General features: G+C 35.1%; 108 protein-coding genes, 1 tRNA gene and 1 pseudogene (1 of these 110 cut by a window edge). 41 read left to right on the top strand and 69 right to left on the bottom strand.

From position 1 onward, the window contains the following. Positions 1-640: 640 nt before the first annotated feature. Entirely contained in the window at positions 641-1,801 is a 1,161-nt protein-coding gene (locus tag AC23MB_RS06760; protein WP_487786832.1) for an iron-containing alcohol dehydrogenase, read from the top strand. 48 nt (positions 1,802-1,849) lie between these two features. Here the strand turns inward: AC23MB_RS06760 and AC23MB_RS06755 are convergent, their stop codons facing one another. Next, entirely contained in the window at positions 1,850-3,196 is a 1,347-nt protein-coding gene (locus tag AC23MB_RS06755; protein WP_313032274.1) for a DEAD/DEAH box helicase, read from the bottom strand. 126 nt (positions 3,197-3,322) lie between these two features. On the opposite strand from AC23MB_RS06755, the gene AC23MB_RS06750 reads away from it, so the two are divergent. Next, on the top strand, positions 3,323-4,120 hold the full coding sequence (locus AC23MB_RS06750) for a copper resistance protein NlpE N-terminal domain-containing protein (protein ID WP_487786831.1): 798 nt from the start codon (positions 3,323-3,325) through the stop codon (positions 4,118-4,120). 57 nt (positions 4,121-4,177) lie between these two features. On the opposite strand, the gene AC23MB_RS06745 is transcribed toward AC23MB_RS06750, so the two are convergent. Both AC23MB_RS06745 and AC23MB_RS06740 read right to left on the bottom strand, forming a co-directional pair. Continuing rightward, positions 4,178-5,341: a sensor histidine kinase gene (locus AC23MB_RS06745; RefSeq protein ID WP_487786830.1), complete on the bottom strand. Its 1,164-nt coding sequence runs from the start codon at positions 5,339-5,341 to the stop codon at positions 4,178-4,180. A gap of 198 nt (positions 5,342-5,539) precedes the next feature. Then, positions 5,540-7,540: a S9 family peptidase gene (locus AC23MB_RS06740; RefSeq protein ID WP_487786829.1), complete on the bottom strand. Its 2,001-nt coding sequence runs from the start codon at positions 7,538-7,540 to the stop codon at positions 5,540-5,542. 165 nt (positions 7,541-7,705) lie between these two features. Here AC23MB_RS06740 and secG point away from each other — a divergent pair, with 165 nt between their 5' ends. Together secG and AC23MB_RS06730 are read left to right on the top strand one after the other, a co-directional pair. After that, positions 7,706-8,053 (top strand): preprotein translocase subunit SecG, encoded by a 348-nt coding sequence (gene secG, locus AC23MB_RS06735; protein ID WP_313030246.1) that lies wholly within the window; start codon positions 7,706-7,708, stop codon positions 8,051-8,053. Between the two features lie 112 nt (positions 8,054-8,165). Then, positions 8,166-9,593: an MFS transporter gene (locus tag AC23MB_RS06730; protein ID WP_487786828.1), complete on the top strand. Its 1,428-nt coding sequence runs from the start codon at positions 8,166-8,168 to the stop codon at positions 9,591-9,593. A 59-nt stretch (positions 9,594-9,652) separates the two neighbouring features. Here AC23MB_RS06730 and AC23MB_RS06725 read toward each other — a convergent pair whose 3' ends face one another. From AC23MB_RS06725 to recQ, 4 genes are all read right to left on the bottom strand, one after another. Further along, complete coding sequence (locus AC23MB_RS06725; protein WP_487786827.1) at positions 9,653-10,558, bottom strand: proline and serine-rich protein 1 family protein; 906 nt, start codon at positions 10,556-10,558, stop codon at positions 9,653-9,655. Positions 10,559-10,782: 224 nt separating this feature from the next. Continuing rightward, entirely contained in the window at positions 10,783-12,186 is a 1,404-nt protein-coding gene (gene lpdA, locus AC23MB_RS06720; protein ID WP_312324763.1) for a dihydrolipoyl dehydrogenase, read from the bottom strand. Positions 12,187-12,291: 105 nt separating this feature from the next. After that, a complete protein-coding gene (locus tag AC23MB_RS06715) occupies positions 12,292-13,365 on the bottom strand; it encodes a glycosyltransferase (protein ID WP_313030339.1) in 1,074 nt (357 codons plus the stop codon). Positions 13,366-13,434: 69 nt separating this feature from the next. After that, the gene (recQ, locus tag AC23MB_RS06710) at positions 13,435-15,642 is read right to left on the bottom strand and encodes a DNA helicase RecQ (RefSeq protein WP_487786826.1); all 2,208 of its coding nucleotides are present in this window, start codon (positions 15,640-15,642) and stop codon (positions 13,435-13,437) included. A gap of 221 nt (positions 15,643-15,863) precedes the next feature. On the opposite strand from recQ, the gene AC23MB_RS06705 reads away from it, so the two are divergent. The 3 genes from AC23MB_RS06705 to AC23MB_RS06695 all read left to right on the top strand — a co-directional run bounded on the left by AC23MB_RS06705 (position 15,864) and on the right by AC23MB_RS06695 (position 18,395). Continuing rightward, positions 15,864-16,814 carry a KpsF/GutQ family sugar-phosphate isomerase gene (locus AC23MB_RS06705; RefSeq protein WP_312322758.1) on the top strand — a complete coding sequence of 317 codons (951 nt, stop codon included), beginning with the start codon at positions 15,864-15,866 and terminating at the stop codon, positions 16,812-16,814. 85 nt (positions 16,815-16,899) lie between these two features. Next, a complete protein-coding gene (gene tatC / locus AC23MB_RS06700) occupies positions 16,900-17,730 on the top strand; it encodes a twin-arginine translocase subunit TatC (protein WP_312322757.1) in 831 nt (276 codons plus the stop codon). 89 nt (positions 17,731-17,819) lie between these two features. Further along, positions 17,820-18,395 (top strand): mechanosensitive ion channel family protein, encoded by a 576-nt coding sequence (locus tag AC23MB_RS06695; RefSeq protein ID WP_313030267.1) that lies wholly within the window; start codon positions 17,820-17,822, stop codon positions 18,393-18,395. 99 nt (positions 18,396-18,494) lie between these two features. Here the strand turns inward: AC23MB_RS06695 and AC23MB_RS06690 are convergent, their stop codons facing one another. The 4 genes from AC23MB_RS06690 to tpx all read right to left on the bottom strand — a co-directional run bounded on the left by AC23MB_RS06690 (position 18,495) and on the right by tpx (position 21,114). After that, positions 18,495-18,695, bottom strand: coding sequence for a cyclic nucleotide-binding domain-containing protein (locus tag AC23MB_RS06690; protein WP_313030268.1), 201 nt, complete (start codon positions 18,693-18,695; stop codon positions 18,495-18,497). Positions 18,696-18,858: 163 nt separating this feature from the next. Further along, on the bottom strand, positions 18,859-18,987 hold the full coding sequence (locus tag AC23MB_RS06685) for a hypothetical protein (protein ID WP_374328911.1): 129 nt from the start codon (positions 18,985-18,987) through the stop codon (positions 18,859-18,861). Positions 18,988-19,350: 363 nt separating this feature from the next. Then, positions 19,351-20,556, bottom strand: a complete 1,206-nt coding sequence (locus tag AC23MB_RS06680) for a DUF763 domain-containing protein (RefSeq protein ID WP_312322754.1) — start codon at positions 20,554-20,556, stop codon at positions 19,351-19,353. A 60-nt stretch (positions 20,557-20,616) separates the two neighbouring features. After that, entirely contained in the window at positions 20,617-21,114 is a 498-nt protein-coding gene (gene tpx, locus AC23MB_RS06675) for a thiol peroxidase (protein ID WP_312322753.1), read from the bottom strand. 188 nt (positions 21,115-21,302) lie between these two features. On the opposite strand from tpx, the gene AC23MB_RS06670 reads away from it, so the two are divergent. After that, positions 21,303-23,519 carry an NADP-dependent isocitrate dehydrogenase gene (locus AC23MB_RS06670; RefSeq protein ID WP_313030270.1) on the top strand — a complete coding sequence of 739 codons (2,217 nt, stop codon included), beginning with the start codon at positions 21,303-21,305 and terminating at the stop codon, positions 23,517-23,519. A gap of 94 nt (positions 23,520-23,613) precedes the next feature. Here AC23MB_RS06670 and AC23MB_RS06665 read toward each other — a convergent pair whose 3' ends face one another. Next, complete coding sequence (locus tag AC23MB_RS06665; protein WP_313030274.1) at positions 23,614-23,892, bottom strand: hypothetical protein; 279 nt, start codon at positions 23,890-23,892, stop codon at positions 23,614-23,616. Positions 23,893-24,320: 428 nt separating this feature from the next. Between AC23MB_RS06665 and AC23MB_RS06660 the strand changes: the two genes are divergently transcribed. Then, positions 24,321-24,722, top strand: a complete 402-nt coding sequence (locus tag AC23MB_RS06660) for a hypothetical protein (protein WP_313030277.1) — start codon at positions 24,321-24,323, stop codon at positions 24,720-24,722. Positions 24,723-24,887: 165 nt separating this feature from the next. Here the strand turns inward: AC23MB_RS06660 and katG are convergent. Next, positions 24,888-26,999 (bottom strand): annotated as a pseudogene (gene katG / locus AC23MB_RS06655) (catalase/peroxidase HPI). 439 nt (positions 27,000-27,438) lie between these two features. On the opposite strand from katG, the gene AC23MB_RS06650 reads away from it, so the two are divergent. Further along, entirely contained in the window at positions 27,439-27,906 is a 468-nt protein-coding gene (locus AC23MB_RS06650; protein ID WP_487786825.1) for a methylglyoxal synthase, read from the top strand. A 35-nt stretch (positions 27,907-27,941) separates the two neighbouring features. Here the strand turns inward: AC23MB_RS06650 and AC23MB_RS06645 are convergent, their stop codons facing one another. From AC23MB_RS06645 to AC23MB_RS06620, 6 genes are all read right to left on the bottom strand, one after another. Beyond that, positions 27,942-28,331, bottom strand: a complete 390-nt coding sequence (locus AC23MB_RS06645; RefSeq protein ID WP_312323746.1) for a hypothetical protein — start codon at positions 28,329-28,331, stop codon at positions 27,942-27,944. 83 nt (positions 28,332-28,414) lie between these two features. After that, entirely contained in the window at positions 28,415-28,927 is a 513-nt protein-coding gene (locus AC23MB_RS06640) for a DUF421 domain-containing protein (protein WP_487786824.1), read from the bottom strand. Between the two features lie 101 nt (positions 28,928-29,028). Then, complete coding sequence (locus tag AC23MB_RS06635) at positions 29,029-29,238, bottom strand: T9SS type A sorting domain-containing protein (RefSeq protein WP_487786838.1); 210 nt, start codon at positions 29,236-29,238, stop codon at positions 29,029-29,031. 430 nt (positions 29,239-29,668) lie between these two features. Further along, positions 29,669-30,073: a hypothetical protein gene (locus AC23MB_RS06630; RefSeq protein ID WP_487786823.1), complete on the bottom strand. Its 405-nt coding sequence runs from the start codon at positions 30,071-30,073 to the stop codon at positions 29,669-29,671. A 175-nt stretch (positions 30,074-30,248) separates the two neighbouring features. Beyond that, on the bottom strand, positions 30,249-33,074 hold the full coding sequence (gene uvrA / locus AC23MB_RS06625; RefSeq protein ID WP_487786822.1) for an excinuclease ABC subunit UvrA: 2,826 nt from the start codon (positions 33,072-33,074) through the stop codon (positions 30,249-30,251). A 99-nt stretch (positions 33,075-33,173) separates the two neighbouring features. Beyond that, on the bottom strand, positions 33,174-34,109 hold the full coding sequence (locus tag AC23MB_RS06620; RefSeq protein WP_487786821.1) for a DUF6845 domain-containing protein: 936 nt from the start codon (positions 34,107-34,109) through the stop codon (positions 33,174-33,176). Positions 34,110-34,283: 174 nt separating this feature from the next. On the opposite strand from AC23MB_RS06620, the gene AC23MB_RS06615 reads away from it, so the two are divergent. Then, entirely contained in the window at positions 34,284-35,078 is a 795-nt protein-coding gene (locus AC23MB_RS06615; protein WP_487786820.1) for a S1/P1 nuclease, read from the top strand. 610 nt (positions 35,079-35,688) lie between these two features. Beyond that, positions 35,689-36,555 carry a sigma-70 family RNA polymerase sigma factor gene (locus AC23MB_RS06610; protein WP_079665561.1) on the top strand — a complete coding sequence of 289 codons (867 nt, stop codon included), beginning with the start codon at positions 35,689-35,691 and terminating at the stop codon, positions 36,553-36,555. Positions 36,556-36,660: 105 nt separating this feature from the next. On the opposite strand, the gene AC23MB_RS06605 is transcribed toward AC23MB_RS06610, so the two are convergent. The 3 genes from AC23MB_RS06605 to AC23MB_RS06595 form a co-directional block, all read right to left on the bottom strand. After that, positions 36,661-37,614 (bottom strand): DUF4349 domain-containing protein, encoded by a 954-nt coding sequence (locus AC23MB_RS06605; RefSeq protein ID WP_487786819.1) that lies wholly within the window; start codon positions 37,612-37,614, stop codon positions 36,661-36,663. A gap of 144 nt (positions 37,615-37,758) precedes the next feature. Next, a complete protein-coding gene (locus AC23MB_RS06600; protein ID WP_487786818.1) occupies positions 37,759-38,457 on the bottom strand; it encodes a ZIP family metal transporter in 699 nt (232 codons plus the stop codon). A gap of 7 nt (positions 38,458-38,464) precedes the next feature. Beyond that, positions 38,465-39,193, bottom strand: a complete 729-nt coding sequence (locus AC23MB_RS06595) for a class I SAM-dependent DNA methyltransferase (protein WP_487786817.1) — start codon at positions 39,191-39,193, stop codon at positions 38,465-38,467. Between the two features lie 132 nt (positions 39,194-39,325). On the opposite strand from AC23MB_RS06595, the gene AC23MB_RS06590 reads away from it, so the two are divergent. After that, the gene (locus AC23MB_RS06590; protein WP_487786816.1) at positions 39,326-40,486 is read left to right on the top strand and encodes a THUMP domain-containing class I SAM-dependent RNA methyltransferase; all 1,161 of its coding nucleotides are present in this window, start codon (positions 39,326-39,328) and stop codon (positions 40,484-40,486) included. Between the two features lie 200 nt (positions 40,487-40,686). Continuing rightward, positions 40,687-41,682 carry a glycosyltransferase family 2 protein gene (locus AC23MB_RS06585; RefSeq protein WP_487786815.1) on the top strand — a complete coding sequence of 332 codons (996 nt, stop codon included), beginning with the start codon at positions 40,687-40,689 and terminating at the stop codon, positions 41,680-41,682. Positions 41,683-41,717: 35 nt separating this feature from the next. On the opposite strand, the gene AC23MB_RS06580 is transcribed toward AC23MB_RS06585, so the two are convergent. The 3 genes from AC23MB_RS06580 to AC23MB_RS06570 all read right to left on the bottom strand — a co-directional run bounded on the left by AC23MB_RS06580 (position 41,718) and on the right by AC23MB_RS06570 (position 47,918). Then, on the bottom strand, positions 41,718-43,259 hold the full coding sequence (locus AC23MB_RS06580; RefSeq protein WP_487786814.1) for a glycoside hydrolase family 10-like protein: 1,542 nt from the start codon (positions 43,257-43,259) through the stop codon (positions 41,718-41,720). Positions 43,260-43,377: 118 nt separating this feature from the next. After that, positions 43,378-45,183 carry a translational GTPase TypA gene (typA, locus tag AC23MB_RS06575; protein WP_313030317.1) on the bottom strand — a complete coding sequence of 602 codons (1,806 nt, stop codon included), beginning with the start codon at positions 45,181-45,183 and terminating at the stop codon, positions 43,378-43,380. A gap of 131 nt (positions 45,184-45,314) precedes the next feature. Continuing rightward, positions 45,315-47,918: a T9SS-dependent M36 family metallopeptidase gene (locus AC23MB_RS06570; RefSeq protein WP_487786813.1), complete on the bottom strand. Its 2,604-nt coding sequence runs from the start codon at positions 47,916-47,918 to the stop codon at positions 45,315-45,317. 338 nt (positions 47,919-48,256) lie between these two features. Here AC23MB_RS06570 and AC23MB_RS06565 point away from each other — a divergent pair, with 338 nt between their 5' ends. The 10 genes from AC23MB_RS06565 (at position 48,257) to lgt (ending at position 57,657) form a co-directional block, all read left to right on the top strand. Beyond that, positions 48,257-49,540, top strand: a complete 1,284-nt coding sequence (locus AC23MB_RS06565; protein WP_487786812.1) for a dihydrolipoamide acetyltransferase family protein — start codon at positions 48,257-48,259, stop codon at positions 49,538-49,540. A gap of 719 nt (positions 49,541-50,259) precedes the next feature. Further along, positions 50,260-50,589 (top strand): PadR family transcriptional regulator, encoded by a 330-nt coding sequence (locus AC23MB_RS06560; protein ID WP_079665560.1) that lies wholly within the window; start codon positions 50,260-50,262, stop codon positions 50,587-50,589. Between the two features lie 10 nt (positions 50,590-50,599). Beyond that, a complete protein-coding gene (locus tag AC23MB_RS06555) occupies positions 50,600-52,354 on the top strand; it encodes a PspC domain-containing protein (RefSeq protein ID WP_487786811.1) in 1,755 nt (584 codons plus the stop codon). 471 nt (positions 52,355-52,825) lie between these two features. Then, entirely contained in the window at positions 52,826-53,392 is a 567-nt protein-coding gene (locus tag AC23MB_RS06550) for a 1-acyl-sn-glycerol-3-phosphate acyltransferase (protein WP_487786810.1), read from the top strand. Between the two features lie 17 nt (positions 53,393-53,409). Continuing rightward, the gene (locus AC23MB_RS06545; RefSeq protein WP_487786809.1) at positions 53,410-53,832 is read left to right on the top strand and encodes a PaaI family thioesterase; all 423 of its coding nucleotides are present in this window, start codon (positions 53,410-53,412) and stop codon (positions 53,830-53,832) included. A gap of 2 nt (positions 53,833-53,834) precedes the next feature. Beyond that, the gene (locus AC23MB_RS06540) at positions 53,835-54,815 is read left to right on the top strand and encodes a chorismate-binding protein (RefSeq protein WP_079665556.1); all 981 of its coding nucleotides are present in this window, start codon (positions 53,835-53,837) and stop codon (positions 54,813-54,815) included. 42 nt (positions 54,816-54,857) lie between these two features. Next, positions 54,858-55,412 (top strand): hypothetical protein, encoded by a 555-nt coding sequence (locus AC23MB_RS06535; RefSeq protein WP_487786808.1) that lies wholly within the window; start codon positions 54,858-54,860, stop codon positions 55,410-55,412. 53 nt (positions 55,413-55,465) lie between these two features. Continuing rightward, the gene (locus AC23MB_RS06530; RefSeq protein ID WP_487786807.1) at positions 55,466-56,077 is read left to right on the top strand and encodes an alpha-ketoglutarate-dependent dioxygenase AlkB family protein; all 612 of its coding nucleotides are present in this window, start codon (positions 55,466-55,468) and stop codon (positions 56,075-56,077) included. A 64-nt stretch (positions 56,078-56,141) separates the two neighbouring features. Further along, entirely contained in the window at positions 56,142-56,381 is a 240-nt protein-coding gene (gene yidD, locus AC23MB_RS06525) for a membrane protein insertion efficiency factor YidD (RefSeq protein ID WP_079665553.1), read from the top strand. Between the two features lie 403 nt (positions 56,382-56,784). Continuing rightward, entirely contained in the window at positions 56,785-57,657 is an 873-nt protein-coding gene (gene lgt, locus AC23MB_RS06520; protein ID WP_487786837.1) for a prolipoprotein diacylglyceryl transferase, read from the top strand. An 885-nt stretch (positions 57,658-58,542) separates the two neighbouring features. On the opposite strand, the gene AC23MB_RS06515 is transcribed toward lgt, so the two are convergent. Next, entirely contained in the window at positions 58,543-59,124 is a 582-nt protein-coding gene (locus tag AC23MB_RS06515; protein ID WP_312323510.1) for a hypothetical protein, read from the bottom strand. A 664-nt stretch (positions 59,125-59,788) separates the two neighbouring features. Between AC23MB_RS06515 and AC23MB_RS06510 the strand changes: the two genes are divergently transcribed. The 4 genes from AC23MB_RS06510 (at position 59,789) to AC23MB_RS06495 (ending at position 62,114) form a co-directional block, all read left to right on the top strand. Then, the gene (locus AC23MB_RS06510) at positions 59,789-60,043 is read left to right on the top strand and encodes a transposase (protein WP_487786836.1); all 255 of its coding nucleotides are present in this window, start codon (positions 59,789-59,791) and stop codon (positions 60,041-60,043) included. Between the two features lie 30 nt (positions 60,044-60,073). Beyond that, positions 60,074-60,997 carry an IS3 family transposase gene (locus AC23MB_RS06505; RefSeq protein WP_487786835.1) on the top strand — a complete coding sequence of 308 codons (924 nt, stop codon included), beginning with the start codon at positions 60,074-60,076 and terminating at the stop codon, positions 60,995-60,997. Between the two features lie 502 nt (positions 60,998-61,499). Continuing rightward, positions 61,500-61,769: a hypothetical protein gene (locus AC23MB_RS06500; RefSeq protein WP_487786806.1), complete on the top strand. Its 270-nt coding sequence runs from the start codon at positions 61,500-61,502 to the stop codon at positions 61,767-61,769. A gap of 72 nt (positions 61,770-61,841) precedes the next feature. Beyond that, entirely contained in the window at positions 61,842-62,114 is a 273-nt protein-coding gene (locus tag AC23MB_RS06495; RefSeq protein ID WP_487786805.1) for a hypothetical protein, read from the top strand. Between the two features lie 128 nt (positions 62,115-62,242). Here AC23MB_RS06495 and AC23MB_RS06490 read toward each other — a convergent pair. From AC23MB_RS06490 to AC23MB_RS06475, 4 genes are all read right to left on the bottom strand, one after another. Then, positions 62,243-62,329 (bottom strand) — tRNA-Ser (locus AC23MB_RS06490). Positions 62,330-62,374: 45 nt separating this feature from the next. Next, positions 62,375-63,397 carry an asparaginase gene (locus AC23MB_RS06485; RefSeq protein WP_313031950.1) on the bottom strand — a complete coding sequence of 341 codons (1,023 nt, stop codon included), beginning with the start codon at positions 63,395-63,397 and terminating at the stop codon, positions 62,375-62,377. 70 nt (positions 63,398-63,467) lie between these two features. Then, complete coding sequence (locus AC23MB_RS06480) at positions 63,468-64,424, bottom strand: D-2-hydroxyacid dehydrogenase (RefSeq protein ID WP_487786804.1); 957 nt, start codon at positions 64,422-64,424, stop codon at positions 63,468-63,470. 177 nt (positions 64,425-64,601) lie between these two features. After that, entirely contained in the window at positions 64,602-65,003 is a 402-nt protein-coding gene (locus AC23MB_RS06475) for an LNS2 domain-containing protein (protein WP_313215672.1), read from the bottom strand. Positions 65,004-65,195: 192 nt separating this feature from the next. Between AC23MB_RS06475 and AC23MB_RS06470 the strand changes: the two genes are divergently transcribed. Together AC23MB_RS06470 and AC23MB_RS06465 are read left to right on the top strand one after the other, a co-directional pair. Beyond that, positions 65,196-66,602, top strand: coding sequence for an APC family permease (locus AC23MB_RS06470; RefSeq protein WP_487786803.1), 1,407 nt, complete (start codon positions 65,196-65,198; stop codon positions 66,600-66,602). A gap of 12 nt (positions 66,603-66,614) precedes the next feature. After that, complete coding sequence (locus AC23MB_RS06465) at positions 66,615-67,337, top strand: YqjF family protein (RefSeq protein WP_487786802.1); 723 nt, start codon at positions 66,615-66,617, stop codon at positions 67,335-67,337. Positions 67,338-67,393: 56 nt separating this feature from the next. On the opposite strand, the gene AC23MB_RS06460 is transcribed toward AC23MB_RS06465, so the two are convergent. From AC23MB_RS06460 to AC23MB_RS06420, 9 genes are all read right to left on the bottom strand, one after another. Further along, positions 67,394-67,735 carry a phage holin family protein gene (locus AC23MB_RS06460; protein ID WP_374329792.1) on the bottom strand — a complete coding sequence of 114 codons (342 nt, stop codon included), beginning with the start codon at positions 67,733-67,735 and terminating at the stop codon, positions 67,394-67,396. A 63-nt stretch (positions 67,736-67,798) separates the two neighbouring features. Then, positions 67,799-68,422 carry a peptide deformylase gene (locus tag AC23MB_RS06455; protein WP_487786801.1) on the bottom strand — a complete coding sequence of 208 codons (624 nt, stop codon included), beginning with the start codon at positions 68,420-68,422 and terminating at the stop codon, positions 67,799-67,801. 18 nt (positions 68,423-68,440) lie between these two features. Continuing rightward, positions 68,441-69,310 (bottom strand): ChaN family lipoprotein, encoded by an 870-nt coding sequence (locus tag AC23MB_RS06450; RefSeq protein WP_487786800.1) that lies wholly within the window; start codon positions 69,308-69,310, stop codon positions 68,441-68,443. A gap of 87 nt (positions 69,311-69,397) precedes the next feature. Then, positions 69,398-70,423, bottom strand: a complete 1,026-nt coding sequence (locus AC23MB_RS06445) for a hemin-degrading factor (RefSeq protein WP_487786799.1) — start codon at positions 70,421-70,423, stop codon at positions 69,398-69,400. A 29-nt stretch (positions 70,424-70,452) separates the two neighbouring features. Next, entirely contained in the window at positions 70,453-71,232 is a 780-nt protein-coding gene (locus AC23MB_RS06440; RefSeq protein ID WP_487786798.1) for a heme ABC transporter ATP-binding protein, read from the bottom strand. Beyond that, positions 71,229-72,272, bottom strand: a complete 1,044-nt coding sequence (locus tag AC23MB_RS06435) for a FecCD family ABC transporter permease (protein WP_487786797.1) — start codon at positions 72,270-72,272, stop codon at positions 71,229-71,231. Before AC23MB_RS06435 ends, AC23MB_RS06440 begins: the two co-directional genes overlap by 4 nt. Next, complete coding sequence (locus AC23MB_RS06430; protein WP_487786796.1) at positions 72,256-73,131, bottom strand: heme/hemin ABC transporter substrate-binding protein; 876 nt, start codon at positions 73,129-73,131, stop codon at positions 72,256-72,258. The genes AC23MB_RS06435 and AC23MB_RS06430 overlap by 17 nt, the downstream gene beginning before the upstream one ends. Positions 73,132-73,162: 31 nt before the next feature. Beyond that, positions 73,163-74,263 carry an HmuY family protein gene (locus AC23MB_RS06425; RefSeq protein ID WP_487786795.1) on the bottom strand — a complete coding sequence of 367 codons (1,101 nt, stop codon included), beginning with the start codon at positions 74,261-74,263 and terminating at the stop codon, positions 73,163-73,165. 13 nt (positions 74,264-74,276) lie between these two features. Continuing rightward, positions 74,277-76,382, bottom strand: coding sequence for a TonB-dependent receptor plug domain-containing protein (locus AC23MB_RS06420; RefSeq protein ID WP_487786794.1), 2,106 nt, complete (start codon positions 76,380-76,382; stop codon positions 74,277-74,279). 111 nt (positions 76,383-76,493) lie between these two features. On the opposite strand from AC23MB_RS06420, the gene AC23MB_RS06415 reads away from it, so the two are divergent. Continuing rightward, on the top strand, positions 76,494-77,777 hold the full coding sequence (locus AC23MB_RS06415; RefSeq protein ID WP_374329801.1) for a T9SS type A sorting domain-containing protein: 1,284 nt from the start codon (positions 76,494-76,496) through the stop codon (positions 77,775-77,777). Positions 77,778-77,900: 123 nt separating this feature from the next. Further along, the gene (lipB, locus tag AC23MB_RS06410) at positions 77,901-78,614 is read left to right on the top strand and encodes a lipoyl(octanoyl) transferase LipB (protein WP_374329803.1); all 714 of its coding nucleotides are present in this window, start codon (positions 77,901-77,903) and stop codon (positions 78,612-78,614) included. Between the two features lie 45 nt (positions 78,615-78,659). On the opposite strand, the gene dgt is transcribed toward lipB, so the two are convergent. Further along, positions 78,660-80,018 (bottom strand): dGTP triphosphohydrolase, encoded by a 1,359-nt coding sequence (gene dgt / locus AC23MB_RS06405; protein WP_487786793.1) that lies wholly within the window; start codon positions 80,016-80,018, stop codon positions 78,660-78,662. A gap of 100 nt (positions 80,019-80,118) precedes the next feature. Between dgt and AC23MB_RS06400 the strand changes: the two genes are divergently transcribed. Further along, a complete protein-coding gene (locus AC23MB_RS06400; RefSeq protein WP_487786792.1) occupies positions 80,119-81,033 on the top strand; it encodes a T9SS type A sorting domain-containing protein in 915 nt (304 codons plus the stop codon). 40 nt (positions 81,034-81,073) lie between these two features. Here the strand turns inward: AC23MB_RS06400 and purE are convergent, their stop codons facing one another. Next, positions 81,074-81,577 carry a 5-(carboxyamino)imidazole ribonucleotide mutase gene (purE, locus tag AC23MB_RS06395; protein ID WP_312323725.1) on the bottom strand — a complete coding sequence of 168 codons (504 nt, stop codon included), beginning with the start codon at positions 81,575-81,577 and terminating at the stop codon, positions 81,074-81,076. Between the two features lie 142 nt (positions 81,578-81,719). Here purE and AC23MB_RS06390 point away from each other — a divergent pair, with 142 nt between their 5' ends. Continuing rightward, positions 81,720-82,625 (top strand): DMT family transporter, encoded by a 906-nt coding sequence (locus tag AC23MB_RS06390; RefSeq protein WP_487786791.1) that lies wholly within the window; start codon positions 81,720-81,722, stop codon positions 82,623-82,625. Here the strand turns inward: AC23MB_RS06390 and AC23MB_RS06385 are convergent, their stop codons facing one another. The 13 genes from AC23MB_RS06385 to AC23MB_RS06325 form a co-directional block, all read right to left on the bottom strand. Continuing rightward, complete coding sequence (locus AC23MB_RS06385; RefSeq protein ID WP_487786790.1) at positions 82,626-83,333, bottom strand: ATP-binding cassette domain-containing protein; 708 nt, start codon at positions 83,331-83,333, stop codon at positions 82,626-82,628. Further along, complete coding sequence (locus AC23MB_RS06380; protein WP_487786789.1) at positions 83,334-84,212, bottom strand: ATP-binding cassette domain-containing protein; 879 nt, start codon at positions 84,210-84,212, stop codon at positions 83,334-83,336. Between the two features lie 126 nt (positions 84,213-84,338). Further along, positions 84,339-84,722 (bottom strand): hypothetical protein, encoded by a 384-nt coding sequence (locus AC23MB_RS06375; protein ID WP_487786788.1) that lies wholly within the window; start codon positions 84,720-84,722, stop codon positions 84,339-84,341. A 73-nt stretch (positions 84,723-84,795) separates the two neighbouring features. Beyond that, positions 84,796-85,248 (bottom strand): hemerythrin domain-containing protein, encoded by a 453-nt coding sequence (locus AC23MB_RS06370; RefSeq protein WP_487786787.1) that lies wholly within the window; start codon positions 85,246-85,248, stop codon positions 84,796-84,798. Between the two features lie 299 nt (positions 85,249-85,547). Beyond that, entirely contained in the window at positions 85,548-87,791 is a 2,244-nt protein-coding gene (locus AC23MB_RS06365) for a nitric-oxide reductase large subunit (protein ID WP_487786786.1), read from the bottom strand. An 11-nt stretch (positions 87,792-87,802) separates the two neighbouring features. Next, a complete protein-coding gene (gene ric, locus AC23MB_RS06360) occupies positions 87,803-88,531 on the bottom strand; it encodes an iron-sulfur cluster repair di-iron protein (protein WP_487786785.1) in 729 nt (242 codons plus the stop codon). A gap of 83 nt (positions 88,532-88,614) precedes the next feature. After that, on the bottom strand, positions 88,615-89,022 hold the full coding sequence (locus tag AC23MB_RS06355) for a c-type cytochrome (protein WP_487786784.1): 408 nt from the start codon (positions 89,020-89,022) through the stop codon (positions 88,615-88,617). 26 nt (positions 89,023-89,048) lie between these two features. Then, complete coding sequence (locus AC23MB_RS06350; RefSeq protein ID WP_374329817.1) at positions 89,049-89,627, bottom strand: SCO family protein; 579 nt, start codon at positions 89,625-89,627, stop codon at positions 89,049-89,051. A 10-nt stretch (positions 89,628-89,637) separates the two neighbouring features. After that, a complete protein-coding gene (locus AC23MB_RS06345) occupies positions 89,638-90,456 on the bottom strand; it encodes a formylglycine-generating enzyme family protein (RefSeq protein WP_374329819.1) in 819 nt (272 codons plus the stop codon). Between the two features lie 55 nt (positions 90,457-90,511). Beyond that, the gene (nirK, locus tag AC23MB_RS06340) at positions 90,512-91,558 is read right to left on the bottom strand and encodes a copper-containing nitrite reductase (RefSeq protein ID WP_374329821.1); all 1,047 of its coding nucleotides are present in this window, start codon (positions 91,556-91,558) and stop codon (positions 90,512-90,514) included. Between the two features lies 1 nt (position 91,559). Next, positions 91,560-92,045, bottom strand: coding sequence for a hypothetical protein (locus AC23MB_RS06335; RefSeq protein ID WP_487786783.1), 486 nt, complete (start codon positions 92,043-92,045; stop codon positions 91,560-91,562). A 59-nt stretch (positions 92,046-92,104) separates the two neighbouring features. Further along, positions 92,105-92,536 carry an RrF2 family transcriptional regulator gene (locus AC23MB_RS06330; protein WP_312322865.1) on the bottom strand — a complete coding sequence of 144 codons (432 nt, stop codon included), beginning with the start codon at positions 92,534-92,536 and terminating at the stop codon, positions 92,105-92,107. Between the two features lie 86 nt (positions 92,537-92,622). Next, on the bottom strand, positions 92,623-93,264 hold the full coding sequence (locus tag AC23MB_RS06325) for an outer membrane beta-barrel protein (protein WP_312322866.1): 642 nt from the start codon (positions 93,262-93,264) through the stop codon (positions 92,623-92,625). A gap of 202 nt (positions 93,265-93,466) precedes the next feature. Between AC23MB_RS06325 and AC23MB_RS06320 the strand changes: the two genes are divergently transcribed. Next, the gene (locus AC23MB_RS06320; RefSeq protein WP_312322867.1) at positions 93,467-93,754 is read left to right on the top strand and encodes a hypothetical protein; all 288 of its coding nucleotides are present in this window, start codon (positions 93,467-93,469) and stop codon (positions 93,752-93,754) included. Between the two features lie 75 nt (positions 93,755-93,829). After that, a complete protein-coding gene (locus AC23MB_RS06315; protein WP_487786782.1) occupies positions 93,830-95,860 on the top strand; it encodes a TonB-dependent receptor domain-containing protein in 2,031 nt (676 codons plus the stop codon). Between the two features lie 17 nt (positions 95,861-95,877). Here the strand turns inward: AC23MB_RS06315 and AC23MB_RS06310 are convergent, their stop codons facing one another. From AC23MB_RS06310 to AC23MB_RS06280, 7 genes are all read right to left on the bottom strand, one after another. Further along, complete coding sequence (locus AC23MB_RS06310; RefSeq protein WP_487786781.1) at positions 95,878-96,849, bottom strand: FAD:protein FMN transferase; 972 nt, start codon at positions 96,847-96,849, stop codon at positions 95,878-95,880. A 14-nt stretch (positions 96,850-96,863) separates the two neighbouring features. Next, positions 96,864-99,050: a PepSY domain-containing protein gene (locus AC23MB_RS06305; protein WP_487786780.1), complete on the bottom strand. Its 2,187-nt coding sequence runs from the start codon at positions 99,048-99,050 to the stop codon at positions 96,864-96,866. A gap of 3 nt (positions 99,051-99,053) precedes the next feature. Continuing rightward, positions 99,054-99,545, bottom strand: coding sequence for a DUF2271 domain-containing protein (locus AC23MB_RS06300; protein WP_431412772.1), 492 nt, complete (start codon positions 99,543-99,545; stop codon positions 99,054-99,056). A 6-nt stretch (positions 99,546-99,551) separates the two neighbouring features. Continuing rightward, positions 99,552-101,027, bottom strand: a complete 1,476-nt coding sequence (locus AC23MB_RS06295; RefSeq protein WP_487786779.1) for an ankyrin repeat domain-containing protein — start codon at positions 101,025-101,027, stop codon at positions 99,552-99,554. A 154-nt stretch (positions 101,028-101,181) separates the two neighbouring features. Continuing rightward, a complete protein-coding gene (locus AC23MB_RS06290; protein ID WP_313028688.1) occupies positions 101,182-101,559 on the bottom strand; it encodes a hypothetical protein in 378 nt (125 codons plus the stop codon). Between the two features lie 81 nt (positions 101,560-101,640). Beyond that, positions 101,641-102,750 (bottom strand): 5-(carboxyamino)imidazole ribonucleotide synthase, encoded by a 1,110-nt coding sequence (locus AC23MB_RS06285; protein WP_312324138.1) that lies wholly within the window; start codon positions 102,748-102,750, stop codon positions 101,641-101,643. 37 nt (positions 102,751-102,787) lie between these two features. Beyond that, positions 102,788-103,120, bottom strand: coding sequence for a zinc ribbon domain-containing protein YjdM (locus AC23MB_RS06280; RefSeq protein ID WP_313028687.1), 333 nt, complete (start codon positions 103,118-103,120; stop codon positions 102,788-102,790). A 116-nt stretch (positions 103,121-103,236) separates the two neighbouring features. Here AC23MB_RS06280 and AC23MB_RS06275 point away from each other — a divergent pair, with 116 nt between their 5' ends. Together AC23MB_RS06275 and AC23MB_RS06270 are read left to right on the top strand one after the other, a co-directional pair. Beyond that, positions 103,237-104,067 (top strand): sulfite exporter TauE/SafE family protein, encoded by an 831-nt coding sequence (locus AC23MB_RS06275; RefSeq protein WP_312324136.1) that lies wholly within the window; start codon positions 103,237-103,239, stop codon positions 104,065-104,067. A 6-nt stretch (positions 104,068-104,073) separates the two neighbouring features. Beyond that, positions 104,074-104,451, top strand: coding sequence for a DUF1634 domain-containing protein (locus AC23MB_RS06270; protein ID WP_079668088.1), 378 nt, complete (start codon positions 104,074-104,076; stop codon positions 104,449-104,451). Here AC23MB_RS06270 and gloA2 read toward each other — a convergent pair whose 3' ends face one another. From gloA2 to AC23MB_RS06235, 7 genes are all read right to left on the bottom strand, one after another. Beyond that, a complete protein-coding gene (gene gloA2 / locus AC23MB_RS06265) occupies positions 104,452-104,829 on the bottom strand; it encodes an SMU1112c/YaeR family gloxylase I-like metalloprotein (RefSeq protein WP_487786778.1) in 378 nt (125 codons plus the stop codon). A gap of 193 nt (positions 104,830-105,022) precedes the next feature. After that, a complete protein-coding gene (locus AC23MB_RS06260; protein WP_487786777.1) occupies positions 105,023-106,090 on the bottom strand; it encodes a diphosphomevalonate decarboxylase in 1,068 nt (355 codons plus the stop codon). Positions 106,091-106,406: 316 nt separating this feature from the next. Continuing rightward, complete coding sequence (locus AC23MB_RS06255) at positions 106,407-108,173, bottom strand: AMP-dependent synthetase/ligase (protein ID WP_313028682.1); 1,767 nt, start codon at positions 108,171-108,173, stop codon at positions 106,407-106,409. After that, positions 108,174-109,199: an NAD-dependent epimerase/dehydratase family protein gene (locus AC23MB_RS06250; RefSeq protein WP_313028681.1), complete on the bottom strand. Its 1,026-nt coding sequence runs from the start codon at positions 109,197-109,199 to the stop codon at positions 108,174-108,176. It lies immediately after the preceding gene. Positions 109,200-109,263: 64 nt separating this feature from the next. Next, positions 109,264-110,043, bottom strand: a complete 780-nt coding sequence (locus tag AC23MB_RS06245; protein WP_313028680.1) for an alpha/beta fold hydrolase — start codon at positions 110,041-110,043, stop codon at positions 109,264-109,266. A gap of 76 nt (positions 110,044-110,119) precedes the next feature. Beyond that, a complete protein-coding gene (locus AC23MB_RS06240) occupies positions 110,120-110,842 on the bottom strand; it encodes a pyridoxine 5'-phosphate synthase (RefSeq protein WP_312322896.1) in 723 nt (240 codons plus the stop codon). A 14-nt stretch (positions 110,843-110,856) separates the two neighbouring features. Further along, positions 110,857-112,122 (bottom strand): mechanosensitive ion channel family protein, encoded by a 1,266-nt coding sequence (locus AC23MB_RS06235; protein WP_312322897.1) that lies wholly within the window; start codon positions 112,120-112,122, stop codon positions 110,857-110,859. 67 nt (positions 112,123-112,189) lie between these two features. On the opposite strand from AC23MB_RS06235, the gene AC23MB_RS06230 reads away from it, so the two are divergent. Further along, complete coding sequence (locus AC23MB_RS06230) at positions 112,190-112,678, top strand: DUF456 domain-containing protein (protein WP_312322898.1); 489 nt, start codon at positions 112,190-112,192, stop codon at positions 112,676-112,678. 30 nt (positions 112,679-112,708) lie between these two features. Beyond that, positions 112,709-113,191, top strand: coding sequence for a hypothetical protein (locus tag AC23MB_RS06225; protein ID WP_487786776.1), 483 nt, complete (start codon positions 112,709-112,711; stop codon positions 113,189-113,191). A gap of 1 nt (position 113,192) precedes the next feature. Here the strand turns inward: AC23MB_RS06225 and AC23MB_RS06220 are convergent, their stop codons facing one another. Further along, complete coding sequence (locus tag AC23MB_RS06220) at positions 113,193-113,834, bottom strand: uracil-DNA glycosylase (protein WP_487786775.1); 642 nt, start codon at positions 113,832-113,834, stop codon at positions 113,193-113,195. A gap of 92 nt (positions 113,835-113,926) precedes the next feature. On the opposite strand from AC23MB_RS06220, the gene AC23MB_RS06215 reads away from it, so the two are divergent. Beyond that, positions 113,927-114,947 carry the 5' portion of an AAA family ATPase gene (locus tag AC23MB_RS06215; protein ID WP_487786774.1) on the top strand. The gene runs 341 nt beyond the window's last position, so the window shows 1,021 of its 1,362 coding nt (coding positions 1-1,021); its start codon is at positions 113,927-113,929; the stop codon falls past the right edge of the window.

Below are 114,947 nucleotides of genomic sequence, written 5' to 3'. Positions count from 1 at the left end.
CTACTGATAACCTGAACGGATTTACCCAGACCATTCGCTCGGTTTTCCCGGAATCTCAAACCCAAATCTGTGTCGTTATTTATGCTTATTTTTGAAGAAAGGCTCAGATTATAAAATCCAAGCCCTAACTTTTTAACTTACACACTTAATGGGATAGTGTCGTTTTAAAATTATTGGAGCGCGCCCCTCACCTCACCTTTCCAAATGGTCAGGTCAGGCTATTCGCTGCAATCTTTTTGTGCAGAACATTTTCCCAAGCTTACAAAAAAGATTTCCGCTGCTATGTTTCGCGCAACTTGTTTGTTGGTTTGCAGTTGGCAGTTGTTGGGTTTTAGTTTTTAGTTTTTGGCTCTTGGTTCTTGATTCTTTATCTGTTGTCTAACAAAACTAACTCATAATTCATAATTCATAATTCATAATTCATAATTCATAATTCATAATTCGTAAATAAAAATGCGTGAGCGGTAGAAAGGGCGCGCTTGCAAAGCGCGGTGCACAGCACCGAAACGAAGTGGAGCCCTGCATGACGCGACCTTTTGCCGGTAAGGATTTAACAATTTTTAACCTCGTCTTCTGGCAAAAGGGCACGCCAAAAAGAATATAATTCCGTAAATTTATAGCACTAAAAAAAATATTTACAATGTTAAATTTCGAGTTTAAAAATCCTACAAAAATTATATTTGGAAAAGGGAAAATTGAAAAATTATCCCGCGAGATTCGTAAAGACGCTAACATCCTAATGATTTATGGCGGCGGAAGCATCAAGAAGAATGGTGTTTACGAGCAAGTCATCGCTGCGCTTGATGGCTACAAATTAACCGAATTTGGTGGCGTACCTGCCAATCCAGAATACGAAGTTTTGCTAGAAGCTTTGCAAGTTATCAAAGACAAAAACATCGATTACTTGCTTGCTGTTGGTGGCGGATCGGTTATTGACGGGGTTAAATTTCTTTCAGCGGCAGCCAACTATGATGGCGAACCTTGGGAAATCCTTTCAAACCGTGTAGTAACCACAGAAGGAAAAGGAATGCCTTTTGCAACGGTTTTGACTTTACCAGCAACCGCTTCGGAAATGAACTCTGGCGCTGTAATCTCTCGCCGCGGAACTGGCGAAAAGTTAGCAATGGGAGGACCAGGATTATTTCCTCAGTTTTCGATTCTGGATCCTGAAGTGATTAGATCAATCCCGAAAAACCAAATTGCCAACGGTATTACAGACGCTTACACGCACGTGCTAGAGCAATATATGACCTATCCAACAGGTGCGAGTTTGCAAGATCGTTTTGCAGAAAGCATTTTGTTGAGTTTGCAAGAAGTTGCTCCAAAATTGATGGAAGAAGCTTTCGACTACGACGCGGCTGCTAACTTTATGTGGAGCTGTACGATGGCGCTTAACGGACTTATCGGGAAAGGTGTTCCGCAAGATTGGGCTGTCCACAGTATGGGACACGAATTGACGGCGCAATACGGCATCGACCACGCAAGAACTTTAGCAATTGTAGCACCACAACATTATCACTATTATTTTGATAAGAAGAAAGATAAATTAGCACAATACGCGGAACGTGTTTGGAATATTACCGAAGGTTCCGTAGACGAAAAAGCTAAAAAAGGAATCGAAGCGATGGAGCAGTTTTTCCATTCTTTAGATATCAAAACAAAGCTTTCGGAATATACCGATTCTTATAACGGAACGGCTGAAAAAGTACAAGCGGCTTTTGAATCGAGAGGTTGGCTTCTTGGCGAAAACCAAATGGTAACACCTGAAGACGCTAAGAAAATTGTTGAAATGACGTACTAATTTTTAGTTTAGAATAACATAAACGCCCGAAAATTCGGGCGTTTTATTTTATTTTTTCTTGCGAGATTTTTGCTTTTGTTGACCGCGATTGGCTGGTTTAGTTTTTGGCGGTTTACGCTTAGTTGGTCCACCCCAATTGACTTTTTTGTTTTTGTCTTTTTTCTCATGGAAAGCACCACCGCCTTCGTTAAGTTTCACCACCACAGGGTTTTTCATAACGATAACTTCTTTCTCTGCTTCAATTTTCACATCAGAAACTTTGACATCACTTGAGAAAGCTTCTTTGCGGATTTCTTTATCCATCAAAACTTCGATATCTAAAATTGCAGCTTCTTCCTTCGGTGTATAAAAACTGATTGCAATACCATTTTTATCAGCTCGACCAGTACGACCAATTCTGTGGATATATTGCTCTGGAATTTCTGGAATTTCGAAATTGAAAACATGCGACACATCTGGAATATCGAGACCTCTAGCCATAATATCCGTTGTGATAATCCCACGAAGTTCATTATTGCTAAATTCTTCCATCACACGCAAACGGAAATTCTGAGATTTGTTAGAGTGGATTACACCAAATTGCTCAGGAAATTCTTCATCAATTTTATTAAAGATTAAATCCGCATGTTTTTTATTATTGGCAAAAATTAAAATCTTTTCAAAATCATTTTCAGTTTTTAAAAGATGAATTAAAAGATTTAATTTCGTATTAAAATTAACCACAGGAATCACCGACTGATCAATCTTTTCCAAAGGTGTCCCCGATCTTGCCAACGAAATTTCTAATGGATTTTTGAAATATTCATTCAACATCGCATCAACCTGATCGGTCATCGTTGCAGAAAACAAAATGTTTTGGCGTTTCTCACTCATCATCGTGAAAATATTCGTCAACTGTGCTTTGAAGCCCAAGCTTAACATTTCATCAAACTCATCAACAACAAGTTTCTTTAGATCTTTGAATTGGATAACATTATCAATACCCAAATCCATAACACGACCTGGTGTACCAACCAAAATATCTACGCCATTTTCATAAATATTTTTTCTTTGCGTATTGATATTTACACCACCATAAACGCCCATCACACGTACGTTTATAAACTCTGTCAATTGCATAAGAACTTCTGTAACCTGTACAACCAATTCTCTCGTAGGCACCAAGATTAAAATTTTTGGTTGTTGAGTTTTAGAATATTTATACTCTTTAAGAATCGGTAAAAGATAGGCTAAAGTCTTACCAGTACCCGTTTGGGCGATTCCCATAATATCGCGACCGGACATTATCGGAGAAAAACTTTTATATTGAATAGGCGTTGGCTCAGAGATGTTAAGTTTCTCCAAAGCTTCATTGAGTGCCTTAGGCAACTCAAATTCTGCAAAACTTGGTTTCATGCTGCGAAGATACGGATTTTGAAAAAACTCAAACTTGCAATTTAAAAATTCGCAAATAATTATTTATTTTTTATGAAATTTAAATTTTAGGAACACATTTTGAATAAGTATGAAAAAAAATACGTTATGATAAACAAAAATACAATTAAGAATTTAGGCTTTTCTGCATTTGCAATAGCAATGTTAAGTCTGTCAGCATGTTCGACAACTCCTAAATCTAGCTTACCAGATGGTCATACAGCAAAAACGTCGCTAGATTATCCTGGCGTATATCTTGGCGTTTTGCCATGTGCGGATTGTAGTGGTATAAAGACAAGAATCTACCTAAACAAAGACAACACCTATATTTTACAACAAGATTATCTTGGTAAAAACGGAACAAACATTCTAGAAAATGGTACATATTCTTTTGACGAATCAGGGAATGTTGTTAATCTAAAACCAAAAACCAAAAATGGTCAAAGTTTAAAATTATTTGTCGGAGAAGATAGTGTAAGTATGCTAAATCAAGACGGAACAAAAATTACCAGTTCTCTAAAAGATCACTATGTTTTAACAAAAGATTACAATCAACTTTTGAATAAAAAATGGTATCTGAAAGAAATGTACGGTAAAGCATTTGATGCACAAAAAACAAGTAAAAAAGAAGGCTATCTTAGTCTTGATGAAAAGACATCTAGATTTAGTAGTAATGCTGGTTGTAACCAAATGAATGGGGCTTATACAATAGAACCAGGCAACAAAATTAACTTCAACCAAGGCATGGCAACAATGATGGCTTGTCAAGATATGGAAGCCGAAACTACTTTTGGAAAAGTTTTGAAAGAAACCAAATATTTTGATGTACAATTGGATAAATTGTTATTATTGAATAGCAAACACGAAACAATTGCTGCTTTTAAAGTGCCAGTGAGCAAATTGTAACCTCATCGCATAAATAATAACAACTCAAATTCCACAAAGCTACGCTTTGTGGAATTTTTATTTATCTTTCGGAAGTCTTAAAGTAATTCTAAAAGTTGTGCCTTTTCCGATTTCGGTTTGACTGACTTTTATTTCGCCGTTATGGTATTCTTTCACCACGCGGTTTGCAAGCGAAAGTCCTAATCCCCAACCACGTTTTTTTGTAGAATATCCCGGTTTGAAAACACTTCGAGCTTGTGCTTTCGTCATTCCCGAGCCATTATCTTTAACATCGATATAGATGGTACGATTTTTTTTATACAGTAAAAGTTCGAGTTTGCCCTCACCTTTCATCGCGTCCACTGCATTTTTCACCAAATTTTCGATAACCCAACTCATCAAAATTCGACTATGTGGTATCATTATTTCCTCGTAAGTTTTTTGCAAACTAAACTCAACGCGCGTCGAAATTCGCTTCTTTAAATAATCAAAATTCTGTTGAACCGTTTCCGTCAAATCCAAATCATTTAGATCTGGTATCGAACCAATTTTTGAAAACCTTTCCGAAATCGTTTTCAGTCGGTTAACGTCCTGTTCCAGCTCTTTAACGCCCATTCCGTTTTCATCTTCCATTTTCATAATTTCGACCCAACCAATCATCGATGACAGCGGCGTACCAATTTGGTGTGCTGTTTCTTTCGCCAAGCCAGCCCATAAAAAACCTTCATCAGTTTTCTTCAAAGTTTTCAAAAACCAAAACGAAAACGCAATATAGCCACCAATAAATAATGCCAACACATATGGATAAAACCTCAGATTATTCAACAATTGTGAGTTGTCATAATAGATAAATTGATTGTTAAATTCGGGTAACTGAATCTCAAACGGCGGATAACGACTTTCCATCTGGTGCATCACAGCCTTCAATCGACTGGGATCATTTCTGACCTCTTCAGGAATATTTCGGCTTTCGATCAGATTACCTTTCTTATCGGTCAAGATAAATGGGATATCTTCATTTTCGTTAATTACATTCAGCGACAACTCGTTCAGACGATAGTCAAAATTAACATCTTGCATGTACTTCATCGCCGTCGCAATCGACTTTATCCGTCCCGTTTCTTTTTCTCGCAGATAATTAATCATTACCGAAGATGACAAAATGATTCCGATCACAACTGCCGTCAAAATGGTATAAATAATCCATTTATTAATCTTCGAAAAAAAATAAAGCCTTTTCATAAAACGTTGTCTAATTTAGAAAAAATTCGGGAGCTATCAACAACACTGCGTTTTATTAAACGTGATTGATCCGTTTTTAATTATTTTTAGGAGCTTTATCCCGCTATCCGCTGTATCTTTTGTAGATGCCACCACCCCAACGCAAAACGGCATCCACAAAAAGATGCCGCTTCTATCGGGGCTATTTTACAAGCTCTGTTACAAAGTTTCTTTCAACCAATCGAAGAATTCGCGTTGCCATACCAATCCATTTTGCGGATGAAGCACCCAGTGATTTTCGTTCGGGAAGTATAAAAATTTAGTTTTCAAACCTTTTAATTTTGCCGCTTGGAAGGCTTCTTGTCCTTGCTCATAAGGCACTCGGAAGTCAATTCCTCCTTGGATAATCATAATTGGTTTGTTCCAATTAGCGACTTTTTTAATAGGGTTAAAATCTGTGTAAGCCTTTGGTGTTGGATTTTTCCAATAAGGTCCACCCAAATCCCAATTTGCAAACCATAATTCTTCCGTCGTTCCGTACCAAGAGGTCATATCGAACAATCCGTCATGCGCAATAAAAGTTTTAAATCTATTCTCATGAACACCCGCCAACATAAACACCGAATATCCGCCGTAACTAGCGCCAACAGCTGCAACACGATCTTTATCTACATACGGAAGTGTTTTAGCAAAATCCGTTGCTGCAAGATAATCGCGAATAGGTTGTCCTCCCCAATCGCCAGAGATATCTTCGTTCCATTTAGTTCCCCAACCTGGCATACCACGACGGTTAGGCGCTACAACGATATAATCGTTAGCTGCCATCAAAGCAAAATTCCATCTTACAGAATTGTATTGCGTTAACGCTGATTGTGGACCACCTTGACAATATAGAAGTGTTGGATATTTTTTATTTGGATCAAAATTCGGTGGATAATGGAACCAAACGCCCATCTCTTTACCATCCGAAGTTTTAACCATTTTAAGTTCAGACTTTCCGAAAGTTAATTTTGCGTAATTATCTTTGTTAACATCGGTGATCTGTGACAATTGTCCTTTTTTTAATTCAACATTAAAAAGATCCGCATTGTGATTGATATCCACTTTTGAAACGACCAAACCTTTTTTAGTCTGAGCAACAACATCGTTAACATCAAATTGTCCGTTCGTAACTTGATTTACTTTTCCACCTTTCGCATCAACAACAAAGAGTTGTTTTGTACCACGATAAGCCGCTGTAAAGTAGATATTTTTGGAATCTGCACTCCAAAATGTTGAACCTGAAACGGTTTCGTCCCAAGCTTCAGTTAGATTTTTTTTGGTTTTAGACTTCCAATCCATAACGATAATGTCATTTTTGTCAGCTTCGTAACCATCGCGTTTCATACTTAACCAAAGTAAATTTTTACCATCGGTACTAAAACTGGGGGCAACATCGTAACCCATCATTCCTTCCGTTAAATTGGTTGTTTGACCAGTTGCTAAGTTGTAGGCGAAAATATCTGTATTGGTACTTTGCGCGTAGTCTGCACCACTTTTAGCTTTGGTTACATACAGCAATTCTGTAGAATCTGGACTCCAAACGAAATCCTCGCTTCCACCAAAAGGTTTCTGCGGCGAATCAAACTTTTTACCTTCTAATAAATCTTTTGCTTTATCTGACGAATTGGATGTGTTAACTACAAAAACGTGATTGTATTTTCCGTCATTCCAAGCGTCCCAATGTCTGTGGTTAAGATCTGTGTAGATTTGTCCTGTAGATTTTGGTGTATCAACATATTTGTCTTTAGCCATTAAATTCTCTACTAAAACAGCTTTGCTAAACGCCACCTTTTTTCCGTCTGGAGAAATTACAATATTCTCTGCATCAGTACCAATTGTATAGAATTCTGTCCAAGTTTTGCCCGCATCTTTTGACAACACAATTTTATTACCTTCTTGCGCGTACAAGCCATTTTTATCCCATTGGATAACCGCACGTTTTCCAAAATCAACTTTCTCTGCCGATTGATTGAGCAAATTCATAAAATAAGTAGAAGAATTTGATTTTTCTGTTTTCAAATCCGTTTTACTGACTTTGTAGATTAGCGAAGATTGATCTGGAGAAACTGCCTGAACGCCTAATTTATTAAGTGTCCATAAGATTTCGGGCGTTAATTTTTGCTGTGCATTCATCATAAAGGGCGCAACAAGCGCAACGATAGTATGTTTTAACTTCATGAAACTATTTTTTCTTTGTAAGCACGAATTTATTAATTATAAATTTAAATAATAGTAAATAAGCATAGTAAGTCAGATTTTAATACCAAAAATTGAAAATATTAAATTTTGATTTCAATAAATAAATATTTATCATTATATTTGCCACTCAAAATTTAAAATTACATGGGCACTATATTTACGCTATTTATGGTATTGATTATGATTGCATGCGTGCTGTTAATCATTATTATTATGGCTCAAAACCCAAAAGGTGGCGGTCTTTCAGGAACATTTGGTGGTACTTCTTCAGCAACTTTTGGAGTACAAAGAACCAATGACTTTATGGAAAAAGCAACTTGGACATTAGGAATTTTCATCGCTGTGATGATTATTTTAAGCATTGTTGTTACTGGTAAACCAACAACTACTTTCCAAGCGCCAAAAATGCCAACTAAGAAAGAAGTACCTGCACAAGGTCAAGCACCAGCTAATCAAACAGCTCCTGCAACACAGGCACCTGTTCAAAAATAAACTAACTACATAGTATATATAAAGCGATTGATTTTTTCCAGTCGCTTTTTTGTTTTTAAAATAGTTGATGGCATTATTTTAGCACCAAAGAAAAGTTGTTTTAATTATAAATATGGAAGCAAAAGCTCTTCGAGTTTCGTTGATAGTAGGTGCCACTTTTTTAATGGAAAATCTAGATTCCACAGTAATTACGACTGCGCTTCCACAAATGGCAAAATCTTTTGGCGCCGATCCGCTTCACATGAGTATTGGGGTTTCTGTCTATATTATAATGTTAGCCGTTTTTATCCCAATTAGTGGCTGGATCTCTGAAAAATTTGGTGTTAAAAAAGTTTTTGGAACTGCAATTCTTGGCTTTTTGGTTGCTTCTGCGCTTTGTGGGATAAGTCAAAATTTGACAGAATTCACTCTATCTAGAGCTTTACAAGGCTTCTTTGGAGCGATGATGGTTCCTGTAGGACGACTTTCGGTTCTTAAAAACACGGAGAAAAATGATCTAGTCAGCGCCATCGCATTTATTACTTGGCCTGGACTTATTGGTCCCATTCTCGGACCTTTTGTAGGAGGATATATTACGACCTATTTCAGTTGGCACTGGATCTTTTTCATTAATATTCCGTTGGGACTTTTGGCTTTCTTTTTAACCATGAAATACATTCCCGATACGAACGAAAAAACGGACAGAAAACTTGATGTTAAAGGATTTGCATTAAGTACGATTGGGATGATTGGATTTATGATGGGTTTAGAAAGTTTTACGAATGATATGCTGCCAGTTTATTATTCGGTACCATTGATGATATTTAGTATTTTGGTGTTTTATATTTTTTATTTACATACCAAAAAAGTTGATAATCCACTACTCGATTTTTCCGAATTAAAAAGCAAAACTTACGCAATTACGATTTACTCTGGTTCGATAACAAGAATGGTTATTGGGATGGCGCCTTTTTTAATGCCATTAATGTTTCAAGTTGGATTTGGGTTGACAGCCTTCGAGTCTGGAAGTTTGCTAATGGCAAGTATGATTGGGAGTTTAGTAATGAAACCCGCAACAGTTTGGATCACTCGGAAATTTTCGTTCAGAAGAGTTCTAGTAGCCAATACTATTTTACTTAGTTTAACATCTTTTGCAATGCTGCTCCTCTTCTCAGATACGCCGCATTGGATGACCATAACAGTATTGTTTATTTCAGGATGCGTTCGGTCGATGCAATTTAGTAGTCTTAATACTTTAGCCTACGCTGACATCCCGAAAGAGCGCATGAACAACGCAAATACATTATATAGCACAGCTCAGCAAATGACTTTAGGAATGGGAATTACGCTTGGTGCATTCTCGTTAAAAACTGCAAGTCTTTTTCATGGTACTGAAGGTCATTATAGTGTTAAAGATTTTCATTTAGCTTTCGCGATTATTGGCGTTCTTGGCTTGGTAACACTTTACGAATATCTAAAATTATCAGATCGCGATGGCATCAATGTCAGAAATATGAAAAGCCGAAAACGTGCGAAAAACGATTTACACAAAACGCATTAACCAATTTAAGTTGCATTAAAAAACAAAAAAAGAGAAAGCTAACTTCCTCTTTTATTATATTATTGATTAGAAATAAACTTCATTAGATCTCGTCTTCCTATCTCAAAATCAAATGCATCACCGACAACGAAATATTGATTTTTATCAACGCAATTTTCGTATAATATTTTTGCTACATCCAGTCGATTACTGTCAAACGAAAACGGTTTTAGTAACATTGCAATTTGATTTGATGTAAAATTCGAAGCTCGGAGTTGTTGAAGAATGAACTCCTTTTTATCTTTATCAAAAGCCGCATTTTTCAGCATTGTATTATAAAATTGTTGAAACAATTGATTGTTCATAACGCCACTGTTGTTGAAATTTGGAGAAGTAGGTTGATTCCATCCAGAATTATATGGATTATTCCAAACATCATCCCACTCGTTAAAGCCATACATTTGTCCTTGTACAGGATACGAATCCAGCAAAAACAAACCTTTATTGGTGAAGAAATCCAAAACCATTCTGCTGTTATTCGCAACTTTCAATTGAGTTCTATAAATTAAATAACCATTCGTATAAATTGATACGGGAGTCTTACCAGAACTTAAATCAAAGAAACGGTATTTTCCTGAAGCATTACTTACCACTTGATTACCAACTTCTACTGTGAAATAGCCATGTTCAGGGATTCTTAAAAATACTTCAGAGTAGCCATAGTTTTGGTTCCAACGATAATTATTTGTCGACCTTGTTCCTGACGATCCATTGCTTCGACCATAATCATTACTCTTATTGCTGGAGTTTCGTTGTCCGTTATTTTTTGAAGAACCTCTCTCGCCACTTATCTCGCCAATATTATTTCGTTGTTGCATTTCGGAAGTACTCGCTTCATTTTTCAGCAATTCTCCAGATCGTCCAGCTTCTTGGGCAAAAGTTTGTAAGCTGACAGCTAAAATTAAAAATGTAAATATCTTTTTCATGACTTTTAAAATTTAGGTTTACAATTTTCTATATTCTACAAATGTGCCAAAAACCAAGTATTTTAGGACCTTTAAATGAATAATTTAATATTTTTAGTAAATCATTTTTTTTAACAAAATTCAATTTAACTCTCAATAAAAATTATCATCAAAGCAAATTTCAAAACAAAAAAAGAGAAGTCAAAACTGACTTCCCTTTATAAATATTTTGATTTTAAAAAATCTTACATATGGATTGCTCTTTTTCCTGTAGCGTCCAGAGCAGCTTCTTTTACAGCTTCTGCGTAAGTTGGGTGTGCGTGAGACATTCTTGTTAAATCTTCTGCACTTGCACGGAATTCCATTGCGGTAACACCTTCAGCAACCAAATCGGCAGCTCTTGCACCAATCATGTGGAAACCAAGGATTTCATCTGTTTTTGCATCAACAATAATTTTCACGAAACCATCAGTATCACCCGAAGCACGGCTTCTTCCTAAAGCTCTCATTGGGAAATTACCCACTTTATACTCAACACCAGCTTCTTTCAATTGCTCTTCAGTTTGTCCAACTCCAGCAACTTCTGGCCAAGTGTAAACAACGCCTGGGATTAAATTATAATTGATGTGTGGTTTTTGACCAGCCAAAGTTTCGGCAACGAAAACACCTTCTTCTTCAGCTTTGTGAGCCAACATTGCACCTTTAATAACGTCACCAATTGCATAGATATTTGCAACGTTTGTTTGAAGATGATCGTTTACTTTTACTCTTCCTCTTTCGTCCAACTCAACACCAGCATTTTCTAATCCAAGTCCGTCTGTGTAAGGTTTTCTACCCACAGAAACTAAACAATAATCTCCTTCGAAAGCAACTTCTTCACCTTTTTTGTTTTTAGCAGTAACTTTTACGCTATCACCATTTCTTTCAACACCAGAAACTGCTGTAGAAAGTTCAAACTTCATTCCTTGTTTTTTCAAGACTTTTTGAAGTTCTTTAGACAAAGATCCATCCATTCCTGGAATAATTTTGTCCATATATTCAACCACAGTTACTTGAGAACCTAATCTTAAGTAAACAGAACCTAACTCAAGACCGATAACACCACCACCGATTACGATTAAGTGTTTCGGAATTTCTTTTAAGTTTAAAGCTTCAGTAGAAGTGATTACTCTTTCTTTATCTAATGTGATAAATGGCAACGAAGATGGCTTAGAACCTGTTGCAATAATCGTATATTTTGACTCGATAGATTCCGCAGAACCATCGTTTTTAGTCACTTTAATTTTTGTAGCCGATTCAAAACTTCCTACACCTTCAAAAACGGTGATTTTGTTTTTGTCCATCAAGAAGCTGATTCCTTTCGTCGTCATATCAACCACTTCGTTTTTACGAGCGATCATTCTTGCTAAATCTGCTTTTGGCTCGTTGATGATAATACCGAAATCTGCAAAATCGTGTTTTGCTTTTTCGAAATGCTCAGAGCTATCCAAAAGTGCTTTCGAAGGAATACATCCTACGTTAAGACACGTTCCACCCATAGTTGGGTATTTTTCGATAATTGCTGTTTTGAAACCCAATTGCGCCGCACGAATTGCAGCAACGTATCCACCAGGACCAGAACCGATTACGGTAACATCAAATTGTGACATTATATATTTTTTATGTTAATACTTTTTAAGCGTTACAAATTTAAAGATAATATACAGCATCGCCAACTGAGATTGCGCAAAATTTTGTTAAACCTTCGATAGATATTATAAATTCCCTAAAACTTGCTCGTATTTTTTCATGATGATGTCTTTCGAAAATCTTGAAAGTATCGAATTTCGAATTGAATTTGCATCATGTTCTTGTTTTAAAACCTTTAAAATATCTTGTGCAAAATCCTCGTGATTTTCAATATTTGAAACTTCGCCGTTGATTCCACTATGAACAATTTCGTTAATTCCTCCCGGACAATTATTGGCTAAAGAAAAAGTTCCGCAAGCGCCAGCTTCCAACAAAACATTCGGGAAACCTTCATAGCGAGAGGATAAAATAAATAAATCTGCAAACTTTAAAAACTGATACGGATTTTCTTGTCTTCCGTGAAAAGTTACATTTTTAAGTCCAAGCAGTTCTTTCATCTCATGGAGCATTTCTTTATCGCATCCATCGCCCAAAATATGAAGCAAAATATTTTCATTTTTCAATCTTGAAAATACTTTTAATAAATTATCAAAACCCTTTCTCGAAGAAAGATTTCCAATGGCTACTACGTTTTTAAAATTGGTTTTAAAACTTTCTGGACGTTGAGACGATTTTAATTTTTCACCAATAAAATCAAAATCCACAGGATTATTTATTTTGACAATTTTATTGGATTTAATATCAAAATTTTTGAGTAAATCCTGCACCATATCATCACTTTGACAAATGATGCTTTTGTAACTGTTATAAAATTTATAAAAAAATCGAATTTCCTTTCTGGTAACGTGTTCCGAAACTACATTGGTTTCCCTAGCAATGAATTTCGTTTTCGGAAAAAGCTTGATAAACAAGGATAAGTAAGCATTGACTTCACCAAATCCAGAAAAAACAATATCAGGTTTTCTTTTTCGAATTTCCTTTAAAATTGGTCGAATCGAATGTCGAATGCGTTTTGTATTGAGGTCAATAATTTCTACATCACTTTTCACATACCGCAAATAGCCTCCTTCTTTACGCAAAAGCATGATTTTTGGTTCAAACTTTTCGCGTGGAAGATGGTTGGCAAGTGTCATCACAATGCGCTCAGCACCGCCAGTTTCCAAATCGGGAAGAATGAATATTATTGAATTTTTTTTCATCATTTCAAAGATAAAAAAATAAACGCTCTACTCGATTAGTAAAGCGTTTATTTAATATTTTAAAACAAATTAGTTAGCAACATCGCTAATAAATTTAATTCTTAACATTCGGATTTCTTCATCAGAAAGGTCGTCACCAAATTCGGCTGTTAAAACTTTCATCGAGTCACTCTCGGAATCTTTCATAAATTCCATAAATTCTTCAACAATGTCTTCATCAAAATTATCTTCGATGTAGTAATTAACATTCAATTTAGTTCCCTGGTATACAATGGCTTCCATTTCTTTAAGAAGCTCATTCATTGTTAAATTTTTGGCTCTCGCAATATCTTCGAAATCTAATTTTTTATCTGTATTCTGAATGATAAAAACCTTGTGACTCGCCTTGTTGGCCACTTGTTTCAGAACCATATCTTGCATACGCTCGATATTGTTTTCTTCGACATATTTTTTGATGAACTCCGCAAAATCTTTTCCGTACTTTTTGGCTTTACCTTCGCCAACGCCATAGATTTTAGCAATCTCTTCCAAACTCGTTGGATATTGCACCGTCATATCTTCCAAACTCGGATCCATGAAAACCGTGTATGGCGGAATTCCTAGCTTGTGCGCGACTTTTTTACGAAGATCTTTTAGTTGCCCAAACAAAACTAGGTCGAGTCCACCACCAGCTTGCACTTGGACTTGCTCGGATTCGGACTTTTTGGTTTGTGCTAAATCATATTGTCTATCTTCCGCAATGAAGAATTGTTCTTTGCATTTGCCTTCAAGCATATCATTACCTTTTACAGACAACTTCAGAACGCCATAAGTTTCGATGTCTTTTTTAAGATATTCTTGCACCGTTGCTTGGCGAATAATCGATTTCCAATAATTATCGCTTTGCTCCTTCCCGATTCCAAAAGCTTCTGTTTTTTCAAGTTTATAAGACTTTGTAACCGCAGTTTCTTTTCCTGTAATTATTGAAATCAAATCTTTGGTACGGAATTTTTCACCCAAATCTTTTATCAGTTTTAAAACAAAATTTAAATCTTTGGTCGCTTCAATTAAACTTGGCGGATTAACCGAATTGTCGCACATTTTGGCACCATCACCTTTTACAGGATCAAACTTTTCTCCAAAATAATGCAACAAATATTGACGTCGACTCATGGAAGTCTCCACATAACCTACAACCTCATTCAAAAGTTGAAGTCCGATTTCACGTTCAGAAACTGGTTTTTGAGCTAAGAATTTTTCTAGTTTTTCAATATCTTTTGGATCGTAAAATGCCAAACAATAACCTTCGCCACCATCTCTGCCCGCTCTACCCGTCTCTTGATAATAACTTTCCAAAGATTTTGGAATATCATAATGAATAACAAATCGAACATCTGGCTTGTCAATTCCCATTCCGAACGCGATGGTTGCGACAATAACGTCGACTTCTTCCATCAAGAATTTGTCCTGATTGGCAACTCTTGTTTTTTGGTCAAGTCCCGCGTGATACGGCAAAGCATTGATGCCATTAACCTGAAGAAGCTGTGCAAACTCCTCTACTTTTCGGCGGCTAAGACAGTAGACAATTCCAGATTTGCCTTTATGTTGATTGATGAATTTTACAATTTCTTTATCTACATTAACTTTTGGCCGGATTTCATAAAACAAATTGGCTCTGTTAAAACTTTCTTTAAAAACAACAGCATCGTTCATTCCCAAAGTTTTTTGGATATCATCCTGAACTTTTGGTGTTGCAGTTGCTGTTAAAGCCATCACAGGAACGTTCGCAATTTTGTCAATAATACCTTTTAAGTTGCGATATTCTGGACGGAAATCGTGTCCCCACTCCGAAATACAGTGTGCCTCATCAATTGCTACAAATGAAATTTTAACATCACGAAGAAACTCAACATACTCTTCTTTAATCAAAGATTCTGGAGCAACATATAACAGTTTTGTCTTTCCAGATTTAATATCATCAAAAACTTGTTTGGTTTGCGCTTTATTAAGCGATGAGTTAAGAACGTGCGCCACACCACTTTCTTCAGAAAGTCCATTAACAGCGTCAACTTGGTTCTTCATCAAAGCGATAAGTGGCGATACAACGATCGCTGTGCCTTCCGAGATTAATGCGGGTAGTTGATAACAAAGCGATTTTCCACCGCCTGTTGGCATCAATACAAAAACATCTTTCGATGCCAATAATGTACTTACAATCTCTTCTTGCTGACCTTTAAATGTTGAAAAACCAAAGTATTTTTTTAACTCCTTTGATAAGTCGATGTTCTTTATATCCATCCTTTAGTTTTGTTTACTAAATTTGCACAATAAATCAAAAATGACTTCAATTATTAAAGAATAACATTTTTGCTAAACTTTAAAAGCTTAATAGCTGACTTGATGTACTAAAGTTACTAAAGCTAATTGAAAAAACCAAAAATCTATTTTTTTGGGAACGTGAAGATAGCAAAATTTAATGTGATTCTAAAATAAATAATGAAGCTTAATAATTAAGTAACATGAATCTTCTTTCACTAGCAAAAGATGCCCTATCCATCGAAATCGCCGAACTTGAATCACTTAAAAATAGGTTGGATGACAGTTTTGTAAAAGCCGTTGAAAGCATCAATGCAGCCTCCGGAAAACTCATCGTAGTTGGCATCGGTAAATCTGCGCACGTTGGAAACAAAATCGTGGCAACACTTAACTCAACTGGCACGCCAGCGCAATTTCTACACGCTGCAGAAGCCATTCACGGTGATCTTGGTATTATCCAAAAACAAGACGTTGTGCTTTGCATATCGTATTCTGGAAACTCACCAGAAATCGTTAACCTTCTTCCCTTTTTAAAAGATTATTCTTCTTGCTTAATTGGTATGACTGGAAATCCTGACAGTAAATTAGGAAAAGCATCTGCAATTATTTTGAATACACATGTTGACAAAGAAGCCTGTCCAAACAAATTAGCGCCAACAAGTTCTACAACAGTACAAATGGCTTTGGGCGATGCGCTAGCAGTATGTCTTATGGAACTAAAAGATTTTAAAGATATCGATTTTGCAAAATTCCATCCAGGAGGAAGTTTAGGAAAAAATTTAACAGCAAAAGTTGAACAATTTGTTTCGCAAACCAAACCAGAAATTAATCCTGAAGCCACAATTCGAGAAGTTATTATTTCGGTGAGTGCTTCCAAACATGGTATAACCGTCGTAACGGATAACGGAAAAATTCTTGGTGTGATTACCGATGGCGATTTGCGAAGAATGCTATTAAATCAAGATGATGTCTCGAAAGTCATTGCAAAAGACATCATGAGCAAAAACCCGAAAAATATTGATAAATCCGAACTTGCGAAAGAAGCTATGTACATTCTTAAAAACAACAATATCGGACAACTTATCGTAACGGATAAGGGACAATATTACGGTATTATCGACTTGCACAAACTTTTAGATGAAGGGATAATTTAGAATTTCGAAAAAAGTCATATAAAGATTTAACAATAAAATAGTTAATTTCGCAGTCACAAAATTGCATTAACAGGAACAGAAATTAATGAGCCAAGAAAAAGAAATGTCCTTTTTGGGACACATTGGAGAGCTTAGATCACATTTGGTAAGATCGATTTTAGCCATTATTGTTGGTGCTTTAATCGTAGGATTTAATATTAATTGGATTATGGACCACATATTTTTTGGTCCAACAAGTAATGATTTTCCGACCTTCCGATTGATTAATCATTTTTCGAAAATGTTTACTGGTGAAGAAAGCATCCACCTTCCCGACACTTTTAAAATTCAACAAAAGCAATTGTTCCAACAGTTTAATGTGATGATGGCGGTTTCTATTTTTGGCGGAATTGTTATCGCATTTCCGTACATTATTTGGGAAATTTGGAGATTTATAAGTCCAGCTTTACTTCCTAAAGAAAAAAGAAACTCAGTTTTTTATATCAATAGCATTTGGATTTTATTTATTGCTGGTGTTTTAACAGGATATTTTTTAATTTTACCTTTAGCTATTAATTTCGGTTTACTATTCACAGTTTCGGAAAACATTGTTCAACTATTTGATTTAAGCGACTACACAACGCTTTTCTTACAAGTTGTATTAGGAATGGGCTTGGTATTTTTGTTCCCGATTATCGTTTACATATTGACAGCCATCGGGATTTTAACACCGAAATTCTTAAAAACTTATCGTCGCCATGCCATTGTTTTAATTATGGTTGTTGCTGCGATTATTACGCCTGCTGATGTGCTAAGTATGATGGCGGCTGCGTTACCGTTATTATTGTTATATGAGTTTAGTATTTTGATGTCAAAATATGTATACAATAAAATCGAAAAAGAAAACAAGCGAGATTTGATGAAAACCTCAAAATAAAATTAAAAAGCTACAAGATTAATTGTAGCTTTTTTATTGGCATAAGACTTGAAGCCTTGTAATTTTCAAAAAAATAAAAGAATGGACGGATGTTTGTAACAAAGCTTTTCCGAACTTTTATTTATAAATCTGAACGTATCGATGTCGGTAAAAAATTTGCGTTCTCTCAGATTTTAAAATATTTAATCATCCTGATCACAGCGATTTTGTCCTTCAAATCGATTGGTGTTGACGTTTCTACATTTCTATTTGGTGGAGGTGCAATCTTGATTGGGATTGGTCTGGGCTTGCAAAATTTAATTCTTGATTTTATTTCCGGAATCATTATTCTTCTAGATCGATGTAATAAAGTGGATGATGTTGTTGAGATCGAAGGCGTTGTCGGAAAAGTTCAACAAATTAACATCCGTACTTCGACAATGTTAACACGTGATAATAAAACCATGATTATCCCAAATTCCATTTTGACCAAAAATAAATTGGTGAACATGAGTTATGATGATGATAGTTCGGGATTTAGTATTTCAATTGGTGTTGGTTATGATTCGGATGTTAAGCAAGTTATCAACTCGATGGAAGAAGCTGCAAAGTCGCATCCAGAGGTTATGCATGAGAAACCAGTCAATAAGAACTGCCTATACACCGAATATGAAACATTCTCTTGATGAAAGGAAGGCTTAAGTTCTAACAATTTCTTTTCTAATTCTACTGAGCGAAGTGTCGGTAATTCCTAAAAATGAAGCAATAAATTTTAACGGAACCGTTTACAGAATCTTAGGTTTTTCTTTGGATAATTTTAAATATCGACTCGTTGCGCTTATTGTAATCATGTCCAAAGAACGTTGTTTCAAGGTGAACAACTGATAAGTAAACCATAATCTTCCCCATTCAGCAAAACCTGGAATAGAACGAAAAACTTCCTGAAAATCATCGTATTTAATTTCCCAAACTTCGCAATCTGTCACGGTTTGTAAACTTTCTTGAGAAGGAATTTACTGAAACAAAGAACTCGGAATAATCACAATATCGCCATCAATAAAAAATTCGGTGGTGATATCATTGTTATCCATATCATTTACAAATGACCTAACTACGCCTTTTTCCAAAAGACAATACGATTCTAAAACCTTATATTTGGCTAAAATAATTATTATTGGGAGATTTGTCAGACATTTTAAAATACTCTTCTGCCTCTTGCCGATACTTTTCGACATTCACTTTATCACCAACTGTTAGATACAGCGTGTTAACTGTCATATAAAATCGACCTGCATCTTGAAATTTTTGATTTTTTTTTCAAATAATCAGCAGTTTGTAGGGAGTGTGCAATTGCACTATCAATTTCCTCTTAACGATTAAACTGGTTGATCATGTCAACTGTAATATTAACACGAATTTTCTCGTCCTTAGCATCTTTTAGCTTATGACGAAGTTCTTTAATAGAAACCTAATCCTGCGCTTTTAAAACAAAAAAAGAACTTAGTGTTATACATATGAAAATATAGAAGGAAATGGAGATATTTTTCAAATCATGCTTTTTATCGCAAGCAAAAATAAAAATTAATATTAATTTTGAATCATCAAAAACGCTAAAATTTTAAGAATTTATTAAAAAATCAATTAAAACAATGACAATTGTATTCCATTACTTGGTGGTTTAGCGTCGCCCATAACCGTCTTTCCACCAAATCGAAATGAATTTCGGCGTTCATCTTCAACAACAGCATCAAAATCAAAATCGGGAGTAAAGTTTTTTTCGGTTTCAGCAACAATATGATGCAGTTTCTCAATAGACTTTAATTTCTCCGAATTTCCAAGTTTGGATTTTTCAACACCTTTTTGAAGAATCGAAATCGTCTCATCAAACGTATTAATCGGCACAGGAAAAGGATGACCATCTTTCCCGCCATGCGCAAAAGAAAATCTCGCAGGATCTTTGAAACGTGACGGCGCACCATGAATAACCTCACTAACCAAAGCCAAACTTTGCATCGTGCGAGGACCAACACCTTTTAACAATAATAAATCCTCAAAATTTTGAGGTTGTAATTCTCGAGTGACATACAGCAAAGCGCCAAGTCTTTTTAAATCGACATCTTTGGCGGTGACTTCGTGATGTTGTGGCAGAATTAAATTCGCAAAATCCTGCATAATATTCTCGGAATTGGTATGTGAAATGTCTAAAATTCCGTTTCGATTGTCTTTGGCATCACTTGATGTTAGATTGAGAATTTCTCCCCGATTAACACCTTGGATCGCGCTGTGAGGATCATCAACAAAGGATTTCAGATTTTCGGAATGCCAATGATAGCGGCGCGCCGTTCCATCAGCATCATTCAGACCTTGCTGAACAACCGCCCAACTGCCTTCATCACTCAAAATAAAATTATGCAAATACAATTGATAACCATCCTGGATCGCCGTATTATCAACTTTAGCAGTCAATTTGCTTGCTCGGACAAGACTGTCAGCATTTAATCCAGTTTTATCGGCAATTAGGAGAAGTTCGGATGGTGTTTCTTTAGAATATTTGCCTTTTCCACCACAAATATAAATTCCCAAATCTCTAGCGATAGGATTGATACTGCGTTTTAGAGCGCCCATCACGGAAGTGGTAATCCCCGACGAATGCCAATCCATGCCCATAACAGCACCAAAACTCTGAAACCAAAAGGGATCCGACAAACGACGTAGCACTTCGGCCTTTCCATAATCTGCCAAAATAACTTCGACAATGGAAAGTCCCAAAGCAGACATACGCTCGTACAACCATGGCGGAACTTTGCCATAGTGAAGCGGAAGTGTTGTGGTTCCTGATCGTTTCATAGGATTAAAAAACGGTCCACTCGAAGGCAGACCGTCTAGGTTTTTATTTAAATATAAATTTTATTTAACAGCTGCTAAAGCATTTTCGTAGTTTGGTTCTTGACCAATTTCTGGGACTTGCTCTGTGTATATCACTTTTCCGTTTTCATCAACCACCACAACTGCACGACTTAAAAGTCCGTGAAGTGGAGAATCCTCTAAAGTTACACCATAATCTTCACCAAAACTTCCTCTAAAATCAGAAAGTACATCAACATTACTAAGTCCTTCTGCAGCGCAAAAACGACTCAACGCAAAAGGTAAATCGCGAGAAACGTTAACAACAACTGTATTGTCTAAAGAACTTGCATCTTGATTGAAGTGTCTTGCAGAAGCTGCGCAAACGCCAGTATCAATACTTGGAAAAATGTTAAGAACAACTTTCTTTCCTTTATAATCGGATAATTTTTTTTCGGATAAATCGGAAGCTACCAAAGTAAAATCTTTAGCTTGAGTTCCAACTTCTGGAAGATTCCCAACTGTGTGTATTGGATTTCCTTTAAATGTAATATTTGCCATACTTTTTTTATTTGAATCAAATTTAGGTCAAGCTTTTCAGTAATCCTATATCATAGGTTAATATTTAAGAAAATTTAACGCAGAGACACGACAAACCCACTTAAAATCATCTTGCATATTAATAAAAGTTCATTTAATAATGCTTATTTTTGTAGCTAGATCAAAAAAAGATAAAAAGAACAATTATAATGTCACAAGCAAAAATTCATTACACACTTACGGATGAAGCGCCAATGTTGGCAACTCACTCATTTTTACCTATCGTAAAAGGATTTACAAAAACTGCTAACATCGAAATCGAAGTTCCAGATATTTCTCTTGCAGGAAGAATCTTGGCAAACTTCCCAGAATTCTTGAAAGAAGAACAAAGAATTCCTGATGCGCTTGCTGAATTGGGTGCTTTGGCGACAACTCCAGAGGCAAATATCATTAAACTTCCAAATATTTCTGCTTCTGCACCACAGTTGGATGAAGCGATTGCTGAACTTCAAGCGAAAGGATTTGCAGTTCCTAATTACCCTGCAGAACCTAAAAATGATGATGAAAAAGCGATTAAAGCTAAGTATGCTAAAGTTTTAGGAAGTGCTGTAAACCCAGTTTTACGTGAAGGTAACTCCGACAGACGTGCTCCAAAAGCGGTTAAGAATTACGCAAAAGCAAACCCACACAAAATGGGAGCTTGGGCTTCTGACAGCAAAACTGATGTTGCAAAAATGACAGAAGGTGATTTCTACGGAACTGAAACTTCTACAACTGTTGAAAACGCAACAGAATTTAAAATTACTTTTTATGGAAACGATGGTTCTTCTAAAGAAGTAAAAGGACTTTCTGCACTAAAAGCTGGAGAGGTTATCGATTCTTCTGTAATGAATCTTAATGCACTGAGAGCTTTTGTACAAAATGCAATTCAAGAGGCAAAAGATAAAAACGTATTGCTTTCTGCACACCTTAAAGCAACGATGATGAAGGTTTCTGACCCAATTATATTCGGGGCGATTGTGGAAACTTTTTTCAAAGATGTTTTTGCTAAATATGGTGAATTATTCAAGTCTTTAGATATCAATGCTAATAATGGTTTAGCAGATTTATATGAAAAAATTAAAGGTCAACCTCAAGAAGCAGAAATTAAAGCTGCAATTGACGCTGACTTGGCAAACGGACCACGCGTTGCGATGGTAAATTCTGACAAAGGAATTACCAATTTCCACGTTCCTTCAGATATTATCGTTGACGCTTCAATGGCTGCTTTGGTAAGAAACGGCGGTAAAATGTGGAACAAAGATGGTGCTGAAGAAGATACTATTGCGATTATTCCAGACCGTTCTTATGCAGGTTTCTACCAAGCTGTTGTTGATGATATGAAAGAAAACGGAGCGCTTGACCCAACAACAATGGGTTCTGTTCCTAACGTTGGTTTGATGGCTCAAAAAGCTGAAGAGTACGGTTCTCACGATAAAACGTTCCAAGCACCAGCAGACGGAACGATTAAAGTTGAAGACGCTAACGGAAATCTTCTTTTAGAGCAAAAAGTTCAAAAAGATGATATCTTTAGAATGTGTCAAACTAAAGATGCTCCAATCCAAGACTGGGTTAAATTAGCGGTAAACAGAGCAAGATTGTCTGATACGCCTGCAATTTTCTGGTTGGATAAAGGAAGAGCTCACGACAGAGAAATCATCAAAAAAGTAGAAAAATATCTAAAAGATTTCGATACAACAGGTCTTGACATCAGAATTATGGATGTAAAAGACGCAATGAGAGAAACTTTGAAAAGAGCAAGAGAAGGAAAAGACACGATTTCTGTTTCTGGAAACGTATTGAGAGATTATTTAACAGATCTTTTCCCTATTTTGGAATTAGGAACTTCTGCAAAAATGCTTTCTATCGTTCCTTTGATGAACGGTGGTGGATTATTCGAAACGGGTGCTGGAGGTTCTGCTCCAAAACATGTTGAACAATTCTTAGAAGAAGGTTATTTAAGATGGGATTCTTTAGGTGAATTCTTAGCTTTACAAGCTTCTTTGGAGCATTTAGCACAAACTCAAAATAATACAAAATCTCAAGTTTTAGCAGACGCTTTGGATGAAGCAAACGCTAAATTCTTAGCAACAGATAAATCTCCAGGTAGAAAATTAGGAACTATCGACAACAGAGGTTCTCACTTCTATTTAGCTATGTATTGGGCTGAAGCTTTGGCTGTACAAACGAAAGACGCTGAAATGGCTGCTAAATTTGCTCCTATAGCACAAGCATTGAAAGAAAACGAAGAAGTGATTAATGCAGAATTAATCGGCGCTCAAGGAAAACCTCAAAACATCGATGGTTATTACAAACCTGATACTTATAAAACTTACGCTGCAATGCGTCCTAGTACAGTTTTAAATGAAATTATTGATGGAATTTAATTATAAATTCTTTCTGAAAATAAATTACGGCAGCTTCTTCGAAGCTGCCGTAATTGTCTTATAATATAATACAATTCGATTTTTCAAAAATATTCTAAACTTTGTTTTGCCTTCTCGAATCAAAAAACACATAAACTACGCCTAATACAATACTCACACGATTAATAATTTTTAAAGTAGAACTAAGACTTGCATAGATATATTTTTCTTTTGGTAATATAAAATTTACAATGGAATTAAAAAGCAATACTCCAGCCAAAACAATTTTGACTATTTTTCGCCCAGAAGGTGCTGTTGCCGATCCATTAAAAATTAACATACCTGTAGCGATGGTATGAAAGATAAAAAAAACGATAAAGAAACCAAGTTGCACTTGTAATTTTTAGCACCGCGTCCGAGAAACCATTTACCACCAAAAAACTCAGCATAGCAACAGGTAGTACAAGAATCCATCGAAGAGATGCAGACCATTTTTGCATTAAAACAAAACCTGCATTCTCATCATACATTTCTTTTTTTTGTGTTTTATTATTTCCTATGTTATTTCGTATTTAGTTAAATATAAAAAGAAAAATACTTCTACATGTATTACTTTTTGCTTTTCTGATTTAAAATCAATCAAAAAACTAAATTACCACATTTATAAATTTTCATTAAATTACCTAACACAAAATCTAAATCTATTAGAAACTGAAAAAATCATACTTCTGTTTTTTAATTCCTCTAAATATTACTATTTCTTGTAAAAAATCTAAAAACGTTGAGAAATTAAGGCAACAAGAAGATAGTTTGAAAACAGCTATGTCCACAGGCTTTACATCCCAACAAATCAATGAAAAATGTGAGCAGAGAATCCATACGAAATTACTTCCCGATAGTATTTTAGCTCAAGCTTTTCCTAAAAAGTTACTAGATATGAAGGGCGACACGATTCAACCGTTTTTCGAAAAGGAAAAACAAAATCCTAAAATCCTAATCTCTTTAGTAAACGCGATTTATCGAAATAATGATACGATTATAAACCTCGATATAAGCGACAGCTCAGAAAAATTTGCGAGTTTGACCATGAAAACGGCAATGATTATGGAAACTCAATACGAAAATAAAATTATAGAAAACGGATTCGAAAAATCGCAAGTCTACAAAAATCATATAATCTGGACTAGACAAGTTAAAAAAATGATGAATTACAATCTAATATAAAGCTACAACTTAAAGAACGATACTTCGTGGACATCTATGCAACCAATATTACCGTAAAAAAATTAGTGCCTGTAATTACAGAAATCAAGTATCAATATTTTCCTGATTAATAAAAAATCCTCACAAGCTTTAACTTATTAGGATTGTATTTACATAATTTAAATCTTACTTCAAATCATATCGATCTGCGTTCATCATTTTAACCCAAGCAGCAAAGAAATCCTTTACAAATTTCTCTTTGTTGTCGTTTTGCGCATAAACTTCAGAGTACGATCTCAAAATTGAATTAGATCCGAAAACCAAATCCACACGTGTTGCCATCCATTTTGTAGAACCAGCATTACGATCCACAATATTGTACAAATTATCACCTGTTGAAATCCATTTATTGTTCATGTCGGTTAAGTTCACAAAGAAATCGTTCGTTAAAACACCTTCTCTATCTTTGAAAACGCCATGTTTTGTTCCTGCATAATTAGTTCCTAAAACGCGCATCCCACCGATTAAAGCAACCATTTCTGGAGCAGTTAATCCCCTTAATTGCGCTCTGTCTAACAATAATTCTTCGGCTTTAAAATCGTAATTTTGTTTCAAGAAATTTCGGTAACCGTCGTAAAGTGGCGCCAAATATTCAAAAGATTCGACGTCGGTTTGTTCTTGAGTTGCGTCGCAACGACCTGCTGCAAAAGGAACTGTAATGATCACACCAGCTTCTTGAGCTGCTTTTTCAACCGCTGCAGTTCCACCCAGAACAATTAAATCCGCAATAGAAACTTTCTTCGCCAATCCAGCTTGAATTTCTTCCAATTTTGCTAAAACTTTATTTAATCTTTCAGGTTCGTTGGCAACCCAATTTCTTTGAGGTTCTAGTCTAATTCTCGCTCCATTAGCGCCAACGCGATAATCGAAACCTCTCCAAGTTCTTGCAGAATCCCAAGCAGTGTTGATTAATTCCGTTCTTGAAAGACCAGAACTTAATAAAGTTTGTTTTAAATCAGCAATTTCAGAATCGCTGAATGTATAATCTACTTTCGGAATTGGATCTTGCCAAATCAAATCTTCTGCATGAACATTAGCTCCCAAATAACGATTTTTTGATCCCATATCACGGTGCGTCAACTAGAACCAAGCTCTTGCGAAAACATCCGCTAATTTATCTGGATTATTTAAAAAGTTTAATGAAATTTCTCTGTAAATAGGGTCAAATTTCATCGCCATTTCGGCATCTGTCATCATCGGATTACGCTTCACATTCGGGTTGAATGCATCAACTGGCATAGCTTCTTCCGCGATATTAATGGGTTCGTATTGATTTGCTCCAGCTGGAGATTTTGTTAATTGCCAATCGTATTTGAAAAGCAACGTCAAGAATTCGTTATACCAAAGCGTCGGATTGGTTGTCTAAGCAACTTCAATTCCCGATACCATCGTATTGTCACGATTTCCAGTTCCTACCGAATTATGCCATCTCAAACCTTGTTCGTTAACATCTGCTCCTTCTGGATCTGGACCTAAATTTTCTGCTTTTCCGTTTCCGTGAGATTTTCCAATCCTATGTCCACAAACCGTTAATGCAACAGTTTTTTCATCGTCCATTCCCATTCTTTTAAAGGTTACACGAATGTCTTGCCCTGTTTTAATTGGGTCAGGATTTGCGTCCACACCTTCAGGATTTACATAAATTAATCCCATTTTTACCGCTGCCAAAGGATTTTCTAAGGTGTCGCGGTTTTCATCATCACCGTAACAATGCTTTGTATAGTCTAACCATTTTTTCTCAGAACCCCAATAAAGATCTTTTTCGGGAGCATAAATATCCAAACGCCCCCCGCCATAACCGAAAGTTTTCAAGCCAACCGCTTCGTAAGCAACCGTTCCTGCCAGGATAATTAAATCACCCCAAGAAATTTTATTACCGTACTTGTTTTTAATTGGCCAAAGCAAACGGCAACTTTTATCTGTATTTACGTTATCTGGCCAACAATTTAACGGTGCAAAACGTTCGTTTCCTGTGTTCCCACCACCACAACCGTCCATTGCACGGTAACTTTCCGCCAGGTGCCAAGCCGTACGAACGAATATTCCTGCGTAATTTCCATAATCAGCTAGCCACCAATCTTAATTGTCCGTTAATAAAGTTTATATATCATTTTTAACAGCTTCTAAATCCCGTTTTTTGAATTCTTCGGCATAATTAAAATCTTCACCAAAAGGATTTGTTTTTTGGTCGGGTTGCGCCAAAATATTCAAATTAAGCGCATTTGGCCATGCAACCATCACAGATTCGTAGTTGAAAGTAAGTCCACCATGAATTACCGGGCATTTTCCTGAATTAGAATTTGTTTCTTGAGTTGGTTGTGGTGAAGTTTCACCGTGATTAAAAGGGCATTTGTCTTCTCCGTTTTCTGTGTTTATATAAGTTTATTTTTAATTTCTAAAAGGTTTTAAGAAAACTATTGGTTTAATATTGGGAAAATTAATTTTAGTCATAACTTAAATTTAAACATCTAATAAATAGAACCTATCATATTTTAAATTTTAATTTCATTCATCTATATAAAATTTGATAATACATAAATTTTATCTTTAAATTTAAAAGATATCTCTATGATAAGCGCAATTGTTTATCCATTTTAAAATAAGATTAACATTCGTAAGTTTTATTTAATGCAAAAAACCTATCGAAACAATTGATTAACTTTGTTTTGAAATAAAAATGATGACAGAATTAAAACAACTTCCCGCAAAAAAGACAATTGCTCTGGTAGCACACGATCATAAAAAAGATGAATTACTAGATTGGGTAAAACTTCATAGAGATATCTTGGTACAGCATCATCTGATAGCAACGGGAACAACTGGAAAACTAATTTCGGAGAGCCTGGATGTTGAAGTGGCACGTGTCCTGAGTGGTCCACTAGGTGGAGATCAACAGCTTGGCGCCATGATCGCTGAAGAAAAAATTAATATGGTAATTTTCTTTTGGGATCCGATGGAATCGCAACCTCATGACAGCGATGTTAAGGCTTTTTTGAGACTTTGCGTGGTCTGGAATATCCCAACGGCAAGTAATTCTGCAAGTGCCGATTTCTTAATTACTTCTAAATATATGGACGAAAATCATAGTGTCGCGCTTCCTGATTACAAAACCTATTTGAACCGAAATATCAAGAAAGGTATCTAAAAAAAACTCGGATGTAATTATCCGAGTTTTTTATTTTAATCATCGTCGTGGTCACGGTGATGTTTTTTGCCTTTATTTTTTTTGTGCTTCCTTCCCTGATCATTATCATCGTCATCGTAATAATAGTTTTTGGCTTTTTTACGCTGACCTGGTGCATATTTTTTAGCTGATTTATCACCATATATTTTTTTTGCTTGGCCAGGAGGTAGATTTCTGTAATCGCCAGAATTTCTGTCGTAAACAATAACTCTACCATTTTGATAAACACTACCATTTCTATCTCTGTAGACCTCCCCTTGTCTATACACACCGCCATCTGGCGCACGATAGACTCGATCATTCTTTCCGTATATCGAACCTGTAGAACATGATACTGCTAAAAAACCTCCTGCAATACTAAGTCCTAAGTATTTAATCCATTTCATAACACTTAAATTTTACGTTTGCTGATGTTAATTCAATATGAATGCCAAATTCGAAAGAATAAATTCAAATGCTTATAAAATTTTTAAAAATTTCTTTTTCTGCGTATCCATTTTTTATGTCTTGTATAATGTGTCGATCCATTTTGATCCTGAGACACAACACTTATATTACCATCGACTTCCAAAATAGCTAATTTAACTTTATCTATGCTTTCGATGCCGTGTTCATGTACGGTTTCGAGAAGTTCGTCATTTGAAATTTGTAGTTTTTGACAAGTTTCTTTGAAGATCTGTCCATCTCTAATTAAAATATAGGGCTCGGACTCTAGCATATTTTTGAATTTTGGATTTCTAAACATCATTTTTTTAACAATAAAATTAGCAACAAACAATACCAAAGCCGCTAACAAACCGCCTTGCAATGTTGTATCTGGACCAACCATCGCATTTTGTACGGCATTCGAAATTAACAGCAACAAAACAACATCACCCGCATTAAGCTGTGACAACTGATTTTTACCGAATAACCGCAATGCAACAAGCATAAAAATATATACGGCAAGTGATCTTAGCGAAATATTTAAAAATGGATTCATTTATTTATAAATTTTTACTTTATTAGAAAAGTGGTAGTATTTAATAATTTTCTTGATAATACGCACTTCTGTTTTTGTTGTCATATAGATGAAGTAACTGCCTATATTAAGTGCGAAATGTCCGCAGCGTGTCTTGTTATATTAAACTGAAGCAATGCTTTTCCCGAAATATCAAAAATTTTAACACCAATGATTTCGTCCGAAAAGTTAACAATAACTTTTGTTGGATTCGGAAAATATTTATAGAATTTTGAATAGAATCTTGAACTTCTAGAGCAGCTCCCACACTTTAAAAAGAAACACGCTCTGATTCGACATTAGCTATATAAACCGCTGACATATATTAGTAAAAGGACTTGTGTTAAGAAGACCAAGATATCCACAATCCTCTGTTCCTCCCCAATCAGGATGACAACCCAAGGAAGTTTTGGTCTGGCATCTAACAATATATCCTCTTTATAAATGTTATAACCTATTTAATTAGCAGTTGGTAAGGCGAGTTCTTCCCTAGTAAGACTAAAAATATTTCTCATATTTTCATACCATTGCTCCCTTTTTAAATTCTGTACAGGATATTTTGTCAAAATCCAAAGCTACAAGCCATGAACATCAAGAACATAGATAATTTTGTTTTGATAAGATTAGTTTTTGTTCTACAAAAATTACTAAAAAACTTATAACAAATTAAAAAAACCACACATTATACAATGCATGGCTCTATAAAAAAGTTTAATAAAGAAATTACCTTTGCGAAATCATTACCATAACAGGAAATGTATAATTATCTGCGATCATATTGGTTTTTAGCTTAGAAACGTCAACTTTGTATAACAAATGAGTCAATACATTTTCGATTTCTTTACTTACATTTTTGCAATCTCCTTTTGCATGAACATTAGAAATTTTACCTTCTGGTGTTAAACTAAAACTAACATCAGAATTGATTATTCCTTCTTTAAACGTAGGATTATTAAAATCGAAATTGTCTTTTAATAAATTTCTAAGTTCTCCAAATCCATCTCCAGATTTTACAGTAACTTCTTGTAATTCGCTGTGGTTACTGGTTTGCGCTTTAGTTGTAGAAAAAACTCCTGCAAGTCCAAACATGAATATAGATAGCGATAAGATTTTGATATTTGTTTTCATAATGCGTTGATTTATAGATTAATTATTCAATGACAAAAACAAAGTTACAAATTTTTAATACATAATTAAACTTTAGTTAACATTAAATTCACATTAATATAAAAATTTAACATTGGAGTAAAAAAATACCTCATCAAAAAGACAAGGTATTCTTATATGTATAACTGAAATTTGCTTAAAACTCTTTCTTCAAAAACTTACCCGTTAATGATTTTTTAGATTTGATAATTTCTTCAGGCGTTCCTTGTGCAACGATGGTTCCACCGTGTTTTCCACCTTCTGGACCAACGTCAATAATATGATCCGCCAATTTGATAACATCCATATTATGTTCAATAATAATAAATGAATTCCCCAACTCGACCAACTGATTAATTGCGTCCATCAAAATTTTGACATCTTCAAAATGCAATCCAGTTGTCGGTTCATCCAAAATATACAAAGTGTTACCCGTTTGTCTTTTGGAAAGTTCGGTTGCCAGTTTCACACGTTGCGCTTCTCCCCCACTCAAAGTTGTAGATTGCTGTCCAATAGTGATGTAGCCAAGGCCAACATCTTTCAACGTTTTAACTTTATTGTAAATTTTTGGAATCGGTTGGAAGAAATCCACCGCTTCGTTAATTGTCATTTCTAGAACATCAGAAATCGATTTTCCTTTGTATCGAACTTCCAAAGTTTCTCTGTTAAAACGCTTACCATGGCAAGTTTCACAGTGAACATAAACGTCTGGCAAGAAATTCATTTCGATAACTTTAAGTCCGCCACCTTGGCAAGTTTCGCAACGTCCACCTTTTACATTAAAAGAGAAACGTCCCGCTTTGTAACCACGAATTTTTGACTCAGGAAGCTCTGCAAAAAGATTTCTGATATCTGTAAACATTCCGGTATAAGTTGCTGGATTCGAGCGCGGTGTTCGACCAATTGGACTTTGATCAACATCAACAATTTTATCAATATTATCAATACCATCAATGCTTTTGTAAGGCAAAGGCTCTTGCACACTTCGGTAGAAATGACGGTTAAGAATCGGATACAAAGTTCCGTTAATCAAGGATGATTTTCCACTTCCCGAAATACCAGTCACAACCACCAATTTCCCAAGCGGAATCTCGACATTTACATTTTTAAGATTGTTGCCCGTCGCACCTTTTAGCACAATAGATTTTCCGTTGCCAGCTCTTCTAACTTCTGGAATTTCGATTTTCCGCTTTCCTGTGATGTAATCTGCAGTAATCGTATTGGCTTTTTTAATATCTTTTGGATCACCTTGCCAAAGAATTTCGCCACCGAATTTCCCAGCGCGTGGTCCAATATCCAAAACATGATCTGCTTCCAAAATCATGTCTTTATCATGTTCTACAACCAAAACCGAATTCCCGATATCACGAAGATTTTTCAATGAATTAATCAATCTTTCGTTATCGCGTTGATGCAGTCCGATACTTGGTTCATCCAAAATATATAGTACATTAACCAACTGAGAACCAATCTGCGTTGCCAAACGAATACGTTGTGACTCACCACCAGAAAGGGTTTTAGAGCTTCTACTTAAACTTAAATAATCCAAACCAACATCTAACAAGAATTGAAGTCTGGTTTCTATTTCCTTTAAAATTTCGTGGGCAATAATTTTATTTTTTTCACTGAATTTATCTTTAACCTCAGCTAACCAATCTTTTAGATCAATTAAAGAAAGTCCGTTAATTTCAGCAATATTTTTTCCATCGATTTTAAAACTCAAACTAGAAGCTTGCAGACGTGCACCTTTACAAGTTGGACAAGTTTCTTCGGTTGTAAAGTTTCTTTCCAAAACAACGGCGTCATAATTTTCGCGCTCTTCCACCATTTCTTCCAAAATCGTCACCAAGCCATCGAAATTGATTTTTAGCTTTTTAGAAATGCCAGCATGTTTTAGTTCTTTATTAATCTCTTGATGCGCACCGTAATAGATCATATCTAAAGCTTCCTTCGGAATTTTCTCGAATGGCGTCGACATCGGCAAATCAAACTGTTCTAAGATCGTTTTGATCTGACCAATTATCCATTTATTATTTTTAATTTGTTCCAAAGGCAACAAAGCCCCTTGGTTAATGGATAATTTAGGATTGTCTACAAAATAATCGGTATTGACTTTTTTAACCGTTCCTAAACCTTTACAAGTTGGGCAACTTCCTTTAGGAGAATTAAACGAAAAGGTATTGGGTTCGGGCAATGCCAAAGAATCTCCCGTTGCATCGTCCATTAAGTTTTTACTAAAATATTGGACATCCTCCTCTCCCATTTTTTGGATCGCGATAATGCCATCTCCCATTTCCATGGCGGTTTTAAGAGATTTTGGCATTCGCGTTTCCGAAGCTGATTCGCCAATAATCCAACGGTCGATAACGACTTCGATATCGTGGGTTTTGTAACGGTCAAGTTTGAGATCATACTCGATATCCTGAAGGACGCCATCAATTCGCGCTTGCGAATATCCTTTTTTTGCTAACTGAACAAAAAGCTCGTGATAATGCCCTTTTCTAGAACGTACTACTGGCGAAAGCAACAAAATCTTTTGACCTTTAAAATTTTCTTTAATGGTGTCTAAAATTTGATCTTCCGAATAACTCACCAATTTCTTCCCAGAACTTTGAGAATAAGCATCAGAAACTCTCGCAAATAAAAGACGCAAAAAGTCGTACAACTCTGTAATCGTTCCCACTGTAGACCGTGGATTTTTATTGGTGGTTTTTTGTTCGATTGCAATAACTGGCGAAAGTCCTTCAATTTTGTCAACGTCAGGACGCTCTAATCCTCCCAAAAATTGTCGTGCATACGCCGAAAAAGTTTCGATGTAGCGACGTTGACCTTCCGCAAAGATAGTATCAAACGCTAAAGAGGATTTTCCACTGCCCGAAAGACCAGTGATAACCACCAATTCGTTGCGCGGAATTTTTACATTAATATCTTTAAGATTGTGCTCGCGAGCACCATAAACTTCTATAAAATCTTGATCTGCCATAGATTTTGCAAAGGTACAAATAATCAAATCTTTAGTCATCATAGCAACAAAAAAATCCCAGAATTTTCTGGGATTTTATGATTATTTAATATTCTAATCTTAGTTGATAAAGTTGTTGTAGCTTGAGATTGCAGAATCGTAAGCACTGTCCAACGTACTCATGTTAGACTCAGAAACATTTCCGCTTCCTTTAGAGTCACGCATTACCTTTCGTAACTTATCAAGATAGCTACTAATATCTCTATTAAAACTATCATAATAACCACCTTTCGAACTATAAGAAGCATCTTTAACTTCGAATTTTTTATCTTGATTTGCTTTCAAAGTTTTTTCTAATGCATCATAAGCTTTTTGCACTTCAGCTTCGTTGTATTTCCCTGCAGCAAAAGATTTATCCATCGCATCGTAAGACGCATCAAGACTATTAAGAACAGTTTTAGAACTTATGATGTAATCTTTAAGAGGATGATCTTTAAGCGTAATTTCTTCGGCTTTATCAGCAATCGGTTTTAGCGTTTTTAAAATAGAATCTCCAGCAGCAAAGAAGGTATTAGAAGCTGTTTCTATTTCTTTAGCGATTGCATCAGCTTTTGCACCTTTGTCATCTTTATAGTCTTCCGCAGACATATAAGATTTTAGTTCTTCAAACTTTTTCTCAATGGTAGCAAAAGAAGATTTAAAACTTGCATAAGACTTATCCATTGCCTCTTTATCCTTTCCAAAAGCTTTTGGTACTTCCGAAATATCTTTTTTACTAAAGCCAATCATTGGGATAACAGATGGTATAAAAGGTACATTTTCCCCTTTTGACTTCGCGACAGCTTTGTCCATGTATTGCAAAATGTTGTCAACACGCTTTGACTTTTTTTTGTATTCTTCGATAATGATATTGTTAAAATCGATAATGTCATTAGCGTCGTCAGAACCTTTTACGCTAACTTCGGTTTTAGAAGAGTCTGTTGCACCATCTTTTTTGCAACTTGTTGATATGCTTGCGATTGTTAAAGCACCAACAATTAAAAAAACTTTTTTCATAATTTAATTTTTTTCAGTGTTTCAATGTTTGTGTTTTAAATATAGAATAAATCAACTAAAGCCAATTAAGCATTATGATAATTTAACATATTTTTCTTCTGTATTAAAATTGAGGTTTAATGTTTTTAAAATCAGGCTTAGTATCTTTGCAGTTCTAAAACTTATTTAATAATAATGAAAAAACTTTGGGTAAAGGTTTTGATGCTATTAAGTATCTCAACGTCGATATATTCTTACGCATGGGGATTAACCGGTCACCGTATAATTGCTGAGATCGCAGAAAATCATCTTGATGGTCGTGCGCGTCGCCAGATAAAAAAAATAATGGGACAAGAACGTCTGGCGTATTGGGCAAACTGGCCTGACTTTATCAAGTCTGACAAAACTGGCATGTGGAAAGAAGCATCATCATGGCATTATGTTAATATCGATCCACAAACGGATTTTAAAGCTTTTGAAGAAAATCTAAAAGCGCAAGCTGGACCAAGTCTTTACACACAAATCGGGGTTCTGTCTTCACAAATTAAAAGTGATAAAACTTCTGAAAAAGATAGAAAAATAGCTTTAATATTTTTGATTCATTTGCTTGGTGATTTAGCTCAACCAATGCATACAGGTCGTTCGGAAGATTTGGGCGGGAACAAAATAAATGTAACTTATTTTGGTGAAAAGTCTAACTTACATTCGGTTTGGGATGGTAAGTTGGTGGATTCTCAAAAATACAGTTACACTGAATACGCGAAACTTCTTGATATTAAAACTAAGGATGAAGTAAAAGCTATCCAAGCAGGAACTTTGGAAGATTGGTTATACGATTCTCATAAAATTGCCAACGAAATCTATGCAGCAACGCCTAACGATAGCAAATTGGGTTACGATTATCAATACCAATTTAATGAAGTTATGGAAAGACAATTGCTTTACGGCGGTCTTCGTCTTGCTAAAGTTTTGAATGATGTTTTTGATTAGTGATTCTAGATGCTAGATGCTAGACATTAGAATCTAGACTCTTAATTGAAAAAACCTTGTTGAGTAAAATGCTTGACGAGGTTTTTTGTTTTTTGAAGGCTGGGAATGCGCGCGAGCGAAGCGAGCGCGTAATGTAGTTGGTAGTTTTTGCAAATCTTTTCTAAGGTTTGATTTAAATTTAAAGATTATCATAATGTCACATCTTCGGAAAAGGAAGTATCAATAATAATTCATAATTCATAATTCATAATTCATAATTCATAATTCATAATTCATAATTCATAATTCATAATTCATAATTCATAATTAAAAATAATTGTAAATCAAAATCCGAAATCTAGGTTATTATCCCCCACCCGCGTCCTAGATGGAACGGCATGACGGAGCTTGCGCCTGCGGCGCGAGCAATAGTGTTGGCGAGGTGCAGCGACTAGTGACAGCTGGTTAAGACGCCCTTAGAGTTTGTTTAAAAATTTTACCGAAATCTTTTTTAATAATATTTAAACAGGCTCTTAAAAAATAATAATTAATAGTTAAAGTAAATTGTTTGTAACCTTTTGGCAAACTTCTTCGTATAATATAATAGAACTCTACATTGAGTGATTTTATAATGAGACAGTTAAAAATTACAAAACAGGTTACCAACAGGGAAACCGCTTCGCTAGACAAATATCTACAGGAAATTGGTAAAGTAGAATTGATCACGGCTGACGAAGAAGTAGATTTGGCACAACGTATCCGCGCCGGCGATAGAGCTGCATTGGAAAAACTTATTAAAGCCAACCTTCGTTTCGTAGTATCCGTATCTAAGCAATACCAAAACCAAGGTCTTTCTCTTCCGGATCTTATCAATGAGGGCAACTTGGGCTTAATGAAAGCTGCTAAACGTTATGACGAAACTAGAGGTTTCAAATTTATCTCTTATGCGGTATGGTGGATTAGACAATCTATCTTGCAAGCTTTGGCTGAACAATCGAGAATTGTAAGGCTTCCGTTAAACAAAATCGGTTCTATCAACAAGATTAACAAAGCCTATGCGCACCTAGAGCAAGAGAATGAAAGACCACCTTCTCCTGAAGAATTGGCTGAAGTGCTTGACATGAGCGAGGACGACATTAAAGAGTCTATGAAAAACTCTGGTCGTCACCTATCGATGGATGCGCCTCTTGTTGAGGGTGAAGACTCTAACCTATACGACGTTTTGCGTTCTGGAGAATCTCCTAGTCCTGACAAAGACCTAATGCTTGAGTCTTTGCAGATTGAGATCGAAAGAGCTCTTAATACTTTGACGCCTAGAGAAGCTGATTTGGTGAGATTGTATTTTGGACTGGGTGGTAAACATCCTATGACTTTGGAAGAAATCGGGGAAACATTTGACCTTACAAGAGAGCGTGTTCGTCAGATTAAAGAAAAAGCCATCAAACGTCTGAAACATAATTCGCGAAGCAAAATCCTAAAATCATATTTGGGTAAATAATTTTAACGATTTTAATATCTAAGGATTCGATTTTTCGGATCCTTTTTTTTAAAATAAAAATCAGTTTCATTTTAGAAACTGATTTTTTATTTTTTTACACTTGTGTTAATGTTCTGTATTATCACTAGACTTTTGATTGGTCGTATCACCATAATCTCTTTTCTTAGTAAATTTCTTTCTATAAATAAATATCCCAATAAGAATGATTAAAAAAAGTGGCCAAAACGGTAATAAAAACAAAATGATATCACCCAAAACTTTTCCACCACTTCCGAAAGCATCAACTGCTTTTTGAGAGAAAGTTTGGTTTTCGTTATTTTCTTTTTTGGCTAGATTTTGATTTTCTAACAATGTTAATTCAATATTGCACATTTGATTGTCGGTATAATCTCGTCCTTTAACTTCAATGTTTTTAGACTTTATACTTCCAAGATTGGTGCTCACAGATTCTACAAAATAATCAAATTGCGACAATGGAATTTTCGCAGACAAATACATCGTTTGCAACTCATTGTTACTCACAACATTTTCAGTTTCTATTTTTCCACCGAATCTTGTCAAATCTTGACTTAATTGCTGACGAGCCATCGTCAAATTATCAACGCCAAGTTCAATCTTTGCAGATTTTGTCAAAATATCCAACTTTGGTTGTTGTTGTTGTTGTTGTTGAGGACGATCTTTATAAACAACTTTAACTTGTTCTTTTAATTTTTTAAGATCATCAAGACTTTTAATTTTAGAACTTACAGAATCAATTTTCTTTTGGATTTCCTTAGAATCTACAGTTTTCTTAAAATTATCAATGCTAGAACCGAGAGAGTCTATTGATTTTTTAGAATCATTAAAAACTTTTTCCAGTTTTTCTTTCTCTTTTATGATTTGTGGAACGCTCACAGAATCTAAATCAATAGAAAGTGAGTCAATATTTTTAAGATTGTCATTAACGTTGCTGATAAGACTATCTGCCGATTTTATATGATCTTGTAGTTGTTTTACTTCAGATTTTTGACACATCACTAATGTGTTAAGCAGGATGATGCCAATAATATTTTTTTTCATATTCAAAAAATTTATGAGATAAAACTAAGGTCTTTTAAAAGAAAAAAATTGCAAATCTTCAGCAAAACAATTGTAATGACAACCGACTGATTATCAATTATTAAATCTTAATTTACAAGAATTTTACAAGAAGAAAATAGAGAATTAATGATGGTGATCGTGGGTTAAATGTCCTAACATCGCCAAAGCAATACCTAAAACCACAAAAATAATTTTTGACCAATCCATTTTGTGATTTTTGTTGCTTTCAAAAATGATAACAGACGAAATATGTAGGAAGATCCCGGCAACCACCGCTAAGAAATAAATTTTGTGTTCAGGGTTAAAATAATGTCCAATCCACATACCTAGTGGAGAAGCCAAAGCGAATATTAAAACCACCAACCAAAATTTGGGTGAGAAGGTTTTACTTCTTGCCAAGAAACTGCCCAATACAAATGAAATCGGCAGATTGTGAAATAAAATCCCTGTTAAATAAGGTGAAAAAACTTCTTTCTCCTGAGCTAACGGAATCCCTTCTATAAAAGCGTGGACAAATAAACCAATAATTAAAGCAAGTGGTAGAATATGCTCGTCTTCAGCATGATGATGAAAATGTCCGTGTTCAAAACCTTTGGTTAAACTTTCCAAAAGCATTTGTAGCAAAACGCCAGCAATGACAAAAATGCCAACGTTATGCTCACCACTTCCGTAGATTTCGGGAAAAACTTCGTTAATACAGATTGTTATTAAAAATCCAGCGCTCATCACCAAAAGATTCTTTGCGAACTTCTGTTGACCACCGAAATACTTACCTAGAAAAACGCCTAATAAAACGCTTAATATCAGAGCAATAACAATCATTTAGAAATTATTTTTTAATAAATAAATTAATGCAACGTGGTGATGTTTCAGGATCGAAATCACTCAATTCATAATTCCCCCAAACCTTAACACGTTCAAAACCAACTTGTTTTGCATAAGCTTCAATTTGAGCGGGTGTCGACAATTTCACTTTTTCAAAAAAATGAAAATCCGTACCTTCATCATGAAACTGAATATCTTTTACGACATAATTGTTTTCTATTCTTTTAGAAATATTAAACTTAATTCCTTCCTTTTCAACCAAAGCTTCTGGAACCAAAGTATTTCTCACATAAGTTTCATTCAAAAAATCTAAAACGAAATACGCACCAGACTTCATCGAATCGTAAACCGATTGAAAAACTTTAAGATCATCGTCAGCGTTTTCGAAATAACCAAAACTTGTAAAAAGATTAAAAACCGCATCAACAGGTTCTGAAACATGCATTGGATCGCGCATGTCATGAATCGCGAAATGCAAACTTGGATTCTCAAATTGCTTATTATGTTGGATACTTTGCTCCGACAAATCAAGCCCTAAAACATTGTAGCCTAACTGATTAAGAAACAAAGAATGACGCCCTTTGCCACAAGCCAAATCTACGATTCTTGCCTGTGGTGGTAATTCTAAATCTTTAACTAAAAGATTGATAAAATGTTCCGCTTCGTTGTAATCTCTATCCTTGTAGAGAATATGATAATATGGTGTATTAAACCAAGATTCAAACCATTGCATAGGTGCAAAAATACGATATTTTTACGATAGTAAATCTTAATAATTGTTTAAAATTCGATACAAATAATCTATTATTAAAACAGAGATAACTTTGCATTCAATTCCTAAACATAATATGCTTAATTTTGCAACATGAATACAGATAATCTGAAAATACAAATAAAGACTTTTTTTGGACTGGAAGAGATTCTAGCAGAGGAAGTTAAGAAGCTAGGAGGCCGTAAAGTTGAAATAAAAAATAGAGCAGTTAATTGTGAGGGCGACCTTGGTTTTTTATACAAAATCAATTATTCTTGCCGTACTGCGCTTAAAATTTTAGTGCCAATTAAAAGTTTTAAAGCCTTTGATGCCGATCGCTTTTATGACAGATTATTTGATGTTCAATGGGACGAATATATGTCGATTGATCAAAGTTTTGCCATTGATGCCACGATAAATTCTGAACGTTTTAGTCACTCGCAATTCATGACTTTAAAAATGAAAGACGCAATCGTGGATTTCTTTAAAATGAAATACCGAGACAGACCAAATGTTGACAGCAAAAACCCAGATATAAAATTCCATTTACATATTGATAGAGAATTAGTTAGCATAAGTCTTGACAGCTCGGGCGATCCACTTTTCAAAAGAGGTTATCGTCAAATGCAAACTGAAGCGCCGATTAACGAAGTTTTGGCTTCCGGACTTTTGCAAATTGCAGGTTGGGACGGTAAAGGTAATTTCCTGGATCCAATGTGCGGAAGCGGAACTCTACTGGTCGAAGCTGCGATGATTGCAATGGATTTGCCAGCACAAATTTTCAGAAAGAAATTCGCTTTTCAAAACTGGAAAAATTATGATGCAGAATTATTCACAACGATTAAGGAATTCAGAATCAATCGTGTAAAAGAATTTACTGGTAAAATTGTTGGTTATGATATTGATTTAAAAGCACTTAATGTCGCAAGAACCAACATCAAAGCTGCTGAATTAGAAGACGTTATTGAAGTTAGAAAACAAAATTTCTTCGAATCTAAGAAAGAGTTATTCCCACTTTTGGTTGTGTTTAATCCGCCTTACAATGAAAGAATCTCTATTGAAGTTGAAGATTTTTACAAAAAAATTGGTGACACTTTCAAACAAAATTATCCAAATACTTTAGCTTGGTTGATTACATCCGATCTCGAAGCTACCAAAAAAATTGGCTTAAGACCTTCCCTAAGAGTCAAACTTTTTAATGGTAAATTGGAGACACGTTTCCTACAATACGAAATGTATGAAGGCACGAAAAAAACGCATAAAATAGAAGGTTAAATATTAATATGAGTGATAATTATGTACTATTTGCAATTGGTATTTTATTTTTATTTATAGGAATTCGAACATTCAAAGAATATAAAAATTTAAGATACCCAAGTCCATTCAAAGCTAAAATCATTGTTGGTACAATTGGGCTGGGATCAATCTTGACAATTTGGTTTTTTTTGAAAATTATAAAATTTGTTTAATTAACTATGCAATGCATTTCCATCATTATAGCCATATATAATCGCCGAGACGAACTTTTCGAATTACTAAATTCTTTACTCCGTCAAACAGATAAAGATTTTGAAATTATTGTTGTTGACGATGGTTCAAAAATAGATTTAAGTCCAACTATAAAAATTTTTGATAATCAGCTAGATATACACTTTTATCAAAAAACTAATTCAGGTCCAGGGCTCACGAGAAATTATGGTGCAAAACGCGCCAAAAATGATTGGTTGGTCTTTGTTGACTCAGACGTTATTGTTGAAGAAAACTACATCGAAAACATTAAAAAAGACTTAATCGAAATCCCATGTGATGCTTTCGGAGGTGCAGACAAAGCGCACAAAGGTTTTAACATTATGCAGAAAGCAATTTCTTATTCAATGACGTCGGTTTTTACAACTGGTGGCATTAGAGGAAATAAAAAAGCTGTTAGTAAATTCCAACCAAGAAGTTTTAATATGGGTGTCAATAAAGAAGTTTTTTTGAAAGTCGGCGGCTTTTCGGAAATGCGAATTGGGGAAGATCCAGACTTGTCGATGACACTTTGGGAAAATGGTTACACAACTACTTTTTTCGATAACATTGGTGTTTATCACAAACGAAGAACTGACCTTGGTAAGTTTTCGAAACAAGTTTATCAATTTGGTTGTGCGCGCCCAATTCTTAACCGAAGGCATCCAAACTATGTGAAGCCAACATTTTGGTTCCCAAGTTTATTCCTCTTAGGTTATGTTATGGGTGTTTTCCACTACTTTGTTTGGGGTTATGGACATCTTTTAGCTTTATATGGCTTATATACCTTCATTGTCTTTTTTCATGCTTTAATCGTGACTAAAAATGTCAATATTGCGGCGATGGCGATTATTGCAACTTATGTCCAAATGTTCTCTTACGGCTATGGGTTTTTAAAATCTTGGATCAAACTAAATATTCTACGCCAAAGTCCTAAAGAAGCATTTCCTTCCCATTTTCATTAGGAAGGAAATGTATGCAATTATATTTAAGACGAAATTTAATTGATTTTCAGCGCCTTATATTCGCTCGGGTTGCTCAGCTTATCAATCGCTTGGATCGCAACAGTATTAAGAGATTTACCATTATTAGCAGCCTGAATAACCAAAGACGTAATATCTGAAGTTAGGATTTCGGTTTTCCAAGTGTCTCCATATTTTGCGTAAAGAACCCATTGGAAGACATTCATCTTATCTTCAACAGACCAAAAAACAGTTGTATTACCGTTATCTTGTTTGTATCCCAAAGTCGGTTTCGAAATTGGATTAATCTTCAACCAAGGACTTTGCGGAATTAAAGCTTTTTCTTGATAAACTTTAGTTTTTAAAGCGTTTTGCATCGCCCAACTTTTTGTTAAACCAGCAATACTCCAATGGATTTCACCTGGACTATTTTTAAGAATATTGCGACTCATTTCTATTTGGTTAACGATTTCTGTTGGTTTGTCAGACGCTTTTACTTCAACGGTGTTAAGTCCTGGCCAAAGATGTCTTTTCATGGTATTTTCGCTTTCCCACCATTCTAGAAGCTTTGGAAAGCTTTGCCCAGAAGAATTAATCGGCCAATACAATTGTGGAGCAAAATAATCGACCCAACCTTTATTTAACCATAATTTGGCGTCAGCATAAAGCTCATCATATTGCGAAGAACCTTTGATGCCTGCAGGATAACCAGGTTTCCAAATTCCGAATGGACTTATCCCGAATTTAACATAGTTTTTTTCTGCTTTTATTTCTTTGTAAACGCGTTCTACAAACTTGTTCACGTTATTTCTTCTCCAATCTGCTCTTGACAAATTTCCGCCAGAAGCTTGATAAGCATTCCAAGTTTTAGAATCTGGAAAATCTACGCCACCATTGTAAGTTGCATACGGATAGAAATAATCATCAAAGTGAACGCCATCTATTTCGTAACGTTTTACTAAATCTTTCACCACGTTAGAAACATGATCCTGAATATCTTTACTTGCAGGATCAAACCAATACATTCCATTTTTTAAACGATACGTATATTCTGAAAATTTGTTAACGAGAGAACTTCCATTAACTTTTCCACCATTAGAATGATGCGCTCGATAAGGATTTAGCCAAACATGAAGCTCCATACCTCTTTTGTGGGCTTCTTCTACCCACAAAGTTAAAGGATCGTAATATGGATTTGGCTTTTTGCCTGTTTCTCCTGTTAAAAAGTATGACCACGGTTCATGCGGACTTTCGTATAAAGCATCACCAGAAGGTCTAACCTGCAAAATTACCGCATTGAAATTATTGTTTTTCAACATCTCTAATAATTCGATGGCATCAGCTTTTTGTTGATATGTCGATAAATTATTTTTTGAAGGCCAATTAATATTAGCAACCGAAGCAATCCAAGCACCACGGAACTCACGATTTAGCGCTGGAAGATCAACTTTGTAATCCGTACTTTTAACAGGCGTTGTTGGTTTTGGTGTTGTAGGTTTGGTAGGCACTGGTTTTTTGGGAGGTACGGCCTTTTTGGGTTGAGAGCCGCAACTGTACACCAACATTATCGCTAAAATCAATAAAGAACATAGTTTGAATAAGCTAAAATTCCTTTTAAACATATTTAAAAAATTTAATCCTCGAAAATAATAAAAAAAGCCTCGAAAATCGAGGCTTTCATATAATAATTAAGAATAATTATCCTTTTGCGTTACGTTCTATACGTTTTCTTTCTTCTTCAGAAAGGATTTTCTTTCTCATACGGATAAAGTTAGGCGTTACCTCAATCGCTTCATCACCTTGGATATATTCCATACATTCTTCTAGAGAGAATAAGATTTTTGGCGCAACACCTGTATCTTTATCTTTACCAGCAGCACGCATGTTGTTCAATTGTTTTGCTTCAACGATGTTTACCACCAAATCTCCAGGTTTGTTTTGTTCACCTATAATCATCCCAGTGTAGATTTCCTCTCCCGGATCAACGAAGAACTTACCTCGATCTTGAAGTTTATTGATTGAATATTCAGTAGCTGGACCTGTTCCTTTACTTACTAATACACCATTATTTCTTCCTGGAATCACGCCTTTGAAAGGTTTGTATTCTGTGAAACGGTGTGCCATAATTGCTTCACCTGCAGTTGCTGTAAGCATTTGAGAACGTAATCCGATCAAACCTCTTGAAGGAATTTCGAATTCCATATGCTGCATTTCACCTTTTGTTTCCATAATGTGAAGATCTCCTTTTCTTTGTGTTGCCAAATCGATAACACGAGAAGCGAATTCTTCTGGAACGTCTACTACTAAAGACTCATAAGGCTCACATTGCTCACCATCAATTTCTTTAAAGATAACTTGCGGCTGACCAATTGTCATTTCGTAACCTTCTCTTCTCATCGTTTCGATAAGAACAGATAAGTGAAGAATACCACGACCGAAAACTAAGAATGTATTAGCGTCATCAGTCTGTTGAACTCTAAGTGCTAAGTTTTTCTCTAATTCTTTTGTTAAACGTTCTTTAAGGTGGTTAGATGTAACATATTTACCATCTTTTCCGAAGAAAGGCGAGTTATTAATTGAGAACGTCATGTTCAACGTAGGTTCATCAATTGCAATTCTTGGAAGTGGTTCTGGATTATCAACATCAACGAATGTATCTCCAATTTGGAATTTGTCGAAACCAACGATTGCACAAATATCACCAGCGAAAACTTCTTGAACTTTTTTCTTACCTAATCCTTCGAATACGTAAAGTTCTTTAACTTTTCCTTTAACAACTTTGTCTCCTTCTTGAACAAGACCAATCCATTGTCCTTCTTTAACAGAACCTCTTGCAACTTTACCAATCGCAATTCTTCCTAAGAAAGATGAAAAGTCTAGTGATGTAATTTGCATTTGAAGACTTCCTTCTTCTACTTTTGGTTCTGGAACGTATTTAAGAACTCCATCTAAAATTGGTAAAATACTATCCGTAGGCTCCAAAGACGTGTTGAACCATCCTTGTTTTGAAGAACCATAATAGGTTGGGAAATCCAATTGCTCTTCTGTTGCATCTAAAGCAAAGAACAAATCGAAAACTTTGTCATGAACTTCGTCTGGACGGCAGTTTTCTTTGTCTACTTTGTTGATAACTACAATTGGCTTAAGACCCAATTGCAAAGCCTTTTGCAAAACGAAACGAGTTTGTGGCATTGGACCTTCGAAAGCATCAACTAACAAGATAACACCATCAGCCATTTTCAAAACACGCTCTACCTCTCCACCGAAATCGGCGTGACCAGGCGTATCGATAACATTGATTTTGGTGTCTTTGTATGTAACAGAAATGTTTTTAGATAAAATAGTGATACCTCTTTCTCTTTCAAGGTCGTTATTATCCATAATCAATTCTCCAGATTCCTGATTTTCTCTAAAGATATTGGTTGCATGGATGATTTTATCAACCAAAGTAGTCTTACCGTGGTCAACGTGCGCGATAATCGCAATATTTCTAATGTTTTGCATAAAGGATTTTTACGGGTGCAAAATTACGGAATTTTCAGAAAAAAAAATTATAAGTGACGAAAATTTAACAAAAAAACAAAAAGTCCACTCTCACGAATGGACTTTTAAAAATTTATAATTACAAAAATTAATTATTCTACAATTAATTTATCTTTTTGGATAACATTTCCGTTTTCGGAGATATTAACTATATAAACACCTTTTGGCATGTTAGACGTTGATACAGCTTCAACACTATTTTTCTTTCTTTCAAAAGATTTGATTGTTTTTCCAGAAATATCAATTATTTCAACTTTAACAGAACCTTGGTTAAGTGTAGGTTTTCCAGAAATAAAGAATTCTCCTTTAGCAGGATTTGGATATACATTAAATGCTTTTGTTTTATTAGCTTCAGAAGTTGCAAGTTTACATTTTTCTGGAACATTATAGTCTTCAGTCTGATCAGCAACACTATTATTAGAACCAGCATTTGCGTTAAGACCTAAACCTCTTTTAGCAAAAACATTCCAGATTAAACATTCGTCAGCACCACCAGTAGCAAGATCAGCTTGTATGATAGCATTTCTTCCTGATACGAAATCTGGAGAACAAGGTTGTAACTTCAATCCATCTACTACTAATTGTACAACTTTAGCACTACCACTATTAGGATTTGCAACGATATCTGAGGCGTATCCATATTTTTCTGCTAACTTCCAATGCAAATCCCAAAGCATAGTTGCCCATACTTGACCTACATCGTGTGGCGATTGTGCACCAGCGATACTGTTATAAGTCCAGTTGTTAACAGCAAAATCAGGAGAATATTTTTTCCCTCTAATACCTAATCCTGTAGGTTGTTGTCCAGCAGAATAAGTAGCAATACTTCTTGCAGTTGCAGCAGTATATTCTGGTTTGTTAGTCATCATCAAAGCAAAGAAATCTGACCAACCTTCACCCATCTGCTCACTATTGCTAAGACATCCCATACTATTACCTGTAAGACGATTAGAAATACCATGTCCATATTCATGAACAATTACACCATTATCAAAACTAGAGTTTTTATAGCCATTCCCCATGTCCTTCAAGTCAACATTAACTGTTTTACCACTGTTAAGTAAAGAAATAATATAATCACCCTCATCTTTACCAATCATTATTGATGGAATAACAACCGTTTGATCAGTACCATTCATATCAATTGCTGTATTTGAATTTGCACGATGAATAATTGCTCCTTTAGCACCAGCAGCTTGCGCATTTTTCACTTTTACAATATTCGAACATTCTCCTGCACTTCCAGGAGAATAATTTAATAATGCAATTTTACCAGTCAATGAGCCAGCTGTAATAGTACTACAGCCATTGGCTACATTAGGAATAGCTACATCTCCAGTTGTCGGAATTGAAAATAAAACTTTTCCAAAATTACCTGCACCTGCCGCTACACCTGGTCTAGTTACAGCTTCCTCTGGAGAATTGTAGAACAGTTTTTGTTTTAAACCTAATGTTCCTGATTTCCAAAGATACATTTGCATTCTTGGTGCCGCAACTGTTGATTCGGTTTCATAACCTGCATTAAAGTTTGCGTTGTTATAACCACTGCCATCATAACCTTCTGCTCTTACAGCATCATTACCTCTACCTCCTTTATCGAAATTATTTGTTTGGAAGTTTTTTGATGATTCTGTAAATCCAAATCGATAAAAAACATCATGCACCATATTATTAGAGTAGAATAAATTGGTAATAGCAGCGTGCTTGTTATCATATGCTGAAATATCTTGACCTTCCGCATAAGGAAAATTAAAGTTCATTGCTGATCCACCGTCAGTTATATCTGTGTTAGGTGGTGTATTTGTACCCGCATTATCAAAATATGCCCATACGTTATTTCCCCTCGTATAAGTATAGTTTGCAGAGCCTGTATCGTGCCATCCTAACGGTGATGCGCCAAGATCCCATGGATCTGTTAGAACTGATCTGGAGCCAAATGTTGGAGCCTCTATCGGAAAAGGAAAAACGTTATACGAAGCACTTGCGACAGCTGTTGCAGCTTTATGTGCAGTATTTATGTGATTTTCAACAAAAGCTGGCAAAAAATGATTGTGTACATGCCCTCCATCTTCTGAAGCTGCGTAGGCATCATCATGGAAATTACATGAAATAACCATATTATGTTTTTCCAAAACCTCGTTATTCTCAAGATTAACCATTACTTGCCAAAACGCATTGTTTTTAGAATCATCTATAAAGAATAAACGTGCAGGCACTAACTTACCATCTTTTTGATAATAGTAAGCAAAATTGGCAACTTGATCAGCGGTTGGATTGTCTACAGCAACACCATCAGCAATCAATTTGTAATTAACTTCAGTAAGGCCTAGATTAGTAATTACAGAAGAAAATGCCGAAGTTACAGAATTAGGTTTCGAATATTTTGAAACATTCTGAACAGTATCAAAATTATTATTAAATGACCACATTTTACCATCTTTGATAATAGCTTTTGCTAATGAATGATAAATAGGGACACCATTTACAGTTTGTTGCACATCCACAACATTTGCTTTCAAGCTAGCAGAATTATCCTCATTAAGGATTTTAAACTCTACCGTTTTTGACACTCCTTTAAAACTTGCGTCATTTGAGATATGATCTCTAATAATCGTCTCCGTACTTTGTCCGTTCATCACAGTTAAGAAGAACAATGCTCCTACTCCGATAGAACGCTTTAATAAAGAATTTTTCATATTAAAACTACAATTGTATATTTTGATTTTTTGAATGTCCTAATGTACAGTTTTTTTTATTGAATTTAATATTCAATTGTTAAATAAATAAGTTTTAATTAAAATTTAAGTCCCACATCATTGTTATTTTAATAAAAATAATTGATTATAATCAATTATCAACAATCATAACTAAAAGATGTATAAACTTGTTTTTGCAGATATTTTCAATGGCATCTTGAAGAAAATACCTAAAAATCATCTTTAAACACAATTCAAACAATTTTTATCAATATTTTTAAGAACGTTATATATCTATCAAAAAAAATGTATTTTTGTAAAAATTCAAAAAAAGTAAAATGGCTGAATATAAGTTAATACTACCCTCAATGGGAGAAGGTGTGATGGAAGCGACAATCATCAGTTGGTTATACAATGAAGGTGATATGGTTAAAGAAGACGATTCTGTTGTAGAAATTGCAACAGATAAAGTTGACTCAGACGTTCCAACGCCAGTTTCTGGTAAAATTGTAAAAATCCTAAAACAAAAGGATGAAGTTGCTAAAATCGGCGAAGCCATTGCCATTTTAGAAATTGAAGGAGAAGGATCAGCTTCTACCGAAGCTGCCCCTATTGCAGATTCAAAGCCAGATGCTGAAACTTTAAAAACGATAGAAGAACCATTACAAGTTGCAGCTGCAGTAGCACTTTCGGGAGATCTTAATCTTTCACCGCTTGTAAAATCTATCGTACAACAAGAAAACATTTCTGAAACTGAACTCAAAACCATTAAAGGAAGCGGTTTAGAAAACAGAATTACAAAAGAAGATATTTTAGCTTATGTAGCTAATCGTGGTAATCACGCTGCACCAGCACAGGAAGCTCCAAAAGCTGCTGCACCAACTGCTCCGGTTACGCCAATCGCTGTTGCAGCGGGTGACGAAATCATCCCAATGGACAGAATGCGTAAGATTATCGCAGAAAATATGGTTAAAGCGAAACAAATTGCACCACACGTAACATCTTTCATCGAAACAGATGTTACTAATGTTGTAAAATGGAGAGCTAAAAATAAGGCAGCATTCGAAAAGAGAGAAGGTGAAAAACTGACTTTCATGCCAATTTTTGTAAAAGCGATTGTAAAAGCGATTCAGGATTTCCCAATGATCAATGTTTCTATTAGTGGTGAAAATATCATCAAAAAGAAAAACATCAACATCGGTATGGCAACGGCATTACCAGACGGTAACCTAATTGTTCCAGTTATCAAAAACGCTGATCAATTATCACTTTCTGGACTTGCAAAAGCCATCAACGATTTGGCTTACAGAGCGAGAAACAAAAAATTAAGACCAGAAGACACGCAAGGTGCAACTTATACTATTTCTAACGTTGGTAGCTTTGGCAACCTTATGGGGACGCCAATTATCCCTCAACCGCAAGTTGCAATTTTAGCAATTGGTGCGATTGTTAAAAAACCAGCAGTTTTGGAAACGGCAGATGGAGATGTTATTGCAATCAGAAACTTGATGTTCATGTCACATTCTTACGATCACAGAGTTGTTGACGGATCTTTGGGCGGGATGATGCTAAAACACGTTCACGATTACCTAGAAAACTGGGATCTAAATACAGAAATCTAACATTAAATTTTTCCAAATACAAAAGCCTTCAAAAATTTGAAGGCTTTTTTTATTTGGGCGTCTTAACCAGCTGTCACTAGTCGCTTCGCTGCGCCAAAGTTAATGCCCGAGCCTGTGGTGCGAGCTCCAATATGCCGTTCCATTTGGGACGCGGACTACGGATAATTTTTAAAATTTTAGTAATTGAATTATGAATTTATAATTCATAAAATATTTAGACAAGAAAATCTTTCAGGGTTTCAACCCCTTAAAGGCTTATTGTAAGTCGTATTATGGATTTTGGCTAAGTTTTTCTTTCAATTATTTTGTAAACTAATCTTCTAAAAAATTTTTCGTTTTGTTAAGAATGGATAATAAGAATGTTTTAATAAGAAAGTCGTAGTTTATTTGAGTTAGGATATTTGATAAATAAGAACAATCGTAAATCAAAAAAAACCGCAAATCCATTAGCCCTGATTGAGCGGCATGTGTGAGCTCGTTACAAAAAAAATGGCCAGAAACTTGGCTTTGTAACAGCGAGTAGCGAAAGCAGGTTCTCGGCTCCTAAAATTTTATATCTGAATATCAACGAGTTAAATACGATACTAAAAATATTTTACTACTTTGTATTGCATAATACCAAACTTAATACATATCTTTGCTATGTAATATTACTTAAACTGCGTAGAAAAGCTAAGTCGCTTTTCGAGAATAACGATCATTAATAATCATAAAACACTATGAATACAGAAAATACAAAAGCGCAAATGCGTAAAGGCATTCTGGAGTTCTGTATTTTGAGCCTTATTCAGAGTCGAGAAATGTATGTCTCGGATCTGATTGACGAACTCAAAAAAGGGAAACTGGATGTGGTAGAAGGCACGCTCTACCCGTTATTAACCCGATTGAAAAATGGAGAATTTCTTAACTATCGTTGGGAAGAATCTACAAGCGGACCACCAAGAAAGTATTATCAAATTACCGAAAAAGGTAGTCTTTTCTTGAAAGAATTACAAAATACTTGGAACGAGCTGACAGAGTCGGTTAACCAAATTACAAAACCACAATAACATTAAAACTATGAACAAGACATTATCAATAGCACTCGCAGGATTTTCCTTCATCATTGATGAGCATGCTTATATAAAACTTAGCGACTATCTTAATGCGTTGCGTAGTTCTCTAGATGCAACCGAAGCGGACGAAGTGATGCACGATATCGAGATTCGTATGGTTGAAATCTTCAAAGAAAGCCTTGGCAAAAGAGAAGTTATTAACGATATCGATGTTGAAAAAGTGATTGCCCAAATCGGCACACCAGAACAAATCGACGAACAAGAAGAAGCTTACTTTTCTGAAAGTAAACAAAATAATCAAAAAACTAGATCTAACTTTAGCAGAAATGTTAATGGACAAAGACAGCTTTTCCGTGATCCAGGTCAACAAAAAATAGCTGGTGTATGTGCGGGTCTAGCACAATATTTTGGACTAGATGTTACGTGGATGCGTCTAATCTGGGTTGGTACTTTTATGCTACTTTGGATAGCGCCAGGATCTTCTCTATTGGTTGTATTACTATACGGAATCCTGTGGATGGTTCTTCCAAAAGCAGAATCGGCTTCAGATTATCTAAAGCTAAAAGGGAAACCTCTTAATTTTGATAACCTAAAAGAAGAGTCTGGTAAGATTGTACAGTTTGCGAACGAGTCAACACAACGCGTTGGCGAAATCTACGACAACAACAAACAAAGCATCAACAATGCTGGAAGCAGCATCTGGAATGTTCTTAAATATATTGTAGGTATTTTCGCAATACTTTGTACAGCTGGATCTTTTATTGGATTGTTTGCGATCTTCGCAGCTTTTAATACAGGAAGCTTTAACGTTGGTGATAATTTGTCATTCTATCTACAAGAAAACAATATGTCTTACCTCATGTTGGCTCTGGCAGGAATCCCAGTTTTAATGTGTGGCATTTGCTTTTTGTTATTGGCGATTAAGATTTTCTCTCCAAAATCAAAATTCAATTATGTAGGGACTTTCATGGCGATTTTAGGACTTATTTGGTTAGGTGTACTTGGGGTTTTTGCATACAGTGCAATTTCTGTAGAGAATCAATTTGAAGGTCACAACGAAGAGACTGAGAAGGTAGCAATCAATTCAAAATCTGACAGTCTGTTTGTTGGAAGTAAGACTGTGACAATTCCGCAACAATTCAAAGGTTATTGGGGAAGAATCTACTCTGACAAAAAAGTAATCTACAAGCAAGATTATCCAAGTATAGAAGTTATTAGAAAAGACAACGTTACAACACCCTATCTTGTCATTAAAAAAGATGGTGAAGGTTATAACACGCCACTTAGGATGTCAGTTCCTGTAGAAGTTGTTGGCAATAGAGTTTTGTTACCTAACTATTTCTCTTATCCTTATGATTACAGATTTAGAAGTTATAGAGTGGATTACGAATTGGTTGTTCCTAAGAGCATGAAAATCATCAAAGAGCATGGTAACGGTGTTAGTTTCCGCGGCGATATTGATGATGACGACAACCCAGACAGCAGCGACAGTCAAGATTTTGATTACGATAACTACTCAAACGGGAATAGTAACGATACAGGAATTAGTATTGAAAAGAATAGAATCAAAATTAATGGTAACACAATTGAGTATCGATCTAATGATGACGACCATGTAAGAATCAACGGAAAAAGATACCATGTTGACAGCGCTGACGCAGTTTTCGATAAACTTAATATTGATAAAACAGATCTTACCGATCTTGACATTAATATTAAAGATGGCAAAAAAGAAATGATGATAAAAGCGTCTAAATAATATGCAAACACCAAATCGCATAATGTTTTGAAATATGATTCGAATTATAAAAAATATTAAAGAAAGATACAGTTCTAGGACAAGTACCAAAACAGATTAAGTTATTAAAAATAGATTCGTCTAAAGAGAGCGTGATAAAGCTCCGAAATTTAGCTAAATAATGAAATTCACATATTTTATGAAAATATTAATAATCTAAAAAGCTTTATCTTAAAAATAAACATTAATTTTGTTAACTATAAAAACCAAATCTCATGATCCAGATCGTCATAGAATTCGCTATCAAAGTTGTAGATTTCGTATCTAACTTATTCTAAAATTTTTAGAAACAGAAGGTTATTCCGTAAGTATTATTAGCAAAAATATACGGAAATAAAATAAATATTTTATCAAAATATAACGCTAATTTTTATGTAGCTTTGTAAAGTATGGCCATATTGGTTATACTTTTTTTGTCACATATATAAAGTTATGAAAAAACTGATAGGAAGCTTGATGCTAAAACTAATGGGCTGGAAGATTGTGTTAGACGGCGACGTTGACAATCTTGACCGTTGCGTTTTGGTTGTGGCGCCTCACACCCATAACATCGAGTTTATCTTGGGTAACTTCGCATATTGGAAATTACAAAAACCTCTAAAAATCATCATCAAAGATGCACATACCAAAGCTTGGTATGGTTTCGTTGTAAAGTGGCTTGGCGGTATTGGTATTGATAGATCACAAAAAAATAACTTAGTACAATTTGTTGCTGATCAATTCAAAAAAGAGAGCTTCAGCTTGGTGATAACGCCAGAAGGCACACGATCTCGTGTCGAAAAGTGGCGCAAAGGTTTTTATCACATGGCATTAGAAGCTAAAGTGCCTTTGGTAATTGCAACAGGAGATTTTACTACCAAAACGCTGTATTTAGGGTACAAAATTAGCTACGAAGATTTGGTGTCACGTTCGTATGAAGACGTTATGGAAGAAATCCAAAACTATCTAAAAAAAATTACACCTCGAGTTCCTGAAAATTGGAATCCTAAAATCTATTAATTTAAGTTTTTATTAAAATGGATCAAGCGACGAAAGAAGCAAAACTGAAGCACCTTAACGAATGGTGCAAACATACAATATTAGAAGTTCTAGACATTACTTTTACAGACATTACCGAAGATAGCTTAACAGCAACAATGCCCGTAACTTGGAAAGTACACCAACCAATGGGACTTATGCACGGCGGCGCAAGTTGCGTGTTGGCAGAAAGTCTTGGCTCAACACTTTCTGTATCGGCTTTGGATTTGGACAAATACTATGCTGTTGGGACTAACATCAACTCTAACCACCTAAAAAGTGCTACAAAAGGCATCGTAACGGGTACTGCAAGATTCATCAGAAAAGGTGCAACTTTGCATTATTCTGAAATCGAAATCCGTAACGAAAAAGGTGAACTTCTTAACCATACCACGATGACTAACATCGTAATCCGCAAATAATTATGTTGTACTTTCGATTTCCTGAGGGAGAAAAGTTTTACACAACCGATGATGATGCATCGGAAGTCAATGTCAATTTTGTAAGTTTTGACCGAAAAAAAGAAATTGATTTTAAAGGAAATCTTATCGAAATTTCTGCAGAAGAAATAGCCGAAGAAGATTATGTCCCGAAGTCAAAAAAAGAGCGTATCGAACTTTATAAAGACACCGAAGACACCTACTCTCGCAAAGTTCTACAAGCGATTGACTACATCAAAGCCAATCAACTAAAAAAGTTGGTGATCTCTCGTGGAAAAATCTTGATGTATACGGATATTTCACACGACAAAAAACTGGCTTTAGGAAAGAGTTTTCTGCAGTTTTGCGATAATTATCCAACGGCTTTTTGTTACCTTTTTGAGAAAGATGGACAATGTTGGATGGGCGGTTTTTCGGAGGTTTTGGGCAAATATAACAAGAAGACCAACGCATTCGAAACCATGAGTCTTGCGGCGACGCTTCCTCTCGACGAAGCTTGGACAGACAAAGAAATTGAAGAACAAAAACCTGTTACAGACTATGTTCATTCGGTGTTAAAACGTTTTGCAGTCGATATCAGCGTTTCCAAAGTTCAGGATCATATTTCTGGGAATATCAAACATTTGAGAACGGATTTTAAGGCGACAGTTTATCCTCAAGATTTAGAAAATTTAATAAAAGAATTACATCCAACGCCTGCCGTTTGTGGCTTCCCGAAAGATGTTTGCATGCAAGGCATCAAAATTATTGAGTTTAACAGTCGCGAGTTTTATTCTGGTTTTATTAAAGTTGAAACCGAGGAAGAAATCTATTATTTCGTGAATTTGAGATGCGCAGAATTTTTTAAAAGTTATGCTATTTTGTACGTTGGCGGCGGAATTACAGAGAAAAGCGATCCTAAAAAAGAATGGACAGAAACGGAATTAAAATCTTTAGCCATCCAAAATAATTTGGTGTTTGATTAAATTTTATTTTTTTGACTTAAAATCTTGCTAAATCTTGACCTAATGAAGGAAAATTTAAAAAAGTATAGCATTCAATTTATTAAAGAAATTATTCCTGTTGTCGCAGGTATTTTAATTGCGCTTTTTATTGAAAATTGGAATTCTGAGCGTAAAGACAAAGCCTATATTGACCAAGTTTTTGTGACGGTTAATAAAGAACTTAAAGATTCTAAAGACAATATTATAACAACCATTCCTAGGCAACAGAAATTAATGGATACTTTACAATATTACGCCGATCGTAAAGATGTCAACATCCTTAATATCGTGATTAAGGCAGGCGGTTTTTATTCACCGCAACTTAAAACCAATGCTTGGAAAACAGCATCAACCACCAAAATTGATTTGGTGGACTACAAGAAGATTAATTCGCTTTCGAAAATTGAAGAAATCAAGGACATTCTAAAAGAAAAAAATGATTTTCTCATGAGTTATGCTTACAATAATATTAATTCGACAGAGAAGAATACAAAAATCACTTTTAAAATGATACTTAACGATATTATCCAGAACGAAAATACTGCGTTAAAAGTTATTGAAGATTACGAGAAACACTAATTTTTAAAAACTAAATTTCTTCTTTTTTTCGTTTTTAAACTAAATTCTAAAACATGTTGTCATTATTCCCTGACGAATTTGATTCTAGCAAAAATCTTCTGCCTTTTGACGGAACGGTTCTTTATTTTGGAAAAGTGTTTAGCAACGAAGAAACTGAATTTTATTATTCAAATTTATTTAATAACATCGACTGGCAAAATGATGAGGCTTTAATCTACGGAAAACTCATCACCACCAAACGGAAAGTAGCTTGGTACGGCGATGACGACTACGCTTACACTTATTCTAAAAGGACGAAAATTGCAAAATCTTGGACGCCAGAACTTTTAGATATCAAAAAGAAAATTGAAAATTTAACATCCGAAAATTTTAATTCTTGCCTTCTCAATCTTTATCATGATGGCAACGAAGGCATGGCTTGGCACAGCGATTCTGAAAAAGCTTTGAAAAAAAATGGCGCCATTGCATCGATAAGTTTTGGAGCAGAACGCAAATTTTCTTTTAAACATAAGGCTTCTGGCGAGGTTGTTTCTTTAACTTTAGAATCTGGAAGTCTTCTCATTATGAAAGATGAAACCCAACAACATTGGCTACATCGTCTTCCTCCGACCAAAAAAATATTTGCGCCACGAGTTAACTTAACTTTTAGAAGTTATGTTAGCTAATCTTTAACAGCAAAAAATCTATTTTAAAATAAAAATCCTTTATTTTTGTAGCTTTAACAAAAGGATGTTTAACAAGATTATTACTTTTCCGTTGGTAGCGTTGATCAAGTTTTATCAACTTGCAATATCGCCTTGGTTGGGTAAAAATTGTCGTTACGAGCCAACTTGTTCGCACTATACTGTCGAAGCTTTGCAAGTCCACGGGATCTTCAAAGGTAGTTGGTTATCGATAAAGCGAATCTTGTCTTGCCATCCTTGGGGCGGCGAAGGATATGATCCTGTACCGCCAAAACATGAACATTAAAATATACTAAATGCAACAAAAATTATTTAGCTTGTACTTCACTTTAGTAGTTGGTTTTTTCCAATTATTAATGGCTCAAACTTCTGACATCAAAACCACGTCTGCACAACTTGACATCCAAGGGAAAAATGTTCCGGTTGAGATTTTTGCAACCGTCAATGGAAATACTTTCAGTGCCTACTCGAACGAAACACGAGCAAAAAATTCTTTAATTATTGTTAATAAAGATAATAAAGAGCCGATAAATGCTGATTACGAAGCATTTATACTTTCGACATTTGCTAATTATAAAAATCACAATTATCAATTTTTAACTAATGATTTCAAATTAATAGATAACGCGGTTAATATTAATGACATCCAAAATGTAAAATACATGTATCACGCAGTTAATCAAAGTGATATGATTAAATATAATGATGCAGTATCCTTAAAAACAGATTTCAAAATTTGGGATCCAGCTACTGGCATCAACTTAGGTTTTGGTACGCTACATTTTTATAGTTTAATGTTCGTTTTTGCTTTTGGATTCGGTTATATTTTAATGAAAAAAATCTTCAAAATCGATAATGTTGACGAGAAGTTTTTGGATCCATTATTCACTTGGACTTTGGTTGGAACCATTCTGGGTGCGCGTTTGGGGCACGTTATTTTTTATCAACCCGAACTTTTCAAAGAAGATTTCTTAAGTGTTTTCTTACCGATTTCGACAAAAGGAGGATTACATTTCACGGGGTTTTCGGGGCTTGCAAGTCACGGCGCAACCATCGCTTTAATCTTTACAACACTTTATTATAGCTTTAAAGTAATCAAGAAAAATCCGTTTTGGGTATACGATAGACTAGGAATTGTAGTTGCTCTTGGTGGCGCTTTTGTTAGAATGGGTAACTTTTTTAATTCTGAAATTATCGGAAAACCTGTTGATCCAAAATCACCTTATGCTTTGTTATTTCCGCAACAAAGCTCAGAATATGGTGTGACAATTCCTCGTTATCCGACACAACTTTTTGAAGCTGTTGGTTATGTATTGTTATTTGTTCTGCTTTGGTTTTTATACAGAAAAACAGATAAAAAATATCAACAAGGTTGGCTTTTCGGATTGTTCTTCATCATCCTTTGGGCAATAAGATTCCTTGTAGAATTCCTGAAAGAACCACAAGGCGACGAGTTTATCCAATTCGCTGGTTTGAATACGGGACAAGTTTTAAGTATTCCTTTTATGATTGCCGGTTTGGTAATTATGCTTTACTCAAAAAATTGGAAATTAGAGAAATAAAAATTAAAGAGGTTCGTTTTATATGAGCTTCTTTTTTGTTTGAAGAAAAAAGTAAACATTTTTCTATTATGCTGAAAACAAAAAGATTTATAACGTTAAAATTTGATAAACCCGAAGTCGAATTTTTATTTTTGCTGAAAATATTTTCTTTAATTATTTTTGGTGCAGCTATTATCTCTTTTAGCACATATTATGGCAGACTCATTTTGCCATTTATAACACTTGGTATAATCTATTTACTGTTTATCATAATAATAATTCCCATTTACATAGTAGTTAAAATCTACATTTTCACTACTGATCAAATGAAAATTTATGACGCTACTATTTGGGGCAAAAAGAATGAAAAATTTATTGACTACATGAGCATAACTTCTTTTTGAAAATCTTACAATATCTATCGATTAATTTTAAAGATTCTCAGAATATAGCTGTAAGCTTGGTTAGAGGCAAGTTAGATTCTTTTGATTTCGTTGTCAAAACATTGTAAAATGTCAGTTTAAAAATTACAATCAGAAAATTCGAAATAACGAAACTGTTGTGTTTAATTTTCATGTCTTTGATAACTATAAAGTATTAGTACAAACTCCAAATGTGGAGTTGTATTTTCAAAATACAAAAAGAATTGAATTAAATAAGATTTTTATAAAAATTAACTCTAAATCTTTTTCATAGAGCAATATTTGGAACTCGAGAGTAAAATACCGAAATACTATCGAAATGTTGTCACAACTCGATAATGAAATTCGCTATAAAATTCAAATCGAAAATTATGAAATTCTGAATAATTTGATATATAATTATTGGTAAAATTTCTCTAAACTAAATTAATAAAGGCTGTTACGAAAACAGCCTTTTGTTAACCCTAAAAAAACTATGGTAGCCTTACACAAAGTACCATTCTTCATTTGATGAGTAAGATAATAACCACTCTTGTTGCTCTGGAAAAATTAAAACATCACCGTCAATAACATTAAAAACTTCTTCAGAATCTAACTTTAAAATATCAAATAAATTTGCCTCAAGCAAAATTGAATATTTGATAAAATAGAGAAAAATTTTCTGATTTTCAAGTTCTTTTTGACTAATCAATCGTTCCAAAATTGTACGATTGCATCGTTTTTCTTTGGGAATGTAATCATGAAAATCTGGAATATACTTAATAGGATTAAGTGAAGGATACTTACTAAAACAAATATCCATAAGCCGATTATTATCCATCAAAATGGCATAATAAAATTGATAATCCTTAAGTCTAGATGACATAAAAAATTCTCTAAGAGGCCAGCGCCACTGACTTGGTATCTTATCTATAGACATTACCCGATATGGCAATTGGCGCTCTTTAAAACAATCCAAAACATGGATAAACTCCATAATATAGTCATCGATAAAATTTTGGATTTTTAGCTGAAGCTGAAGCTGCAATTTTGACTCTTGCAACTCCAAATGTTGTACGGAATTCATGGTAAGTGTTTTTGGTTAAAAAAAATAAATAAAATTATATCAATTAGCTCTAATCTAATGTTTATATTGTAAAAATAATAGTAACTAAAACTAAAAACAATACCTACTTTTCGGTATATTTTAAATATTATTTATTTTGAAATATTTTCTTCCACTTTGCAATCGAATTTCGTCTTATCTTGAAATATTTAGCGATTTCGGAGTTATTAAGCCCCCTAGAAATCTGAAAGTTAAGAATTTTTTAAATATCTTTTTTTGAATAAGGCCGTAATTTCTGGTTTGATATATCTAGATTATTACCAAACAACTTCTTATTGATAGCAATAACATCATATAAGATATTTTCTTTTTCGAAAATAATATTGTTGTAAATTCCTCTACTTTATCAGGATATTTCATCGCAATCATATCACTATAAATACGATGATAATTAGGCAGTTGACTTACTTTTGATGTTTACTGATCCATTTGTACAAGGTTGTTTTAGGTATATTATATTCTGTAATTATTTGTTGTTTAGTTTTCTTACCTATTTTTACTAACTCGCAAATGAAATCAATAACTTCTTGTGTATGTAAGCTCCCCCGAAAACAGTACGGTTTAAAAGTATAAAATAATTAACTTTAAATCGTAATTAAGACAATGAAAAAGAGCACATTCAGTCCTGCAAAGATTGCAGGTGTTTTTAAAGGAGTTTGCCGGCGGCCGCAGTGCCGAGGAATTGGCAAGGGAAAATGGCATCAGCACAGCAACTTTATATAAGTGGCGCCAGAAGTACAATGGCATGGAAGCCAGTGAACTCAAACGGGTGAAAGAGCTGGAAGAAGAAAATGCCCGACTCAAGCGGATGTACGCAAACCTCGCGATGGAACTTGACGTTGCAAAATACATTATCGAACTTAGCGAAGCTAAATCATGAAGTCATTTAGAAAGCATTAATTATTTCTGAATAAAAAAAGCTCTAAAGCCTTGTCGGAAACGGGAGATTGTCATGGAGATCCATGAGCTCCGTCCTAAGGATTCCGGCAAGGCTTTACGTGTACTTAAATTAAGCAGAAGCAGTTTTCATTACCGCTCACTGAGAGATGATTCTACGGTGATGATGGAGCTTGAACAGCTTACCCAGAGCCATCCTCGGGAAGGATTCTGGAAATACTATTACCGCCTGCGCAACCGTGGCAAAAAAATCAATCATAAGCGGCTGCACAGAATTTATAAGGAAATGAAACTTCCTTTGCGACGCAAGGTTAAGAAACGTTTACCTGCCAGAGTAAAAGCGCCATTGGAAGTACCGGCATCCTTTACTCACACGTGGAGTAAAAATTTTATGAGCGATGTACTTGCCAGTGGCAGAAAGTTTCGCAGTTTTAATGGGATTGATAATTACAACAGGGAAATCCTTCACATTGAGGCAGATTACAGTTTGAAAAGTTCGCGGGTAATCTGGATACTGAACCATCTGGTGAACCGCTACGGCAAGCCCGAGAAAATACGCATGGATAATGGACCGGAGTTTATAGTAAATACTGCGGAAGTCTGGAGCAGGGTAAATGAGATCAACTTTGCATATATCCAACCGGGGAAACCTACACAGAATGCCTACATTGAACGCTTGAACAAAACCTACAGGAATCAGATCCTGGATGCATATATTTTTGAAAGTTTGGATGAAGTAAGAAGTGTTACTCAGGAATGGGTAAGAGATTACAATTACGACCGCCCCCATGACTCATTGGCTGGTTTATCGCCGGTGATGTTGAAAAATGGACAGCAAGCCCAGGCTAAGGCCAGCACTTTTCCTGCCCACTTTTTTACATCCGACAACAACAGCAGTAAAAAATCAAGAAAAAATTCTACTTTTAAAGTGTACTGAAAATGGGGAGTTTACAGATCTAGCTAGTATAATTGCGATAGAAGTGCTTGGCGCTCACTTCAACTTTTTAGGAGGAAGTTCCGATTCATATCTTATTATTTTGGTACATTACTAAATAAACTTATACCTCTATCCTTTTCTTGAACTTCTTGAAAATATCAATGATATATTGCCAATAATATTCTTTTTTTTTGCGCATTCCTATTTCCGTTGTTTGGTTTTTGGATTGGAAAATATTTACATTCGAGTAAAAAAGAATAGAAAAAAATCTTGCATTGCTTAAAATTATTAAAATATCATTTTCTGTTTCATTTAATAGTTTCACTAATGTTAAACTTCAAATACCGACGAAAACGCTTTCACAATAATATTATTTTTTTTTATGAATTCATATAAAATCCTTTGATTAAATAAGAACTTTACATCAGTTCAGCTTTCGGATGCATAATAGAAATAACAAAAAATAATGTTATTTTTTAATAAATAATTTTACGCAAACACAATGAAAAATCATTTTCTTATAGTTTTAACATTTATCTCAAGTTTCAGTTTTGGACAAGACAAAATCCAAAGAATTTTACCCAGGCAACCCATTTATATCAATCTTTTGGATGATTTAGGAAATCCATGGAAGGGCGATCCAGTCTTAGTTCTCAATTATTTTGCGGAAAAAGAAGGAAGCTACTTATTTTATTTTAATGAAGCTAAATCTAAAAGTGAATCTTATTTAACAGAAAATCCAAAAGATCCTTACGCCGGACTCTACATTTAAGATCACGGTGGAATTTCGGAGCTTATCATTTTTAAAGATTTTGCTGGACCACTTTCAGAACCTTCTTATTTATTGGATTATTGCGTTGTTGAAGATGTAGACAAAAATAAAAGTCCTGAGTTTTATTTAACCTATTACGAAGCTTCGGATGAATTGGACGCCAAACCTTTAAAATTATCGTTTATTCAAAAAAATGAGAAAAATTTTGTAAAATCAAAAATAACAGCTTGGATTCCATATCAACTAGAACACAAATATAAAGTTGAGCAAAACTTAATGATTACGAAGTTTCAGAAATTAAAAAATCGCTTAAACACTGGCAACAAAAAGTTTAGAATAAAATAATTAGTGTGAAAAAAGTGTGAAAAATTATATCTTTTTATAGTCCTTTTATGGTTATTTTTCAAAGATAGAAAATAAAATCAGAAAGAGTATAAAAACAAGAAAAACCGCTATTGTAGCGGTTTTATAAGCAGAGAGGAAGGGATTCGAACCCTCGATACAGTTACCCGCATACTAACTTTCCAGGCTAGCTCCTTCAACCACTCGGACACCTCTCTTTTTTAAGTCTGCAAATATAGTTAAATATTTGATTTCACCTAATATTAGTGAAAATCTTTCGTGACTTCGCCACAAATATCTTCATCGAACAATTCTGCAAAATTAGCTTTGTATCTAGGATTATTTAGCAAGTGCATAGACTTTGTAATCGCAGCTTCAGCGGTCATATCTTTTCCATTAATAGCGCCAACTTGTCTAAAAATATTACTATTGCTGTACTTCCCAAAACTAATACCGCCTGACACGCATTGACTGATAACAATAATCTCAACTTTACGGTGACGAAGCTCTCTTAAGACACGTTCTGTTTTTTCGTTGTTAAAAATGGTTCCTGATCCAAATACTTGAAGAATAATAACCTTAACAGAAGTTACTTCTAACAAAAAATCGAAGTTCATTCCTGGGAAAATTCTCCAAAATAAAACATTTTCGTCAAGATGTAAATCGATTTCAAAATTGGTAGATTTTGGTTTTAGAAGACTGTCCTTATCAATATTTAAATGAACGCCAGATTGCCCAAGAATAGAATAATTTGGACTTTGGTAAGCGTCAAAATACTCTGCCGAGAATTTTAAACTTCTGTTGCCACGCAACAATTTGTATTCAAAATACAAAGTCACTTCTTGTATAACCGCTTCCTCATTTTCGTAAAGACTCGCGTAGTAAAGACTTGTCAAAAGGTTTTCTTTAGCATCTGTCCTCAAATCACCAATTGGTAATTGAGAACCCGTTAGCACAACAGGCTTTCCAAGATTTTTAAGCATAAAACTCAAAGCAGAAGCCGTATACGACATCGTATCTGTCCCGTGAAGAATCACAAAACCATCAAAAGCTTCATAATTATCTTGAACAATTTTTGCAATGCCTTGCCATTGTTTTGGTCCCATATCCGAAGAATCTACGGGGGAGTCAAAAGACTTTACCGAAACCTCACATTCCATAAGGTTCATTTCGGGCATACGTTTAAAAATATTTGAAAAATCAAAAGGAACAAGACTTCCCGTCGCATAATCTTTCTCCATCCCAATCGTTCCACCTGTGTAGATGATTAAAACCTTTCTTTTCATGCCTCAAAAATAAGCAATTATCCCATTCTGAAAAAAAAAACTCAGCCGAAATGGCTGAGTTTTCATAATATTATTTAGCATGAAAAATACTATATATTTGTTCAGCGAGACTTGTCCCTATCCTATCCTGCGCTTCTTCTGTTGAGGCGCCGGTATGTGGCGTTAATGAGATTTTTGGATGTTGCAAAACTTTTTCTGACGGCGTTGGTTCGTTTTCAAAAACGTCAAGTCCAGCAAAAGATAACTTCCCTGAGTCCAATGCTTCCAACAAAGCAACCTCATCAACAACGCCACCACGAGCACAATTAACAATTGCAGCACCATTTTTCATCATGTCGATTTCACGTTTTCCTATAATCGCGCCATCTTGCGCTGGGACGTGCAGTGTGATAAAATCGGCGTGTGAAATTAATTGGTCCAATGGTTCGGTTTCGATCTCGACATTTATAAATTGTTTATTATAAAAATCAACACGAACGCTCGCTTTTCCGATTCTAGTATCCGATGCAATAACCTTCATACCAAGACCTAGCGCAATCCTCGCTACCTCTTGTCCAATACGTCCAATCCCGACAATGCCAATGGTTTTACCACGAAGTTCAACACCTTTTTCGTAGGCTTTTTTCAGCGCATTAAAATTGGTTTGACCTTCCGTTGGCATTGCACGATTCGAAACTTGTAAAAATCGACATCCCGCAAAAAGATGTGCAAACACCAATTCGGCAACAGACTCAGACGAAGCCGCATGCGTATTAATCACATGTACACCTTTCTCGCGTGCATATTCGACATCGATATTATCCATACCAACGCCACCGCGACCTATAATTTCCAAATTGGGACAAGCGTCAATCAAATCTTTTCGAACCTTTGTTGCGCTACGTACCAAAAGCACTTTCACGTTTTCGCGGTTGATAAAATCCGCCAAATCTTCTTGTCTAACTTTTGTTGTAATCACTTCGTAAGACTTCGCTATCAGTGCATTAATCCCGCTTTGCGTCAAACCATCGTTTGCTAATACTTTCATTGATTTTTATTGCTTTTTTTTGTCAAATTGATAAATATTTTTAGGAGCTAATCCCGCTCTCAGCTCTATCTTTGGTGCGAGTCTCGGACGGCTGCGCTACGCTCCGCCGCCTCACCTCGCCCCAAAGGATGCCGCTTCCATCGGGGCTAGAGATACTACGCCGTTGATTATTTAAGTTTAATCTTTAAAAACCTGAATGCTCACATTTTTCTCTACAAGATCTGTAAATTTTCCTTTGTAGCGCGTTGCTTTCACAAGATGATTATCGATCCAATGATAGTTGCCACCACGCGGTTTCCCACAAAGAATACTGTGATATTTAAAACCATGACGATTGAGCCATTCTTCAGTTATCGCTTTCAGATCCTCGGTCCTAGATGTGAAAAAGCAAATTTGATGACCTTCGTCGTACCATTTATTAATTGTTTCTAAAGCGTCAAGAAAAGGTAAACAAGTTGACATTCTTTCAGGTTCCTCATTTGGGATATCATCTGTTATCGTTCCGTCGATATCGATTAAATAATTTTTAATACCATCTTTCAGCATGGGGCTTTCGTGGTTTTTGTATTCTAACTCCATGATTATTGTCTTATCTATCCCAAATTTAGGATATATCCTTCAGTAGAACATTACGAAATCTTTAAAATTTCGAAGACTACAACAAAATTCATTATTAACAACATAAGACATTGAAGATTATAAAAAAGATAAACTTTCTAACAAATAATTAATGTTTATGTAGACTTTTATATATTTGACTCAAATAAAACTATGGAAAAGAAACTAAAACTCTGGGATGCCACAATGATTGTCATGGGATCAATGATCGGGAGTGGCATCTTCATTGTAAGCTCCGACATTATGCGTAATCTCGGCTCTGGATATTGGTTAATTGTCGTTTGGTTGTTGACCGCCCTTATGACAATTGCCGCTGCAATCAGCTACGGCGAGTTGTCTGCTATGTTTCCGAAAGCTGGTGGACAATACACCTACATCACAGAGATTTTCGGAAAAATGATGGGCTTTCTTTATGGTTGGGGACTTTTTACCGTCATCCAAACCGGAACCATAGCAGCAGTTGCGGTTGCTTTTGGAAAGTTTACAGCTTATCTCATCCCAAGTCTTAACGATGCCGCCCCACTTTTCCAAAGCGGAAGTTTTAAAATAACTTGGATACAGATTCTTGCAATCGCTATTATACTTTTGCTAAGTTTCATCAATACGAGAGGCGTCCAAAGCGGAAAAATGCTACAAAATATTTTCACGTCTTCCAAAATTATTGCGCTTTTAGGATTGATTGCTTTAGGATTTATTTTGGTTGAACATTCTCAATTGATGAGTAACTTTAAATTTGGGTGGGAAGCTTTCCAAAATTTCGGAACCGAAATTGATGGTCACAAAGAGTCCGCAAGTTGGCTTTCAATATCGGGTACAACAGTTCTTGGCGGTATTGCGGCAGCAATGGTAGGTTCCGTGTTTAGTTCTGTCGCTTGGGAAAACGTAACTTTTGTCTCTGGCGAAATCGAAAATCCCCGCAAAAATGTTGTTCGCGCGATGATTATTGGGACAACATCTGTTATGATTTTGTATCTCTTGGTTAATCTCGTTTATCTTAATACATTAACGCGCGACGACATCGCTTTTGCAGCTAATGATCGTGTTGCTGTCGCCTCTGCTGAAAAAATCTTCGGAACTGCAGGGACAATTATTATGGCAATTTTGGTTATGATTTCGACGTTTGGATGTGTTAACGGAATTATTCTCGCTGGTGCACGGGTTTTCCAGACGATGGCAAAAGATGGTTTATTTTTAAAAGCAGCTATCAAAAATAATCGTTTTAATGTTCCTGCCAACTCACTGTGGATGCAAGGGATTTGGGCAAGTTTGCTTTGTCTTAGCGGTCAGTACGGCGATTTGTTAGATATGATATCATTTGTAATTGTTTTATTTTACATGTTAACCGTTTTTGGTGTTATCTATCTCAGAATTAAAAAACCCAATCTAGAACGTGGTTACAAAACTTGGCTCTACCCTATTACACCAGCCGTTTATTTAATAATAGGTATTTCTTTTTGTGTACTTTTATTTGTTTACAAACCGCAATATACTTGGCCAGGATTAGCTTTGATCTTGATAGGATTACCCGTATATTTACTCATCAATAAAAAGTCTTCTTAAAAATCTGATCGATTGAGTAACATAACATCCTTACTATCAAACATTCAACATCGTCCATACCCTTTACCAGAAGGACAATTTCAGTATTATCAAGAGTGGAATCGCGCCATTTTTCTGCATTGGAAAGTCGATTATGAAAGCTTGCGAAAGTTAGTACCAGAGGCTTTTAATTTAGACCAAATTGATGGCGATTATTATATTTCTATTGTTGCTTTCAGCATGGAAAAAATCCGTCCAAGATTGTTACCATCGCTTTCTTTTTTATCAAATTTTGATGAAGTTAATACCAGAACTTATATCGATAACGATGGTAAAAAGGGCGTTTTTTTCATTAATATCGAAGGGCAAAAACTATTATCTTGTTTGGTTGCAAAAGAACTGTCGGGACTTCCTTATCAAAAAGCAAATATGAAAAGAAGTCCAGGACAATATGACTCTCAACTCGATTCAAAAGACCTAAAACTCCACATCGCCTACGAAATAGGAAATCCTCTAAAACAAAAAAAGAATCTCGATCTTTGGTTAACAGAGCGATATTGCCTGTATCTACGACATAACGGACAAAATATCCGTTACGATATTCATCATAAAGAATGGGAAATTAATGATGTTAAAATTAAAAATTTAGAAACAAAATATAAATTCGGAAACATTGACTTTACCAACCGAAAACCAGATTTGACACACTACTCAAAAGGTGTAGACGTCATTTCGTGGAAGAAAGTCATTTTATAAACAAAAAAAATCCGTAGCAAAAAACCACGGATTTCATTATTTCATTGTTTTAAAACTTAATCTTTGGAGAATAAAGCTCCGAAAACAGCCGTCACAATCGACAATAGAATACTGAATAAGAACGCCCATCCAAAGCCATCAACCGTCATACTATCCATAAAATGATCGCAAAGCAAAATGATAACAGCATTGATAACCAACGAGAAAAGTCCTAAAGTTAAGATCGTAATTGGTAACGACAAAATCGCTAAAACTGGACGAACCAACATATTAAGAATCCCTAAAACGATAGCAAAAATAATCGTTGATGTGAAATCTTGAAAATGTACGCCTGACAAAATTTTGCTTAACAAAAACGCTGATACAGCGGTAATAAGTAAATTGATAATTAATCGCATAGTTTATAATATTTTAAGTTAAAAATTATTTTTTAAGACGTTGCAAATTTCGTGCACTTTCTATTACAATGGCAATCTCTTGAAGGCATCTACTCTAATAATATTAGAATCTGTCTCATTTTTGCTCTTGTCCTGAATTAAAATTCCTGATAAATGATCGATCTCGTGTTGGAAAATAACTGCCGTAAAGCCTTCTACAATCTCAGTGATTTTCTTACCCGACAAATCCCAATATTCTAACTGAATAACTTGACTTCTATAATACATATCTCTAAAATCCGGAATCGACAAATCGCCTTCTGGACCGAGGTTAAGAATAGCAGACCTCCAAAGAATCTTAGGATTTAGAAAATACTCTAGTGGATTACCTGCCTTGTCAAAACGTTGAACCCAAATCACATTTCGGTTAACACCTACTTGCGGCGCAGCAATCCCAACACCGCCATCTGTCGCCAATAACGCCAACTTCATACGATTAACCAAAGTCGTCGTATGCGGATCTTTTGGATTAACATATTTTGACATCGACAATAAAACCGAATGTTGATGCTCGTCGGTTGTCTGATAAATTGGAAGCGCCGAGTTTTTATCATTCGAATTGATTAATTTGATTTCGGACGCTGTATATTTTTGTCCAAAACCCAAACAATTAAGAAAAATCGTGACAAGCAGTAAAAATGTTTTCATAGTTTTTTGAAGATAAATTTAATAAGTTTTTGTCATATCAGATGGCAATATCAAATTAAATTCTGTTGGGACAAAATCTTTTTTGGGAAAACTCAAGTCTTTTGATTCGCTTTCGACAAGGCTTATCACCGCTACTTTTAGACTCGGATTTGCGTTCTTCAAATACCAAAAGATTCCGCCATATTCGTTACTGTGATAATTCCCGTTGTAATGCACAAAAAGTTTTCCAGCGGTCCAAGATGTAAGGATAGATTCTGCCATTGTTGCATCTTTCACCGCTTGTGCAGCTATAAAATTCATGACTTTCATTTCATCAGCGTGATCACCCATCATGGCTTTCATTTCGCGATATCCTGGCGTTTCTAAAGTCACATCAATAGGAAGTTTAGCCATGTTAATTTTGTCAGAATCTGGAAGTTGATTTAGCGATTCCAAACCTTGTTTTGCAACTTGAGAAGCAAATTTTCGAGGAATATTTGTAGCGATAAATTCTAGTTTTTTTGATTTAGCAAAATCTAATAGCGGTTGATAATCTGTCGCAAAATTATTCCAAAGTCGAACAGAATCTTTCAACTTTTTAACATCTAATTTTCCAGATAAATATTGATTTAGTCCTGATTGATTATCACGCTCGAACATCTCTGCACCGAGAACTAAATTTTTATTTTTCTCAAACAAAGCTTCTGTTAATCGCAATTGCAACCAATGATTAATAGAATTATTATGAAACTCTCCAAACAAAATGACATCGTAATTCAAAAGTGATTTTATCATTTTTTCGGTGTTAATTTCCTTTCCAGATTTGTTATAAAACTGAAAAGCTTTAAAGTCCTGCGCTTTAAAACCAATCGCCAAAAACGTTATTAAAACTAAAACTATTTTTCTCATGTTATAAAAATACAAATTAAAAGACCGCTCTGAAATTAAAAAAAACAAAACGGTCTAGCGTCAATAAAAGTAAAATTTAGCAAAAACCTAACTTAAAACATTCGATAAATTTCGCCATTCTTCCAACTCTGGCATCCCTGGTTTTCTTTTTCCAAAAAACTGAACAATAAAATCACCCTCTTCGTTAAAGACTTCAATCGCATGTACCAATCCGTCTTCTGTCGGCTTTTTAACCAACCAAACCTCAGCAATTTTTGAAGTATCAAGATGTAAGTTAAAATCTGGATCCATCACATTAATCCAGCTTCCTTGCCAAAAAATCTTATTAACTTCTCCTGTATGGATTTGGATAATTCCGCGATTTCCCACGAAAACCATAATTGGTAATTTTTCTTCTGACGCTTTATTTAACACTATTTCGACAGCCGAAGCTTTTAATTTTGTCACAAATTCTGGTGAAGCCAAACGCAAAGCTTGTGTTCTCGAAACGCCAAATTTTCTCGTCATTGAAAAGAAATCATGCGTATCTTTCAACTCGGACCAAGCTTTTTGGAAAGCTTCAACATCAATTTCTGAATCTGGCTTTTCATCTGCTTTTGCAGGCACCGTCTCGAAAAGAATATTCGGATCTTGATCTTCTGCTTTGTATTTCTCCACCAAAGCGTCAAAAGCTGCATGGTTACTATCTTTTGTTAAATAAACCTTGTGAAGCGCCAAACCATCTTTCCCAAAAAATTGCAAGCTTTTTTTGTCGCCATCAACCACTGCAAAAGCATACTTCCAAGAGTTAAGAAAAATCCTTAAATCGATGTCTTCGCCAACAAACAATTGTGCATGGGGACTAGAAAAATCTCCATTTTTGTAAATTCCTTTTCTTTCGTGGACGCATTCTTCATTTCGTGTCAACGCCATCACTTTTCCCAAAACCTCTAGATCAGTTAAAATCCCAGAAAAATCTGGTGTCAAAAAAGTGACTGTTTCGCCCAAATCTGTCATCAACAATTCGGCTTCGCTAACGCCCAGTTCTTGGGCAGCATTTCTTATTCTAAGTCTTGGATTTTCAGTTTTTAACTGATTCCATTTTTCTTTTAAAGTTTGATTAATTGTACTCATTTTTAAAAAGTATTTAATGTTATAAAAAACTATGTTCCGAAAATGATCATCGGATTTTTATTAATCGGATTTTCGCAAATCTTACAAGGAAAACTATAAGTTTCAGAAATTTTTTCGGGGGTAAAAACTTCATTCGGTTTTCCAGAAGCCACAACTTTTCCTGCTTTCATCAATAAAATCTTATCTGCAAATTGCGCAGCCAAATTAAGATCGTGCAAAACGACAATTGCAGAATTAGCCTTTGCTGTGAATTTTTTAATTGATTGTAATGTTTTGTATTGATGTTTAATATCCAGATTATTAAGCGGTTCATCCAAAAATATTAATTTGTGAGCCACCTCATTGTGAAGTTGTGCTAAGACTCTTGATAGGTGGACGCGTTGTTTTTCGCCACCAGAAAGCGAATTATAATCTCGATTTTGAAGATGCAAAATATCTGTTTCAATCATCACAAAATTAACCGCTTCGTAATCTTCATTTTTAGCTTCATTATCAAAATATGGATAACGTCCCATCATGACAACATCCTTTACCAGCAACGGAATATCGTTACTATGATGTTGCGAAAACTTTGCTTTATGATGTGACAGATCAATAATCTTCCAATCTTTTATTTTTTTGTTTTTAAATAAAATTTGTTGGTCGGCATGTTCTTTAATTTCATTGGCTAAGATGCTCAGCAAACTTGATTTGCCAGCGCCATTCGGACCAACAATGGCGAGAAATTCTCCATATTCTAAGGACACATCAACCGCCTTGAGAATATGGAAATCTTTATGTTTATAATTGATTTGATGCGCCTCTATCATCGGATTGATTTTTTCTGTTTTAACAAAATAATAATGAAAATTGGTCCACCTAATAAGGCTGTCAAAATCCCAATTGGTAACTCGGTTGGTGCGACAATACTGCGACTAATGGTGTCCGCAATTAGTAATAAAACGGCACCAAAAATAGCTGACAATGGTAGAATCATGACATAATTTGATTTAAAAATTAGTCTTAAAATGTAAGGAACGATAAGTCCTACAAAACCAATTGTTCCTGAAAATGCCACGCAAGTCCCAACCATTAAAGCCGTGATAACAACGATTTGTTTTTTGAGGCTTTCAACATTAATTCCTAAATGTTCTGCATCTTTCTCTCCCAACATCATCGCATTAAGTGCTTTTCCCTTTGGTAACAAGAAACTGTAACTAATGATTAATACTACAAAAAGCACCAAATTTTTAGTCCAAGTTGCAGCTGCTAAACTTCCCATATTCCAAAATGTTAAATCGCGAAGTTGGTCATCTTTAGCTAAATAAATTAAAAATCCTGTTATCGAAAAACCGATTGCTGTAATCGCAACGCCTGTCAACAACATGATGACAACATTGGTTTTGCCTTGACTTGTTGAGATTTTGTAAACTAAAATCATCGCCAACAAGGCACCAACAAATGCGGAAAGTCCCACCAAAGGAAGCTGCAAAAAGTCGGGCAAATATTCTCTAAAATGTCCGCCCAACACAATGCTAATTGCTGCTAATAAAGTTGCACCAGCTGTTAAACCAATTAAATCGCTGGTTGCTAAAGGATTTTTGAAAAGACCTTGCAACGCCGTCCCAGAAACCGCCAACATACTTCCGATAAGAATCGCCATAACAATTCGTGTTAACCTGACGTCCCAAATCACATATTTGTCGCTCAGTAACAAAGCTGAATCTCCTGTAATAACCTGCCACAAAACAAAGAATGGCGATTTTCCATTAAAGTCGAAAACTCCAATATTAAGGGAAGTTGCTGCCAACAGAACCAGCAACAAACCTCCCACTAACATGAATAGAAAAAGTTTATTTTGTGTTTTCAATTAGAAGTTTGTTAAGATCCAAAGCCGCTTCACCAAGTCGAGGTCCAAAGCTCGACACCAATCCACCATCCATTGCTATCACTTTTTTATTCTTCCCAGCATTGGTTTGTCCAACACCAGCCATTTTAAGAACAGCGTCGGTACCGCCAGCACCTTGTAATCCGCTATTGAACAAGAAAAGAACATCAGGATTAGCTTTAATCACCGCTTCTGGCGTTAATGGTTTGAAATCTTCGAAATCGTTAAAAGCATTTTCTCCACCAGCCAATTCGATAAGATTAGACATTGCCGTATTTTTTCCTGAAACCATCAAATTATTACCACGCGCATAGATGAAAAGTACTTTTGGCTTTTTCGCAAGTGGCTGAATTTGCTTAATATCAGCATCAATTTTGTTATTTAACTTTTGATAATCTGTATTACCAATAGCTTTAGCAACTTCTTCAATCAACTTTTTAGTTCCGTCAACAGAAAATTCTTGTTTGAACAATTCTGTTTTGATGCCCGATGATTTCATTTTTGCTAAAAGATCAGGATTAATGTCTTTCTCCGACGCCATAATCAAAGTTGGGTTAATTGCCATAATTGGTTCGATGGTCATACTTCTGACGTGTCCCAAATCTTTGGCTGTAGCTTTCAGACTTTCAGGAAAAGTACTGGTCACGTCTGTCCCAACAATCTCAGACTCGTGTCCAAGTGCGCTTAGGATTTCTGTAATTCCGCCTGATAAACTAACAATTTTGTTCGCAGATTTTGGTGTTTCTACCGTTAGTTGCGATTCTGTTGTGTTTTTAGAAACGTTTTCTTTGCAAGAGTAAAGCGCGAGTGCAAATGTCGCTGCTAATAATACTTTCTTCATAGATATTGTTATTTAGAATTTTGATTAAATTTTATAATGGTTCGTACTCAAAAGTTGTATGTCCACGTTCTCCTTTGTCATTGGTCATCCTGTTAAATCTTAATTTAAAAAAGAAACCATCGGCACTTTTAATAATAAAAAAGCGGTTAGAATAGACCTGTGCACCATTGCTTCCAGTTGTACTTCGCCACTTGTCACCAATGGCTCGTTGATCGTTAAAAATAAATTTGGAAGCGTCGATATCTTTCAGTTTGAAAGCATTGTAGGCAGCGTCCAAAGTCTGTCCAGTTGCAACATTAACCTGATATGCGCCAACACCATCAACAAGGTTTGATACTACAAAATCTGCAAATACGTAACTTCCAGCCGCTTGACCTTCGGCGGTGTAGACTTCATTGGTGAAAATGGTGAAGCCTAAATCCCACATTTTTTTCTTAGGATGAATGACAACTTCACGCTTTTGATTTAGGTTTAAAAATTTAAAATTATAGTCAGACTCTTTGCTCACGGTATATTCTTGATGCGAGTTCTCTTCCAACTTTGCATATTTTATTTTGTAAGCAGTAGCAGTTTTTAAAATTTGAATCTTCATCCAACCGCGATGTTCTCCGCCTGTAATCACAGAGCCAGTTGTAATTGTACCATCATAAATGTTACGTCCCATGTTAAGGAGATAAATTGAGTTGTCGGAGTCTATATCTTTAATTTCTCCAATTCCGCTGGTCTGATGTAGGAAATCACCATTTGGGTTGTCAACATATTGAAGATTCGACGGATCAAAAGTTCCGATTTGGATTTGATTTTGAAGAGCTTCCACATCTTTTGTAGTGATTTTATCGATATCTGTCGCATTGGGAATTTTACCAACCGCCGATATAATTGAAGAATTAATCAACACCCGAAATTGTGCTCCCGTATAAAAAGCCAAATCCCAATCCGTCCTTTTATTAGTCGTCATTTCACCACTAGAAAGATGCACCCAAACTTGGTTAGGTTGTGCGGCTCCACCAATATTTGGACTAAGATTTTTTCCAGAAATTGGCGTTAACTTCACGGGATCTTCATCCGCAGACAAACAAGATTGCGCAAGTATTGACAACACAGAAAAGCCTAATATTTTTAATAATTTCATGTTTTAAAAGAGTTTAAAATTGATAAGATAATCTTGCGAAATAACTTCTTCCGTAGAACAAATTGAGACTCCCAGAAGATTCGTTATGACCACTAGAAGCAGTCGTTGTATTTTTAATACTTGTGACATCAAAAAGATTTTTAACACCTGCCGAAATTTCCAATCTATTCTTCCAAAAAGTTTGATTCACCATAAAATCTAACATCGAAAACGCGCCAATCTCGCCCAATTCGTATTGAGAATTTCGGTATACATAACGCTGTTCTTTACCATTGTATTTATAGAAAGCAGAAATGGAAGTTCCTAATTTTTCGAATTTATAAGTAGCCGAAGCGCCCAACTGTAATTGATAATTGTAGTCATCCGGCGCTGTAAGATTCGCTTCTTCTAAACCACGTTTAATGGCATTAACAGAAGCTTTGAAGCCAAATAAAAATTGATTTTTTTTGACATCGAAATTTCCTGAATACAGAATCGAACGAAACTTATTAATGTTTAAAAATTTGTAAGTTGACGGCTCTTTAACCATCACCAGTTCTATTTTATCATTTAAATCAAGGTATAAAAAGTTGACGCCGTAATTGATTCGCCAATCATTTTGAGTTTTAAAACTTTGATCCCAAAACGTACCAATCGAGTATCCAACTTCAGGATCTAAATCTGGATTACCTTGCAAATCATGATTGGTGTTAACAAAATAAGTGAACAACTCATCATAAGTTGGCAACTTGTTCGCACTACCAAAAACAGCTCGCAAATAGGAGTTTTCGGAAGTTTTCAGTTTTGCAGATAATGAATAATTAAATTGATTTTTAAACTGATTGCTAACGGTCAACCTTACGCCAGGACGGATCGAAAATCGGTCGCTAACATTACATTCGGCGGATAAAAAATTGGCGTAAGTAAAGATTTTTCTTGAAACATTGTCGCCAAAAAAGTCACCAGCAATTAATGCTGCGTAACCAGCTGTATGATCCAACTCGTAACCTAATTGAAAATCAATTGTTTTGTTATTTAAAAAGTTACTCAAAATAGCTCTCGAATAAAAAACATCTGTTTTGAAGTAGGATTTACTAGCTTCAGTTGATTTGACTTTTCTATTTGGGATGTCATAAAGCTTATCCTGATATTCTCGATTTTGCGATTGATAAGAAACATCTGCATCAAATTTGACATGACCAAATTGGCTTTGTACATTGAGTTGATGAATCCATCGTTTTGTATTGTAATCGCGATCTATCGCTGTGTAAGTAATGCCACCAAGCCCATCGTTAAGAGATTCTCTAGACACCAATGGATTATAATAATTGAATTTTTCTCGCAGAAAAGACGCTTTATAAAAAATGCTTGTGTTTTTGTTCTGATATTTCAAAACAGCATTGGCATCGTATTGATCTTTTGGATTCCAGTCGTAGCCTCGTAGATTATCTTGTTCAAAATACTTGTAACCCTGCAAATTCCCTTTGAAACCCATAAACTGATTATGATTAACCGAAACACTTGCAAACCAATTCTTGTCAATATTATAATTTAGGTTTACATTTTGAATGTGTCTTCCGTGACCTTTTTTGCGAATATCATAATTATCGCGTACAGTTTCTTCTTGTAGAGTCAAACGTCCAGAGAGTGTTTTACTACTCGATTTTTTAGTAATAATATTGATAACGCCAGACATTGCACCATTACCGTACTCCACACCCATGCTACCTTTTACAACCTCGAGTCGCTCAATATTGTTAACACTCAACTTTGTCAAATCGATATTGCTACCAAGTCCAGTGTCGCCCACAACAGGAATATTATCAATTAAAATTTTAACATAATCGCCACCTAATCCTAAAATATTCGCAGTAGAATTTCCAGATTTAGAATCTGACAATACTAACATATTAAGGCTCTGGTTAAGGACTTCCGACACATTGTTAGCTGCCATCTCTCGAATTTGAGTTTCGTTAATAACCTCAACTTTGTAGATTGATTTGTCGATACTTTGAGCTTTGTATTGTCCAGTCATCACAACAACTTCATCAATCTTTTTGGTTTGGATTGAATCTGATTTTTGTGCTTTAACTGATATTGAAAGTCCTAGAACTACGATTGGCATCAGCATCCTTTTCATGAACTAAAAAATTTTTGACAAATATATAATTTTATTTAGAACAATTAAAAATAATTATATAGTTTTGTAGAATAATTCTAAATAACAATTTTAAACTTTACATTATTCTTTATGAAAACAAAATTATTTTTAGCGTCAATGTTAGCCTTAACGGTTCAGACTCAAGTTGCTGCACAAACTGATGAATTGGGATACAAAACGGTAAATCTTACTATGGGACCATCTTATCAAAATCAAGTATTCTTCAACTTGGCTAACGAAAACACAAAATCTCAATTGGCAAATCAATGGGATATTGCGTTTTATCGAAACTCTAACATGGATATGGGGATTAAGGTTAACGATGCCAAAGACATAAAAGTTTATCAAGTCTCAGCGACGCCATCTGCTTATGACGCTGTGGATTTATCGCAAAAATCAACTTGGGGCGAATCTCTTTATAACCCAGATTTAACAAATAGAATTCAGGAAGGCGCCTTTGACAAAGCGACTTTATTACCACAAGGACAGTTCAATTTTGGTTGGGGTTCATACGACATGGTAACTCATAAGATTACAGGAAAAGTCACTTTTGTGTTGGAATATGGCGACGGATCTTACTACAAATTCTTCATTAACGAATTCTATGGTGGTTATACTTTCAAATATGCAAAATGGAACGGATCGTCTTGGGAAGCTACACAAACTAAAACTGTTGCAAATGGTTCTGATGATGCATTTTTTAACTATTTTTCATTTGATAGTGGCGAAAAAGTTAACAATATCGAACCAGCAAAAAATGATTGGAATTTTATGCTAACAAGATATTATACATTTTATAATAATATCATGATGTATCGTATGGCAGGAATTGTCCAAAATCCAAACATCAAAGTAGCGAAAAAACAGCCCGAAACACAAGCCAGTTCAACCTATTCAACACCAGCGCAAACAGATTATTCGGACATTATTACAAGTATCGGTCATAGTTGGAAGCCGACAAGTGGTGTAGATCCAGATGTTGTATTTTACGTAAAAGACCCTAGCAATTATTACAGATTATATTTTACAGAAAACGGCGGTGCAACGACAGGGAATGTAAGTTTTAAATACAAAAACATCACCTCAGAACTTGGCGTTACTGACCTTGGTAAAAAAGCAAGTTTCGGTGTTTATCCTAACCCTATTTCGAACAAAAGAGCAACGATTCTTTTCGATGTTAAAGAAAATTCTAACAACAACGGAACTGCAGAAATCTTCGATCTTTCTGGTAAAAAAGTTTTTGAAACTAAGCTTAGTAAGCAAAACGGTCTGCAACAACAAGACGTAAATCTTTCTAGTTTGAATACAGGAACTTATCTTTTAAAAATCACTTACGCTGGTATTTCTGAAACTAAAAAAATTATTATTAAATAAGAAATCCATATCAATTTCAGATCATCTTTTATTAGATGGAAAGCTCATCAAATTTGATGGGCTTTTTAATTTTAATATCGACAAAAATAAATGTAAATTTGTGTGAATAATTTTTCTACGATTATGAATCATAAACTAAATAAAATAGTAAAATTTGAAGATCTTGGGACTCGCGATTATATGCCGACTTGGGATTATCAAGAAGCTTTGATGAAGGAAAACCTAGACATCAAAGTAAAAAATCGCGATACTGAGCCAGAAGAACAAGAAATAACGAATAATCATTTGTTGTTTGTGGAGCATCCACATGTTTACACTTTAGGGAAAAGCGGGCACGAAGAAAATATGCTCGCCAATGCTGATAAATTAAAGGAAATTGAAGCAACTTATGTTAAAGTTAATCGTGGTGGCGACATTACTTATCACGGATTTGGGCAGATTGTTGGCTATCCTATTTTGGATTTAGAAAATTTCTACACCGATATTCACCGTTATATGCGAGACTTGGAGGAAGTTATCATCCGTACCATCGCAGAATATGGTCTAAAAGGTGAGCGTTCTCCAGGCGAAACTGGAGTTTGGTTAGACGTAGGAAAACCTTATGCTAGAAAAATTTGTGCAATGGGCGTTAAAGCTTCTCGTTGGGTAACCATCCACGGTTTTGCATTAAACGTGAACACTAATATGAAGTATTTTGATTACATCGTACCTTGCGGAATTACCGATAAACAGGTCGCTTCTCTTAAAAACGAACTAGAACACGAAGTTGATATTGAAGAAGTAAAACAAAAAATAAAGAAACATTTCGTGGACGTTTTTGAATGCGAATTGGTTTAAAACAAAAAAGCGATTTCAATAATTGAAGTCGCTTCTTTTATGTTTTTAAACCGTCATTCCGATTTCGATACCTTTTATTTTTCTATAAAGATCGGTCGCATAATTGTCGGTCATACCTGAAACGAAATCCAAAACGCCCAAAACTTTGTCATAGACACTTCCCTCTTCATAGACAAACTGTTTTGGGATAAGTTTTAAAGCCATTTTATCATAATTTTTTCGCTCCGATTTTTTTAAAATAATAGATGGAATGAAATGATCTAACAACTCATACATAACGTTGTAACCAGCATTTTCGATTTCAATAACCGCTTTATGATTGTAGATTTTTTCAATAGAAAAACGTTCGATTTCTGTTAATGACGAGCTTTCTTGTTTAAAAATATCCAACAAAGCTTTATCCATTGTACCATCAATAATTTTATCAAAATTAGCTTGGTAAGTCGAAATTGATTTATTAATCAACGAGTTAATAACTTTCGCTCGCAAATAAGAAATTCGCTCGTTCGGATTTTTAATAATATCGAGTTTATCATTAACACGTTTGATGTCATCAGGATTCACAGATTTAACCAAATCTATAAATAAATCTTCACAATCTCGAGAATTAACGATGCCCAAACGATGCGCATCTTCCATATCGATAATGCTGTAACAGATATCGTCCGCAGCCTCTACTAACCAAACAAAAGGATGTCTTTTATGGATAATTGGTTCGTCGCTTTCGCATTGCATGCCTGTGGCATTAGCAATTTCTAAAAATGTCGATTTAGAATTCTGAAAAAAACCAAACTTCTTGCGATGGATAATTCCTTTTTGTTTTGCAATTGCTTCACAAGGATATTTCGCAATACTCGCCAAAGTCGAAAACGTTAATTGTGTTCCTCCTTCGTCTTTACCTTGTTGCTGATGCGTCAACACTCGGATTGCATTAGCATTTCCTTCAAAATTAACAAGATCCGCCCATTCTTTCTCTTTGAAGAGTGGTTTAAGATCTTTTTCATTTTGTTCAAAGTAACTGGCAATCGCGTCTTCGCCAGAATGTCCAAAAGCCGGATTTCCGATATCATGACAAAGACAAGCCGCTGCAATTACGTCATTTAACTGATATTGGTAAAAATTATGCGAGGTTTCGTTAAGATCGTTTTTATAATGTTTTGAAACAAAATCTCCAATTAAACTTCCCAAACTACGCCCAACAGAGGCAACTTCTAGAGAATGTGTCAATCGATTGTGTACAAAAACACTTCCTGGCAAAGGAAAAACTTGTGTTTTATTTTGCAATCTTCGAAAAGCCGACGAAAAAATAATGCGGTCAAAATCTCTCTGAAAATCTGTTCTGGACACAAAAGTTGGTTGATGATTTCCGGTGCGCTGGTTGGTAAATAATTGGTTAAGATCCATAACACAAAAATACAGAATCCGATTTCAAAAGCCTAACAAAGACGTAGATTTTCAACTATTAAAAAATAATTTAGTATTATTGTAGCCCTAAAAATAATTTATGAAGAAGTTTTATGTATTAGCAGCACTTTCGGTTGCTGGTTTAGCATTTTCGCAAAATGCAATTTCATTCGAAGCCTCAGAAGGTTTTACACTTGGTGACATCAATGGACAAAATGGTTGGGAAGTAACTGAAAGTAGCGACGGACCTTTAACTAACCAGATTATTACAAACGAAAAAGCAAGCAATGGAAATTTTTCTTTTAAAAATGCACACGTTGATGAGTACCAAGAACAATGGTTCCCGATAATGGGTGTAGAAAAAACTTTTGCAACGCCTTTAGATTTTAATGACACAACTATTTCTTACGATTTTAATGGTTCTACGAAAGGAGGTTCAGATTTTGAATTTGCAGTCTATGCAATAAATGAAGCAACTGAAGAATTTGATACCTTATTGGCAACAGGTTTTGAAAATCGTGGTATGATATACATTTGGAACGAAAATTTTTCAGAAATTGGATACGCAAATAAAACGTGGGAACCCAATAAGTGGTACAATATGAAAATCCACATTACAGCTGATAAAATCACTTACTACCTAGATAATGTTCAAATTTTTGAAAATCCTAATAATTCAAAAGTAAATATATTAGGAATGAATTTTTTACATAATAACTATGGTGGTAATGCATATTATGATAATATCAAAATAAATAATGTTGACCTTGCAACTTACGAAGCGCAACATTCCACAGGCTTAAAAATCTATCCAAATCCAGCAAAAGATATCGTAAAAATCGATAGCAAAGATGCGATCGAAACCTACAACATCTTTAGTATGGCTGGACAAAAAGTACTTTCTGGAAGCAATGCAAAAGAAATTAACATTCAATCTTTAGCAAAAGGAAATTATATCCTTCAAGTTAAAACTAAAGACAACAAAACGCAGTCAACTAAGTTGGTTAAGAACTAAAATAAAAGCCTGTTTCTAACGAGACAGGCTTTTTATTTTATTAAATATCGTATTGATTCGGATGTTTAGCTTTAATATCGCTGACCGTTCCCAAAACTTTTTCCTTTAAAGAATCTTGATATTGTTGCATTTTGTTCGAAACATTTTCATCAGAGGTTCCAATGATTTTAGCAGCTAAAATCCCTGCATTTAGCGCTCCATTAAGAGCAACTGTTGCCACAGGAATTCCGCCTGGCATTTGCAAAATCGACAAAACCGAATCCCAACCATCAATAGAATTACTCGACAAAATCGGAACACCAATCACAGGAATCGTCGTGCAACTCGCCACCATACCAGGAAGATGCGCCGCCCCGCCAGCTCCAGCTATAATTACTTTCAGTCCTCGTTCTTTTGCTTTTTGTGCATAATCCAGCATACGTTCTGGCGTTCTGTGCGCCGAAACCACTGTCAATTCATAAGGAATTCCTAGGTTTTTTAGAAAATCTGCTGCTTGTTCCATAATTGGAAGATCGCTTTGACTTCCCATAATTATTCCTACCATTTCATTTTTTATTAGATTTTCAAAGATAAAAATTAATAAAAGACGAAACCAATTTGAATAAAAATTGATCTTCAAAAAGTATCTATAAAGCCTATTTTGCCTTGGAAAAGTCTATCTTTGCAACTTCTTATTTCACTAACACTTGAGAAACTACAAATTACTTTTCGCCATTTTTACCGTCGCACTCGTCTGGGGAACCACCTTCATGGGAATTCGCGTTGCCGTAGAAACAATTCCTGGCTGGTTTGTAGCGGGAATTCGTCAATTTTTGGCAGGATTAATTATGTTGACCATTCTATTATTTCGTAAAGAATTAAAATGGATAGGTTGGAGAAATTTTGGATACCAAATTGTTTTTTCGGTTTTAATGTTAGTCATGGCAAATGGTCTAACCACCGTTGCTGAAGAAGAATTAAGCAGTAGTTTGGCGGCGTTAATTAGCGCTTGCTCACCTATTTTGGTTTTTATCGGAAGTCTATTTTTAGGTTTACAAAAATTTAGTTTTAAATCATTATTAGGCGTTATCATTTGTTTCAGCGGGATTCTAATGATTTTTTGGGATGGTTTACAAGACCTTGCTATTCCTGAATATCGAAACGGCATTATCATGATGTTTTTCGCAATTTTAGGTTGGGCAGGCGGCACTATTTTCACAAAAAAAATGGACATCAAATCCGAGAATATTTCACTTAATTTGGTCTATCAATTTTTTTTCGCAGGCGTTTTCCAAATTTTGTTAGCATTTTTGGTAACTGAGAATTACAATTTTGGAAATTGGACTTCAAAAAGTATTGCTGCAATGCTCTATTTGGCAGTTTTCGGTTCTGTCATTACCTTCTTTGCATTTCACTACGCATTGACAAAAATTAGCCCAATTCAGGTTTCGATTTTATCTTATATCAACACAATTATCGCTATATATTTGGGTTGGCTGTTGCTAGATGAAAAAATAACAATTCAATTTATTTTGGCTTCAATATTGATTATTTCTGGTGTTTTCATTATCAATTATAAGCCCGAAATGTTTAGAAGAAAAGTTTTAAAATAGTTACAAAAAAATTTCTTTTCCCACATTCAAATCCTTCAAAAATTCTTGGTCGTGAGAAATAACGAGCAAACTTCCTTTGTAATCTTGCAAAGCAGAAGTTAGGATTTCAACATTTTCCAAGTCGAGGTTATTGGTTGGCTCATCCAAAACGATTAAATCAGGTGCTTTTCCCATTATTGAAAGACAAGCAAGCAACAATCGCATTCTCTCGCCACCGCTTAAACTCGATACTTTTTTGTCCCAAACTTCTTTTCGAAATAAAAATCGAGTTAATATTGTTTTCAACTCATAATCCGGAATGGGAGTTTGATTAAAATATTCGGCTTGTTCTAAAACATTGAAATTTTCATTTAAAACCGAATAATTTTGATCTAGATAAATGGATTTAAAATCTGCTTTTTCAATATTTCCTTTTGATGGTTTTAAAATTCCGACAAGAAGTTTTACCAAAGTCGATTTTCCAGAAGCATTATTTCCTTTAATCGCCCAACGTTCGCCACTTAAGATTTGGAAATTCAAATTTTCGTTCCACAAAAATTCTTGATTGTATTTAAAATTTAGTTCCTTCAGATCTAATAAAATTTTTCCTTGATGCAATGCCGAATCGTCAAAATTAAATTTCATCTGTTGCAGTTGTGAAAATTCTCGTCTAAGTTTCGACAAATCCTCAGAAATTCCATCGATTTTTTCTGCATGAACGTCTTTCATTTATGAACTTGAATTTTCTGCTTTGTTTCGAAGCGTATTCATCATAATTCTTGCAACGCCAGTTTTTTCTTGCTTCTTTTTTCCTCGTGAATCCAGTTTTTGTTGACGTTCCAAAGTTTCGCGCTCAACATTTTTGGCTTTTTTCAAATATTTTTCTTTGCTTTTAATTTCGTTTTCCAAAGCCAAATCCGAGGCTTCTTTTTGCGCTTTATAAAACTTAAAATTCCCACCAAAAACTTGAATTCCTTTAGGAGAAAGCTCAGCAACTTTACCCAATAAATTGAGTAAAGTTCTGTCGTGACTAACCACCAAGAAGGTTTTTGAAGTTTCAGAAACGAAATTGTACAATAATTGTCGCACTTCAAAATCCAAATGATTGCTCGGCTCGTCCAAAATCACAAAATCGGCTTCGTCAATATCGATTCCAGCCAAAAGAACTTTTGTTTTTTGTCCACCACTCAAGGTTTTCATCGAATCTGAAAGCGAAATATTTTCAATTTTCCATTTGGAAAAAGCTTCTACTACTCGATTTTCTAAATCCCAATCGTCATTTAGGATTTCAAAATTTTCTTCGGAAACATCGCCTTCCAAAATTTTATGCAAAGCTTTTAATTTAGAATCAATTTTTAAAGCTTCAGCTACTGAAGCTTCGTCCAACTGACCGTATATTTGTGGAACAAAATAGATTTTTTCATCGGAACTAATTTCACCTTCAGAAGGTGAAATTTCGCCCGAAATAAGTTTTAATAAACTAGATTTCCCAACACCATTTTGACCAATTAGAGCGACTTTTTCGCCTTTGTTTAACGTAAAATTGAGGGAATGAAACAGCATCTCTTTATCTGGATGCAGATAGGTAATATTGTGTAAAGTAAACATGTTTTTTCTTTAAAATGAAACTTGAAGCCCTGAATTAGGCTTTGAAAAGTCGTTAAAAGAAAAAGAATTCTACATATTTACGCGGTGATTTTGATTTGCAAAGATAGGAATATTATTTTTTGACAATTAATCCTTCTGATAAAGTGCTTGAGCATCAACATACAAAGTAGCTTCCGACGGTTTGTAAACGTATTTTTTAGAAACAAAATTACCCTCCGAATTCTTTTCCAAAATAATATTCGCTTCGTTTCCTATGAAAAGTTCGGCTTTGGATTGATCATCATTCAACAAAATAAATGCGCTAATAATGGCTTCACCTTCTTTGGTTTCAATAGGATTCAAGCGAGTTCCTTCACTAAAAACCTGAATACAATTGTTCTTCAGAACGCTCCATGTTTGTCCTGCAGAACCTTTACATCCGTGTTTATCTTGATCATTTCCCACCATTTTTTGAGGTGCGTTGCAAGCCATTAAACTTCCAATTGCTAGTAATAAGATTGTATTTTTCATATTTTAAATTTTCCAAGAACTAACAAAACTGGTGCTATTAAAGGCTGTTAAAAGAAATTTAGTATAAAAAAAATTACTTCCAAAACTCATCGTTAAAATTATCTTTTTCATCGGAATGAATTTCTGCAAGCGCTTTTCCGATTTCTAAAAGCTGATTTTTATTTAGATTTTGCTCTAAATGTGGTAACCATTGTCGTTCTTCATACCGAATATGATCATCCAATAAATTCGCAAAAGCTTCAAAATTTTGAATACTAAGATTTTTAGAAATTTCATTGAATAAAACTTCCAAGTCTTGATGCTCTTTCGCTACTCGATTTGAAAATTCATCTTTCAAATAAGGAAATAAAATCTCTTCTTCTTCTTTGAAATGTTCCTTCAAATGCTGATTCCAGAAATAATCAACATATTTTTGAATTCGAGAAAGTTCAACTTCTTTCTTTAAACCTTGACGGATTTTCCAGCAACACAGCAAACCAAAATGATGGTCATGTGAAAGTGGAATGATGTTTTCGTTACGTTTCATATTTTTTATTTTTTTAAATTACTGTTACTTATTCTTTTTTCTTGATAAAAAAGAATCAAAAAATCAAGACTTGAAAACTCAGCTAAAAATTCAAATGAAATCCTAAAATTTCTAAAACTCGCTCCAATACAATCCCAACCTTGCTCAAACACTCGAAATTTTTCACAGATTTAATTCAAATTTTCTTAACGCTTCCGTTTTCTAGGTCATTAATTTAACAATAAAAATTTTAAATAGGAAAAACTAAAAGCCTCACCAATTTCCAAAAAAACTGATGAGGCAACACTATTAAATTTAGTTTATCTCTTCTCTTTTAAAGACCATCCGAATTTTAATCCGATGATGAAAATCACCAATAATAATTCACCCAAAGCCAATAAAATATCTCCAGGAACACGCATCCATCTTAGGAAATGCATGATTTCGGTTTGCATAAATTCTGCAGATCTTGCGTACCAATAACCTTCTTGGATAGACGCTACAGCTTGCATAATTCCGATTGGGAGAATACTAATAGTCGTCATCACAAATAATCCGATATTCGTTAACCAAAATGCCCAACCAATCAATTTGTCATTCCAATGTCGATCTGGATACAAACCTCTCAAAATAAAGAGCATTAAACCGATTCCGAGGATTCCGTACACTCCAAATAATGCGGCGTGACCATGAACTGCTGTTGTATTTAAACCTTGAATATAATACAACGCAATTGGTGGATTGATCGCAAATCCGAAGATTCCTGCGCCTAAAAAGTTCCAAAAACACATCGCAATAAAGCAGTAGATTGGCCATTTGTAGGCTTTGATCCATTTGGTGGATTTACTGATTTGATAGTTATGATAGGCTTCATAACCAATTAAAACCAACGGAACAATTTCTAATGCACTAAACGTCGCTCCCAAAGCTAAAACAGCGGTTGGTGTTGCCGAGAAATACAAGTGATGGAATGTTCCTAAAATTCCTCCTGCAAGGAAAATTATCGTTGAAAATAACACCGAAATTGTCGCTGATTTTAATCTTAACAAACCTAATCTTGTGAACAAGAATGCGGCAACAACGGTCGCAAAAACTTCGAAGAAACCTTCTACCCAAAGGTGAACCACCCACCATCTCCAATATTCGGCGATTGCCATGTGCGTTTGTCTTCCGTACATTAATCCAGCACCGTAGAACATGGCTATAGCAACAGATGCAATTACGAAAAGCGTTAACATGTGGCGGTTTTCGTCCTTCTTTTTTAAAGCTGGAAGCAAAGCACGAATCATTAAAATCAACCAAAGAATTAAGCCTACCAATAATAATATTTGCCATACTCTTCCCAATTCAACGTATTCGTAACCAGAATGTCCCCAAAGGAAATTGTCAACATAACCCAACTTTTGCATTACTCCTAACCATTGTCCAGCTAAAGAACCGAAAACAACTATTAACAAAGCTCCGAAGAGAATATTGACACCTAATTTTTGATATTTTGGTTCGTAGCCCGAAACCGCTGGCGCAATGTACAATCCTGTTGCCAACCAAGATGTTGCAATCCAGAAAATAGCTAACTGCACGTGCCAACTTCGAGATACCGATTGTGGTAAAATTTCATCCAACGGAATTCCGTAAAATGCACTTCCTTCCACGCCGTAATGCGCTGTGATAACGCCCGCTAACATTTGAACCAAAATCAAAAGTGCGACCACCCAAATGTATTTTAAGGTTGCTCGCATAGAAGCTGTTGGTTTCATATTTCGTAATGGATCGTCCAAAGGCAAGGCTTCTACGATTTCTTCTTCTTTGTTTTTAGCATGATAGAAAACCAATGCGCCAACCCCAACTAAAAGCATCAAAATACTGAACCCAGACCATAAATGCAACGAACTTGACGGAACATTCCCAACCGTTGGGTCGTGCGGCCAGTTGTTGGTATACGAAACCGTATCATTAGTTCGATTCGTGATACAAACCCAAGTTGTCCAAGAGAAAAAAGCGTTCATTTTATCCATTCTCGCTTGATCTTTGACGGTAAACTTCTGGATAGCATACGAATCTCGAAGTTTTGTCATCGACGGGTCTCCCATGAATAATTTGGAATAATAATCTGCCAATTCCGCCTGTACTTTCGCACGTTCTGGTGAAATGGTAATCGTTTGCGTTGCTTCATCCAACGTATTGGTGCGGAGTTCTTTCTTTAATAAAGATTGATATTTCGCTTGTTCTTCGTCTGGAAGGTCTTTGTAAATTTTTCCATCTTTTTTTGCCAATTCATCCAATAAAAGTGTGGATTCACGATGCAGATAATCAGCTGTCCAATCGGGAGCGATGTAGGCGCCATGTCCCCAAATACTCCCAACCGTTTGTCCACCAATTGATTGCCATACATTTTGTCCATCCTTAACATCTTGACCTGTATAAAGCACTTTTCCATCAGTTGTAACCACTTTTTCTGGAATTGGTGGGACTTTACGATAGATATCTACGCCGTAAAAAATGAGAACCGCAAAGGAGGCAATGATGACAAAAGCGAGCCAACCCCATAATTTTTTAGGTGTCATAGTTTTGTTTTTTAGTTGTTAACCACAGAGAATTCCTTCTCTAATTCGATCGATTTTGGGAACAAAATGTTGTTTTCCAAATGAATGTGCGTGTGCAAATCGTTTTCGAAATCTTGAAGCATTGCAAACGTCACTCGATACGTGTTGCAAGCGTCTGCTGGTGGATTGTAGTTATTTGTTAACTGTGCAATTTTTTCTAATCTTTCGCCTTCAACGGTGTGTTCATGTTTCATCATTTCAACGGGATTTTCTACCGTTCCGAAATGAGGTTGCTCAATCGGTTGACCCGAAATTTTAGAGTTCATCATTTTTCGAACAAATGGGAATAAAACCAATTCTTCTTTTTTAAGATGCGCCGCTAAATCCTGTGCAGAAGCATTAAACAAATCTCGAATTTCAAAAAGTTCGGGATGTCTATCGCCGTGTACTTTGCAAAGTTTATCCAAAAACTGCTGAATAGTCGGCGTTTTCTCTTCAACATAACGGTGATGCGTTTTCTCCACATAATCTGCCAATAAATCTAGCGGCCAAGATTTAAAATCAATTCCACTTGCTCCTGAAGTTGGAAGATTTTCCAATTCAGAATAAATTTTATTCGGGTCCAAATCCTTTTTATCACAAGCTTGTTCGATTGTACGCCCACCTTTGCAACAAAAATCAATTCCATATTTTTTAAAAATAGCTGCCGTTCTGAAATCTTCCGCAACCATATCTCCTATTAAATCTGTTCTCGTGTTCATAATAAAATACTTTTTTATCCTTTATTGTTGTAAAATTTTTTGAATAAACCTCATTGGAAATTCTACCAATGAGGTATTAGGTTTTATTTTTTCTGTGCTAAAATATATTTCACCATCAGTTTTGCATTGTCTTGACTCAATCCAGCATGCGGCGTCATCGGAATATCGCCCCAAACACCTTTTCCACCTTCAATAATTTTCGTTGCTAGATGATCGATGTCGGCTTCAGTGTATTTTGCTGCCACTTCTTGATACGAAGGTCCAACTAATTTCGCATCCACCTTATGACAAGAAAGACAATCGGTTCCTTCTACTAAACTTTTCCCTTCCTCTTCAGGAGTCAAAGCTACTGCTGGTGCACTTTCTGCTGCTTTTTCACTTGGTTCTGGTAACATGACGTTAGATTCTGGTTCTACAACAGGCTCTGTTTTTTTAGAACAAGAAACGATGGCTAATGATGCTACTAATGCGGTTAATACTAATTTTTTCATAGCTGATTTATTTGTTTATTTTTAATTTATTTAAGTTCACTTTTCACGGCTGAGACCGTTTTATCAATATCGATGTTGATGCCTTCTTTTTGATGAACCAACAAACCTTCCTTCGAAAACACACTAATTATATTGGAATGCGAAAAATCCATCGGGGAAATTTGTTTGTATTTCATCGCTAAAACATTGGCTAATTCTCGGGTATTGGCTTCGCTGCTTCTAATAAACAACCATTGTTTACCATCAAGACGATAGGTTTTTAAAAACTCCTGCATCTTTTCTGGCGTATCGTGTTCGGGATCTATAGAAATCAAAACATAGCGCAAATCTTCCGGATTTTTATGTCCAACTTTTGCTTCAATCGCCTTCATATCTAGAGTTAGCCTTGGACAAGCCGTTTTACAAGAAGTGTAAACCATCACCATCGTTAAGACCTTCCCTTTTAAATCTTCCAATTTTATTTTGGTTCCGTCCGCTTGTTCCCATTTTGATGATAAATTAAATATGGAATTCGGATCCAGATTCTCGCTTGATTTTTCTTGACAGCTATTCAGAATAATCAAACTTAAACAAGCGGTTACTATAATTTTTAGTAGATTTTTCATTTTATAAATTTTAATTTAAATCCTTTGCACAACGGAATCCGAGATTGTTAACGGTATAATCGGCGTTCATACTTCCTCGCATCGCAAAGCGAATAAAGGCGGCATAATTTCTCAAATCAGAAGACGTTACAGAAGCGCCTGCACAAAACAAGGTTTCGTTTGCCGCATTGTCTTTTCGAGATTCTCCCGTAATCATCACCGAATTAAAATCTTCCGTCCATTCCCAAATCGTTCCGTACATATCGTAAATTCCCCAAGCATTCGGTTGATGCTGCTTTACAGCTTGTTTATACTTCCCTTTTTCTTGATACAAATTCAAAATATGTCTTGTGAATTCGGGATCTTCGGTAGCATCTTTTAGATTCTCGTTGGCACGAGCGGCATATTCCCATTCATCAACCGTTGGCAAACGCTTTCCGACGCTTTCGGCATAGGCTTTCGCTGCAAACCAAGAAACATTGGTTACTGGCGCATCTGGACTTACATCGGCTGGAATTTCAAAATCACTTTTCCAATGTTTTAAATAAGTGCTATCTGCGTAGAGTTTCAGAACTTTACTTTTGGTCCATTGAGGATTCTTTTTCAAAAATTCGAGGTATTCAAAGTTAGTAACAGCAGTCTCGTCTAGCATAAAAGATGGCACAGTCGTCAAGCTATCACTTTCTTTTCCTACAAAAGCTCTGTACTGTCCGCCATCCACTTTCATCATTTTTTTATGGCTTGTAATACGAATGATGGATGGTTTTTCGCTTTCAATTTTTGTTATAGATTGTTTTTTACTACAACTAAAAACTAAAATCAAACTTAATATGTAAACGAGTTTTTTCATTTTTAAATTTAATCCTCAATGATGAACCAAAAGTTCAAAAAACTACTACTATGGATTATTTTTTAATTGATTTAAAAACTTTAGGATTTTCTTCACCCGTAATTTTAATTTTCCCCAAAGCACCTTTATTAAAGGCTCTAAAGATGGCATGATCAACAATTACGTATTCGCCCGGAACTTTAGAAGTAAATTCTACAATAGCTGCTCCACCTGGCGGAATTACCGTTGTTTGCACATTTTCATTGGTTTTTGAACCACCTTCGATATAAACTTTGTCGAAAATTTGACCAATAACATGGAAAGACGATGTTAAGTTTGGACCTCCATTTCCGACGAAGAATCTAACGCTTTCACCCACTTTTGCTTGAAGTTCGCCTTCGCCTAGTAAAGCACCAGTTTTCCCGTTAAACACAACATATTCTGGATGTTCTGCAATGGCTTTATCCATGTCAAATTCTTGCAATCCTTTGTCGCCAAATTTTCCTTTAGTATAGAAATCACCTTGCATAATGTAGAATTCTTTGTCCACTTTTGGAAGTCCACCTTCTGGTTCAATTAAAATCAAACCGTACATTCCGTTCGCAATGTGCATTCCCACAGGCGCCGTCGCACAGTGATAGACATACAAGCCAGGATTTAAAGCTTTAAAATTAAATACCGCTTCTTTTCCAGGAGCTACGAAAGTTGCTTCTGCTCCACCACCGGGACCATTTACTGCATGAAGATCAATATTGTGCGGAAAAGCTGAGTTTTCATTATTTTTTAAATGAAATTCAATTTCGTCGCCAACTCTTGCTCTGATAAAATTTCCCGGAACGGTTCCACCGAACGTCCAGAAATTATATTGAGTGCCATCAGCTAATTCGCCAACTTTTTCGATGGTTTCCATACGAACGATTAATTTTTTCGCAGCACGATCTCCGATTGGTGCAGGAACATTGGGTGCAGAAGTTAATTTTGCTTCTTCGGCAGCACCAGAAACGGCAATATTTTCGGTACTTCCTGATTTAGAAGTAGAACTAGAATCTGAAGCGTTCTGTTTACAAGCATTTAATGAGAGGCCAGCCAGAACAATTGCTAATGGAATAATGTATTTTTTCATGTTAGTGAGAGGTTTTTAATGATTCTAAAAAAAGTTTTGATTGTATATTTTTTCTTTCTAAAACTAATATTGGTAATACAATTAGTAAAATAACTTTTGCAACTTCGGCATAGATAAAATAGTCGTGAAGCGCCGTTGGCGGAAGTCCTTTTCCTGAAGCTAAAACATCTGCTCGAGCATCTAAAATTGGGAGCATCCAAAATTTTTCTAAACCTAATATCAGTGCTAAAAGAAAGAAGTTGATTAATAATTTGATGTTTAATTTTTCTTTATTAAATAGGAAACTTAAACCCATAAATACGATGAGCACCATTTGAATATTGGTCGAAATCCCAAACATGATTTTCCCTAATTCTAGCGCGATTGGAAGCGTCATTCCTGGAACTTGAAATTTAAAAGGCGTTTCTAAAAAGCTTACCGCTAAAACCAAACCCAGCCAAAAGCAAGAAATCGCAAAAACGAGAGGATATTTAACTTGAGTTTTCATATTTAATATTTTAATACCTTTTTATCTTTTATTTAATTAAAGAAATAGATTTTAGAGTTCTATCTTTTCAAAAATGCTTCCTGAGCATCCAATTGATCAACAAAATCTCCAATTTTCATATCGTTAAGCATCTTTTGAAGATTATTTCTAATATGTTTGAATTCGTTATGAACGGGGCAAGGATGCGTTTCCGAACATTCTTTAAGTCCTAAGGCGCAACCCGAAAAAATCTTGTCGCCGTCCATTTCTTTAACAATTTCCGTTAAAGAACGATTAAGACTAATATTGTCTAAATAAAAACCTCCTGTTGGACCTTTCGCAGATTGTACAAAACCTTTTCTACTGAGATCTTGCAGAATTTTTGCTATAAAATATTCGGGAGAATCTATGCCTGCAGCAATATCTTTAATACCGATTCTCCCCCCATCTTTCGTCTGTTGGGTGATGTAGATTAAGGCTCTTAAAGCGTATTCGCAAGTTTTGGAAAACATTTCTTCTATTTTTCTATTACAAATGTAAAACTATTTTTCAAATAAAAGATAAAAAACTCTTCTATTTGATTATGACAATTCTCAGTTTATTTTTTTGCAGGAATAATATATTTAGCCGCAAATTGAATTGTAGAAAAATTAGCTTCAAAATTAAATTTACTTTTATTAAAATTCGTTTTTTTATAATGTACATTGCTATAACCGATTTCTCCAATACTAGCCGCAATTTTCCAACGTCGGTTCACAAAATAATCAATTCCGGGTTTTAAATTAATTCCATAACTCGTAAAAGAATTTTTAGTATGATTGAGCTCTACTCCATTACTTTCCAAAGTCAGAAATTGCTTTGTGGAACCAAACTCTAAAGGAAAATCCAATTGACAAAACAAACCAAATCGTTCGTCCAAAACCCAAAACTTTCTAAGCGATGGCGTCAAAACAAATGCAGAACTCTCTGCTTCTAAATTGAGATTTTCAAAATTTGCATTTCTTGTCGTAGAATGATCGGTGGTTTGTCTGTAACCTGCACTTACAGCAACTGCCCAATTGGGCGCAAAAAAATAGCCATAAGTCGGCAAAAAACGATACGAATCTGAACTCGAATTATTAGACTCATCTTTGGTCGTCGAAAATCCGAATTGTCCAGAAACAAACTGCGTTTCCTTCGGAACTTGTGCATTGGCGAGGCTCAAAAAGAAGAGCGCGGATAACATTGTAATTTTTTTCATGATAAATTATTTTTTAATGAAAATAAATTTGAAAGTTGTAAATGTAAATAATAAAACACTAAAAAGTCTTTTATTTTAAAATGATTAATTTCATGTGTTATTTCACAAAAATTGATGATACATTTGTCTTATGAAAATTTGGTTTTCAATAGTGTTCTCTAGCCTTTTATTGCTTTGTAGCAGTCAATCTACATTGCTTTGGGTGGATTATTCTATAAACCAAGATTTCTACGAATTGCATTGTGAAAACAAAACCAAGCCTCAATTGGAATGTCACGGAAAATGTCAAATGTCAAAAAATGAACAAACCAGCCAGAATGTTCAACTTCTGAAAATTTGCACAGAATTTATGTTTTTAAATCCTGCATCAGATACATTTTTTGAAATCGATTCAAAGTCTTATTTTGAATCTGAAAAGATAAATTTTATCACAAGTTTCTACCAATCTCCAACGGCAAAATTGTTGGACGAGCCTCCTATTGTTGGATAATTTTTAAAAATTATTTTTTCGAAGTTGGATTTATATAGAATTCAGCAAAGTAGTCATTCAACAATACAAAAAATCATGTTAGCAAAACATCAAAAAGCTATTTGCAAAATAGGTTTCGGCTTATTCTGCTCGGTGGCGAGCTTTAATTTTGCGCAAGCTCAAGACCAAGACAGCATAAAAATTCAGAATATCGAAGTCGTGAAAATCACGAAATTAAATATTCAAAATCATCAAAATTCAAAACAAATAAAAGTAAGCTCAACGCAGCTTCTCGATCACGACGCAGGACATTTTCTGAAAACTTTACCCGAAATTTCTGGCATCAAAAAAGCTGGAAACTTCGGTACAGATCCCGTTCTCAGAGGTTTTAAATATGAACAACTCAACATCGTTACCGACGGTGCTGTTTATGCCATTAATGCTTGTCCAAGTCGCATGGATCCTTCGATTTCGCAAATTAATATGAACAGCGTTGCCGAAGCTCAAATCTATAAAGGACCGTATCAATTTCGCTTTGGATCGACTTTGGGCGGAACGATTAATTTCGTTTCAGAAAAACCAATTTTTACCGATAAAACCAAGCTAAAAAACAGATTTTCTAGCAGTTATGATAGCAATGGTTCTATTTTCAGAAACGAATTAATGTCGCAATTAACTTCCAAAAAATTTAATGTTGATTTGTTCGGAAGTTACAACGATGGCGACCGATACAAAGATGGGAATGGAGACGAAGTTCGTTCCGCATTTAAGCGTTATTCAATAGGTTCAAAAATTCAATACAAATGGTCAGATGACGAAATTACAAGTTTGCAAGTGAACACAAATCAAGGTCGAAATGTAGAATTTGCTGCTCTAAAAATGGATTTAATTTACGATAAAACGTGGATGACTCAATTGAATCATCAAAGCATTTACAAAAATTCGCTTTTAAAGGAAATGGCTTACAATGCTTATTTCACGCAGGTCCACCACTCGATGGGCGATCCCAAAAGAATGATGGTAAGCAATGTTGCTTCTAAAACCTACGGCGGAAGAATTGAAAGCAAATGGGGGAAAAATTCGTGGAATCTTTATTCTGGTTTCGATTACAAGAATGAGCAAGCTGAAAACGAAAGCATGACGATGAATTCACCCATGATGATGCCTAAAGACGGGAGTTCGTGGCAAGATTCTCATATCGATCTGGTTGGTTGGTTTAATGAATTTTCAAAGAATTTTGCCACTTCAAAACTTACGGCTTCTTATCGGATGGATTACAACACGGCAAACGCTGGCGAAATGTCCAAGTTATTTGAACAATTGTATGGTGGAATGAAGAGCGAGCAATTAAATCACAGTTTTAGTTTGGGTTATCAACAAAAATTTGGAAAACATTCTGATTTGGCGATTTGGTTGGGACGCGCGCAACGAAGCGGAAGTTTGACGGAGCGATTTATCAACCGTTTCCCAGTTGGAAATGACAACTATGATGTTGTCGGAAATCCTTTAGTAAAGCCTGAAACCAACAATCAAGCGGATTTAATTTACACCTTTCATACCTCGAATTTCCATTTTCAAACGGATTTCTTTTATGCTTTTATGCAAAATTATATTGGCGCTGTGGTTAATCCTGATATTAAATCGAATTCCATGCAAAGTCCTGGCGTAAGACAAATTCAGAATATTGAAAAAGCGATGAAAGCTGGTGTTGAAGCTCGTTTGCAATGGCAATTTTTGCCCAATTACAAAACCGATGTTGCCGTTGCATACACTTATGCCGAAGATTTGAACAAAAAAATGCCTTTGGCAGAAATCGCACCACTCAACCTAAAATGGAATCTTGAAGGACAATATCAGCAATTTTCATACGGAATAAATTACCGTTTTTCGGGCGCTCAAAACCGTGTGAACACCGATTTTAAAGAATTGAAAACACAAGACTTTTCAGTAGTTGATGTGTACACAAATTTTAGCATTCAGAAAAACATAAAATTTCAAGTTGAAGTCAGCAATTTGTTTAACAGAGCCTACGCAGAACATTTGAGTAGAACTTTGAGCAGCAACAATCAACAAAGAATTTTGGAGCGCGGACGTAGTTTTAATGTTGGCGTTTTTGTGAATTTTTAAAAGAAAAAAGGACTGAATTATTTCTTAATTTTCCCCTCATCCGTTATCAACAAATAGCGATACTCAGGGAATTTTGGGACTAATTTCAGTCCTTCTTTTTCGCCTAAAACCATGATGGAAGTGCTTAAGGCGTTGCAAAATTCAGATGAAGGACCATAAATTGTGACGCTCGTAAGTCCAATTGCAGGAAATCCCGTTTTTGGATTGATGATATGAGAATAACGCACACCTTCGATTTCGGCGAACTTTTCATAGCTTCCAGAAGTGGCAACGGCGGAATTTTTAAGTTTTAAAATTTTAGCAATCTTTTGACGCTTAAAAGGATTTCGGATACCGATTGCCCATGGTTTTCCGTTAGATTGCGTTCCCCAAGCCGCAATATCGCCAGAAGCGTTGACAATTCCCGCAATTATACCTTTCTTTTGCATTAATTCTCGACCTTTATCCGCAGTATAACCCTTTCCTATCGAGCCAAAACCGATTTTCATGCCTTTATTTTTCAAGAAAATGGTTGAGTTTATGGAATCCAAAATAATATTGCGATAATCAACATTTGAAATCGATTTTTTGATAGATTCTTGTGACGGTATTTCGGTCATCGAGCCATCAAAACGCCAAATTTTATCCATAGAAACCGTTGAAATATCGAACGCTCCGTTTGACATTTTAGAATAATCAATAGCACGTTTTGTAAGATCAAAAACTTCCTTATCGACTTTCACAGGATGGATTCCTGCATTTTGATTGACTTGTGAAATCTGCGTATGCGGTTGCCATTCGGATATTAAATTTTCAATTCGACAAATTTCTTCAATGGTTAAATCAATATTTTTATTTGCACTCGCCGAATCTTTATCCACCAAAGTAATGTTAAAAATCGAACCCATCAAAGTGACTTGACGCTCGACTACAACAGGTTTTTGAGCGAAAACAAAGCTGCTTGGAAAAACCAAAAACAGAAGCGTAAAAACGATTCTGTTTTGGTACATTTTATATTTTTGATTTAATAACAATCCGTTAGAATTTGGTTTTCATACGAGCTTAGCGGCTGTTGATGATATTTTAAAGTGATTTCTTCTAAAACTTTTTCAACATCCCGTTGCATTTTTAACGCACCACAAATCATAATAATTCCGCCTTCTTTCAATAAATCAGCAAAATAGGTTTCATTATTTTTGATTAAATTCATCACATATTGCTTATTTCCTTCACGAGAAAAAGCCAAGTGTAAACTTTCTAAATGACCTTTCGATTGCTGTTCTTGTGCGAATTTTTGATATTCTTTGGCTTGCGAATTATCAAATCTAAAACCAGAATACAATCGAATATTTTTCTTACTGAAATTTTCATCAATCATTCCTAAAAACGGCGCGATTCCTGTTCCGTTTGCAATCATCGCAATTTTCTGAGCATCTTTCGGCAAATGGAATTTTGCATTTTCCATGATTCGTCCATTAATTTTGGAACCGATTTTTAATTGATGCAAATATTCAGAACCTAAACCACCAGGGAATAATTTAACCAACAATTGAATGTTTTGCCCGACTTTTCCAACCGAATAAAAACGCTCTTTATTATTGTTTTCAGGATAAATCGCAAGTAAATCTCCCGATTCAAAATTTTGTTTTTTTGTTGGTTTTAAAACAACTTTAAAAGTCGTATTCTCTTCTGTTGGAATCGATTTTTCAACCACTTCAAATTCTTTAAGATTTGGAATTTTAGCTTCGTAAACTGTTGGTGCCGTTGCCAAAGCCAATAAACTTTTCTCGCTCCAAAGTTTCGCCCAATGCACAAACTCTTGCGTCGATCTATCATTTACAGTACAGAAATTCACCAATTCGTTTGCCCAAGATTGTTCATTTAGAAGTTGATTAACCGAAACGGCAAACTCGCAATAATCAGCATAAGATTTAGATCCAAAACCCACCACCGAAAAAGAAATCAGATGATCTTGAGGTGTTTTTTTAACCAAATTATCAAAACGATTAGCATTGGTTGGCGCTTCTCCAAGTCCATAGGTTGACGTAAAAATCACCAAATGTTGCGCTTTTGGATAGGCCTCGTATTGATTCATTTGAGACAAAAAGGATTTCTTCCCTTGCCCTAACAATTGTTTGTGAATATTATCAGCAAAAGTTAGCGTTGTACCATTCTCAGAGCCGACCAATAAGATGATTTCGGCATCTTTGCTTTTGTATTGATTTTTAATTTTAGTTCGTGTTCTGCGGAACATAATCACGAAACCGGTGTAAATAAAAAACACAATATTCAACGAAGCTAAACCTAAGATAAATGCCCAAATACGGCTCGTTTTTCCTGTATGAAGATCGAGATTTATCTTTTCTAAAACTGCGGAATACGGATATTTGGTTTCAGAAATAATTTCTCCTGTGACTTGATTAACCGACACCGAACGATCTTTTAAATGAACAATAAAAGGTTCGGCTTCGTCATCAGGAACAAAAGGAAATTCTATGCGCTCGACATCGTCTAAAGCGGTGTTTTTAAAGAAAGGAATATCTTTTAAATCCTTGGCTTCACCAGCTTTTGCAGTATGTTTTATTTCTTGATTTTCATCTTTAAAAAAGTCCAACCGAAGCATAAAAATAAAGCTTCCTGTTAAAGCAACAATCAAAATCGGAATCAACAACAATCGTCCCGAAACAACATGGAAATATTGCGAGAAGAAATCTTTGCGAATTCGTGTAAAGAAATGTTTTATCCCTTGTTGACGCTTTAAAATAAGGACAAAACCACTAATCGAAATCAAAAATAAAATGAAGGACACCACGCCAACAATCGCTCTTCCAGTTTCTTTTAAAAACAGAGAACGGTGCAAAGCAGTTGTCCAATTGATGAAGTCACCTTTAGGTTTTATGTTCCCAATTTTCTTTCCAGAATTAGGATCAATATAGGATTTTACGGGATTACCGTTTTCGTCTAGAGCATCAATAGTCACAAAATCGTTGTGATCCACCTTCACTTCTAACACTTCAAAATACGAGTCTCGAAGTGTGGGTAAAACATGTCCCAGATTGAGTTCTTGAAAATTTTCTACACGGTAAGCCGGTGCTTTTTCATCTATCGCATCGTAGGCTAAAATAACGCCCGTAACCGACAAAATTAAAAGGAAAGCGGACGAAATAATCGCCAACGCCAAATGAGCATACCTCCAAATAGATAAGGTCATTTTTTACTGAACTTTTAAAAATCGAATCGCCTTGATGTAACCGTCACCCTTCACGCCCGCTTTATTGTCTAACACCGCCGATGACAATGCAACTTCAGCATCTTTTGCATAGTATTTTTGAGTTTCAACGGCAGATTCAAAACGCAGCTTGTAAGCTTTATCGAGTTTTGCAGTGTCAAATTCAATTAGACGTGTTGCTCTCGCTCCACCAGCAATCGAAGCACCTGTAATTCCGTTTAATTTTTGTTTTTTAACTTTCTGAAATTTGTGCCATTCTTTCAGCGTGTTGTACCACTCATTATCGGTTCCTAAAACACCCAAAGTCTGCTCATACTGCCCTTTTGGATTGATAAGCGAAATTACCACATAGGCTTCTTTCCCCGAGTAAGCATTCATCTGAATCATTGTTTTATACTTCGTTGTTTGAGCGAAAACTGAATTGGACAAAACCAATGCAAACATGCTCAAAACCATAACTTTCCAGTTTTTTTTCATAATCTTTTATTTCAAAAAGTCAATTGACACTTTATTTTTTATTAAGAATTCGTTTTGCTTAGCCAAATCGTATGCCGTTTCTTCGAATTCTGTTTTTAAATCTTTCTTAACGCCTAAATCCACCAAGGTTTTTAACATTTTATCATCTTTAGACACCAATGCTGCTTTGTGTAAAGCTGAGTTTCCATCGGCATCTTGAGCATTAACATCAACGCCTAACTCCGCTGCTTTTTTCACCAAAGCGAGTTCACCTTTATCCACCGCCAACAACAATAATGAATTTCCGTTTTTGGGAGTCGATTTAAAATCAACGCCTGCCGTTTGCAATAGATCTTGTTTAGCATTGAAATCCGCAATTGTTTCTGGATTTGATTTATAGGAATTAAACCAATAATACGCTAAAGAATGTCCAGCTTTATCCACTGCTTTAGCATCGGCTCCGTTTTTAATTAATACAGTTGCAACCTCAGCAGAAGCGTTTTCGATAGCTTTCATTAAAGCGGTTTCACCTTTTGCATTGGCGGCGTTTACATTTTTAGATTTTGCTAAAAGTGTTTCAATAACTTTCGCATCTTTTCCTTGCGAAGCCATTATTAATGCCGTGTTGCCTTCTTTATCTGCAAGTCCTGCATCAACTCCTTTGTTCAAAAAATATTGAATAATCTCAATATTTGGTCTTCTCATAAGAGAATTTAAAATCGTTGCACCGTTGGAATTTAGTGCTTTGGGATTCAACTTATATTTTTCCACTAAAGTTTGAAAAACCTCTAGCCCATTTACTTTTGTACGCGAACCTTGAGTTGCAAAAAATAAGGCTTGGTCGGTTGGTTTTACACCTTTTGCGATTAACTGATCGAGGATTTGGAAATTACCTAATTTCATCGCGTAATCAGCAACAGTTCTGTCTGCGTTGTCTTTATCTTGAAGTGACAAACCTTTAGTGATGAAATAATTAGCCAACTTCAAATCTTCATCATTCGCAATGCTCATCATGATTAAAGTTGAACCGTCTTCATGCTTTAATTTTGGATTAGCTCCAGCTTTAATTAACGCATCAAAAACTGCGGTATTTTGGTTTCCAGCTTCGGCTGCATACTCGATAACCGACGAACCGTGACTGTCTTTATAATGAACATCCGAACCTTTCGCCAAAAGATAATTCACCAATTCTAAATTTCCAGAAGCCGCTGCCCACTGCAAATACGTTCTAGAATGGTGTGTTTTTTTATCAATCGAATTTCCTGCTTGCTCCACCATAAATTGAACAACAGGCGTTGAAACCTTATTATTAATCGCCATTACAACGGGATCAAAGAATCCTCCGTTTTGTTGTGACGGACTATTTCCTTTTACGATTTCTGCTTTTACAGTTTCTAAAGTTGGGTTATTCTTCCAAAAAGCACCATCTAATAAAGTGTTTTTTTGAGCTTTCCCGAAAGCAAAAGCTACTAAAAAAACAGCAGCAAAAAAGATCTTTTTCATAAGGTATATGGTATGATTAATTCGTTAATTTTATTTATAATAATTATAAATAACAAAATTAAGAATAAAAATAACACCTCCAAAATAAATATTAAAAAAGTGATAAAATGCAGGAAATAAAAAACCGAACAAAAGAATTTGCTCGGGATTTATTTTATTCTTGTGAAACTTCGATTCGATAAATTTTTGCATCGGTTATCGGATCTTGAGTATCTATTAATTTTAAAATCTGATTTGCTTTTTTATAATGTTTAACCATTCCGTCAGCGGTTTGTTCTTGAAGAACTGGTTGGAATTTTAGTTCAGAAATTAATTTAAAATAATTGTCAAAAAAAACTTTACTTTCAAAACTATAAGTGATTTTGGAAGTAGCATAATTGTTTTTTGCAATTTCCTTCGCAAGCGAAGCGTTTTCGCCACTATAATTGACGACTTTAACTTTACTAGATTCTATTTTATCAAAACCTGTGAACTTGTATTTCGTCATTTCTTTTTGAAAATCATCTTCATCCATCGAATTTAGTTTGGACAAATCTTCTATCGAGAAAAGTTGTGCAGAAACTAAGCTTCCGAAAATAATTGTGAAAACAAATGCGAAAACAAACTTAATAATTTAAGATTTAACGATAACCTTAGATTTAATGCTAATTAATTTATCCATCAGCTCTTCGCGAGAATCTGCGAGAACGTTAATGTGTCCCATTTTTCGACCAGGTTTGGTCTCTGTTTTTCCGTAAAGATGAACATAGGTTTTGGGCATTTTCATAACTTCATCTAGTCCGTCATAAATCACTTTTCCCATAAATCCGTCCGCTCCTACCAAGTTTAACATGCCACTAAATGTGAATGCCTCAGTATCTGCTAACGGAGAGTTTGTCACCACGCGATACATCTGCTCAAACTGAGAATTGGCGTTACCTTCTTGACTTTGATGTCCAGAATTGTGTAACCTAGGCGCAGTTTCGTTAACCCAAACTTTTCCATTTTTATCCAAAAATAATTCGATGGCAAAAAGTCCTGGAGATTCTACAACCTGCAAAAATTTGTTAGTAATCTTTTCTATCTGTTGCGCTACATCGTCGCTAATATTGGTTGGGCAAATATTAAAATCCAAAAGATTTAATTTGGGATCTGCAACCATTTCTGTTACGGGAAAAGTTTTGGTTTCGCCACGTTCATTTTTAGCAACGATAACGGATAATTCTTTATCGATATCGACTAATTTTTCTAAAACCGAATCTTCTACCCAAAGCTTTTTAAGATCGTCTGCATTCTTGATAAGTTGTACACCTTTACCATCATAACCGCCCGTATTAAGCTTCTGAACAAACGGAAATTCTATTTTGATTTCTTCGGAAGTGCCGTCCATAATTTCAAAATCTGGACTCGGGATATCATTCTCTTTATAAAACTCTTTTTGAAGAATCTTTTGTTGAATGGTTGTAATAATTTTAGAATTAGGAACCACTTTAACACCTTGATTTTCTAGTTCTGCCAAAGCATCAGCATTAACATGTTCTATCTCAATAGTTACAACATCTTTATCTTTTCCAAAATCTAAAACCGTTTGATAATCTTTAAAATTGCCTTGCGTAAAATAAGAAATATTGTGACAAGGGGCATCATAAGCGGGATCAATCGTATAAAATTCATCATCATACTTTAGTGCATTTTGGATAAACATTCGACCTAATTGTCCACCACCTAGAATTCCGATTTTCATTTTTCTTTTACTTTTAAATTAGATTGATTTTAGAATTTTAAGCTTTTTTTACAAATTCAGATTTTAAAGCCATGGCTCCAAAACCATCAATTTTGCAATCGATATTATGATCGCTATCAGGTCTTAGTCGAATATTTTTAACTTTGGTACCAGCTTTAACAGGCTTCGGCGCACCTTTAACAGGAAGATCTTTAACCACAACAACAGAATCGCCGTCTTTCAATTCGTTACCGTTAGCGTCCAAAATTCTGCCTTCCATGTCAATTTCTGCGGGATCCCACTCATTGAAACATTGAGAACAAGTCATTAAATTTCCGTTTTCGTAAGTATATTCTGATTGACATTTTGGACAGATGTGTGTTTCGCTCATGTTTAAAAAAATTATAATAATGCCAAAGATACCGAAGAAAACTAAGAAGTTAAAGTTTACAACAGAAAAATACAGAATATCTTGTAAAAGCGAAGCAATACAATTATATTTGCGATATGACGGAAATCATCATTTTATTCCTAGGTGCAGTCTCAGCAGGACTATTAGGCTCACTAACGGGACTAGGCGGCGGCGTCATCATTATCCCGCTTTTAACATTAGGCTTCGGCGTCCCAATGCATTATGCCATCGGCGCATCTCTTATCTCGGTTATCGGCACATCTTCAGGTTCGGCGGTTGCTTTTGTTAAAGAAGGCTTCACCAATATGCGAATTGGGATGTTTTTAGAAATTGCAACAACTGCAGGCGCCATTTTGGGAGCTTTAGTTTCGGGGATCTTAAATCCTAACACCATCGGGATTATCTTTGCTAGTATTTTAATTTTAACCGTAATCTTAAATTTAAAAGGAAAACCTGATCATCAGGAAACTTTAATAAAAGGAAGTCTCGAGGACAAATTAAAACTTTATGGGACTTTCCCAGACAAAGGCGTTATTAAAAACTATTCGGCGAGAAACACAGTTCCTGGATTTTTGATGATGGTTTTTGCAGGTGCAATGTCTGGTTTACTTGGTATCGGATCGGGTGCACTAAAGGTTTTGGCCATGGATAATATGATGAAATTACCTTTCAAAGTTTCGACGACGACTAGTAATTTTATGATTGGTGTAACGGCAGTTGCTGGTGCGTTGATTTATTTTCAGCGAGGCGAAATTATCCCTGTTATTGTTGCGCCAGTATTAATTGGCGTTGTTGTGGGAAGTCTTATCGGCGCTAAAACTTTGATGGTTTCTAAAACTAAAAAACTAAAAACTTTCTTCGCGATTGTTATTACAATTTTGTCGATTTATATGATGTATAACGGGTTAACCAACAATTTTAAATAACGACAAATGAGAAAGGAATTCACAGATTTGGACCTTAACCGCTCAGTAGGAAATCTTCTTCGTCTGGGCGTTATTTTGTCAGTAACGACCTCATTAGTTGGTTTTATTAAGCTTTATCTTGAAGGTTTTGAAATGCCAAAAAACTACGATCAACTTGGAATTCCTAGTGAAAATGTATGGCAAAGCTTTTGGAATTCGCTTAAGCATTTTGAAGGCATGGGCATTATCCAATTAGGGATTTTACTGTTGATTCTCACCCCGTTAATGCGAATTATCTTTGCGCTAATCGGTTATCTAAAAGAGAAAGATTACACTTATGTTGTCATTTCGTTGATTGTTTTGGGAATTATGTTTGTAAGTTTTATTAGTGGTTATGCACATTAATTATTTTTCGTAAAACTCCAATGGCAGACCATCTGGATCTTGCGTAAAAAAGAATTTTTTCTCGGTAAATTCATCAATTCTGATTTCCTCACAGACTAAAGATTTTGAAATAAATTCTTGTCTTTTTTGCTCAACATCATCAATCGAAAAAGCTAAATGTCGTAATCCACAAGCTTCTGGTTGAGACATTCTTTTTGGTGAATTCGGGAACAAAAAAAGTTCGATAACATAATGATTATTAATCGCTAAATCTAATTTGTAAGATTGTCTTTCTTCACGATAAACTTCACGAATAATATTTAAACCTAAAATTTCGGTGTAAAACTTTTTCGAAACCTCATAACTTGAACATATTATTGCGATGTGATGGATTTTCATTTTTTTTGATTTTAAAATTAAGTTTTTTTTGTTCAAAATTGATCTTTCCCTTCGTTTGAATTTGATTAAACCACAAAGTGATAAAAGTTCACAAAACTGATTGATTATTTTTTTCTAGCTTTTTTTAACATTAAAAAAAATTGAGTAGAATCTTCATTCTACTCAACTTATAAAATTATTTCTTTATTAAAAATTAAAACCTCATTACATCTTTAACAACGCCGCCTTTCTGTGTAAATGGCAATAATTCTTGATTGATAAAGTTTTCAATTTTGTCTTGTTCAAGATGATTCGGGAACAGAAGATGAACATTCGCGCCAGCATCTAAAGTAAAAAACAACGGCAAACTCGTAATTCTTCGGAACTCCCAAATTTTATTAATCACTTCCAAAGTACCTGTTTTCATCAAAATAAAAGCAGGATCACTCATCATCATCATCGCATGAAGAGTCAAAGCTTCGTGTTCTGTCAATTTGATAAAACCATCCAAATCGCCAGTCGCTAGAATCGTTTTTAGCTTTTCAAAATTCTCATGAGCTTCTTGAAAACGTCTTTCCGCATAAGGATTTGTGTTCATCAATCCATGGCCAACAGTAGAAGAAACGCTTTTTTCACCTTCATGAATCAACAAAACCCAATCATTAAAGTTTTTGAAAATCGAGTGAATTTCGTCGTTCGGATAAGGAACCGCAAACAAGTCCGAACTTTCCGCAACTTCCTTGGTTTTCCCCCAAACAATTAGGCCGTTGTAAAGACTTCTACAAGCACTTCCACTTCCCAATCTTGCTAAGAAACTAGCTTTTTGAATATCTAAGTTGCTGGTTGTTGGTTGTTGGTTTTCCGTCGAAAATTTTTCGTCCAAAGCCATTAGACATTTTGCAATCGCGCCAAAACCTGATGCTGAACTTGCAATCCCAGAACTGTGAGGAAAAGTGTTTTCAGTTTTAATAATAAACTTACCTTTCAGAATCCAAGGCAAATACTTTTCAATGTTTTTAAAATATTTTTCAATTTTTTCTGCGAATTTTTTTTCTTCATTTCCTGCAAGAAAAGTCTGTACCGAAAACTCTTCGTTCGCTAAAAATTCCATCGTTGTATTGGTTTTACAGTTATTAAGCGTATAACTAATACTTGGATTCGCTGGAATCTGATTTTCGTATTTTCCCCAATATTTAATAATCGCAATATTCGATGGACAAGATTCTGTCACCGTGTGATTACTAATATTAAAGTCTTTATTTCCTAAAAATTGATTTTCCATAGTTTTTTTTAGGACTGCGTCCTAGGTTATGATTATTTGTCCTTTAGGGATTATTGCGTAAATGTTTTATTTTCCTAGGACTTCCGTTCTAGGCTATGATAATTCATCCCTTCGGAATTTTATAACATATATCATACATTCTATTCATTCATTAAATCGTCCCTTCGAAATTTTTAAAAATAAATTCACCTTTTAATAGGATTACATCCTATTCTTTATTAAATCGTCCCTTCTAACTTTTTAAAAATAAATTCACCCTTTAATAGGATTACATCCTATTCTATAATAAATCGTCCCTTCGGGACTCGATTTTCAATTAATGACCTTTGTACATTTCTTCGATAAGATCAGCAAATTTTTCTAAAACCACTTTACGACGAACTTTCAAAGTTGGTGTCATCTCACCTAAATCCATTTGGAAATCTCGAGGTATCAAACTTATTTTTTTAATCTTTTCGTAAGATGCTAAATCTTTTTGAAGTTCATTTATTTTTTGATTGTAAAACTCCACAACTATCGGATTTTTAATTAAATCCTCGTGAGATTGATACGTAATATTTTCTTGTTTTGCTTTTTCTTCCAAAGTTTCAAAATTTGGAACAATTAAAGCTGTTACATAAGATCGACCTTCTGCAATAAGAACCGCTTGTTGTACAAAAGCATCGTTGGTCAAAAGATTCTCCGTCGCTTGTGGTGAAATATACTTCCCATTCGAGGTTTTCATCAAATCTTTGATACGATCAGTAATTGTCAAATTGCCTTCGGCGTCAATCGTTCCGCAATCTCCCGTCCGGAACCAACCATCTTCTGTAAAAACTTCCGCTGTTTCTTCTGGACGATTGTAGTAACCTTTCATGATGCCATTTCCTTTTGCAAGAATTTCTTCGTCATTACCAATTTTAATTTCAACGCCTGGTAACGTACGACCAGTTGTCCCAAATTTATATTTAGTTAAAGGATAAAGCGCCAAAGTTGCCGTCGTTTCAGTTAGTCCGTAGCCAACCGTCAAATGAATGCCCATCGCATCAAAAAATTTTGCAATCTCAGGAGAAATTGAAGCACCACCACAAGGCATAAACCATAATCGACCACCTAATTGTCCTTTTATCTTTTTGAAAACTAAAGTATCGGCAAGATTATATTTTAAACCCAATCCCAATGGAATTGATTTTTCTTGTCGTTTTAATTCGTGATATTGAGAACCAACACCCAAAGCCCAATTAAAGATCTTCTGTTTAGTTGGTGAAAAACTCTGAATCGTTTCTTGAATTTTAATATAAATCTTCTGATAAAATCTCGGAACCGAGCACATCATCGTTGGTTGCACAATCGGCAATTCTTCCGCAATGGCTTTTGTATTCGTCAAAAACGAAACTTTTGCACCGCCAGACATTGCTAATAAAGTCCAACTTCTTTCGAAAACGTGAGTTAATGGTAAAAACGCAAATGAATGTTCGTCTTCAAAGTTCTTAAATTTAAAAAATTCAAAATGTGCGTCAAAAGCTTTCACAAAATTCCCATGCATCAACATCACGCCTTTTGGTGTTCCTGTCGTACCAGAAGTATAAATGATGGTCGCCAAATCATCTTCTTGCATATCCAAAATCTCCAAGTTTTCGCTTGCAGGTTTTATGAATTTTTGAAGATGAATACTTTGGTCGTGAATAATTCTTTCGTAAGTTTTGGTAACGATAATTCTTTCAAGACTTGGACATTCTTCCAACAAAGCAATCGCGTTGTCGTAATGGTCTTTGTTACCTGTCAAGATAATTTTTGCACCCGAATCGAGGATAACATGCTTGGCTTGATCTTTAGTATTGCTCGAATATATCGGCACCGTTACTGCACCAATCGCCAAAGTCGCCAAGTCCATCGTAATCCACTCTGCCGAGTTGTCAGAATAGATCGCTACACGGTCACCTTTTTGTATGCCGGCTTCCTTCAATGCATTTGCGGTTTTGAAAACCACCGTCTTCAATTTTCTCCAATTAAGATGCGACCATCCTGCTCCACTTTTGAAACCGATAGCTTGCTTTAGAGGATAATTTTGTGCATTGGTTATCAAGAAATTTGCAATATTCATTTATTTATCTTGTATATAATTTTTCAAATGAAAATCGAAGCTTTCCGAAACGGGCATAAAATCGAAATTCAATTGTTTTTTAATTTTTTGATTGCTGAGTTTGGACTCAGAAGTTATGGCTTCAATATTAACTTTGTTCGCCATACGAAGACTCGGAATAAGCCAACCAAATAGCATGTTAAGCGTTTTTCCAATATTTAAAACAGATTTAGAAATAATTTTGACTGGTGATTGACCAACAGCTGTTCTCACTTTATTAGCGATGATTTCATTTTTAATATTTTCAGAATTTAAAACAAATCTTTGATCAAATATATTAGAATCCATCAACTGAATACTAATTTTTGCCACATCACGAACGTCAACATAACCTGATGATCCATCTGTCGAAAAGCCTGATTTTGCAAGTTGTCCAAACATCTCACCACTACTACTCGACCAATTGCCAGAACCAATGATAATCGACGGATTAACGATGACAACATTGAGTCCTTCAGCTGCTGCGCGCCAAATTTCCATTTCAGAGAAATGTTTGGATTTAGCATAAGCTGAATGATCTAATTTAGAATTAAAATCGCAGGTTTCGTCCTGTAATTTTTCGTCATTAAAACCATCTAAAACCGCTACAGAACTTACAAAACAAAATTTTTCGACACCAGAATCTTGTACTGCGTAAAGTAGATTTTTTGTTCCTTCGATATTGGTTTTGTACATCAAGTCACGATCTTTCGGGTGAAAGCTAACCTTTGCCGCACAATGGTAAATTTCGGAGACATTTTCAACGGCTTTTTCTAAAGAAAAAATATCGTCAAAATCGGTATTAATCCATTCGATTTGGTTAAAATAAAAATCAGGCTGATCGGTATAGAATTTATAAGAATTCAAAACATCTTTTAAATCGCTATTTGGACGTTTGGTAGCACGAACTTTACGTCCTTGTTTCAGAAGTTCTAAAACAATAACGCGCCCCAAAATCCCCGTTGCACCAGTTACTAAAATGTATTCTTCCTTCGGATGTGCCTCCAAGCTGTAGTTTTTATAAAATCAAGTTCCGACAAAGATACGCATTGAAACTCTAAATTAAAACCTCTTATTTATCAAACAAAAATGCTTTAACTGCAATTGCAAAATCAGTTGGATTATTGGCTTGCACCCAATGCGAGGCATTTGGAATCTCTACCAAATTAGAATTCGGAAACTGTTGCTTGATTAAGAAATCGTCTTGCGGAAGAATATAATTGGACTTAGAACCTTTTATAAACAAAGTCGGACCATTGTAAACACCAAATTTGATTGCGTTAGACACAAATTCTGTATAGTTATCCGCCAAAGTTTGTAGGTTAAAACGCCAGTCCAACTTCTTATCCTCTGTCCAATAAAGATTCTTCATCAAAAACTGAATAACAAAAGTCTCTGGGATAAATTCTTTGAGAACATCTTCCACATCGTGACGCGATTCAACTTTAGAAAAATCAACCGACTGCAAAGCTTTAATAATACCTTGATGATGTGCTGGATATGCTTTTGGCGAAATATCAACAACGATAAGTTTTTCTATTTTTTCAGGGAAATTAATAGCGCATTGCATTACCGCTTTTCCACCAAGAGAATGTCCCAAAAGATAGGCTTTATCCATGTTATGAGCATTCATGTAATTGATAATATCGTTTGCTAAATCATCATGCGTCATCGACGACGAATGAAAACTTCTGCCGTGATTTCTAAGATCCAACAAATGCGTTGGCATCATTTCTCCAAATTCTTTCCCGAAACTTCCCCAGTTGTCGAGCATTCCGAAAAGTCCATGTAGCACCAACAAAGGCGTCCCAGCCTTATCTTCTCCGTATATTTTAGAATGTAATATTTCCATTTTAAAACTTTTAATTTTGAATTTTAGATTTTAAATATTTTCCAAAATTCATAATTAATAATTCATCATTTATGTTCTACCATTTCGCCAATCTCTTCAGATAAGCTTGGATGGTGTTTTCTAATCCCATGTACAAAGCTTCCGAAATCAAAGCATGACCAATCGAAACTTCCAATAAGTTAGGAATATTGTCAGAAAAATATTTTAAATTGTCTAAACTTAAATCATGTCCTGCGTTAATTCCTAAACCAAATTCGGTTGCTTTAAGTGAAGTTTCGTAGTAATCTTTAATCGCTGCTTCAGGATTATTTGGATATTCTTTTGCAAAAGCTTCTGTGTAAAGTTCGATTCGATCTGCTCCCGTTTTTGCTGCCCACTCTACCATTTCGGGATATGGATCTAAGAAAATCGAAGTTCGAATTCCCGCATTTTTAAAAGTCGAAACGATGTCTGTCAACTTATCCAAATGCGTTTTACAATCCCAGCCAGCATTTGATGTAATCGCATCTTCTGCATCAGGAACTAAAGTTACTTGCTCAGGCTTCACTTCCAAAACCATTTTAATAAAATCTGGATAAGGATTTCCTTCAATATTAAATTCGGTTGTGACCAAAGGTTTTAGATTATAAACATCTTTGCGAGTGATATGTCTTTCATCAGGTCTTGGATGGATGGTAATACCTTGTGCGCCAAATTTCTGCGCATCGATTGCAATTTGTGTTACACTTGGCACATCGCCACCTCTTGCATTTCTTAAAGTTGCAATTTTATTGATATTGACACTTAGTTTTGTTGTCATTTTTTAATTTGATTTTAAATTTTATTGACTTGCATAATCTCCAACTCAAAGTCTTGCGCTGCGACCAAAAGATGGTCAAAAATATCTGACTGAACGCGCTCGTAGTCTGCTAAATTCGAGTAAATTGTAAAACAATAAATCTCCAATGGAAGACCTTGCGTTGTGTTTTCGAGTTGTCGAACGAGGATAATTTCCTTCTGCTCGATATTAGGATTATGTTTAAGATAAGCTTCTACATACTTTCTGAAAACCCCAATATTGGTCAATTGTTGACGGTTGAGATCATTTTCAGGATTGTGATAATCGTTTTGTTCCCTTGCGATTTCGGAACGTTTGGTTTTAATATAATCAGAAATTAAATTTACTTTTTCTAAACGATCTAGATCTGCTTCTTCTAAAAAATGAAAAGATTTAATATTAAAAATCATCGAACGCTTTATACGACGAAGATTTCCTTCGGTCATCACTTGATAATTTCGAATTTCGGTGGTCATCAAATCATAAGTCGGAACGGTAGAAATTGTCTTATCAAAATTCATAATTTTGGTTGTTAAAAGACTAATTTCCATAACATTACCCTCCAAATTATATTTCGGAATGCCAATCCAATCACCAACTTTCAAACTTCGAGAGGTCGCCACATGGATCCCTGTTACAAAACCCAAAATAGTATCTCTAAACACCAAAACCATTACTGCAGTAATTGCCCCAAGACTTCCCAAAATTGTCCCAGCACTGATGTTAAATATGATTTTGATAGCGATAAAAAACAAAATTACACCACCAAAAATCTTAACGGTTTGCGAAATCGCACGAAAAGCAATCAATTTGTAACTGTCTTTTGTAAGGATATAATACTTCTCAATCGCGTTGTAAAGTCGCAAGCCCAAACCAGCGATAACAACAACTTGCCCAATGTCGACAATCTTATCGAGAATACCTTTAGTAATCTTATGCATGCCCGCATAAAAAATGGAATCCAGAGCAAACGTACAAAGACCCAACGCAATAATGTGCGCAATTGAGTTAAAAAAACGAGCTTTAATTAAAGAATAGACAAATGGATACTTTTCTGGATTCGAAAAATATTTTGAAACCAGTTTAAAGCCTAATTTGATTAGAAAATCTACTAAAAATAAAAAGCCTAATAGCACCAAAATTTTGGACGTCACCTGAAAAATCCAAGCAGCATCACCTCGAAAATACTGTGCAAAAAAAACATTAATCTGGTCACTAATGTTTTGCAAAAAATCTTTGGTATCGTCCAATTCGTCTTTCATATTTACAAAATTAACAATTTATTTTTCACCTTACCGAAAATCCTTATTTTTAACTCAAATTTAGAACATGGAGGAAGGATTAATCACACTTGTCAGCATCATATTATTAATCATCGGGATTCTTGGGACGTTTCTCCCCGTATTACCAGGATTGGTCATAAGTTTGGCTGGCTTTTTAATTTTTAAATTTGGGACAGATTCGGATATGCCGATGTTGTACGTTTGGATTTTCGGAATTTTGACAGCAATTTCTGCGGTTCTCAATTATGTAATTCCTGCAAGAACTAATAAAAAATATGGCGGAACACGCTGGGGAAGCATTGGCTCGTTTGTTGGGACAATTGCAGGTATGTTTTTAATTCCGGTTCCTTTTGGCTTTTTAATTGGGATGCTTTTGGGCGTATTAATCGGAGAACTTCTGCATGACATGAACGACAAGAAAAAAGCTTTCAACTCTATGAAAGGCGCTTTAATAGGCTTCCTTTACGGGACAGGATTTAACTTCATGGTCGGAATGGCAATGTTTTTGGTAGTTATGTATTATGCATTTTTTTAAATACATTTAAACCTCACAAAATATTAAACTATGATACGTCCTGTTTTATTAACAACAATCCTATCTTTAGGAATTTTAAGTTGCGAAGCGCAGAAGAAAACAACAACTTCTACATCCAACTCTAGTTCAACTTCTACTTCGACTAGCAGCCAATCAACAAACACATCAGGTTTGAAAAAAGTAAACATCGATATGGGCGATTATAAACAAATCGCAGGTACAGATCTAAGCATAAAATATAACGGAATTATCGAAGATAGCCGTTGTCCAGAAGGTATGACTTGCGTTTGGTCAGGCGTTGCAGTTGCGGAGATAGAAGTTATGACGCCAAGTTCTCGACCTAGAACGATACAATTAGCAACGACCGAAATGGAATCTCGCGGTCTTAAAAAATCCGAAACAGTATATGGCTACGACATTAGTTTAAAAACCGTGTCGCCTTATCCTTCCAAAAATGAAAAACCAGCTGGCACCAAAAATTCTATCGGTTTAGAAATTCAAAAGCAGAAATAAATTACCAGTCAATCGCAGATTTTTGTTTCGATATTAAATATTCGTTGATTTTAGAAAAAACTTTACTTCCATAAAATCCACGATGTACCGAAAACGGCGATGGATGCGCAGATTGAAGAATAAAATGTTTAGCAGGGTTTATTAATCCTGCTTTTTTTTGTGCAAAAGCACCCCACAATACAAAAACAACATTTTCCTTTTCCTCCGAAATTTTTTCGATAATAAAATTGGTGAACTTTTCCCAACCCAAATCTTTGTGCGAATTGGGTTCGTGCGCTTTAACCGTCAATGTTGCATTCAGTAGTAAAATACCTTGCTTTCCCCAATCATCTAATTCGGTTTTGGAACGTTCTATATTGAGATCATTTTTTAATTCAGTAAAAATATTTTTAAGTGATGGTGGCGCCTTAACACCTTCGGTCACAGAAAAACAAAGTCCGTTGGCTTGGTTGTCATTATGATACGGATCTTGACCAATAATCACGACTTTAACCTCATCAAAAGGCGTCAATTCTAAAGCACGAAAAATCTGTTCTTTTGGAGGAAAACATTTACTAGACTTATATTCATGATTAACATTTTGCCACAAATTTTTAAAATAATCGCTTTCTTTTATCGGTTTTAAAATCTCATCCCAAGTCATTTGACAAAATTAATTGTAATAATTTTCATGAACAAATGTCAGCACAAACCAAGTTTGTATAATTTTTGATAATTTAGAACAAAAGAAAGAATATGCTTAAAGATTTTTCAAGTCTTGCAAAAGACATCAACATACCTACGGAGAATTTAAAAAAATTCGTTCAAGATTTTGAATTAAATATCGACTCTGTCATCAATGACAAAATGCAAGCGACGCCAGAATTTACAAAATTTGTGAAAGAACAAAAAGACTTTCTATCAAAATATAGCAGTGACCTAGAAAAAGAGAAAACACCAAAAGACATCGCCGAAACAATTTCGAAACCAATAGAAGAAGTTGATGATTTAATTAATAAAGAACACAAAAATCTTTTTGACAACGGACTTTACAAAGCGTCTGTGTCTAGTTACAATATCGATCGAGAATTAGGAGGCGATTATCAATTTGTGTATGATTATTTTGGGAAGAAAACGCCACTTTTCCAAAAAGATTTTATCGGTTATAGCGATTTATATTTTTACATTATCGACATGCTAGAGCCTTTCACCGACGAGAATCAGCTTAACAATTGGGGAATCCATCGTGCAGCTGGAATTATTCTCTATGGTCCTCCAGGAAGCGGAAAAATATTTTGGGCAAAACGCATTGCAAAAATTATCGATTACAAATTCGAGGAAATCCGAAAATCTTATCTGAAAACTAATTTCTTTAATAACGAAAAATCGGATTTTAATGACTTTTTAGTTAGCATCATGAAGCAAGAAAAAATCCTTCTGTTCTTAGATGATTTCGATGTTATTATGGAAGAAAAAGAAAGTCAAGATGGTTACGCTTGGGAGCTTAAAGAAACTAAAAATATTATTTTCCACACCATCGATAAGTTCGAGAAAGAGCACATCTTAATGATTGGCGCTGCAAAAAATGTCTCGGATATAGACTCAGAAATCCTTGCGCCAGGACGCTTTGATGTGATGATTCCGATTTTCCCACCGAATCCGCAAGAACGCGCCGAAATGATTTTGTATTATATGTTACAGCATCTTACCGACGACGCGACTTTACTAGAAGTTTTAAAATACAACAAAGCCGATCAACTGCCTTTCTGGAGAGAGA

The sequence above is a fragment of the Soonwooa sp. T0.1_25 genome, from assembly GCF_057652215.1.
Note: the sequence above shows the minus strand (reverse complement) of the source record. Positions and strands in the feature narration are given on the sequence as shown.

Coding starts and splice junctions, on each gene's coding strand:
- AC23MB_RS06335 (WP_487786783.1), bottom strand. CDS start 92,045: ATGAAAACTCAAGTTAAATATCCTCTCGTTTTTGCGATTTCTTGCTTT.
- lipB (WP_374329803.1), top strand. CDS start 77,901: ATGAATCATAAACTAAATAAAATAGTAAAATTTGAAGATCTTGGGACT.
- AC23MB_RS06380 (WP_487786789.1), bottom strand. CDS start 84,212: ATGTTTACTTTACACAATATTACCTATCTGCATCCAGATAAAGAGATG.
- AC23MB_RS06600 (WP_487786818.1), bottom strand. CDS start 38,457: ATGATTGTTATTGCTCTGATATTAAGCGTTTTATTAGGCGTTTTTCTA.
- AC23MB_RS06255 (WP_313028682.1), bottom strand. CDS start 108,173: ATGAATATTGCAAATTTCTTGATAACCAATGCACAAAATTATCCTCTA.
- AC23MB_RS06660 (WP_313030277.1), top strand. CDS start 24,321: ATGTCCACAGGCTTTACATCCCAACAAATCAATGAAAAATGTGAGCAG.
- AC23MB_RS06330 (WP_312322865.1), bottom strand. CDS start 92,536: ATGTTTTCCAAAACTTGCGAATACGCTTTAAGAGCCTTAATCTACATC.
- purE (WP_312323725.1), bottom strand. CDS start 81,577: ATGGTAGGAATAATTATGGGAAGTCAAAGCGATCTTCCAATTATGGAA.
- AC23MB_RS06530 (WP_487786807.1), top strand. CDS start 55,466: ATGTTGTCATTATTCCCTGACGAATTTGATTCTAGCAAAAATCTTCTG.
- uvrA (WP_487786822.1), bottom strand. CDS start 33,074: ATGGCAGATCAAGATTTTATAGAAGTTTATGGTGCTCGCGAGCACAAT.
- AC23MB_RS06595 (WP_487786817.1), bottom strand. CDS start 39,193: ATGCAATGGTTTGAATCTTGGTTTAATACACCATATTATCATATTCTC.
- ric (WP_487786785.1), bottom strand. CDS start 88,531: ATGAACACGAGAACAGATTTAATAGGAGATATGGTTGCGGAAGATTTC.
- AC23MB_RS06245 (WP_313028680.1), bottom strand. CDS start 110,043: ATGGAAATATTACATTCTAAAATATACGGAGAAGATAAGGCTGGGACG.
- AC23MB_RS06275 (WP_312324136.1), top strand. CDS start 103,237: ATGACGGAAATCATCATTTTATTCCTAGGTGCAGTCTCAGCAGGACTA.
- AC23MB_RS06475 (WP_313215672.1), bottom strand. CDS start 65,003: ATGGAGTTAGAATACAAAAACCACGAAAGCCCCATGCTGAAAGATGGT.
- dgt (WP_487786793.1), bottom strand. CDS start 80,018: ATGGATCTTAACCAATTATTTACCAACCAGCGCACCGGAAATCATCAA.
- AC23MB_RS06415 (WP_374329801.1), top strand. CDS start 76,494: ATGAAAACAAAATTATTTTTAGCGTCAATGTTAGCCTTAACGGTTCAG.
- AC23MB_RS06620 (WP_487786821.1), bottom strand. CDS start 34,109: ATGAAAAAAGTTTTTTTAATTGTTGGTGCTTTAACAATCGCAAGCATA.
- AC23MB_RS06385 (WP_487786790.1), bottom strand. CDS start 83,333: ATGAAAGACGTTCATGCAGAAAAAATCGATGGAATTTCTGAGGATTTG.
- AC23MB_RS06350 (WP_374329817.1), bottom strand. CDS start 89,627: ATGAAAAATCTACTAAAAATTATAGTAACCGCTTGTTTAAGTTTGATT.
- AC23MB_RS06555 (WP_487786811.1), top strand. CDS start 50,600: ATGAACAAGACATTATCAATAGCACTCGCAGGATTTTCCTTCATCATT.
- AC23MB_RS06695 (WP_313030267.1), top strand. CDS start 17,820: ATGTTTGTAACAAAGCTTTTCCGAACTTTTATTTATAAATCTGAACGT.
- AC23MB_RS06420 (WP_487786794.1), bottom strand. CDS start 76,382: ATGAAAAGGATGCTGATGCCAATCGTAGTTCTAGGACTTTCAATATCA.
- AC23MB_RS06325 (WP_312322866.1), bottom strand. CDS start 93,264: ATGAAAAAAATTACAATGTTATCCGCGCTCTTCTTTTTGAGCCTCGCC.
- AC23MB_RS06370 (WP_487786787.1), bottom strand. CDS start 85,248: ATGAAACGTAACGAAAACATCATTCCACTTTCACATGACCATCATTTT.
- secG (WP_313030246.1), top strand. CDS start 7,706: ATGGGCACTATATTTACGCTATTTATGGTATTGATTATGATTGCATGC.
- AC23MB_RS06285 (WP_312324138.1), bottom strand. CDS start 102,750: ATGAAAATCGGAATTCTAGGTGGTGGACAATTAGGTCGAATGTTTATC.
- typA (WP_313030317.1), bottom strand. CDS start 45,183: ATGCAAAACATTAGAAATATTGCGATTATCGCGCACGTTGACCACGGT.
- gloA2 (WP_487786778.1), bottom strand. CDS start 104,829: ATGAAAATCCATCACATCGCAATAATATGTTCAAGTTATGAGGTTTCG.
- AC23MB_RS06550 (WP_487786810.1), top strand. CDS start 52,826: ATGAAAAAACTGATAGGAAGCTTGATGCTAAAACTAATGGGCTGGAAG.
- AC23MB_RS06680 (WP_312322754.1), bottom strand. CDS start 20,556: ATGAAACGATCAGGAACCACAACACTTCCGCTTCACTATGGCAAAGTT.
- AC23MB_RS06650 (WP_487786825.1), top strand. CDS start 27,439: ATGATGACAGAATTAAAACAACTTCCCGCAAAAAAGACAATTGCTCTG.
- AC23MB_RS06235 (WP_312322897.1), bottom strand. CDS start 112,122: ATGAAAGACGAATTGGACGATACCAAAGATTTTTTGCAAAACATTAGT.
- AC23MB_RS06455 (WP_487786801.1), bottom strand. CDS start 68,422: ATGAAAACATTTTTACTGCTTGTCACGATTTTTCTTAATTGTTTGGGT.
- AC23MB_RS06295 (WP_487786779.1), bottom strand. CDS start 101,027: ATGAAAAAGATCTTTTTTGCTGCTGTTTTTTTAGTAGCTTTTGCTTTC.
- AC23MB_RS06630 (WP_487786823.1), bottom strand. CDS start 30,073: ATGAAAACAAATATCAAAATCTTATCGCTATCTATATTCATGTTTGGA.
- AC23MB_RS06225 (WP_487786776.1), top strand. CDS start 112,709: ATGATACGTCCTGTTTTATTAACAACAATCCTATCTTTAGGAATTTTA.
- lpdA (WP_312324763.1), bottom strand. CDS start 12,186: ATGTCACAATTTGATGTTACCGTAATCGGTTCTGGTCCTGGTGGATAC.
- AC23MB_RS06470 (WP_487786803.1), top strand. CDS start 65,196: ATGGAAAAGAAACTAAAACTCTGGGATGCCACAATGATTGTCATGGGA.
- AC23MB_RS06645 (WP_312323746.1), bottom strand. CDS start 28,331: ATGAAATGGATTAAATACTTAGGACTTAGTATTGCAGGAGGTTTTTTA.
- AC23MB_RS06375 (WP_487786788.1), bottom strand. CDS start 84,722: ATGAAAAATACAATCTTATTACTAGCAATTGGAAGTTTAATGGCTTGC.
- AC23MB_RS06260 (WP_487786777.1), bottom strand. CDS start 106,090: ATGGAAAATCAATTTTTAGGAAATAAAGACTTTAATATTAGTAATCAC.
- AC23MB_RS06590 (WP_487786816.1), top strand. CDS start 39,326: ATGAATACAGATAATCTGAAAATACAAATAAAGACTTTTTTTGGACTG.
- AC23MB_RS06610 (WP_079665561.1), top strand. CDS start 35,689: ATGAGACAGTTAAAAATTACAAAACAGGTTACCAACAGGGAAACCGCT.
- AC23MB_RS06640 (WP_487786824.1), bottom strand. CDS start 28,927: ATGAATCCATTTTTAAATATTTCGCTAAGATCACTTGCCGTATATATT.
- AC23MB_RS06685 (WP_374328911.1), bottom strand. CDS start 18,987: ATGACAGTTAACACGCTGTATCTAACAGTTGGTGATAAAGTGAATGTC.
- AC23MB_RS06400 (WP_487786792.1), top strand. CDS start 80,119: ATGAAGAAGTTTTATGTATTAGCAGCACTTTCGGTTGCTGGTTTAGCA.
- AC23MB_RS06570 (WP_487786813.1), bottom strand. CDS start 47,918: ATGAAAAATTCTTTATTAAAGCGTTCTATCGGAGTAGGAGCATTGTTC.
- AC23MB_RS06760 (WP_487786832.1), top strand. CDS start 641: ATGTTAAATTTCGAGTTTAAAAATCCTACAAAAATTATATTTGGAAAA.
- AC23MB_RS06440 (WP_487786798.1), bottom strand. CDS start 71,232: ATGATAGAGGCGCATCAAATCAATTATAAACATAAAGATTTCCATATT.
- AC23MB_RS06605 (WP_487786819.1), bottom strand. CDS start 37,614: ATGAAAAAAAATATTATTGGCATCATCCTGCTTAACACATTAGTGATG.
- AC23MB_RS06220 (WP_487786775.1), bottom strand. CDS start 113,834: ATGACTTGGGATGAGATTTTAAAACCGATAAAAGAAAGCGATTATTTT.
- AC23MB_RS06230 (WP_312322898.1), top strand. CDS start 112,190: ATGGAGGAAGGATTAATCACACTTGTCAGCATCATATTATTAATCATC.
- AC23MB_RS06305 (WP_487786780.1), bottom strand. CDS start 99,050: ATGACCTTATCTATTTGGAGGTATGCTCATTTGGCGTTGGCGATTATT.
- AC23MB_RS06585 (WP_487786815.1), top strand. CDS start 40,687: ATGCAATGCATTTCCATCATTATAGCCATATATAATCGCCGAGACGAA.
- AC23MB_RS06300 (WP_431412772.1), bottom strand. CDS start 99,545: ATGAAAAAAAACTGGAAAGTTATGGTTTTGAGCATGTTTGCATTGGTT.
- AC23MB_RS06705 (WP_312322758.1), top strand. CDS start 15,864: ATGAATCTTCTTTCACTAGCAAAAGATGCCCTATCCATCGAAATCGCC.
- lgt (WP_487786837.1), top strand. CDS start 56,785: ATGATTAAATATAATGATGCAGTATCCTTAAAAACAGATTTCAAAATT.
- AC23MB_RS06355 (WP_487786784.1), bottom strand. CDS start 89,022: ATGAAAAAATTAGTATTAACCGCATTAGTAGCATCATTAGCCATCGTT.
- AC23MB_RS06730 (WP_487786828.1), top strand. CDS start 8,166: ATGGAAGCAAAAGCTCTTCGAGTTTCGTTGATAGTAGGTGCCACTTTT.
- AC23MB_RS06670 (WP_313030270.1), top strand. CDS start 21,303: ATGTCACAAGCAAAAATTCATTACACACTTACGGATGAAGCGCCAATG.
- AC23MB_RS06480 (WP_487786804.1), bottom strand. CDS start 64,424: ATGAAAGTATTAGCAAACGATGGTTTGACGCAAAGCGGGATTAATGCA.
- nirK (WP_374329821.1), bottom strand. CDS start 91,558: ATGAAAAAATACATTATTCCATTAGCAATTGTTCTGGCTGGCCTCTCA.
- AC23MB_RS06565 (WP_487786812.1), top strand. CDS start 48,257: ATGGCTGAATATAAGTTAATACTACCCTCAATGGGAGAAGGTGTGATG.
- AC23MB_RS06445 (WP_487786799.1), bottom strand. CDS start 70,423: ATGAGTACAATTAATCAAACTTTAAAAGAAAAATGGAATCAGTTAAAA.
- yidD (WP_079665553.1), top strand. CDS start 56,142: ATGTTTAACAAGATTATTACTTTTCCGTTGGTAGCGTTGATCAAGTTT.
- tpx (WP_312322753.1), bottom strand. CDS start 21,114: ATGGCAAATATTACATTTAAAGGAAATCCAATACACACAGTTGGGAAT.
- AC23MB_RS06535 (WP_487786808.1), top strand. CDS start 54,858: ATGAAGGAAAATTTAAAAAAGTATAGCATTCAATTTATTAAAGAAATT.
- AC23MB_RS06560 (WP_079665560.1), top strand. CDS start 50,260: ATGAATACAGAAAATACAAAAGCGCAAATGCGTAAAGGCATTCTGGAG.
- AC23MB_RS06280 (WP_313028687.1), bottom strand. CDS start 103,120: ATGAGCGAAACACACATCTGTCCAAAATGTCAATCAGAATATACTTAC.
- AC23MB_RS06725 (WP_487786827.1), bottom strand. CDS start 10,558: ATGAAAAAGATATTTACATTTTTAATTTTAGCTGTCAGCTTACAAACT.
- AC23MB_RS06315 (WP_487786782.1), top strand. CDS start 93,830: ATGTTAGCAAAACATCAAAAAGCTATTTGCAAAATAGGTTTCGGCTTA.
- AC23MB_RS06270 (WP_079668088.1), top strand. CDS start 104,074: ATGAGAAAGGAATTCACAGATTTGGACCTTAACCGCTCAGTAGGAAAT.
- AC23MB_RS06745 (WP_487786830.1), bottom strand. CDS start 5,341: ATGAAAAGGCTTTATTTTTTTTCGAAGATTAATAAATGGATTATTTAT.
- AC23MB_RS06425 (WP_487786795.1), bottom strand. CDS start 74,263: ATGAAATTATTAAAAATATTAGGCTTTTCTGTGTTGTCAATACTTGCG.
- AC23MB_RS06750 (WP_487786831.1), top strand. CDS start 3,323: ATGATAAACAAAAATACAATTAAGAATTTAGGCTTTTCTGCATTTGCA.
- tatC (WP_312322757.1), top strand. CDS start 16,900: ATGAGCCAAGAAAAAGAAATGTCCTTTTTGGGACACATTGGAGAGCTT.
- AC23MB_RS06545 (WP_487786809.1), top strand. CDS start 53,410: ATGGATCAAGCGACGAAAGAAGCAAAACTGAAGCACCTTAACGAATGG.
- AC23MB_RS06485 (WP_313031950.1), bottom strand. CDS start 63,397: ATGAAAAGAAAGGTTTTAATCATCTACACAGGTGGAACGATTGGGATG.
- AC23MB_RS06365 (WP_487786786.1), bottom strand. CDS start 87,791: ATGACACCTAAAAAATTATGGGGTTGGCTCGCTTTTGTCATCATTGCC.
- AC23MB_RS06460 (WP_374329792.1), bottom strand. CDS start 67,735: ATGCGATTAATTATCAATTTACTTATTACCGCTGTATCAGCGTTTTTG.
- AC23MB_RS06515 (WP_312323510.1), bottom strand. CDS start 59,124: ATGAATTCCGTACAACATTTGGAGTTGCAAGAGTCAAAATTGCAGCTT.
- AC23MB_RS06500 (WP_487786806.1), top strand. CDS start 61,500: ATGAAAAATCATTTTCTTATAGTTTTAACATTTATCTCAAGTTTCAGT.
- AC23MB_RS06450 (WP_487786800.1), bottom strand. CDS start 69,310: ATGAGAAAAATAGTTTTAGTTTTAATAACGTTTTTGGCGATTGGTTTT.
- AC23MB_RS06345 (WP_374329819.1), bottom strand. CDS start 90,456: ATGAAAAAACTCGTTTACATATTAAGTTTGATTTTAGTTTTTAGTTGT.
- AC23MB_RS06310 (WP_487786781.1), bottom strand. CDS start 96,849: ATGTACCAAAACAGAATCGTTTTTACGCTTCTGTTTTTGGTTTTTCCA.
- AC23MB_RS06430 (WP_487786796.1), bottom strand. CDS start 73,131: ATGAAGAAAGTATTATTAGCAGCGACATTTGCACTCGCGCTTTACTCT.
- AC23MB_RS06740 (WP_487786829.1), bottom strand. CDS start 7,540: ATGAAGTTAAAACATACTATCGTTGCGCTTGTTGCGCCCTTTATGATG.
- AC23MB_RS06615 (WP_487786820.1), top strand. CDS start 34,284: ATGAAAAAACTTTGGGTAAAGGTTTTGATGCTATTAAGTATCTCAACG.
- AC23MB_RS06715 (WP_313030339.1), bottom strand. CDS start 13,365: ATGAAAAAAAATTCAATAATATTCATTCTTCCCGATTTGGAAACTGGC.
- AC23MB_RS06755 (WP_313032274.1), bottom strand. CDS start 3,196: ATGAAACCAAGTTTTGCAGAATTTGAGTTGCCTAAGGCACTCAATGAA.
- AC23MB_RS06240 (WP_312322896.1), bottom strand. CDS start 110,842: ATGACAACAAAACTAAGTGTCAATATCAATAAAATTGCAACTTTAAGA.
- recQ (WP_487786826.1), bottom strand. CDS start 15,642: ATGGATATAAAGAACATCGACTTATCAAAGGAGTTAAAAAAATACTTT.
- AC23MB_RS06540 (WP_079665556.1), top strand. CDS start 53,835: ATGTTGTACTTTCGATTTCCTGAGGGAGAAAAGTTTTACACAACCGAT.